Annotated in this window: 110 protein-coding genes and 2 tRNA genes (2 of these 112 cut by a window edge); 61 read left to right on the top strand and 51 right to left on the bottom strand. The window is 63.7% G+C overall.

The genetic code is table 11. The features are described from left to right. The 3 genes from LB529_RS15795 to LB529_RS15785 form a co-directional block, all read left to right on the top strand. Positions 1–405, top strand: partial view of an NAD(P)H-quinone oxidoreductase gene (locus LB529_RS15795; RefSeq protein ID WP_224711576.1) — the 3' end only. Its footprint begins 606 nt before the window's first position; only the last 405 of its 1011 coding nucleotides appear in the window; its start codon lies beyond the left edge, outside the window; it ends in the stop codon at positions 403–405. 355 nt (positions 406–760) lie between these two features. Then, on the top strand, positions 761–901 hold the full coding sequence (locus LB529_RS15790; protein ID WP_095767350.1) for a DUF1127 domain-containing protein: 141 nt from the start codon (positions 761–763) through the stop codon (positions 899–901). A 254-nt stretch (positions 902–1155) separates the two neighbouring features. Then, on the top strand, positions 1156–1848 hold the full coding sequence (locus LB529_RS15785) for a DUF1013 domain-containing protein (protein WP_224532567.1): 693 nt from the start codon (positions 1156–1158) through the stop codon (positions 1846–1848). Positions 1849–1894: 46 nt separating this feature from the next. On the opposite strand, the gene LB529_RS15780 is transcribed toward LB529_RS15785, so the two are convergent. The 3 genes from LB529_RS15780 to LB529_RS15775 form a co-directional block, all read right to left on the bottom strand. After that, complete coding sequence (locus LB529_RS15780; RefSeq protein ID WP_224711575.1) at positions 1895–2614, bottom strand: helix-turn-helix transcriptional regulator; 720 nt, start codon at positions 2612–2614, stop codon at positions 1895–1897. 18 nt (positions 2615–2632) lie between these two features. Then, entirely contained in the window at positions 2633–2758 is a 126-nt protein-coding gene (locus LB529_RS29005; protein WP_263497271.1) for a hypothetical protein, read from the bottom strand. Positions 2759–2965: 207 nt separating this feature from the next. Continuing rightward, positions 2966–3130, bottom strand: a complete 165-nt coding sequence (locus tag LB529_RS15775) for a hypothetical protein (protein WP_095767353.1) — start codon at positions 3128–3130, stop codon at positions 2966–2968. A gap of 187 nt (positions 3131–3317) precedes the next feature. On the opposite strand from LB529_RS15775, the gene LB529_RS15770 reads away from it, so the two are divergent. After that, positions 3318–3497: a hypothetical protein gene (locus LB529_RS15770; RefSeq protein ID WP_042641561.1), complete on the top strand. Its 180-nt coding sequence runs from the start codon at positions 3318–3320 to the stop codon at positions 3495–3497. 50 nt (positions 3498–3547) lie between these two features. Here the strand turns inward: LB529_RS15770 and LB529_RS15765 are convergent, their stop codons facing one another. From LB529_RS15765 to tkt, 6 genes are all read right to left on the bottom strand, one after another. Continuing rightward, positions 3548–4288 carry a DUF899 domain-containing protein gene (locus LB529_RS15765; RefSeq protein ID WP_224711574.1) on the bottom strand — a complete coding sequence of 247 codons (741 nt, stop codon included), beginning with the start codon at positions 4286–4288 and terminating at the stop codon, positions 3548–3550. A 154-nt stretch (positions 4289–4442) separates the two neighbouring features. Beyond that, complete coding sequence (locus LB529_RS15760; protein ID WP_224711573.1) at positions 4443–5468, bottom strand: class I fructose-bisphosphate aldolase; 1026 nt, start codon at positions 5466–5468, stop codon at positions 4443–4445. A gap of 117 nt (positions 5469–5585) precedes the next feature. Continuing rightward, positions 5586–6782: a phosphoglycerate kinase gene (locus LB529_RS15755; protein WP_224711572.1), complete on the bottom strand. Its 1197-nt coding sequence runs from the start codon at positions 6780–6782 to the stop codon at positions 5586–5588. Positions 6783–6942: 160 nt separating this feature from the next. Then, a complete protein-coding gene (locus LB529_RS15750; RefSeq protein WP_224711571.1) occupies positions 6943–8832 on the bottom strand; it encodes a potassium/proton antiporter in 1890 nt (629 codons plus the stop codon). Between the two features lie 271 nt (positions 8833–9103). Continuing rightward, positions 9104–10114 (bottom strand): type I glyceraldehyde-3-phosphate dehydrogenase, encoded by a 1011-nt coding sequence (gap, locus tag LB529_RS15745; RefSeq protein ID WP_224711570.1) that lies wholly within the window; start codon positions 10112–10114, stop codon positions 9104–9106. Positions 10115–10258: 144 nt separating this feature from the next. Then, positions 10259–12250, bottom strand: a complete 1992-nt coding sequence (gene tkt, locus LB529_RS15740; RefSeq protein ID WP_224711569.1) for a transketolase — start codon at positions 12248–12250, stop codon at positions 10259–10261. A gap of 259 nt (positions 12251–12509) precedes the next feature. Between tkt and LB529_RS15735 the strand changes: the two genes are divergently transcribed. The 3 genes from LB529_RS15735 (at position 12510) to LB529_RS15725 (ending at position 13997) form a co-directional block, all read left to right on the top strand. Continuing rightward, complete coding sequence (locus LB529_RS15735) at positions 12510–12782, top strand: DUF4164 domain-containing protein (RefSeq protein WP_023763725.1); 273 nt, start codon at positions 12510–12512, stop codon at positions 12780–12782. A 4-nt stretch (positions 12783–12786) separates the two neighbouring features. Continuing rightward, positions 12787–13152: a cell division protein ZapA gene (locus LB529_RS15730; RefSeq protein ID WP_140847018.1), complete on the top strand. Its 366-nt coding sequence runs from the start codon at positions 12787–12789 to the stop codon at positions 13150–13152. Positions 13153–13337: 185 nt separating this feature from the next. Further along, complete coding sequence (locus tag LB529_RS15725; RefSeq protein ID WP_140847021.1) at positions 13338–13997, top strand: peroxiredoxin; 660 nt, start codon at positions 13338–13340, stop codon at positions 13995–13997. A gap of 109 nt (positions 13998–14106) precedes the next feature. On the opposite strand, the gene rpoH is transcribed toward LB529_RS15725, so the two are convergent. Further along, positions 14107–15018: an RNA polymerase sigma factor RpoH gene (rpoH, locus tag LB529_RS15720; RefSeq protein WP_224711568.1), complete on the bottom strand. Its 912-nt coding sequence runs from the start codon at positions 15016–15018 to the stop codon at positions 14107–14109. A 214-nt stretch (positions 15019–15232) separates the two neighbouring features. Continuing rightward, positions 15233–16303, bottom strand: coding sequence for an RluA family pseudouridine synthase (locus LB529_RS15715; protein ID WP_224711567.1), 1071 nt, complete (start codon positions 16301–16303; stop codon positions 15233–15235). A gap of 26 nt (positions 16304–16329) precedes the next feature. On the opposite strand from LB529_RS15715, the gene LB529_RS15710 reads away from it, so the two are divergent. From LB529_RS15710 to LB529_RS15685, 6 genes are all read left to right on the top strand, one after another. Beyond that, on the top strand, positions 16330–16713 hold the full coding sequence (locus LB529_RS15710) for a fimbrial protein (protein WP_095767362.1): 384 nt from the start codon (positions 16330–16332) through the stop codon (positions 16711–16713). Then, positions 16710–17123 carry a VOC family protein gene (locus tag LB529_RS15705; protein ID WP_095767363.1) on the top strand — a complete coding sequence of 138 codons (414 nt, stop codon included), beginning with the start codon at positions 16710–16712 and terminating at the stop codon, positions 17121–17123. The genes LB529_RS15710 and LB529_RS15705 overlap by 4 nt, the downstream gene beginning before the upstream one ends. A gap of 86 nt (positions 17124–17209) precedes the next feature. Then, positions 17210–17284: transfer RNA gene (locus LB529_RS15700), tRNA-Glu, on the top strand. Positions 17285–17427: 143 nt separating this feature from the next. Then, the gene (locus LB529_RS15695; RefSeq protein ID WP_224527141.1) at positions 17428–18009 is read left to right on the top strand and encodes a VOC family protein; all 582 of its coding nucleotides are present in this window, start codon (positions 17428–17430) and stop codon (positions 18007–18009) included. Positions 18010–18031: 22 nt separating this feature from the next. Beyond that, a complete protein-coding gene (locus LB529_RS15690; protein ID WP_224711566.1) occupies positions 18032–18880 on the top strand; it encodes a glutathione S-transferase family protein in 849 nt (282 codons plus the stop codon). Between the two features lie 281 nt (positions 18881–19161). Continuing rightward, positions 19162–19533, top strand: a complete 372-nt coding sequence (locus tag LB529_RS15685) for a hypothetical protein (protein ID WP_224611110.1) — start codon at positions 19162–19164, stop codon at positions 19531–19533. Between the two features lie 192 nt (positions 19534–19725). Here LB529_RS15685 and LB529_RS15680 read toward each other — a convergent pair whose 3' ends face one another. Both LB529_RS15680 and LB529_RS15675 read right to left on the bottom strand, forming a co-directional pair. After that, positions 19726–19947, bottom strand: coding sequence for a hypothetical protein (locus LB529_RS15680; protein WP_140545139.1), 222 nt, complete (start codon positions 19945–19947; stop codon positions 19726–19728). A gap of 178 nt (positions 19948–20125) precedes the next feature. Then, the gene (locus LB529_RS15675; protein ID WP_224611108.1) at positions 20126–20473 is read right to left on the bottom strand and encodes a hypothetical protein; all 348 of its coding nucleotides are present in this window, start codon (positions 20471–20473) and stop codon (positions 20126–20128) included. 197 nt (positions 20474–20670) lie between these two features. On the opposite strand from LB529_RS15675, the gene LB529_RS15670 reads away from it, so the two are divergent. From LB529_RS15670 to phoB, 7 genes are all read left to right on the top strand, one after another. Beyond that, a complete protein-coding gene (locus LB529_RS15670) occupies positions 20671–24015 on the top strand; it encodes a response regulator (protein WP_224711565.1) in 3345 nt (1114 codons plus the stop codon). Between the two features lie 493 nt (positions 24016–24508). Beyond that, complete coding sequence (gene pstS, locus LB529_RS15665; RefSeq protein ID WP_095767366.1) at positions 24509–25567, top strand: phosphate ABC transporter substrate-binding protein PstS; 1059 nt, start codon at positions 24509–24511, stop codon at positions 25565–25567. 64 nt (positions 25568–25631) lie between these two features. Next, entirely contained in the window at positions 25632–26618 is a 987-nt protein-coding gene (pstC, locus tag LB529_RS15660; protein ID WP_095767367.1) for a phosphate ABC transporter permease subunit PstC, read from the top strand. 3 nt (positions 26619–26621) lie between these two features. Continuing rightward, positions 26622–27473, top strand: coding sequence for a phosphate ABC transporter permease PstA (gene pstA / locus LB529_RS15655; RefSeq protein WP_095767368.1), 852 nt, complete (start codon positions 26622–26624; stop codon positions 27471–27473). Continuing rightward, positions 27470–28273 (top strand): phosphate ABC transporter ATP-binding protein PstB, encoded by an 804-nt coding sequence (gene pstB, locus LB529_RS15650; RefSeq protein WP_095767369.1) that lies wholly within the window; start codon positions 27470–27472, stop codon positions 28271–28273. Before pstA ends, pstB begins: the two co-directional genes overlap by 4 nt. Positions 28274–28293: 20 nt before the next feature. Continuing rightward, positions 28294–29001: a phosphate signaling complex protein PhoU gene (gene phoU, locus LB529_RS15645; protein ID WP_224602296.1), complete on the top strand. Its 708-nt coding sequence runs from the start codon at positions 28294–28296 to the stop codon at positions 28999–29001. Between the two features lie 16 nt (positions 29002–29017). Next, positions 29018–29707: a phosphate regulon transcriptional regulator PhoB gene (gene phoB / locus LB529_RS15640; RefSeq protein ID WP_010911896.1), complete on the top strand. Its 690-nt coding sequence runs from the start codon at positions 29018–29020 to the stop codon at positions 29705–29707. A gap of 333 nt (positions 29708–30040) precedes the next feature. On the opposite strand, the gene LB529_RS15635 is transcribed toward phoB, so the two are convergent. Then, positions 30041–31282 (bottom strand): ROK family protein, encoded by a 1242-nt coding sequence (locus LB529_RS15635; RefSeq protein WP_140847045.1) that lies wholly within the window; start codon positions 31280–31282, stop codon positions 30041–30043. A gap of 268 nt (positions 31283–31550) precedes the next feature. Here LB529_RS15635 and xylF point away from each other — a divergent pair, with 268 nt between their 5' ends. From xylF to LB529_RS15615, 4 genes are all read left to right on the top strand, one after another. Beyond that, positions 31551–32591, top strand: a complete 1041-nt coding sequence (xylF, locus tag LB529_RS15630; RefSeq protein ID WP_224711564.1) for a D-xylose ABC transporter substrate-binding protein — start codon at positions 31551–31553, stop codon at positions 32589–32591. A gap of 230 nt (positions 32592–32821) precedes the next feature. After that, positions 32822–34174 (top strand): sugar ABC transporter permease, encoded by a 1353-nt coding sequence (locus LB529_RS15625; protein ID WP_224711563.1) that lies wholly within the window; start codon positions 32822–32824, stop codon positions 34172–34174. A gap of 16 nt (positions 34175–34190) precedes the next feature. After that, positions 34191–34991 carry an ATP-binding cassette domain-containing protein gene (locus tag LB529_RS15620; RefSeq protein WP_224527162.1) on the top strand — a complete coding sequence of 267 codons (801 nt, stop codon included), beginning with the start codon at positions 34191–34193 and terminating at the stop codon, positions 34989–34991. A gap of 132 nt (positions 34992–35123) precedes the next feature. Continuing rightward, on the top strand, positions 35124–36746 hold the full coding sequence (locus tag LB529_RS15615) for a CHASE domain-containing protein (RefSeq protein WP_095767374.1): 1623 nt from the start codon (positions 35124–35126) through the stop codon (positions 36744–36746). A 77-nt stretch (positions 36747–36823) separates the two neighbouring features. Here LB529_RS15615 and LB529_RS15610 read toward each other — a convergent pair whose 3' ends face one another. The 5 genes from LB529_RS15610 to LB529_RS15590 form a co-directional block, all read right to left on the bottom strand. Next, on the bottom strand, positions 36824–37069 hold the full coding sequence (locus LB529_RS15610; protein WP_095767375.1) for a YMGG-like glycine zipper-containing protein: 246 nt from the start codon (positions 37067–37069) through the stop codon (positions 36824–36826). 257 nt (positions 37070–37326) lie between these two features. Next, the gene (locus LB529_RS15605; RefSeq protein WP_181164947.1) at positions 37327–37497 is read right to left on the bottom strand and encodes a hypothetical protein; all 171 of its coding nucleotides are present in this window, start codon (positions 37495–37497) and stop codon (positions 37327–37329) included. Positions 37498–37709: 212 nt separating this feature from the next. Further along, positions 37710–38735, bottom strand: a complete 1026-nt coding sequence (locus LB529_RS15600) for a sensor histidine kinase (RefSeq protein ID WP_224711585.1) — start codon at positions 38733–38735, stop codon at positions 37710–37712. A gap of 169 nt (positions 38736–38904) precedes the next feature. After that, positions 38905–39069, bottom strand: a complete 165-nt coding sequence (locus tag LB529_RS15595) for a DUF1328 domain-containing protein (protein ID WP_018429836.1) — start codon at positions 39067–39069, stop codon at positions 38905–38907. 169 nt (positions 39070–39238) lie between these two features. Then, positions 39239–40033: a response regulator gene (locus tag LB529_RS15590; RefSeq protein ID WP_095767378.1), complete on the bottom strand. Its 795-nt coding sequence runs from the start codon at positions 40031–40033 to the stop codon at positions 39239–39241. 219 nt (positions 40034–40252) lie between these two features. Here LB529_RS15590 and LB529_RS15585 point away from each other — a divergent pair, with 219 nt between their 5' ends. Next, positions 40253–40456 carry a NepR family anti-sigma factor gene (locus LB529_RS15585; protein ID WP_095767379.1) on the top strand — a complete coding sequence of 68 codons (204 nt, stop codon included), beginning with the start codon at positions 40253–40255 and terminating at the stop codon, positions 40454–40456. A 3-nt stretch (positions 40457–40459) separates the two neighbouring features. Then, on the top strand, positions 40460–41011 hold the full coding sequence (locus LB529_RS15580; protein ID WP_040985057.1) for an RNA polymerase sigma factor: 552 nt from the start codon (positions 40460–40462) through the stop codon (positions 41009–41011). Positions 41012–41166: 155 nt separating this feature from the next. Here the strand turns inward: LB529_RS15580 and LB529_RS15575 are convergent, their stop codons facing one another. After that, on the bottom strand, positions 41167–41550 hold the full coding sequence (locus tag LB529_RS15575) for a response regulator (protein ID WP_095767380.1): 384 nt from the start codon (positions 41548–41550) through the stop codon (positions 41167–41169). A 149-nt stretch (positions 41551–41699) separates the two neighbouring features. Here LB529_RS15575 and LB529_RS15570 point away from each other — a divergent pair, with 149 nt between their 5' ends. The 3 genes from LB529_RS15570 (at position 41700) to LB529_RS15560 (ending at position 43323) form a co-directional block, all read left to right on the top strand. Further along, on the top strand, positions 41700–42452 hold the full coding sequence (locus LB529_RS15570; protein ID WP_224711562.1) for a Crp/Fnr family transcriptional regulator: 753 nt from the start codon (positions 41700–41702) through the stop codon (positions 42450–42452). A 73-nt stretch (positions 42453–42525) separates the two neighbouring features. Next, the gene (locus LB529_RS15565) at positions 42526–42852 is read left to right on the top strand and encodes a YqjD family protein (RefSeq protein WP_095767382.1); all 327 of its coding nucleotides are present in this window, start codon (positions 42526–42528) and stop codon (positions 42850–42852) included. A gap of 6 nt (positions 42853–42858) precedes the next feature. After that, positions 42859–43323 carry a phage holin family protein gene (locus tag LB529_RS15560; protein WP_140847058.1) on the top strand — a complete coding sequence of 155 codons (465 nt, stop codon included), beginning with the start codon at positions 42859–42861 and terminating at the stop codon, positions 43321–43323. 15 nt (positions 43324–43338) lie between these two features. Here the strand turns inward: LB529_RS15560 and LB529_RS15555 are convergent, their stop codons facing one another. After that, entirely contained in the window at positions 43339–44862 is a 1524-nt protein-coding gene (locus LB529_RS15555) for a sensor histidine kinase (RefSeq protein ID WP_411962513.1), read from the bottom strand. A 160-nt stretch (positions 44863–45022) separates the two neighbouring features. Here LB529_RS15555 and LB529_RS15550 point away from each other — a divergent pair, with 160 nt between their 5' ends. Beyond that, positions 45023–45226: a hypothetical protein gene (locus tag LB529_RS15550; RefSeq protein ID WP_095767385.1), complete on the top strand. Its 204-nt coding sequence runs from the start codon at positions 45023–45025 to the stop codon at positions 45224–45226. Between the two features lie 8 nt (positions 45227–45234). Here LB529_RS15550 and LB529_RS15545 read toward each other — a convergent pair whose 3' ends face one another. Beyond that, a complete protein-coding gene (locus tag LB529_RS15545) occupies positions 45235–46155 on the bottom strand; it encodes a diacylglycerol/lipid kinase family protein (RefSeq protein WP_224711560.1) in 921 nt (306 codons plus the stop codon). Positions 46156–46396: 241 nt separating this feature from the next. Between LB529_RS15545 and LB529_RS15540 the strand changes: the two genes are divergently transcribed. After that, complete coding sequence (locus LB529_RS15540) at positions 46397–47761, top strand: PRC-barrel domain-containing protein (protein ID WP_224711584.1); 1365 nt, start codon at positions 46397–46399, stop codon at positions 47759–47761. An 84-nt stretch (positions 47762–47845) separates the two neighbouring features. Here LB529_RS15540 and LB529_RS15535 read toward each other — a convergent pair whose 3' ends face one another. Further along, the gene (locus LB529_RS15535) at positions 47846–49399 is read right to left on the bottom strand and encodes an alkaline phosphatase family protein (protein WP_224711559.1); all 1554 of its coding nucleotides are present in this window, start codon (positions 49397–49399) and stop codon (positions 47846–47848) included. A gap of 214 nt (positions 49400–49613) precedes the next feature. On the opposite strand from LB529_RS15535, the gene LB529_RS15530 reads away from it, so the two are divergent. The 4 genes from LB529_RS15530 to LB529_RS15515 all read left to right on the top strand — a co-directional run bounded on the left by LB529_RS15530 (position 49614) and on the right by LB529_RS15515 (position 52833). Further along, the gene (locus LB529_RS15530; protein WP_224711558.1) at positions 49614–50546 is read left to right on the top strand and encodes a VOC family protein; all 933 of its coding nucleotides are present in this window, start codon (positions 49614–49616) and stop codon (positions 50544–50546) included. Positions 50547–50550: 4 nt separating this feature from the next. Continuing rightward, positions 50551–51180 (top strand): alpha/beta hydrolase, encoded by a 630-nt coding sequence (locus tag LB529_RS15525; RefSeq protein ID WP_224711557.1) that lies wholly within the window; start codon positions 50551–50553, stop codon positions 51178–51180. A gap of 1 nt (position 51181) precedes the next feature. After that, complete coding sequence (locus LB529_RS15520; RefSeq protein ID WP_095767389.1) at positions 51182–51481, top strand: GNAT family N-acetyltransferase; 300 nt, start codon at positions 51182–51184, stop codon at positions 51479–51481. A gap of 293 nt (positions 51482–51774) precedes the next feature. After that, the gene (locus tag LB529_RS15515) at positions 51775–52833 is read left to right on the top strand and encodes a dipeptidase (RefSeq protein ID WP_224711556.1); all 1059 of its coding nucleotides are present in this window, start codon (positions 51775–51777) and stop codon (positions 52831–52833) included. A 7-nt stretch (positions 52834–52840) separates the two neighbouring features. Here the strand turns inward: LB529_RS15515 and LB529_RS15510 are convergent, their stop codons facing one another. From LB529_RS15510 to LB529_RS15495, 4 genes are all read right to left on the bottom strand, one after another. After that, complete coding sequence (locus tag LB529_RS15510; RefSeq protein WP_224629967.1) at positions 52841–53098, bottom strand: hypothetical protein; 258 nt, start codon at positions 53096–53098, stop codon at positions 52841–52843. Between the two features lies 1 nt (position 53099). Next, positions 53100–54338, bottom strand: coding sequence for an aminomethyltransferase family protein (locus tag LB529_RS15505; protein ID WP_224711555.1), 1239 nt, complete (start codon positions 54336–54338; stop codon positions 53100–53102). Between the two features lie 209 nt (positions 54339–54547). Next, positions 54548–56122: a phytoene desaturase family protein gene (locus LB529_RS15500; protein WP_224711554.1), complete on the bottom strand. Its 1575-nt coding sequence runs from the start codon at positions 56120–56122 to the stop codon at positions 54548–54550. Next, a complete protein-coding gene (locus LB529_RS15495) occupies positions 56109–57728 on the bottom strand; it encodes a phytoene desaturase family protein (RefSeq protein ID WP_224711553.1) in 1620 nt (539 codons plus the stop codon). The genes LB529_RS15500 and LB529_RS15495 overlap by 14 nt, the downstream gene beginning before the upstream one ends. 254 nt (positions 57729–57982) lie before the next feature. Between LB529_RS15495 and LB529_RS15490 the strand changes: the two genes are divergently transcribed. The 4 genes from LB529_RS15490 (at position 57983) to LB529_RS15475 (ending at position 61927) form a co-directional block, all read left to right on the top strand. Further along, positions 57983–58777 carry a methyltransferase domain-containing protein gene (locus LB529_RS15490; protein ID WP_224711552.1) on the top strand — a complete coding sequence of 265 codons (795 nt, stop codon included), beginning with the start codon at positions 57983–57985 and terminating at the stop codon, positions 58775–58777. A gap of 6 nt (positions 58778–58783) precedes the next feature. Continuing rightward, positions 58784–59470, top strand: a complete 687-nt coding sequence (gene betI / locus LB529_RS15485; protein WP_224633368.1) for a transcriptional regulator BetI — start codon at positions 58784–58786, stop codon at positions 59468–59470. A gap of 79 nt (positions 59471–59549) precedes the next feature. Continuing rightward, the gene (locus tag LB529_RS15480) at positions 59550–60632 is read left to right on the top strand and encodes an ABC transporter substrate-binding protein (RefSeq protein WP_224711551.1); all 1083 of its coding nucleotides are present in this window, start codon (positions 59550–59552) and stop codon (positions 60630–60632) included. Beyond that, positions 60629–61927: a flavin monoamine oxidase family protein gene (locus LB529_RS15475; protein ID WP_224711550.1), complete on the top strand. Its 1299-nt coding sequence runs from the start codon at positions 60629–60631 to the stop codon at positions 61925–61927. The genes LB529_RS15480 and LB529_RS15475 overlap by 4 nt, the downstream gene beginning before the upstream one ends. On the opposite strand, the gene LB529_RS15470 is transcribed toward LB529_RS15475, so the two are convergent. The 3 genes from LB529_RS15470 to LB529_RS15460 are packed head-to-tail and all read right to left on the bottom strand — an operon-like array spanning position 61891 to position 64737. Further along, on the bottom strand, positions 61891–62964 hold the full coding sequence (locus LB529_RS15470; RefSeq protein ID WP_224711583.1) for an ABC transporter ATP-binding protein: 1074 nt from the start codon (positions 62962–62964) through the stop codon (positions 61891–61893). The two genes, LB529_RS15475 and LB529_RS15470, sit on opposite strands and share 37 nt — an antisense overlap. A 37-nt stretch (positions 62965–63001) precedes the next feature. Next, entirely contained in the window at positions 63002–63823 is an 822-nt protein-coding gene (locus tag LB529_RS15465; RefSeq protein WP_224711549.1) for an ABC transporter permease, read from the bottom strand. After that, positions 63820–64737 (bottom strand): ABC transporter permease, encoded by a 918-nt coding sequence (locus LB529_RS15460; RefSeq protein ID WP_224711548.1) that lies wholly within the window; start codon positions 64735–64737, stop codon positions 63820–63822. The genes LB529_RS15465 and LB529_RS15460 overlap by 4 nt, the downstream gene beginning before the upstream one ends. Positions 64738–65027: 290 nt before the next feature. Between LB529_RS15460 and LB529_RS15455 the strand changes: the two genes are divergently transcribed. Continuing rightward, positions 65028–66446, top strand: a complete 1419-nt coding sequence (locus LB529_RS15455) for an aminotransferase (RefSeq protein ID WP_224711547.1) — start codon at positions 65028–65030, stop codon at positions 66444–66446. Positions 66447–66491: 45 nt separating this feature from the next. Here LB529_RS15455 and LB529_RS15450 read toward each other — a convergent pair whose 3' ends face one another. Then, positions 66492–67694, bottom strand: a complete 1203-nt coding sequence (locus tag LB529_RS15450; protein WP_224711546.1) for an aromatic ring-hydroxylating oxygenase subunit alpha — start codon at positions 67692–67694, stop codon at positions 66492–66494. A gap of 477 nt (positions 67695–68171) precedes the next feature. Here LB529_RS15450 and LB529_RS15445 point away from each other — a divergent pair, with 477 nt between their 5' ends. Continuing rightward, positions 68172–68582 carry a hypothetical protein gene (locus LB529_RS15445; RefSeq protein WP_224711545.1) on the top strand — a complete coding sequence of 137 codons (411 nt, stop codon included), beginning with the start codon at positions 68172–68174 and terminating at the stop codon, positions 68580–68582. Between the two features lie 274 nt (positions 68583–68856). Here LB529_RS15445 and LB529_RS15440 read toward each other — a convergent pair whose 3' ends face one another. Both LB529_RS15440 and LB529_RS15435 read right to left on the bottom strand, forming a co-directional pair. Beyond that, positions 68857–70959 (bottom strand): ATP-binding protein, encoded by a 2103-nt coding sequence (locus tag LB529_RS15440; RefSeq protein WP_224711582.1) that lies wholly within the window; start codon positions 70957–70959, stop codon positions 68857–68859. A 153-nt stretch (positions 70960–71112) separates the two neighbouring features. Further along, positions 71113–71841, bottom strand: coding sequence for a response regulator (locus tag LB529_RS15435; RefSeq protein WP_224527238.1), 729 nt, complete (start codon positions 71839–71841; stop codon positions 71113–71115). A 93-nt stretch (positions 71842–71934) separates the two neighbouring features. On the opposite strand from LB529_RS15435, the gene LB529_RS15430 reads away from it, so the two are divergent. Then, positions 71935–72636, top strand: a complete 702-nt coding sequence (locus tag LB529_RS15430) for a response regulator transcription factor (RefSeq protein WP_224636977.1) — start codon at positions 71935–71937, stop codon at positions 72634–72636. Between the two features lie 75 nt (positions 72637–72711). Here LB529_RS15430 and LB529_RS15425 read toward each other — a convergent pair whose 3' ends face one another. Beyond that, positions 72712–72876: a hypothetical protein gene (locus tag LB529_RS15425; RefSeq protein ID WP_224545633.1), complete on the bottom strand. Its 165-nt coding sequence runs from the start codon at positions 72874–72876 to the stop codon at positions 72712–72714. A gap of 31 nt (positions 72877–72907) precedes the next feature. Continuing rightward, positions 72908–73240: a hypothetical protein gene (locus LB529_RS15420; RefSeq protein ID WP_140842958.1), complete on the bottom strand. Its 333-nt coding sequence runs from the start codon at positions 73238–73240 to the stop codon at positions 72908–72910. A gap of 348 nt (positions 73241–73588) precedes the next feature. On the opposite strand from LB529_RS15420, the gene LB529_RS15415 reads away from it, so the two are divergent. Beyond that, the gene (locus tag LB529_RS15415) at positions 73589–74044 is read left to right on the top strand and encodes a L,D-transpeptidase (protein WP_224711544.1); all 456 of its coding nucleotides are present in this window, start codon (positions 73589–73591) and stop codon (positions 74042–74044) included. A 137-nt stretch (positions 74045–74181) separates the two neighbouring features. Here LB529_RS15415 and LB529_RS15410 read toward each other — a convergent pair whose 3' ends face one another. Both LB529_RS15410 and LB529_RS15405 read right to left on the bottom strand, forming a co-directional pair. Next, entirely contained in the window at positions 74182–77265 is a 3084-nt protein-coding gene (locus tag LB529_RS15410) for an efflux RND transporter permease subunit (RefSeq protein WP_095767407.1), read from the bottom strand. Continuing rightward, complete coding sequence (locus LB529_RS15405; protein WP_224711543.1) at positions 77262–78563, bottom strand: efflux RND transporter periplasmic adaptor subunit; 1302 nt, start codon at positions 78561–78563, stop codon at positions 77262–77264. Before LB529_RS15405 ends, LB529_RS15410 begins: the two co-directional genes overlap by 4 nt. Positions 78564–78710: 147 nt before the next feature. Between LB529_RS15405 and LB529_RS15400 the strand changes: the two genes are divergently transcribed. Together LB529_RS15400 and LB529_RS15395 are read left to right on the top strand one after the other, a co-directional pair. Beyond that, the gene (locus LB529_RS15400; RefSeq protein WP_095767408.1) at positions 78711–79244 is read left to right on the top strand and encodes a TetR/AcrR family transcriptional regulator; all 534 of its coding nucleotides are present in this window, start codon (positions 78711–78713) and stop codon (positions 79242–79244) included. 135 nt (positions 79245–79379) lie between these two features. After that, positions 79380–80990, top strand: coding sequence for an inorganic phosphate transporter (locus tag LB529_RS15395; RefSeq protein ID WP_224711542.1), 1611 nt, complete (start codon positions 79380–79382; stop codon positions 80988–80990). A 151-nt stretch (positions 80991–81141) separates the two neighbouring features. Here the strand turns inward: LB529_RS15395 and LB529_RS15390 are convergent, their stop codons facing one another. From LB529_RS15390 to LB529_RS15380, 3 genes are all read right to left on the bottom strand, one after another. Beyond that, positions 81142–81984, bottom strand: coding sequence for an MFS transporter (locus tag LB529_RS15390; protein ID WP_224711541.1), 843 nt, complete (start codon positions 81982–81984; stop codon positions 81142–81144). A 185-nt stretch (positions 81985–82169) separates the two neighbouring features. Further along, on the bottom strand, positions 82170–83330 hold the full coding sequence (locus LB529_RS15385; protein ID WP_224711540.1) for a patatin-like phospholipase family protein: 1161 nt from the start codon (positions 83328–83330) through the stop codon (positions 82170–82172). Beyond that, positions 83323–84111 carry an acetoacetate decarboxylase gene (locus LB529_RS15380; RefSeq protein WP_224711539.1) on the bottom strand — a complete coding sequence of 263 codons (789 nt, stop codon included), beginning with the start codon at positions 84109–84111 and terminating at the stop codon, positions 83323–83325. Before LB529_RS15380 ends, LB529_RS15385 begins: the two co-directional genes overlap by 8 nt. A 241-nt stretch (positions 84112–84352) precedes the next feature. Here LB529_RS15380 and LB529_RS15375 point away from each other — a divergent pair, with 241 nt between their 5' ends. From LB529_RS15375 to LB529_RS15345, 7 genes are all read left to right on the top strand, one after another. Then, positions 84353–85141 carry a 3-hydroxybutyrate dehydrogenase gene (locus LB529_RS15375; RefSeq protein ID WP_224609352.1) on the top strand — a complete coding sequence of 263 codons (789 nt, stop codon included), beginning with the start codon at positions 84353–84355 and terminating at the stop codon, positions 85139–85141. 162 nt (positions 85142–85303) lie between these two features. After that, on the top strand, positions 85304–86119 hold the full coding sequence (locus LB529_RS15370) for a chromate resistance protein ChrB domain-containing protein (RefSeq protein WP_224711538.1): 816 nt from the start codon (positions 85304–85306) through the stop codon (positions 86117–86119). Beyond that, positions 86119–87504, top strand: a complete 1386-nt coding sequence (gene chrA, locus LB529_RS15365; RefSeq protein ID WP_224711537.1) for a chromate efflux transporter — start codon at positions 86119–86121, stop codon at positions 87502–87504. The genes LB529_RS15370 and chrA overlap by 1 nt, the downstream gene beginning before the upstream one ends. A 471-nt stretch (positions 87505–87975) precedes the next feature. Then, on the top strand, positions 87976–88548 hold the full coding sequence (locus LB529_RS15360) for a sigma-70 family RNA polymerase sigma factor (protein ID WP_140842977.1): 573 nt from the start codon (positions 87976–87978) through the stop codon (positions 88546–88548). Further along, a complete protein-coding gene (locus tag LB529_RS15355; protein ID WP_224711536.1) occupies positions 88535–89449 on the top strand; it encodes an anti-sigma factor family protein in 915 nt (304 codons plus the stop codon). The genes LB529_RS15360 and LB529_RS15355 overlap by 14 nt, the downstream gene beginning before the upstream one ends. Positions 89450–89647: 198 nt before the next feature. Then, on the top strand, positions 89648–90538 hold the full coding sequence (locus LB529_RS15350; RefSeq protein ID WP_224711535.1) for an adenylate/guanylate cyclase domain-containing protein: 891 nt from the start codon (positions 89648–89650) through the stop codon (positions 90536–90538). A gap of 391 nt (positions 90539–90929) precedes the next feature. Beyond that, entirely contained in the window at positions 90930–92336 is a 1407-nt protein-coding gene (locus LB529_RS15345) for an NAD(P)-dependent oxidoreductase (RefSeq protein WP_224711534.1), read from the top strand. Between the two features lie 42 nt (positions 92337–92378). Here the strand turns inward: LB529_RS15345 and LB529_RS15340 are convergent. Together LB529_RS15340 and LB529_RS15335 are read right to left on the bottom strand one after the other, a co-directional pair. Next, positions 92379–92455, bottom strand: a tRNA-Arg gene (locus tag LB529_RS15340). Between the two features lie 132 nt (positions 92456–92587). Next, complete coding sequence (locus LB529_RS15335) at positions 92588–93751, bottom strand: M20 aminoacylase family protein (RefSeq protein WP_224711533.1); 1164 nt, start codon at positions 93749–93751, stop codon at positions 92588–92590. A gap of 220 nt (positions 93752–93971) precedes the next feature. Here LB529_RS15335 and LB529_RS15330 point away from each other — a divergent pair, with 220 nt between their 5' ends. Both LB529_RS15330 and LB529_RS15325 read left to right on the top strand, forming a co-directional pair. Next, positions 93972–95138, top strand: a complete 1167-nt coding sequence (locus LB529_RS15330; RefSeq protein ID WP_224711532.1) for a D-alanyl-D-alanine carboxypeptidase family protein — start codon at positions 93972–93974, stop codon at positions 95136–95138. An 8-nt stretch (positions 95139–95146) separates the two neighbouring features. After that, the gene (locus tag LB529_RS15325) at positions 95147–96253 is read left to right on the top strand and encodes a CobW family GTP-binding protein (RefSeq protein ID WP_224711531.1); all 1107 of its coding nucleotides are present in this window, start codon (positions 95147–95149) and stop codon (positions 96251–96253) included. Here LB529_RS15325 and LB529_RS15320 read toward each other — a convergent pair. The 5 genes from LB529_RS15320 to LB529_RS15300 form a co-directional block, all read right to left on the bottom strand. Beyond that, positions 96250–96507: a sulfurtransferase TusA family protein gene (locus LB529_RS15320; protein ID WP_095767426.1), complete on the bottom strand. Its 258-nt coding sequence runs from the start codon at positions 96505–96507 to the stop codon at positions 96250–96252. The two genes, LB529_RS15325 and LB529_RS15320, sit on opposite strands and share 4 nt — an antisense overlap. A gap of 9 nt (positions 96508–96516) precedes the next feature. Next, positions 96517–97815, bottom strand: coding sequence for a murein L,D-transpeptidase family protein (locus tag LB529_RS15315; protein WP_224711530.1), 1299 nt, complete (start codon positions 97813–97815; stop codon positions 96517–96519). Between the two features lie 221 nt (positions 97816–98036). Then, positions 98037–98987, bottom strand: coding sequence for an acetyl-CoA carboxylase carboxyltransferase subunit alpha (locus tag LB529_RS15310; protein ID WP_140843171.1), 951 nt, complete (start codon positions 98985–98987; stop codon positions 98037–98039). 100 nt (positions 98988–99087) lie between these two features. Then, positions 99088–100002, bottom strand: a complete 915-nt coding sequence (locus LB529_RS15305; protein ID WP_224633341.1) for a site-specific tyrosine recombinase XerD — start codon at positions 100000–100002, stop codon at positions 99088–99090. A 34-nt stretch (positions 100003–100036) separates the two neighbouring features. Beyond that, positions 100037–100189, bottom strand: a complete 153-nt coding sequence (locus LB529_RS15300) for a hypothetical protein (RefSeq protein ID WP_042643428.1) — start codon at positions 100187–100189, stop codon at positions 100037–100039. A 189-nt stretch (positions 100190–100378) separates the two neighbouring features. On the opposite strand from LB529_RS15300, the gene LB529_RS15295 reads away from it, so the two are divergent. The 3 genes from LB529_RS15295 to LB529_RS15285 are packed head-to-tail and all read left to right on the top strand — an operon-like array spanning position 100379 to position 103040. Then, the gene (locus LB529_RS15295; protein WP_224633340.1) at positions 100379–101008 is read left to right on the top strand and encodes a shikimate kinase; all 630 of its coding nucleotides are present in this window, start codon (positions 100379–100381) and stop codon (positions 101006–101008) included. Continuing rightward, a complete protein-coding gene (gene aroB, locus LB529_RS15290) occupies positions 101005–102126 on the top strand; it encodes a 3-dehydroquinate synthase (RefSeq protein ID WP_224711529.1) in 1122 nt (373 codons plus the stop codon). The genes LB529_RS15295 and aroB overlap by 4 nt, the downstream gene beginning before the upstream one ends. Positions 102127–102146: 20 nt before the next feature. Further along, a complete protein-coding gene (locus tag LB529_RS15285) occupies positions 102147–103040 on the top strand; it encodes an HlyC/CorC family transporter (protein ID WP_224711528.1) in 894 nt (297 codons plus the stop codon). Between the two features lie 27 nt (positions 103041–103067). On the opposite strand, the gene LB529_RS15280 is transcribed toward LB529_RS15285, so the two are convergent. From LB529_RS15280 to LB529_RS15270, 3 genes are read right to left on the bottom strand one after another with little or no spacing between them, the layout of a single operon-like run. Next, positions 103068–104615 carry a SpoVR family protein gene (locus LB529_RS15280; protein WP_224711527.1) on the bottom strand — a complete coding sequence of 516 codons (1548 nt, stop codon included), beginning with the start codon at positions 104613–104615 and terminating at the stop codon, positions 103068–103070. A gap of 28 nt (positions 104616–104643) precedes the next feature. Next, complete coding sequence (locus LB529_RS15275; RefSeq protein WP_224711526.1) at positions 104644–105954, bottom strand: YeaH/YhbH family protein; 1311 nt, start codon at positions 105952–105954, stop codon at positions 104644–104646. 19 nt (positions 105955–105973) lie between these two features. Beyond that, a complete protein-coding gene (locus LB529_RS15270; protein WP_095767435.1) occupies positions 105974–107923 on the bottom strand; it encodes a PrkA family serine protein kinase in 1950 nt (649 codons plus the stop codon). Positions 107924–108199: 276 nt separating this feature from the next. Here LB529_RS15270 and LB529_RS15265 point away from each other — a divergent pair, with 276 nt between their 5' ends. Beyond that, positions 108200–109006 carry an alpha/beta hydrolase gene (locus tag LB529_RS15265; protein ID WP_224711525.1) on the top strand — a complete coding sequence of 269 codons (807 nt, stop codon included), beginning with the start codon at positions 108200–108202 and terminating at the stop codon, positions 109004–109006. Between the two features lie 4 nt (positions 109007–109010). Here the strand turns inward: LB529_RS15265 and LB529_RS15260 are convergent, their stop codons facing one another. Next, positions 109011–109313 (bottom strand): BolA family protein, encoded by a 303-nt coding sequence (locus tag LB529_RS15260; protein WP_224711524.1) that lies wholly within the window; start codon positions 109311–109313, stop codon positions 109011–109013. Positions 109314–109449: 136 nt separating this feature from the next. Here LB529_RS15260 and LB529_RS15255 point away from each other — a divergent pair, with 136 nt between their 5' ends. The 3 genes from LB529_RS15255 to cobT all read left to right on the top strand — a co-directional run. After that, complete coding sequence (locus LB529_RS15255; RefSeq protein ID WP_095767437.1) at positions 109450–110073, top strand: J domain-containing protein; 624 nt, start codon at positions 109450–109452, stop codon at positions 110071–110073. A 125-nt stretch (positions 110074–110198) separates the two neighbouring features. Continuing rightward, positions 110199–111185: a cobaltochelatase subunit CobS gene (gene cobS / locus LB529_RS15250; protein WP_224711523.1), complete on the top strand. Its 987-nt coding sequence runs from the start codon at positions 110199–110201 to the stop codon at positions 111183–111185. A gap of 55 nt (positions 111186–111240) precedes the next feature. Beyond that, on the top strand, positions 111241–112297 hold the 5' portion of the coding sequence (gene cobT / locus LB529_RS15245; RefSeq protein WP_224545654.1) for a cobaltochelatase subunit CobT. The gene runs 842 nt beyond the window's last position; 1057 of the gene's 1899 nt are visible here — the first part of the coding sequence; it begins with the start codon at positions 111241–111243; the stop codon falls past the right edge of the window.

The following is a 112297-nucleotide window of genomic DNA, read 5'->3' as shown; positions in this document are numbered from 1 at the left end:
GAGGAGGATTTCGTCGCCGCCGTGAAGGATGCGACCGATGGCAAGGGCGCCGACGTCATCCTCGACATGGTCGGCGGCGATTATGTCGGGCGCAATTACGATGCCGCGGCCGTCGAAGGGCGCATCGTACAGATCGCGGTGCAGGCCGGGGCCGTGGCCAGCGCCGACTTCTCCAAGATCATGGTGAAGCGGCTGACCCATACCGGCTCGACGCTTCGCCCGCGTACCGTCGAGTTCAAGGCGGCGATCGCAGTCGCGCTCGAGGCCCAGGTGTGGCCACTGCTCGGCACGCGCAAGGTGGCTCCTGTGATGGACATGATCTTTCCGCTGACCGAAGCCTGGCGGGCGCACGAGCGGATGGAAGAGGGCGAGCATATCGGCAAGATCGTCCTCGACGTGGAGTAGGATGGGTCGTTATTCAGGTGAGGCCGGCCTGCAAATGCCGGGCTTCTGCGCTTCCGGTGCTCACGTGGTTTCCAGCTGCCGCATGTCCTGATCGGAAAACCGGAAATCCACTTTTCCGGGACATGCGGAAGTACGCTCCGCTCCGGTTCTCGAAGTCCACCATTTTCGACTCGGCCTGACCTGAATCTCGACCCATCCTGGCGTCGGCGCGTGTCCGGTTCCAAGCTGAACGAAACCTTAATGCTGCATTGCACAAAACGCATTGCGGCCATGCAAAAGCGTCCGTTCAATTTGTGGGCAGGAGTGCCTATTTACGCGGCATCAAACGATTTGACCAAACGACTGGAGAACCATCATGAACCCGATCAGTGCTTTCCGTAAGTGGCGCATGTACAACGAAACCGTGCGCGAATTGAACAAGCTCAATGCCCGCCAGCTGAGCGATCTCGGCATCAACCGTGCCGACATCGAGCGTATCGCCCGCCAGGCGGTGTAATCAGACGCAGCCCGGCCTCGCGGTCGGGCCGCGACGTGCAAGCCAGAGCCGTCGAGACGCTTGCTTTGTTTCCGGTTCCAAGCCCGCTGGACCTCGTCCAGCGGGTTTTGTCTTTTTAGGGCCTTGGATCGGCCCTTCCCAAAAACATTGCGAAAATTGGAGGGAGCGTTTATACAGGCCGCGAATTTCCCATTTTGGTGGCTCTAAAACCACCGCCCGCGCGGGAACGCGGGCGAACGAGAAGGATTTTTGATATGGCCAATTCGCTGCTGATGCCCAAGGCGACCGCCGTCTGGCTGGTCGACAACACCGCGCTTTCCTTCGAGCAGATCGCGCAGTTCTGCGGGCTGCATCCGCTGGAGGTCAAGGCGATCGCCGACGGCGAGTCGGCCCAGGGCATCAAGGGCATGGACCCGATCATCACCGGCCAGTTGACGCGCGACGAGATCGCGCGCGGCGAGAAGGACATCAACTACCGGCTGAAGCTGTCGGAGCCGAAGGTGCGGGTGCCGGAATCGAAGCGCAAAGGCCCGCGCTACACGCCGCTGTCGAAGCGCCAGGACCGGCCGAACGCCATCTTGTGGCTGGTGCGCAACCATCCCGAGCTCAAGGATGCGCAGATTGCTCGTCTCGTAGGCACCACCAAGTCGACGATCGAGCAGATCCGCGAGCGCAAGCACTGGAACTCGGCCAATCTGCAGCCGATGGATCCGGTGACGCTCGGCCTCACCTCGCAGATCGACCTGGACCTCGAAGTCAACCGCGCCTCGCGCGGCCGCGAGCCGGCGCAGCCCGTCGGCGACACACTGCTGCCCGCCGCGCTCACCGAACGGCTGGTGCCCGCGCCGGAGAAGCCGAAGGACGAGGACCAGGAGCTCGATGCCAACGCCGTCTTCGCCAAGCTTTCGGCGCTCAAGTCGAAGGACAAGAACGAAGACGAGGAATGAGCGCTTTTCTCCTTCTCCCCTTGTGGGAGAAGGAGAAAAGCGCAAGTCACGTTCGCGCGGCGCGGTCGGGGGCCATGCAGTAATCCTCTGAGCGCTCGACGGCGCGGTAGAAATCGGCGAGCTGCTTGCCCCGCTCCGGCTTGAAGATGCGGCCGGCAATGACGACCGAGGCGATGCGATCGATGCGGAAGGCGCGGAAATCGTCGCGCATCTCGCACCAGGCGACCAGTGTCCAGACCTTGCCCCAGAACCACAGCCCCAACGGCCTGATGTCGCGCGCGGTGCCGCGACCGGCTTCGTCGGAATAGTCGATGGTCAGCACCTGGCGCTTCTCGATGGCGCGCTCGATCAGGTCGATCGCTTCCCGCGCGGCGTCGCTGACTACCCACATCGGCGTGTGGATCTCGGTGCGGGCGATGCGGTCCTTTTCCGTGTCGGGCAGCACGGCGCCGATCTTGACCAGCGCCTCGTCGGCGGCCCTCGCCATCGTAGCGCCGCCGAAGGCGCGCACCATGCGGGCGCCGGCAACCAGCGCCACGATCTCGTCACGTGTGAACATCAGCGGGGGAAGGTCGAATCCCTCCCGCATCATGTAGCCGACGCCCGCTTCGCCATCGATCGGCACGCCGGTCGACTGCAGGTCGGCTATGTCGCGGTAAATGGTGCGCTCGGACACCTCGAGCCATGCGCCTAGCTTCTGCGCGGTGACCAGCCGGCCGCCCCGCAAATGCTGCACGATCTGGAAAAGCCTGTCAGCACGACGCATCGCTAGATCCCCCGAGGATTATGGCATAAGCCCTTCGCGCTTGCGCAGCGCGGCAACGAATTTCGCTCCGAAGGACAGTCGCGGCGTCGGCTTGATGTGGTTGACGCCCGGTGCGTTCAGCTTGTCGTTCCAGCTTCTCACCATTGCGGGTTACTCCGGATCGTCGAAACATGTTCGTTGCTGTCAGGATCGAAGACGCTCCAATTACCGCATGCCTCCTGACAACATACTGTCAGGAGGCTGCGGCGAAGCTACCGGCAAACAAAGGCTTCTTTCCCTGAACTCAACATCGCTGGCCGCCATTACATCTGGGCGCGCTGCCGCCACAATCCAAGTCGCGGCGGCAAAATTTCAGTTTTCACGCACGCGGCCCTGGTAAAGATCCGGCCAGCCGATGTCCTTGCGGATGTCCGCCGGCAAGGTGTTCAGGAAACGCTGGGTGCGAATCTCGTTGCGCACGGTGCGGATTCTGCCGACATAATGCTGCACACTACGCAGAATTGTAAAACCGTTCATGACCTCACTCCTCTCTTTTTGATGAGAAGAGTATCTCACACCCCTCCTGACAGCAGTCTGTCAGGAGGTTGGCAGGGTACGGAGGAAGACGGTGCGGTGCCGCTCGCAGCGTTCGAATAGGCCCTATTTCTGTCAGGAATGCTCCGCCCGAGGGTGCGCTCGAGAACAGCTTTGACAGTCGCCATCGATGCTGGTCAAAGGCGGCATGACGAAACTGCTCGCCCTTGTCATCTGCGGCATCATGCTGATCCAGGTCATCAAGCCGCTGGGCTGGCCGGGGCTGAAGCGGCGCGGCGATTTTTGGAAGCTGGCGCTGCTTGCGATGGCCGCTATCTCGCTGGCGGCGGTGCTTGGGCACTGGGCGTAGGCCTGTCCATGTTCGGGGGAGGACAGCTCGCGAGTGGTGCGTCCTGCCGTTCACGCGCAGCAGTCCGACCGGTCCTTGTCTTTGTCCCGATATTCGTCATGCAGGCGCACCCAGTCCATCAGGTTGTGATAGGGACCCGTCTCGCCGCGGCCCTTCGGCGTCATGTCGAGATAATGATAGGTGCCGATGAGCGCGTCGCCGCCGCGGGCGCGCGACATGAAGGTGAGAAAGATGTCGCCGCACTCGTTGCGATAGAAGATGCTGGTGCCGGGCAGGTCTTTCGAGCGCAACGGGCGCTTCTCGAAATTGTAGGTGGTTTCGCCCGCCGCGATCTGCCTGTCGGTGAAGGAGACCTGCAGGTCGAAGTTGAAATCGGACGCATAGGACGACACCCAGTCGAACTTCCAGCCCATGCGCTGCTTGTAAGGCAGGACTTCGGCCAGCGGCGCACGCGAGACGACGACCAGCGAGACGTCATGATGCTTCAGATGCTGGTCGGCGCCATCGATATGGTCGGCGAGGAACGAGCAGCCCTCGCAGCGGTGGTCGGAGCCCGGCGCCATCATGAAATGATAGACGATGAGCTGGCTCTTGCCGGCGAATAGTTCGGCAAGATGCTTCGGCCCCGCTTCGCTCTCGAAAACATAATCCTTGCGCAGCTTGAACCAAGGCAGTTGCCGCCGCTCCGCGGCGATAAGCTCGCGGAATTTTGTCAGCTCCTTCTCGCGCTCGAGATGCTTCCTGTGTGCCTCGAACCATTCCTCCCGCGAAACCACGGCATTGCGATGCATGACCATCTCCTGTCCTCTCCTGCCAAGGACGTTCGACATCGGCGCGATCCGACATGGTCGATAGCGGTCGGCGCCTGACAAGTGGGAACGCGGCTCGCAAAAAGCAAAAACCCGGGCTGCCGGCCCGGGTTTTATGCACTGCTCAGAGATGGCGTCAGGCGGCCTTTTCCAGCGCCGGCTGCCATTTTCCGAGCGCCGCCAGATGGTTCATATGGGCCCGGTGAGTGAAGGCAGCCTGGCCGGCGGCAACATTCGAGGCCTTGCCGCTCCATACCTTCTGCGGCGCGGCCTGCAGCGCGCGGCCATAGGAGAAGGTCAGTTTCCAAGGATGCGGGCCGATGGCGTTGATGGCATTGAGGTTGGCGGTCGCCTCCTCGTCCTCCTGGCCGCCGGAGAGGAAGGCAATGCCTGGCACTGCCGACGGCACCACCTCGCGGAACAGCTTTATCGTCTTTTCGGCGATTTCCTCCGGGCTGTCGGTCTTGCCGGACTTCTTGCCGGAGATGACCATGTTCGGCTTCAGGATCGACCCTTCCAGGATGACGCGCGCCGCGTAGAGTTCGTCATACAGCTTGACCAGCGTCGCCTTGGAGACGTCGTAGCAGGTGTCGATCGAATGCGCCCCGTCCATCAGCACTTCCGGCTCGACGATCGGCACGATGCCGGCCTCCTGGCATAGCGCGGCATAGCGGGCCAGCGCGTGGGTGTTCGAGGCGATCGAATTGGCCGAGGGTACGCCCTTGCCGGTGTCGATGTCGATCACGGCGCGCCATTTGGCGAAGCGGGCGCCGAGCTTGTAATAGTCGGCGAGCCGCTCGCGCAGCCCGTCCAGGCCCTCGGTGATGGTGTCGCCGGGAAAGCCGGCGAGAGGCTTGGCGCCGAGATCGACCTTGATGCCGGGAATGGCGCCGGACGCCTTGATGATGTCGACCAGCGGTGTGCCGTCGGCGGCCTTCTGGCGAATGGTCTCATCGTAGAGAATGACGCCGGAGATGTATTTTGACATCGCCTCCTTGGACCGGAACATCATCTCGCGATAGTCGCGCCGGTTATCGGCCGTGGATTCGACGCCGATGACGTCAAAACGCTTCTTGATGGTGCCGGAGCTCTCATCGGCGGCCAACAGGCCCTTGCCGCCGCTCACCATCGCGGCGGCGATATCTTCGAGACGTTCGCTCATGGGTGCTCTCCTACGCTGCGTTTATTCCGCGCTAGCAGAACACTACCGCCAAAGGAATGACGCCGGAAAGCTAGAATCGATTGAAAGCCCCGCGGGCCTTGCCTGGTCTCGGACTGTTTACCGCTTCAGCACCTCGACGCCGGGCAGCGGCTTGCCTTCCATCCATTCGAGGAAGGCGCCGCCGGCGGTCGAGACATAGGTGAAGTCGTCGGCGACGCCAGCATGGTTGAGCGCGGCCACCGTGTCGCCGCCGCCGGCCACCGAGACCAGCTTGCCCGCCTTGGTGCGGGCCGCGGCATGCTTTGCCGCGGCCACCGTGGCGCGGTCGAAGGGCTCGATCTCGAAGGCGCCGAGCGGCCCGTTCCAGACCAGCGTCGCGGCGCGGTCGATCCAGTCGTTGACGCTCTGCACGGTCTTTGCGCCGACATCGAGGATCATGCCGTCGACCGGCACGTCCGAGATGGCGACGGTTTCGCTGGCGGCGCCCGCCTTGAATTCCTTGGCCACGACGCCGTCCGCAGGCAGGATGATGGCGCAGCCGGCTTCCGCCGCCTCGATCATGATCTGCTTGGCGGTGCCGGCGAGGTCATGCTCGCAGAGCGACTTGCCGACATCGGTGCCGCGCGCGGCAAGGAAGGTATTGGCCATGCCGCCGCCGATCACCAGCGCGTCGACCTTCTTCACCAGGTTCATCAAAAGGTCGATCTTGGTCGAGACCTTGGCGCCGCCGACGATGGCCACCACCGGCCGTACCGGATCGCCGAGGCCCTTTTCCAACGCGTCGAGCTCGGCCTGCATGGTGCGGCCGGCATAGGCCGGCAGAAGATGCGCCAGACCCTCGGTCGACGCATGCGCGCGGTGCGCGGCCGAAAAGGCGTCGTTGACATAGATGTCGCCATTGGCGGCGAGCTGTTCGGTGAAGGCCGGCTCGTTCTTCTCCTCGGCCTTGTGGAAACGGGTGTTCTCGAGCAGCAGGACGTCGCCGTCCTTCATCGCCGCGACGGCTTCGGCGGCCTTGGCGCCGATGCAGTCGGCGGCGAAACCGACCGGGCGGCCGAGAACGTCAGCCGTGGCCCTGGCGATCGGCTCCAGCGAGAATTCGTCCGACGGGCCGTCCTTGGGGCGGCCGAAATGCGCAAGCAGGATGACCTTGGCGCCCTTTTTCGAGAGCTCGGCGATGGTCGGCGCGATGCGCTCGATGCGGGTGGCGTCGGTCACCTTGCCGTCGGCGACGGGAACGTTGAGGTCGACGCGCACCAGGACGCGCTTGCCGCTGACGGCGCCGATATCATCGAGTGTCTTGAAGCCGGCCATGGTCGTTCCTTCCTGGTGCCTTGACGCAATCCGGACGGAAAACCGCCCACACTTTTCGTGAAATTGCTCTAGCGAAAACGCGGCGACCTTACTCGGCGCGAAGGACGATGCAAGGGCCGCGTCAATGGCGCGCGCGCAAAAATGATGTCGCCGTGAGACATCAGCCTTCGCCGGTTGCCTTCTGCCCGTCCGCTGCCGGCGCCACGGTGTCGACCGGCACGTCGTCGGCTGCCTGCTTCGCCGCCGGCCTACGCCAGCTGCGGATCAGCGCTGCGATGCGGTCGCCGATCTCGCCGGCGCTCATGAACACCGGCACGCGCGCGACCGGCGCGGTCGGCTCGAAGGACAGGCCAAGGCCGGTGATTCTGCCTTTCTCATCGACATCGCGCACGATCAGCTCGATCGGTCCGATCATCACACGGTCGGCATATTCGGCACGGCCGCCGAGCCGCTCGGTAACGAGCGCTGCAACGGTGAGCTTCTGCTCGGCCTCGGACAGGCCGGGGGCATAGGCGGCTTCCAGCTCCGCGGCCGAGCGGGCCGGATCGACGGCAAAGGCGCCGAAGAAGTCGGCATCCTCAGGATCGACCACGGCGCGGCTGGCAAAAAGCTTGTCGAGCAGGCGCGGGTAGCGGTCCGGTACGAAGATGTAGACCTGATCGCCGGCCGCCAGCCGGCCCATGTCCTGGAAGCGCATCGAGCGGCCGTCGCGCAGCACCAGCGAGGGCCTCGCCCAGCGCGGGATGCGCTCGCCCCGCGCCACCGGGCTGCCGGGTGCTACGCGATAGGCGAGCAATTCATGATGTGCCGAGCCCGGCAATTCGAGCTCCACCTTGTCCAGCGGCCCAAGACGAGCCGGCACGATCAGCCCGAGGCGGCGCGCCAGCGGACCGACCGTCCAGCCCTGCACCACCAGCGACACCAGCACGATGATGAAGGCGGCGTTGAAGATCAGCCGGCCGTGCTCGATGCCGCCGAGCAGCGGCGTGATGGCGAGCAGGATCGAGACCGCGCCGCGCAGGCCGACCCAGGAGACGAAGGCGACCTCGGGACGCGGCAGCCGGAACGGGATCAGGCAGAGCCAGACCGCGACCGGACGGGCGACGAAGATCAGGAACAGGCCGAGCAGGATCGCCGGCACTAGGATTTCGGGGAATTGCGAGGGTGTGGCGAACAGGCCGAGGATCAGGAACATGATGATCTGCGCCAGCCACGACATGCCGTCCTGGAAACGCTTCAGGATGGTGACGGCGCGTATGTCGGAATTGCCGGCGATCAGCCCGGCAAGATAGACGGCGAGGAAACCCGAGCCGCCGACGGCGCCGGCTGCCGCGAACACCATCAGCGATAGCGTCAGCACGAAGATGGGCAGCAGGCCGTGATCGAGATTCAGCCGCTCGACCAGACGCACGATGGCAAAGCCGCCGAGCACGCCGATGATGGCGCCTAGCCCCATATTGGCGAGGAAGCCGAGCAAAAGGTTGGTGGCCAGCACGTTGGCTTCCGGGTTGGCATGCGCGGCGATGATCTCGACCAGGGTGATGGTGAGGAAGATGGCGATCGGGTCGTTGGTGCCGGATTCCACCTCGAGCGTCGCGCGCACGCGCTCGCGCAGATGGATCTCGCCGGCGCGCAGCAGGAAGAAGACGGCGGCCGCGTCGGTGGAGGCGACGGCAGCGCCAAGCAGGGAGGATTCCAGCCAGCTGAGCTTGAGAACATAGGAAGCGGCGGCGCTGAAGATGGCTGTGGTCAGGATAACGCCGATCGTGGCCAGCGACAGCGCCGGCCCGGCTGCTTGCCTGAGCGCGTTGAGCGGCGTGCCGAAACCGGAATCGAACAGGATCACGGCCAAAGCCAGTGAGCCGGCAAAATAAGCCAGCCGCGCATTGTCGAATTCGATGCCGAGGCCGTCGACGCCGGTGGCAAGCCCGATGCAGAGGAAGAGCAGCAGCAACGGAGCGCCGAAGCGGAAGGCGATCAGGCTCGAAAACGCGGCGGCGACAATGAGCGCCGTGCCGACCAGCGTCACGAGATAGATCGCATGCTCCATCCGCTGTTGCCCCTCCAAATCCCTCTGTTTGTGGCTTTACGGGAGAGTGGGGCGAAGACATGACCAGTGCAAGGCAACAGGATGTTTTTTGGGTTCAATGCTTCCAAACTTCGTCATTCCAGGGCGAAGCAGGAGCGAAGCTCAGCCGCGGATTCTGGAATGACGACGCGATTGGTGTTCCGGCTAGTCACCATGGTGCGCTGATCCGCCGAGACTTAAACGAAAACGCCCGGCCGAAGCCGGGCGTTTTGAACTGTAAATTGACGAGCGATCAGCCGATGGTCTTGCCGAAGGCGACGGCGGTGTCGCCCATGCGGTTCGAGAAGCCCCATTCGTTGTCGTACCAGGACAGCACCGAGACGAAGTTGCCGTCCATCACCTTGGTCTGGTCGAGTGCCACGATCGAGGAATGCGGGTCGTGGTTGAAGTCGATCGACACGTTCGGGTGATAGGTGACCGACAGAACGCCCTTCAGCTTGCCATTGGACGCGGCGATGACCGCTTCGTTGATCTCCTGAGCGGAAGTCGAGCGCTTGGCGATGAACTTGAAGTCGACAACCGAGACGTTCGGGGTCGGCACGCGGATCGAAATGCCGTCGAGCTTGCCCTTGAGCTCGGGCAGGACAAGGCCGATCGCCTTGGCGGCGCCCGTCGAGGTCGGGATCTGCGACAGCGCCGCGGCGCGGGCGCGGTAGAGATCCTTGTGCATGGTGTCCAGCGTCGGCTGGTCGCCGGTGTAGGAGTGGATCGTCGTCATCATGCCCTTCTCGATGCCGACGGTTTCGTGCAGCACGGCCGCCAGCGGCGCCAGGCAGTTGGTGGTGCAGGACGCGTTCGAGATGACGATGTGGTCCTTGGTCAGCTTGTCGTGGTTGATGCCGTAGACGACGGTGAGGTCGGCGCCTTCGGCCGGGGCCGAGACGAGCACGCGCTTGGCGCCGGCGGTCAGGTGCGCGGCCGCCTTGTCGCGGGCGGTGAAGATGCCCGTGCATTCGAGCGCGATGTCGACGCCGAGCTCCTTCCAGGGCAGCTGGGTCGGGTCCTTGATCGCGGTGACCTTGAACTTCTCCTTGCCGACCGAGATCTGGTCGCCGTCCACGGTCACTTCATGCGGGAAGCGGCCATGCACGCTGTCATAGCGCAACAGGTGCGCATTGGTCTCGACCGGGCCGAGGTCGTTGACGGCGACCACGTCGATGTCCTTGCGGCCGGATTCATGGATGGCGCGCAGGATGTTGCGGCCGATGCGGCCAAATCCGTTGATGGCAACTCTGACGGTCATTGTTCTCTCCCTTGGGGCGGATGGGTCCGCAGTGTCATAACGGCGGAAGGCGCAAGAATCCAGCCGCAGAAGGTCGCATTTAAATCGATTAGGTTGGTCCAGCCCGGCAAAGCGTCAACCGACGTTGCCGGGCTGAGCCAATTCTTAGTTGCCGTGCAGCCGGGCTTCGACCGCCTTGGCCGCAGCTTCGGCGGTGATGCCGAAATGCGGATAGAGCTGCTCGATCGAGCCGGAGGCGCCAAAACCGTGCATGCCGACAAAAATGCCGTCGGTGCCGATCAGGTGATCCCAGCCCTGGCGGATGCCGGCCTCGATCGCGACCTTCACCTTGGCGTTGCCGATGGTCTTCTTGCGATAATCATCGCTCTGCTGGTCGAACAGCTCGAAGCAGGGCACAGAGACGACGCGGGTCGGATGGCCGTGCTTTTCCAGCAGGTCGCGCGCGCCAAGCGCGATCTCGACCTCGGAGCCGGTGGCGAAGATCGTCACCACGGCCTCGCCGCCGGCGGCGGCCAGCTCATAGGCGCCCTGGCTGGAGAGGTTCGTCGCCGAATGCTCCGTGCGCACGGTCGGCAGGTTCTGGCGGGTCAGCGCCAGCGTCGAGGGCGTCTTTTCGGATTCCAGCGCAATCTGCCAGCATTCGGCGGTTTCGACCGCGTCGGCCGGGCGGAAGACATTGTGGTTGGGGATGGCGCGCAGCGCCGCCAGATGCTCGACCGGCTGATGCGTCGGGCCGTCCTCGCCGAGGCCGATCGAATCATGCGTCATGACGAAGATCGAGCGGATGCCCATCAGCGAGGCAAGGCGCATCGACGGGCGGGCGTAGTCGGAGAAGCACAGGAAGGTGCCGCCATAGGCGATCAGGCCGCCATGCAGGGTCAGGCCGTTGATCGCCGCCGCCATGCCGTGCTCGCGAATGCCGTAATGGACATAGCGCTGGCCGTAATCATCGGGGGTGATGTTCTTGGTCTGGCTGGTCTTGGTGTTGTTGGAGCCGGTGAGGTCGGCCGAGCCGCCGATGGTTTCCGGCACCGCGCCGTTGATGACTTCCAGCGCCATCTCCGACGACTTGCGGGTGGCGACCTTCGGCTTGTCGGCCGACAGCTGCTTCTTGTAGTCGGCGATGACGGCGTCGAAGTTGGAGGGCAGCTTGCCGGCGAGGCGGCGCTCGAACTCGGCCTTGAGCTTCGGCTCGGCCTTCGCCAGGCGGCCTTCCCAGTCGGCGCGGGCCTTGGCGCCGCCCGTGCCGACGGCGCGCCATGCGTCGAGGATGTCGGCCGGAATCTCGAAGGGCGGCGAGTCCCAGTTGAAGAATTTGCGCGCGCCGGCGATTTCCTCGGCGCCCAGCGGCGAGCCATGCGCCTTGTTGGTGCCGGCCTTGGTCGGGGCGCCGAAGCCGATGGTGGTCTTGCAGGCGATCATCGTCGGCTTGTCGGAATGGCGCGCTGCCTCGATGGCATAGGCGATCGCTTCCGGATCGGTGCCGTCGATGTGGCTGGCGTTCCAGCCCGAGGCCTGGAAGCGGGCGACCTGGTCGGTGTTGTCGGCGAGCGAGACCGGACCGTCGATCGAGATGTTGTTGTTGTCCCAGAAGACGATCAGCTTGTTGAGCTTCAGATGCCCGGCCAGCGCGATGGCTTCCTGGGATACACCTTCCATCAGGCAGCCGTCCCCGGCCAGCACATAGGTATAATGGTTAACGAGGTCGTTGCCGAAGGCGGCATTCATGATGCGCTCGCCGAGCGCGAAGCCGACCGAATTGGCAAGACCTTGGCCGAGCGGGCCGGTTGTGGTCTCGATGCCGGCGGCATGGCCGTATTCGGGATGGCCGGCGGTCTTGGAGCCGAGCTGGCGGAAATTCTTGACCTGGTCGATCGTCATGTCCTCATAACCGGTGAGGTAGAGGAGCGAATAGAGCAGCATCGAGCCGTGGCCGGCCGACAGAATGAAGCGGTCGCGGTCGGCCCAGTGCGGCGCCTTGGCGTCGAATTTCAGGAAACGGCTGAACAGCACCGTGGCGATGTCGGCGCAGCCCATGGGCAGGCCTGGGTGACCGGAGTTCGCCTTCTCGACGGCGTCCATGGAAAGGAAACGGATCGCGTTGGCCATCCGATCATGTTGTTCACGCGAGGTCATGCTTCCTCCGGAAGTGAGTTGGAGCCTGGGGAGAACCCTTGGAAAGGATGCCGCGACACATAGCAGGCGCGGTCTTTTAGTCAACAAATCGGGATGGATTTTGCCGGGCTTGTGATGGCGCCCGGCGCCTACATTGGCGATAGCGGGGGACAGTCGCGAGAGCTTTGTTGACGCGCCCTTCACCCGGCGCCTAATCTTTCCCAGGTAACGCATTCTGAACGCGTGCGATTCGGTGATGGGCAGGGCATAGGACGAAGCCATGACCGGGGAAACGACCCTCAAGGAAGTCATCGCCAGGCTGGGCAAGGCCATGGAAGGGCTGGAAAACGCCGTGGCGGCGAAGCTCGAGCATGAGCGCGATTATTCGGAAGCCGAGGCCGAGGTGCAGCGCATGAACGCCGATCGTTCGCGCCTGGCGCAGGAGCTCGACAATTCCGAAGCGCGCGCCGAACGGCTGGAGGACGCCAACAAGGAAGTGTCGCGGCGGCTGGTGACCGCCATGGAAACCATCCGCGCGGTCCTGGACAGGTAAGGCAATGGCACAGGTCACGGTTTCCATCGACGGCAAACAGTATCGCATGGCCTGCGACGAAGGCCAGGAAGAGCATCTGATCGACCTTGCCGAGCGCTTCGACCGCTATGTCTCGCACCTGAAGGATTCCTTCGGCGAGATCGGCGATCAGCGGCTCACCGTCATGGCCGGCATCATGGTGATGGACGAGCTCTCGGAGCTCGCCAAGCGTGTCAAAGGCATGGAGAGCGAAGTGCTGACCTTGCGCAAGACGCGCGACGAGGCGCTGACCAAGGCCGACAAGAGCGACAGCGTGCTCACGACCGCGCTCGGCGCGCTCGCGCAGCGCATGGAAGACCTCACGGCGACGCTCGCGATAAGGAAAGCCTGAGCGGCCCACCCTCTCGCAAAAGCGGAAAAATCCTGCCGAACGTCGCCGTGCTCGCCAAAAAAATATTTGGCTGCAGCGAGCTAGGTTATGGCTCCTGGCGTTTGACCGATGCCGCGATGGTGGTAGCTTAGAATGCTTGCCGGCCGCGCCGGCCATCGTTTCATAAAAAAGGGTAGGGATAGGTCATGAGTCTTCGTATCAACGATGTCGCGCCGGATTTCACGGCCGAAACCACGCAGGGCACCATCAAGTTCCACGACTGGATCGGCGACGGCTGGGCGGTGCTGTTCAGCCATCCGAAGAATTTCACGCCGGTCTGCACCACCGAGCTCGGCACCATGGCCGGCCTCGAAGGCGAGTTCAAAAAGCGCAACGTCAAGATCATCGGCATCTCGGTCGATCCGGTGTCGAGCCACGAGAAGTGGCAGGCCGACATCAAGACCGCCACCGGCCAGACGGTGAACTATCCTTTGATCGGTGATAAGGATCTCAAGGTCGCCAAGCTTTATGAAATGTTGCCTGCAGGCGCCGGCGAGACCTCCGAGGGCCGTACGCCGGCCGACAACGCCACCGTGCGCTCGGTCTATGTCATCGGCCCGGACAAGAAGATCAAGCTGGCGCTGACCTATCCGATGACCACGGGCCGCAACTTCGACGAGATCCTGCGCGTCATCGATTCCATCCAGCTGACGGCCAAGCACCAGGTGGCGACGCCGGCCAACTGGAAGCAGGGCGACGACGTCATCATCACCGCCGCCGTCTCCAACGAGGACGCGATCAAGCGTTTCGGGGCGTATGAGACGGTTCTTCCTTACCTCAGGAAGACCAAGCAGCCGACGGCCTGAGCCTTTCCTTCTCCCCGTATAGTGACGGGGAAAGGGGCGCGCGACCGTTTTCGCCAAACAAAAAAGGCGGCGCCGAAGCGCCGCCTTATTGATTGATTCCTTGAGCTTGTTACGCCGCCGGCTGCGCCTCGATGGTCCGCAGCGCCTGGGTCTGGCGCTTGGCGGCCGCCTTGACCGCGTCCTGCACCTTCTCGAAGGCGCGCACCTCGATCTGGCGCACGCGCTCGCGGCTGATGTCGAACTCGGCCGAGAGTTCTTCCAGCGTCAGCGGCTCTTCGGCCAGGCGACGCGCCTCGAAGATGCGCCGCTCGCGGTCGTTGAGCACCGACAGGGCGCCCGACAGCATGGTGCGCCGGTTTTCCAGCTCGTCCTGCTCGATGAGCATTTCTTCCTGGCTCTCGTGATCGTCGATCAGCCAGTCCTGCCATTCGCCGGACTCGCCTTCGCTCGCCCGGATCGGGGCGTTGAGCGAAGCGTCGCCCGAAAGGCGGCGGTTCATCGACACCACTTCGGCCTCGGAAACGTTGAGGCGAGTGGCGATCTCGGCGATCTGCTCGGGCTTCAAGTCGCCATCGTCGAGCGCCTGGATCTTGCCCTTCACCTTGCGCAGGTTGAAGAACAGACGCTTCTGATTGGCGGTGGTGCCCATTTTGACCAGGCTCCACGAGCGCAGGATGTATTCCTGGATCGAGGCCTTGATCCACCACATGGCATAGGTGGCGAGCCGGAAACCACGCTCCGGTTCGAATTTCTTCACGGCCTGCATGAGGCCGACATTGCCTTCCGAGATCACCTCGCCGATCGGCAGGCCGTAGCCGCGATAGCCCATGGCGATCTTGGCGACGAGCCGCAAATGGCTGGTGACGAGCTTGTGGGCAGCCGTAGTGTCCTGATGCTCGGCATAACGCTTTGCGAGCATGTACTCTTCCTGCGGCTGAAGCATCGGAAAGCGGCGGATTTCTTCCAGGTAACGGGCGAGACCGCCTTCACCGGAAACGATACTGGGTAATGATTGGGCCATGATAGCGCCCCTCTCTCTTTGGAGTGGATGCCCCCGAAACGCGGCGGGCGTTCGTCACGGATGCCAAAGGCTCATCCGCGACAACCTGTGTATATAGGAACAAAACCAGAAAAGACAGGATTTGTTCAACGCTAAACAGTCTGTCACGCTAAAGTGAACAACGCCGGTCAGGTTTTTTGATGGCTGGTTTGCAGCTTGTTCGTGGCGGGTCGGTTCAGAGTTTTCGGAAGTCGCCGACGAGTTCCTCCATGTCTCCCGGTATCGGCGCTTCGAACCTCATCGTTAGATGGGTGGTCGGATGCCGGAATTCAAGGAGCCACGCGTGCAGGGCCTGCCGGGGAAAGGCTTTGACCTTGGCCTTCAAGGGTCCGGGCAGCCGGTTGGCCTTGGTGCGGAAAGCCTGCCCGTAATCCGGATCGCCGATCACGGGGTGCCCGATATGGGCCATGTGGACGCGGATCTGGTGGGTCCGGCCGGTCTCCAGCCGGCATTCGACCAGGCTTGCCGTGGCGAAAGCCTGCTGTCCTTCGCCGAAACGTTCGACAATGCTGAAATGGGTGACGGCATGGCGGGCGTCGTCGCGGCTTTCAGGCACCACCGCGCGGCGGACGCGGTCGGCGGCGCGACCCAAGGCAGCCTCGATGGTGCCGGTCGGCCGTTGCGGGATGCCCCAGACCAGCGCCAGATAGGCGCGCTCGAGGTCGCCGGTGCGGCCATGATCGGCAAAGGCTTCCGACAGCGCCTTGTGGGCGCGGTCGGTCTTGGCCACGACCATGACGCCGCTGGTTTCCTTGTCGAGGCGATGGACGATGCCAGGACGCCTGACGCCGCCAATGCCGGACAGGCTGTCGCCGCAGTGATGGATCAGCGCGTTGACCAGCGTGCCGGTCCAGTTGCCGGCGCCGGGGTGGACGACCAGTCCCGCCGGCTTGTTGATGACGATCAGCTCGTCGTCCTCGTAAAGAATGTCGAGGGGAATGTCCTCGCCCTGTGGCTCTGCCGGCTCTGGAGCGGGCACGAGGATCTCGATCGTCTCACCGACCGTCAGCTTGCGCTTGGCTTCCAGCACCTTCCTGCCGGCGATGGAGACTGCGCCTTGCTTGATCAGCGCCTGCACGCGGCTGCGCGAGAGCTCCGGACCGAGCTTGGCGGCAAGCCACTGGTCGAGGCGCTGGCCGGCGGCATCGGCGCCGGCTTCCAGGACGGTGGCTTCGCCTGCGGCCAACTCATCGTCCGTCGGTTCCTCCCCTATCAATGTCGAACTCTCTTCGTTATGAGCGCTCATCGAAACCCGTTGCGGATTGTTTAGCCATGGCCCGGCCGATCGCCGAAGAAGATGAGGAAAAGCCGCTCGACCCCGCGGCCGAGAATGTGCGCCGCAAGCTCGTCCGCTTCATGATCGTCAATCTCGGCCTTCTGTTCCTCGCCCTTATGGTGGTGATCGGGGCGCTTGTCTACAAAGCCCGCAACGCGCCGGTGGCCGGATCGGCGCCCGCCGGCGATGTTCAGGCTCCGGCCGGTGCGCCGCTCTCGGGCGACATCGTGTTGCCCGTCGGCGCCAAGGTGATCAGCCAGTCGCTCTCCGGCAACCGCCTGTCGATCGACGCCGAGCTTGCCGATGGCGGCCGTTCGATCTTCGTCTACGACATCTCCGAGCGCCGCATCATCGGCCAATTCGCGGTTCGCAACAAATGAGCGGCTTTGCCGAGCAGCGCAGCATTGCGACCGTCGCGCTCGTCGTCGGCAATTACGACGAGGCGATCGCCTGGTATGTCGAGCGGCTCGGTTTCGTGCTGAGCCAGGATGTCGATCTCGGCGGCGGCAAGCGCTGGGTCACCGTCGCGCCGGCGAAGGGCAAGGGGGCGCGGCTGCTCCTGGCGGAAGCATCCGGCGAAGAGCAGGCAAGCCGCATCGGCAACCAGACCGGCGGCCGCGTCTTCCTGTTTCTCGAAACCGACGATTTTTCCCGCGATCACCAGGCGATGCTCGCCAAGGGCGTCGAGTTCCGCGAAGCGCCGCGCCACGAAGCCTATGGCACGGTGGCCGTTTTCGCCGATCTCTACGGCAATCTCTGGGACCTGATCGAGCCGAAACGGCAGCGCTGACCAGCAGCTTTGGGCAAAGCACGCAAAGTGCCGGAAACCCCAGTTGCTTTTTCCCAGCCGCCAGCCTATGTAGCCGGTTCTTGAGCGCGCCCATCGTCTAGCGGTCAGGACACCGCCCTCTCACGGCGGGAACAGGGGTTCGATTCCCCTTGGGCGTACCAAGCAACTCTCCTGTAGACCGAAAGACCAATCCCTGCTGGGTCCAATCTGGCGTTCGCGCGTTCGTCCGTTCTGGCGCAGCGCTTGCAGTTGCTTTAGCATTCTCTGCACAAAGCCTGCCGCAAGTGCGGGCGGGAGGAGTCCAATGCGGAAGCTGCAGTCGCAAGGCGTTCATCACATCACGCTGGTCGGCGCCGGGCGCCAGACCTCGATCGACTTCTGGGAGGGCGTGCTCGGCATGCCTTTCATCTTCGAGCAGCCCAATCTCGACAAGGCGAGCGAAAGCCACCTCTACTTCGATCCGGGCGACGGGCGGCTGATCACCGTCTTCACCGACGAAACCCGGGTCCCGGTCAAGCGGCGGACACCGACCGATATAGGCTGCGTCCATCACATCGCGTTCTCGGTATCGCGGGTCACCTTCCTGCAGGCAGTCGCGCGGCTCGACGAGCGCGGCATCAAGCACAGCGGCGTCAAGGATCGCGGCTTCATGGATTCGATCTATTTCGAAGATCCGCTCGGGCTGTTGATCGAGCTCGCGTCCTACCGCTTCGACCCGCCGGCCGGCTTCACCCATGCCGACGTGCTGATGGAGGCGCACAAGATCCGCGTGGCGCGCGGCGACTACAATATCGCCGAATTGCACCTTGCCGACGCCATCCAGGCGCTGGTCGAGCGGTCACGCGAAACCCTGTCGGAAAACAGGGTGCCGAAGAATCCGTACTGAGCAAGCAAGGGAGGGACATGAAATGGCAAAAGCCGCAACAAAGAGCGCGAAGAAACCCGCTGCCAAGGCCGCGCCGAAAGCCGCGGTAAAAGCCGCCGCGAAATCGGGCGCCAAGGCATCGGCGAAGGCGGCGGCCAAAACGGCCGCGACCTCGAAAGTGGCGAAGCCAGCTAAGAAGCCGGGCATAAAACTCAGCATGCTGAGGCCGAGCGTCAACAACATGACGGTGCGGGTGTTCGCGCGCGCGGCCGGGCTCGATCCGGCGGAGACCGATGCCTGGGGCCTTACGCGTTCGCCCGAATTCCTGGCGCGCAATCCGGCGCATCTGACGCCGATGATCGAGGACAAGGGCCTGCCGCGCGGCGTGCTGTGGGAAAGCTGCGCCATCATGCAGTATCTCGCCAACAAGCACGGGCTGGACAAGTTCTATCCGAAGGCGCCAGCCAAGCGGGCGATGATCGATAGCGCCATGTTCTACCTGGTCGGCACGCTTTATCCCTATGTCGCGCGCGCGACGTATCCGGCGCTCGGCTTTCCGCAATATGCCGGCGAGGTCGGCCACAGCGACGCCCATCCCGACAAGAAATCGGAAGCGCAGAAGGCGGCGATGGCTGCGATCGCCGAGCCGCTCGAGGTGTTTCACTCCTTCTTTCGCAACGGCAAACCATTCATCGGCGGCAACAACCCGTCGATCGCCGACATAAGGCTGGCGGCAACGCTCGAGTTCCTGGCGGTCATCGACTACGCGCTGCCCAGCTGGGCGAAGGAATACATGGCGGCCATGGAGAAGAAGCTCGGCAAGGCCTATGCGGAGCCGGCAGGCGATGTGCGCGGCTACATCGCGCATGTGAAATCGCAGGCCAGGGCGTAACAGCCGGCTCAGGTTAAGGTTTCGTTTACCCAACGCCTGTCTACTGGTCACAGTCCTCGCCGCGACCACGGATGTACTGGCGCGAAGCGGAGGCGAAGGGAAAGGTCGGCCCAGCGCCGGCCTTTTGCTTTTCCGGCGGTTGGGTCGCCTCCCATCGGCCATCACGACATACGACTTATCCGGTGCCAGACCGGTTGAAATCCTATTGTCATCGGCGTGATCGATCCTACCATTACCTTGGTCGACAGGTGCGAGCCGGGCAAAAAGCGATGAGGACGGCGATGACAAGAACGGTGAAACTTTCCGCGGTCGCGGTCGCGCTTCTGGCGAGCGCCGCTATCACGGCCGAAGCCGCGCCGCTCAACGGTATGAACGAGGTTGGCGCCGCCTTGCTCGCCTGCTGGACGCCGCCGGCCAATTCCGACAATTCCTCGGTGACGCTCAGCTTCAGCTTCAAACGCGACGGCACGCTGATCGGGCCGCCGAAAACAACCGCTATCCATGTCAGCGGCGACGACAAGGCGCGTAAGGCGTATATCGACGCTGCGACCAAGGCCCTCAACGATTGTCTGCCGCTCAGCCTTTCGCCCTCGCTGGCGCAAGGCATTGCCGGAAACGTCTTCACGCTGCAGTTCAACTCGCCGAAGAAGTAGGCGGAGGCCTGACCATTTGTTTTTGACGCAATTCCAGGCGGAAGGCTAAGGCGAGCGCTGAAGCGCGTCGCGATCTTTCAGATTCGCCCCATGCGCTTTGGTTTTTTGATCTTACGCATGTCTTTATCCCGAAATTGGTTCCCACTTTCGGGATACACGTTCTAACCGTGTCGCACTTTCCTGGAATTGCTTTCAGGTCAAACCGCGTGCGCGCCTGATCTGGGCGTGCTTTTCTAACTCCGGCATCTCGAAGACATAATCGTTCCAGGCGGAGTCCGGAATCTGCCCGGCAAGGTAGCAATCCAGCAGAAGGCTTTGTTCGGGGGTAAGGGCTCTCGGCGCATGCTCATGATCCAGCCCAAGCGAATGGATCAGGTTTCTGGTCAGGCCAGAGACGGTGAAGTGAATGGACATCTTCAGTCTCCCTCTGCGCAGCGCGCGTCACATCAACGCCAACAACGTCCGTCACCGGGCAAAGGTTTCATCAGCGATCCGTGATCGCGCCGCGGTCGCGGCCGGGCTGAATCTGTCGGGCTGTCTTTCTTCACGGGCAGTGGATCCAGCCGGCATCGACCGGCGGATCAAGGCAAAGCTACTCGCAGATGACGCGGTAGCGCTTGCCGGTTTCGCCGACATTCCTGCAGGTAAGAGCGGTCTGCTCGTCCGAAGACTGATCAGCCAGATTCTGGTTATATGAAGGCCTTGCCGGAGACCTGGAATAGCGCCGGACCGACGGGCCTTGCGGCGCGCCCGGCGGCGGCAAAGGAAACACGTCCGACGCGATCTGCCGCGACGCGGTCGTTCCCGGCGGCGCCTTGTCCCAGACACGTCTGACGTCCATCCGGCTCGGGACGATCACCGTGCCGTCGTCGCTGCGCGCGCAGCCGCCCGCCGCAAGCAGCGCCGGGCACAGGATGAAAGCCGCGATTCGACCAAACATTAGCAACACCTCAGGCACCTTATAATGCGTTGTTGCCATGATCGCCAACGGGCGGATTACCGCAGCCGGCGCCAGGGCCGGAAGCTGGCTCAACGGCACCGGGGCAGGCGGTTGCAATCATTATGGTTAGCGGATCGTTAATGCTTGTCGGGCACATTCCCCCGACGGACCGGCACAGTTCGGCCTTGGGGGTAGGAATGGCGGATACGGACGGGACTGTCGAGGCGGACAACAAGGCGGACAGACGCGGCAACGAGGCCTTTCTCGGCGACGTCCACGATATGGCCGGGACCTCGGAGGCGCTTGCCAATCTCAGGCTGATGGTCGATTCGATGCCGATCGGCGTCATCGTTCTCGATGCCGAATTGCGGGCGGAGGTGGTCAACCGGGCATTTTACGACTTCTGGCAGATCGATCCGCGGCGCGCTCCGGCCGGCAGTCGCTTTCGCGACCTCATGGAAGCTAGTCGTGATGCCGATCCGTTCGGCGCCGAGGAACAGGCCTGGCAAAGCCATGTGACCGAACGGGAGGCCGAAATCCGGGCTGGAAGCGCAGGGTCCAGGCAGTTGCCGCGCAAGGACGGCCGCACGCTGATCGCCTCGCTGGCGCCTCTTCCAGGCGGCAAGCGGCTGATCTCCTATGTCGACATCACCGACATGAAACAGCGCGAGACCGAGGCGGAGGACGCGCGCAAGAACCTCGTCACCGTGCTGGAGTCGCTGCCGGCGGGGGTCATCATCTACGATCGCGACGACCGCTTCGTCTTCGCCAACCGCAAGCTGCAGGATACGCTGCCGGCGCTGAAGCCGGCCTGGCAGCCTGGCCGCACGTTCCGCGAGGCGTTGGCGCTTGGCCACTCCGTCGGCTACTTCCGCTCGAGCGGCGACCCCGGAATCGACAGCCTGTATGGCGTCGACACCGAGCGTTGGCTTGACGCCATGCTCAAGCGGTACCGTTTGCCGAGCTCGGCCTACGAACGCCTCAACGCCGACGGGCGCTGGTACCAGGTCTATGACATGCGTACCGACGACGGCACATTCATCGGCGTGCGTGTCGATATCACCGACATCAAGGCGCGCGAGAAGGCGTTGCGCGATTCCATGCGCCAGATCGACCTTTACCGGCATGTGATGGACGAATTGCCCGTGGCAGCCTTCATCAAGGCCGACGATCTCAGCATAGAATTCGTCAACAAGGCCTGGTGCGCGCTGACCGGACTGCCCAAGGACGAGGTGCTCGGCAAGACTGATCGCGAGCTTTTCGCGGCCGAAGAGGCGGACGGTTTCAGCAATGACGACAACGAAGTTGTGGCGACCGGCGCGGGACGCGAGATCGAGGAAGCCGTCACCCACCGCGACGGCACGGTGCGCCAGCTGATGACGCGCAAGAGTCGGCTGGTGGCGATCGACGGGTCGGTGCATCTGGTCGGCTCCAGCACCGACATCACCGACGTCAAGGCGCGCGAGCAGGCGCTGCGGCAGAGCATGAGCGAGAACGAGGTGTTCCGCAGCCTCATCGACAATGTGCCGGTGTCGATCTACGCCAAGCGCTCGGACCTCAGGCAATTCTACGTCAACAAGGGCTGGTGTGATCTCACCGGCTTCAGCAGGGAAGAAGCGATCGGCAAGACCGACGTCGAGATTTTCGGCGCGGACGGCGAAGCCTTCGTCGCCGGCGACCTTGCTGTGCTTCGCACCGGCGAGACGCAGGAGATCGAAGAGACGGTGACGATGCCGGACGGCAGCGTCAGGCATCAATTCGCGCGCAAGGGCGCGATGATCGCCTCGGACGGCTCGCTCTATCTCATCGGCTCCACCACGGACATCACCGAGCTCAAGCAGCGCGAGGCGGAGCTCAGCGAGGCACGCCGGCGCGCCGTGCTCGCCGACCGGGCCAAGTCGGAGTTCCTCGCCAATATGAGCCACGAGATCCGCACGCCGATGAATGGGGTTCTTGGTATGGCAGAGCTGCTGGCAAAGTCGGACCTCGATCCGAAGCAGAAGACGTTCACCGACATCATCGTCAAATCCGGCAATGCGCTGCTCACCATCATCAACGACATCCTCGACTTCTCGAAGATCGATGCCGGCCAGCTGGTGCTCGACCCTGCACCCTTCAATCTGGCCGAGGCGATCGAGGATGTGGCGACGCTGGTCTCGACGCGCGCCAAGGAGAAGGATCTCGAGCTCATCGTTCGCATCCAGCCGGGCCTCGACGGCCAGTTCGTCGGCGATGTCGGCCGTGTCAGGCAGATCGTCACCAACCTGCTCGGCAACGCGGTGAAATTCACCGACAAGGGTCACGTCCTGGTCGATGTGACGGGTGAGCGGGTTCCGGCGGGAACGAGGCTCACCATTTCCGTGACCGATACCGGCATCGGCATTCCGGAAGACAAGCTGAAGCAGGTTTTCGAAAAATTCAGCCAGGTCGACACCTCCTCGACCAGGCGGCATGAGGGCACCGGGCTTGGCCTTGCCATCACCTCACGTCTGGTCGAGATGATGGCCGGCGAGATCGGTGTCGACAGCGCCGAAGGCAAGGGTTCGACCTTCTGGTTCACGATCACGCTGCCCAAGGCCGAGCAGGGCGGGCAGCGCATCATGCCGGTCGACGTCACCGGCGCGCGCGTGCTCATCGTCGACGACAATGCCGTCAACCGCTCGATCCTCAGCGAGCAGATGGCGTCGTGGACGTTCGATTCCTGCGCGGCCGAAAGCGGCGCCGAGGGGTTGAAGGTGCTGATTGCCGCCGCCGCCTACGGCGTGCCGGTCGACTGCGTCGTGCTTGATTATCAGATGCCGGGCATGACCGGCGCCGAGATGGCGCGCATCGTGCGCAATACGGCGGGCCTGGCGCATACGCCCATCATCATGCTGACCTCGGTCGACCAGTCGCTTGCCGGCACGGCCTATCGCGACCTCGGCATCGATGCGCAGCTGATCAAGCCGGCGCGCTCCTCCATTCTCCTGGAAACGCTGGTCTCGACCATCCAGCGCCACCGCCACAGCAGCGCGGCGGCGCAACCCGCCATTGGCACCGCCAGCCCCCCGCGAGCCGCTCCGGCGCAGACGGCGGCATCGGAGCGCGCCATGCTGCAACCGCCCCCAGCGCGGGCGCGTCCGCGCCCCGCCGATGCCGAGCGCGAGCTCGACATCCTCGTAGCCGAGGACAATGAGGTGAACCAGATGGTGTTCACCCAGATTCTTGGCGAGACCGGTTACCGCTTCGAGATCGTCGGCAACGGCCGCAAGGCGCTCGACGCCTTCGGCAGGCTCAATCCGCGCATGATCCTGATGGATGTATCGATGCCGGAAATGAACGGGCTGGAGGCGACGGGCGCGATCCGCCGGCTCGAGGAGGACATGGGCACGCATGTGCCGATCGTCGGCGTCACCGCGCATGCACTGAAGGGCGACCGCGAACGCTGCCTGGAAGCCGGCATGGACGATTACCTGCCGAAGCCGATCAGTCCGCGGGCGCTGCTCGAAAAGCTCGAGCGCTGGCTGGGTTCGGACGTCGAGACCCGGCGCAACGCCGGTTAAAACGAATTTGGCGGGCAGGACGGCGGCAAGGGGCTGACGCATGCGTATGGTGCGATCGCACCATACCAAAGCAAGCGCCAAGCTCGGACAATCATGACATTGATTCCGCTCTTCGGTTACGGGCGGGAGCAGCGACCGCCGACAAGAAACAGCGTCGACTCTACCCCAACGGACCCTGTTTTCGGCGATGGCCAGGCCATGATCCGCTCTGGCTTACAGGCAACGCACTCTCGTCCGGATTTTATTTCCCGGCGGCCGTCATCCGGCCGCCGGGATAAATTTTGTTTCAAAAGTCAGACAAGTTGCTGATTTCCGCGGCAAACTCCGTCCGGCCCTTCGAGGCCGCTGCGGAACCCTTCCGAGCATCCTCGTCCAGACGTTACCGGGCTGACACGAAACTGTCATGCGACTGTAATAATCGAGGGCTATTGCGCTGACCGGGCGCCGATACAACGGGTGCCGAAAGACCATCTTCCGAACAGGAGCAGGCCACATGAGACATTTCATCCGCTCTGCGGCCGTTGCAATTGCAATGGCTGCGGCATCAACCCTTAGCATGGCCGCCGCGATGGCAGCCGACATTTCCGGCGCTGGCGCCACCTTCCCTTATCCGATCTACGCGAAGTGGGCCGACGCCTACAAGAAGGAGACCGGCATCGGTCTCAACTACCAGTCGATCGGCTCCGGCGGCGGCATCAAGCAGATCAAGGCCAAGACCGTCACCTTCGGCGCTTCCGACGCGCCGCTGAAGGGCGAGGATCTCACCTCCACCGGCCTCGCGCAGTTCCCGATGGTGATGGGCGGCATCGTGCCGGTCGTCAACCTCGAAGGCATCAAGCCGGGCGAGCTGGTGCTCGACGGTCCGACGCTCGCCGACATCTTCGCCGGCAAGATCACCAACTGGAACGACGCGGCGATCAAGAAGCTCAACCCCAAGATCAAGCTGCCCGACCAGGCGATTGCCGTCGTCCACCGTTCGGACGGCTCGGGCACCACCTTCAACTTCAGCTACTACCTGGCCGACGTCAGCGCCGACTGGAAATCGAAGGTCGGCGTCAACACCGCGCTTGAATGGCCGGTGGGCATCGGCGCCAAGGGCAATGAAGGCGTCGCCAACAACGTGTCGCAGACTGGCGGCGCGATCGGCTATGTCGAATACGCCTATGCCAAGCAGAACAAGCTCACCTATACCGACATGGTGAACAAGGACGGCAAGAAGGTCGAGCCGACCGCGAAGGCGTTCTCGGCCGCCGCGGCCAATGCCGACTGGAGCTCGCAGCCGGGCTACGGCGTTATCCTGGCCAACCAGGCGGGCGCCGAATCCTGGCCGATGACTTCCGCCACCTGGATCCTCGTCTACCAGAAGCCCGATGATGCGGCAGCCACGGCCGAAGCGCTCAAGTTCTTCGCCTGGTCCTATGCCAAGGGCGACAAGATGGCTGCTGAGCTTGACTACGTTCCGATGCCCGACAAGGTCGTGAAGAGCGTCGAGGAGATGTGGGGCAAGGACATCGTCGACAAGGATGGCAAGCCGGTCTACTCCGGCATGTAATTCCCGCCGAATGAGGAGGGCGCCTCTAGCGCCCTCCTGTCTCTTTCGAAATGCGAGGGGCTAAATGACAGCCGTTTCCGAAGCCGCGACATCGTCCGCCCTGCGGACCAGAGAAGCGACGGTGCGCCGCTTCGCCGTCACCGACATGGTTTTCCGGACGGCGACGCGCCTTTCCGCCATACTCGTGCTCGTTCTGCTCGGGGGGGTCGCGATCTCGCTGGTCGCCGGATCGTGGGAGGCCCTGTCGAAGTTCGGCTTCTCCTTCCTGACCACCGAATCCTGGAACCCGGTCACCGAGAATTTCGGCGCGCTCGCGCCCATCTACGGCACCATCGTCACTTCGGCCATCGCCATTCTCATCGCCGTGCCGATCGGCATCGGTATCGCCATCTTCCTGACCGAGCTTTGTCCGCGCCCGCTCAGGCGTCCGATTGGCATCGCCGTCGAGCTGCTCGCCGGCATTCCCTCGATCATCTACGGCATCTGGGGCCTGTTCGTCTTCGCGCCGTTCCTGCAGACGACTGTGCAGCCCTTCATCATCAGTCTTTTCCACGGCATACCGGGGCTCTCCAGCCTGTTTGCCGGTCCGCCCTACGGCATCGGCCTGCTGACCTCGTCGCTGATCCTCGCCATCATGGTGCTGCCTTTCATCACCTCGATCACCAAGGACGTGTTCGACACCGTGCCGGCGGTGCTGAAGGAATCGGCCTACGGCATCGGCTGCACGACCTGGGAAGTGACCCGGCGCGTGACCATCCCCTATACCCGCATCGGCATCATGGGCGGCGTCATGCTCGGCCTGGGCCGCGCGCTCGGCGAGACGATGGCCGTCACCTTCGTCATCGGCAACGCGCACCGCATCAGCGCCTCGCTGTTTGCGCCGGGCACGACGATCTCGGCGACCATCGCCAACGAATTCACCGAAGCCGACGGCAACCTTTATACATCCTCGCTGGTATCGCTCGGCCTGATCCTGTTCATCATCACCTTCATCATCCTCGCGCTCGCACGCTACATGCTGTTGCGCATCGATAGCCGCACGGGAGCCTGACCGATGTCGACTGCCGCATCGCTTCACCAAAGCCGCAAGCGCAAGAATGCCGTGATGATGACGCTGTGCGTCGTCGCGGCGGGCATCGGGCTGGCCTGGCTGGCGCTGATTCTCGGCGCCCTGCTCTACAAGGGGCTTTCCGGGGTGTCGCTCTCCGTGTTCACGGAAATGACGCCGCCGCCCGGCGATGCCGGCGGCCTGCTCAATGCCATCTACGGCAGCATCGTCATGACGATCATCGGTATCGTCGTCGGCACGCCGATCGGCGTGCTGGCCGGCACCTACATGGCCGAATACGGACGCTTCTCGAAGCTTACGACGGTGGTGCGCTTCATTAACGACATCCTCTTGTCGGCGCCTTCCATCATCATCGGCCTGTTCGTCTACGAGCTGATGGTGCGGCCGATGGGGCACTTCTCGGCGATTGCCGGCGCGGTCGCGCTGTCGATCCTGGTGATCCCCGTCGTGGTGCGCACCACCGAGGACATGCTGAACCTTGTGCCCAACGCGCTGCGCGAAGCAGGCACCGCCATCGGAGCACCGCGCTGGGTAGTGATCCGCTCGGTTGCCTATCGCGCGGCGCTCTCCGGCATCGTCACCGGCATCCTTTTGGCGATCGCCCGCATCTCCGGCGAGACGGCGCCGCTTCTCTTCACCGCGCTCAACAACCAGTTCTGGTCGAGCAATCTCAATGCGCCGATGGCCAGCCTGCCGGTAACCATCTTCCAGTTCGCTCTCAGCCCCTACGAGGAATGGCAGCAACTGGCCTGGACGGGCGCACTCATAATCACCCTGACGGTTCTCGGGCTGAGCATCATCGCCCGCAGCCTAACCGGACGCAGAGAGGACAGATGAAACCGATGTTGTCCACCGACCTGAACGCAGCCGACACGACCGTCGAGAAGGCCAAGATCGAGGTCAAGAACCTCAATTTCTACTATGGCCAGTCGAAGGCGCTGAAGGACATCAACCTGTCCCTGCCCGAGCGCAGCGTGACCGCCTTCATCGGCCCGTCGGGCTGCGGGAAGTCGACGCTGCTGCGCGTGCTCAACCGCATCTACGAGCTCTATCCGAAGCAGAGCGCCGAGGGCCAGGTGCTGCTCGACGGCAAGAACATCCTCGACCGCTCGCAGGACCTCAACCTGCTGCGCACCAAGATCGGCATGGTGTTCCAGAAGCCGACGCCGTTCCCGATGTCGATCTACGAGAACATCGCTTTCGGCGTCAGGCTCTATGAGAAGATCAGCAAGGCCGAGATGGACAGCCGCGTCGAGCAGGCGCTGAAGCGCGCAGCACTCTGGAACGAGGTCAAGGACAAGCTCAACGCCAGCGGCCTCAGCCTCTCGGGCGGCCAGCAGCAGCGCCTGTGCATCGCCCGTACCGTTGCGGTGAAGCCCGAGGTCATCCTGCTCGACGAGCCGGCCTCGGCGCTCGATCCGCTGTCGACCGCCAAGATCGAGGAACTGATCGACGAGTTGCAGGCCGACTACACGATCGTCATCGTCACCCACAACATGCAGCAGGCGGCGCGCGTGTCGCGGCAGACGGCGTTCATGTATCTGGGCGAGCTGGTGGAGTTCGACCGGACCGAGAAGATCTTCACCTCGCCCCGCGAAAAGCGCACGCAGGACTACATCACCGGCCGCTTCGGCTGAGCTCATACGAGGACATCATCATGGCCGAACATACCGTCGCTTCCTTCGACGAGGATCTGAGGCAGATCAGCCGGCTCATCAACGACATGGGCGATCTCGCCAGCTCGATGGTCGGCGCTTCGACCAAGGCCCTGCTCGAGACCGACAATGCCATGGCGCAGCGCGTCGTTTCCGACGATGCCATCATGGACGCGCGCCAGCGCGAGCTCGACGACCGTGCCATCACGCTGATCGCCAAGCGCCAGCCGATGGCCGACGACCTGCGCAATGTGGTCGGCTCGATCCGCATGGCGGGCGACCTCGAACGCATCGGCGACCTCGCCAAGAACATCGCCAAGCGCGTCGGCTCGGTCGGCGTCAGCGCCGCGCCGCGCGACCTCACGCATTCGATCGATTCCATGGCGCAGCTGGTGCTGATCCAGGTCCAGGCCGTGATCCAGGAATATACGGTGGGCGACGCCACGGCGCTGGCCAAGCTTCGCAACGACGACGAGCGCATCGACGTCAAATACACATCCGTCTTCCGGGAGCTCCTGACCTACATGATGGAAGACCCGCGCAACATCACCGCCTGCACGCATCTTCTGTTCTGCGCCAAGAATCTCGAGCGCATCGGCGACCATGTGACCAACATCGCCGAGAACGCCTATTATGTGCTGACCGGCACGCAATTGCCCGCGAATCGTCCCAAGCAGGACGAGACGACAATGTCGGCGCCGGCCGCCTGACGAAGGGTATCTGCCAATGATCGCGCCACGCATCATGGTGGTGGAGGACGAGGAGCCGCTTGGGGTGCTGCTCCGCTACAATCTCGAATCCGAGGGTTACCAGGTCGAAGTGGTGACCCGCGGCGACGAGGCCGAAATCCGCCTTCAGGAAAACGTCCCCGACCTGCTCGTGCTCGACTGGATGGTACCCGCGGTTTCCGGCATCGAGCTCTGCCGGCGTCTGAGGATGCGGCCCGAGACCGAGCGGCTGCCGATCATCATGCTGACGGCGCGGGGCGAGGAAAGCGACCGCGTGCGCGGCCTTTCGACCGGCGCCGACGACTATCTGGTCAAGCCGTTCTCGACGCCGGAGTTCATGGCGCGCGTCAAGGCGCTGCTGCGCCGCGCCAAGCCGGAGGTGCTGTCCAGCGTGCTCAAGGTCGGCGACATCGTGCTCGACCGCGAATCGCACCGCGTCTACCGCAAGAAGAGCGAGATCAGGCTCGGCCCGACCGAGTTCCGGCTGCTGGAATTCATGATGCGTCATCCCGGCCGGGTGTTCTCGCGCAGCCAGCTGCTCGACAATGTCTGGGGCGAGACGATCTATATCGACGAACGCACCGTCGACGTCCATGTCGGCCGCTTGCGCAAAGCCGTCAACAACGGCCGCATGCCGGATGTCATCCGCACCATCCGCGGGGCGGGTTACGCGATCAGGGAAGATTAGGGGTAAGGCGCCGAGGCGCTGACGGATTCTGTCTCCAGCATCGGATCGCGTGCATTGGCGATTAGTCGAGACGCTTGTGCTTCGTCATCCACGGGCGGAGCAAGGAGCGCAGCGACGCAGCGCAGACCCGAGGATCCATTCCGTGATGTCGATGCGTTGCGACAGTCCAGAATTCTGTGCCGCTGCGCTCGACGCGTGAGGTAGCGGCATGGATTCCAGGGTCTCCGCGACGGAGCTTCGCTCCTGCTCCGCCCTGGAATGACGAAGCTGCGGGGCCTTCCCTTCGCTAATTTCAAGCGTCTGCTGCTGTCCCCGGACCTCTTCAAGGCTGCCTCAGGCCACGTTCTTTCCCGTCCCCGCTCTTGCCTGGCCTCCCGGCGCGAAAATCTCCTGGTCGACGAAGGTCAGCGCGCGCATGGCGCAGCCTTCGCGGATCAGCGGCAACTCGTTCGGCTCGGTGTCGAAGGAGATCGATTCGGAGTGCTGGCCGCCGGCCGTCTGGGCGATCGCTTCCCTTAGCGCCGGCTCGATTAGGTCGAAGGCGGCCGCGCTGACGCCGACCATGGCGACAGGCGCCGGGTCGATGAGGGCGAACAGGCTGCCGAGACCGAAACCAAGCGCTTCGCCGGCCCGGCGGTAAGCCTCCCGTTCGGGGCCGTCCCTCTCGCGCGCCTTCGCGGCAAGGGCCCGCATGTCGGCGTCGCCGACGTCGACCGGCTCGGCGTCCTCGCTCATTTTCATGGCGCTGCGCCAGATCGCATAGTTGCCGGCATAGGCCTCGACGCAGCCGCGGCGGCCGCAGCGGCAAAGCGCCCCGCCCGGGCGGTGAATCATGTGGCCGAACTCGCCGCCGGATGAATGCGTGCCGGTGAACAGCGCACCCTTGAGCACGAGACCCATGCCGATGCCGTGCGACAACAGGATGGCGATGAAGTCGTCGCGATAGCGCTCCGGGTCGCGCCATTGCAGCGCCACCGCCATCATGTTGCAGTCGTTCTCCATGGTGGCGGAGATGCCGAACTCCTTCTCTAGGATGTCGGCGAAAGGAATGTCGGTCAGCGGCGTTATCGGCGACCACAGCATGGAGCGCGCATGCGAATCGGTGATGCCCTGAATGCCCATGGCGATGCGGGCGACGCTGCCAATGTCGAGGTCGGGATCCTGCAGCCGGCGCCGCACGATCGCCACGCATTCGCCGATCAACTCGTCGCGGGGCATAACAAGCGTGTCCAGGCGCTGCTGCTCCTCCGCAACAACTTGGCCGGCATAGTCGATCACGGCGACCGACAGGAAGTTCAGAGACAACACCACGGTCAGCACCGCGGCGGCTTCAGGGTTCAGCGCCAGGCCGATCTGCGGCCGGCCGCGTTTCAACGCCGTCGGCTCGCTGGCCTTGCTTTCGGTGAGAATGCCCTCCTGGATCAGGTCGGCGGAGATCGCCGAAATGGTCGAGTGGCTGAGCCCGGTGGTGGCGGCAATTTCGGTCCGTGATGGCTGACCGGCGCGGCGTACCGCCGAAATCACCATGGCGCGGTTGCGCCGGCGCAAGTCGTCATGGCGGATTCCGACCGACATCGTTTCGCACGTCCTCCCCGGTCATCGCGGCCTTGTGATAATGCCATGGCCTGTCGCTGACACGCTAGGGATTGTGGCAGAAGCCAGGGACCATGTCATTATTTATTGCGGATACCGAAAAAAATGCCTGAGCCCATCAAAACCCATCAGAATCTCGGTTGACAGCGCTGTGGTGCTGGACCACTATTTTTTTGAGGCTCGAAAAAAAGCCTCTGTGCCGGCCTTCGGGCCAGTCTGGGTCGCGCCGCACGGGCGCAGGGAGGATATCATGAAGAAATTTGCAGCCGCCATTCTGGCGGGCGTTGCCATGTCGCTGACGCTGGCGTCTGTCGCCGAGGCGAAGGACAAGGTGATCGGCGTGTCGTGGTCGAATTTCCAGGAAGAGCGCTGGAAGACCGACGAAGCAGCGATGAAGGCCGCCATCGAGGCCGCCGGCGACAAGTATATCTCGGCCGACGCGCAGTCCAATCCGGGCAAGCAGCTAACCGACGTCGAAAGCCTGATCTCGCAGGGCGCCAACGCGCTGATCATCCTGGCGCAGGATGCCTCGGCAATCGGCCCGGCGGTGCAGACGGCGCTCGATGAAGGAATCCCGGTCGTCGGCTATGACCGCCTGATCGAGAACAAGGACGTGTTCTATCTGACCTTCGACAACAAGGAAGTCGGGCGCATGCAGGCCCGCGAGGTGTTCAAGGCCAAGCCGGACGGCAACTATGTCTTCATCAAGGGCTCGGGCTCCGATCCGAACGCCGACTTCCTGTTCGCGGGCTCCATGGAAGTCCTGAAGGACGCCATCGACAGCGGCAAGATCAAGAATGTCGGCGAGGCCTACACGGACGGCTGGCTGCCGGCCAACGCGCAGAAGAACATGGAGCAGTTCCTGACCGCCAACGACAACAAGGTCGACGCGGTCGTGGCTGCCAATGACGGCACTGCCGGCGGCGTTGTCGCGGCGCTGACGGCGCAGGGGCTGGCCGGCACCGTGCCGGTCTCGGGCCAGGACGGCGACCACGCGGCGCTCAACCGCATCGCGCTCGGCACGCAGACCGTGTCGGTGTGGAAAGACGCGCGCGAGCTCGGCAAGAACGCCGCCGAGATCGCCTCGCAGCTCGCCGACGGCAAGAAGATGGGCGACATCGCCGGCGCCAAGGACTTCACGACGCCCGGCGGCAACACCGTCAAGTCGCTGTTCCTGACGCCGGTCGCGATCACCAAGGACAATCTCAACGTCGTCATCGACGCCGGTTGGATCAAGAAGGACGAGGTCTGCGCGGGCGTGCCCGCCGGCAGCGTCCAGGTCTGCAACTGAGCCTTGCCGACGTTCGATCAAAATACCTGCGCCGCGGCCAGGAGCGGTTCAATGAACCGCTCCTGGTTTTTGTTGCCGCAATCCCGGACGGAAAACCGCTACGCACTTTTCTGGGATTGCCTTAAAGCCGCGGCGTTTTCTCAAAAGATTTTGCCGTTCTGCCTCAGGCGGATAGCTTCTAGGCTGAGTTCCGGCATCCGCGCCAGACGGCAAGCCGGTGGGAGGAAATCATGACCGACACGACGTCTACCCAACCGGCGGACACCGCGCGCGCGTCGGAACTCGGCACTGTTGCCCGGTTCCTGAAGGCGACCGAGCTCGACACCCGCATGCTGGGCATGATCGGCGCGCTGCTCCTCATCTGGATCGGGCTGCATGTGATTTCCAGCCTGCGGCTTGGCGTCAACCCGCTCGACTTCGACAGCCGCACGTTCCTGACGCCGCGCAATCTCTGGAACCTGTCGGTTCAGTCTTCGGCCGTGGCGATCATGGCCTCCGGCATGGTGCTCGTCATCGTCATGCGCAACATCGACCTGTCGGTCGGGTCGGCCGAAGGGCTGATCGGCATCGTCATGGGCTTTGCCCAGGCGCATTTCCTGGTTCGCTTCGTCGGGCTTGAACTGGGAAACCCCTGGATTTGGGTTCTGGCGTTGCTGATCGGCCTGGCGCTCGGCCTCATCATCGGCGCCTTCCAGGGCTTCGTTATCGCCTATCTCGAAGTGCCGGCCTTCATCGTCACGCTTGGCGGATTGCTAGTATGGCGGGGCGCTGGCTGGTGGGTCACCAGCGGTCAGACCGTTGCGCCGCTCGACGCCACGTTCCAGTTGATGGGCGGCGGCCCGGCGGGCTCGATCGGCGCCAAATGGAGCTGGGCCGTCGGCATCGTCGCCTGCCTGGCGGTTATCTTCATGCATTTCAACGGCCGCGTGCAGCGCAAGCGCTTCCGCTTCCCGCTGCGTCCGGTCTGGGCCGAGACGCTGCTTGCCACGGTCACCTGCGCGGTCATCCTGGGCGCGGTGTGGCTCGCCAACTCCTATCCGTGGCCGGTCGGCATCGTGAACCGCTACGCCGCGGCCAACAACATCACCGTGCCCGAAGGCGGGCTGTTCATCGCGCACGGTATCGCCATTCCGGTTCTGATGGCGGTCGCCGTCGGCCTGATCATGACCTTCGTCACCAAGCGCACTAGATTCGGCCGCTACGTCTTTGCCATCGGCGGCAATCCGGAAGCCGCCAATCTTGCCGGCATCAACACGCGCTGGATCACCATGAAGGTGTTCATGATCATGGGCGTGCTGGCGACGATCGCGGCGGCGATCTCGTCGGCCAGGCAGAACTCCTCGACAAACGCGCTGGGGACGCTGGATGAACTGCTGGTCATCGCCGCGGCGGTCATCGGCGGCACGTCGCTTGCAGGCGGTTCCGGAACCGTGCTCGGCGCCATGCTGGGCGCATTACTGATGCAGTCGCTGCAATCCGGCATGGTGCTGCTCGGCGTCGATTCACCGCTGCAGAGCATCGTCGTGGGCGCCGTACTGGTCATCGCGGTGTGGCTCGACACCCTCTACCGCAAGCGCGTCTGATAGCAGGAGAAGGACCATGGCTGAAAAATCGTCTCCCGCCGGCGTTCCGCTGGTCGACATGCGCAACGTCTCGATCGCCTTCGGCGGCATCCGCGCCGTCGACGACGCATCTGTCGATCTTTTCCCCGGCGAAGTGATGGCGCTGCTCGGTCACAATGGCGCCGGCAAATCGACGCTGATCAAGATCCTGTCCGGCGCCTATAAGCGCGACAGCGGACAGATATTCATCAATGGCGAGGAGGCTTCGATCTCCAATCCGCGCGACGCCAAGAAATACGGCGTCGAGACGATCTATCAGACGCTGGCGCTGGCCGACAATGTCGATGCCGCGGCCAATCTCTTCCTCGGCCGCGAGCTGATGACGGGTTGGGGCACGCTAGACGACGTCGCCATGGAAGCCGAGGCGCGCAAGGTGATGGGCCGGCTCAATCCGCGTTTCCAGCGCTTCAAGGAGCCGGTCATCAAGCTGTCGGGCGGACAGCGGCAGTCGGTCGCGATCGCGCGCGCGATCCTGTTCAACGCCCGTATCCTGATCATGGACGAGCCGACGGCGGCGCTCGGCCCGCAAGAGACGGCGCAGGTCGGCGAACTGGTCAAGCAGCTCAAGGCCGACGGCATCGGCATCTTCCTGATCAGCCACGACATCCACGACGTGTTCGAGCTTGCCGACCGCGTCTGCGTGATGAAGAACGGCCAGGTGGTTGGCACCGCGCGCACCACCGATGTTACCCAGGACGAGGTCCTTGGCATGATCATTTTGGGCAAATGCCCGCCGGGCGCCATTCCGGGCCCGGGGGCGCTGAAAATCGCGGCATGAAGTCGAACTGGTAGCCGGCTAATTAACGGCTGCGTGATGTACCAACCGCGGTGATGGTTTGACCGCGCCATTGTGTTGGCGCCGAGACTTGCCCATAAAGATCGTCGACCGTCCACGGGCCGCATCCTTGATTTGAAGAAGCTCTTTCCGATCCTTGCCTTTGTCGCCGTCGCGCTGATCAGCCTGACCATGGCAGGGTTCGCCTATTTCGCGACGCAGGAGGCGGCGCGGATCAAGTTCGAGGGCACGGCCGACGACGCGCTCAACCGCATCGAGAGCCGCGTCGACCTGCATCTGTCGCTGCTGCGTTCGACGCAGGCGCTGTTCGATGCCCGCAACGGCGACATCTCGCGCGGCGAATTCAAGGCCTTCTTCACCGCTCTTGACATCGACGACAATTTCGCCGGGCTGCGCGGCATCGGTTTCCTGAGGCTCGCCAAGACCGGCGACGAGGCGGCGGTGGAACGCGACATCCTGCACGACCATGGGTCGGCGCATCCGATCTATCCTGCCACGACGCAGCAATGGCGCACGCCCATCGTGCTGTTCGAGCCGCTCGCTGCCTCCAACCAGTCGATCATCGGCTTCGATATGTTCACCGAGCCGGTTCGGCGCGCGGCGATCGAAAAGGCGATGGCAGACGACCGGCAGCATGCGAGCGGTTTGGTCCAGCTCGGCCAGGGCGCCGGCGTGGCGCAGACCTTCACGGGCTTCCTGGTTTTCGTGCGTCTGAACGTCGAAACCGCGCCCGAGGTGATCAATGCAAGCCGCTCCTCCACGTCCGGCTTTCTCTACGCTGCCTTCCGTGCGCAGGACTTGTTCCAGGTCGCGCTCAGCCGTTCTCCGCTGCTGCCGGTCAATGTCGAGGTCTATGACGGCAAGCCCGAGGACGGCAATCTTCTGTTCCGTTCGGAGGCGCCGCCGGCAGAACGCATCGGGGCGACGCTTCTGGCGCGTCGCGATATCGTTGTCGCGGGCCGGCCCTGGACCGTGCTGTTCAGGCCGACAAGCGCCTTCGAACCGCCGTCCTCGCGCGCCATTCCGGTGATGCTCGGGCTGTTCGGCCTGCTGCTTGCCGGCGCCATCGCGCTGGTGGCGCGTTACCAGGAGCGCGCCTATGAGGCGAAATCGGCGCTGCATGAGGCGACCGAGAAGAGCCTGCTGGAAAAGGATTTGATCCTGCAGGAGATGAAGCACCGCATCAAGAATTCGATCACCCGCGTGCTGGCGATCGCGCGACAGACGGCTTCGCAAGCCACCGACGTGAAGGAGTTTTCGGCTTCGTTCTCGGCGCGCCTGCAGGCCATGGCTGCATCGCAGGACATGCTGACCCGCTCGCGCTGGCAGAAGGCCGATCTTGGCGACCTGCTGCGCATCGAGCTCGGGCAGGTGTTCGGCAAGGACCTTCCCGACGGCGTGTTGTCAGGGCCGGAAGTGCTGCTGGACGAGACGACGACGCAGGCGCTAGGGCTGACCTTCCACGAACTTGCCACCAACGCACTGAAATATGGCGAGGCCGGCAGTTCGGTGGGCGCCCTCAAGGTCGACTGGAGCGTCAACGGCCGCGGTCGCGAGCGGACGCTGGTTCTGAACTGGCGCGAGGCGGGTCAGAAGGAACTGGAAGCGCCAGTCAAGACCGGCTTCGGCACCAAATTGATAGATCTCAACGTCACCCGCGAGTTGCGCGGCACGATCGCGCGCGACTACCACGCCGACGGATTGAAGGTGGAAATCAGGATCCCGCTGGGCGCGTAAGGCAAAACAGCGACTTGAATTTGAATTTAGAGCAAACCGGAGGCCGGCTGCCGGCCCCCGGTCTTTCCCGTGCTGAACTAGTTGCAGCGAGCCGTGTAGATCCGGCCGCGATGATCGCGATACTGGCAATAGCCGTTGCGCAGGTTGCGAACCAGAAGGCCCGACCCGGCGCCGACGGCCGCGCCGATCAGCGCACCCTTGCTGCCGCCGACCAAGCCGCCCACGCCGGCGCCGATCAGGCCGCCGCCGACGACGTCCTGCTCGGTCGTGGTGCAGCCGCTGACAGCGACCACGGCAACCATGGCAATCATCATCTTCCGCATAGAATTGCTCCTCACTTTTGTCCTCACTTTCGGCAGTGCCAGCAACCATTTAGCATGAAAAAAGGTGCTTTGCCTGCCCGATTTTACTGTTGCCTAACGTAGTGTTTTCGGAACGCTTGCCGTTCGACGCGACAAGCATGCCGGGCACCTCCAGCGTTACGAATTGCGTGCCGTCGGGCCGCACGTTCCCGACGATCTGATCGCAGTCGTCCAGCGCGGGATTCATAGTGGCCGACAAGTCAAAGCCGCGTGCGGGGTCAGAACAATTGCCAGGCCGCGGTCAAGGCCACGGCGGCCAGAAGCGCGATCGCGCCCAGGCGGAGCGAAAGATGCGACGACCGCGGCGCCGGCGGCAGCTCGGCATCCTGGAAGCCGCTCATCGAGACGCGGGCGGCCTGCTCCAGCCTGTTCATGTCGGCAACCATCATTTCAGTCTCCCCAGGTCGCGCCGGGGCGCGGGTGGGTTTCCGGCGCATCGTCAGCCGGGAGCGCAGGATCGGACTTTATGGTGAACAGCCGGTGAAGGGCTCCGCCGGCAAAGCGCTCCATCTCCGTCTGACGAAATTGCTGCAGCAAAGCCGCCGAGCCTGACGGTTGCACATTTTTCCTGGAATTGCTCTTACGCCATCGGCGGCGCCTCTCAATCCGTCTCGAAATTCCCGTGCGGAACGGTGAGACGGTATTCCATCCGGTCTCTGCCGATTTCCAGCGTCGCGGAGCCATTCAGCGACATCGGCACGACGCGTTCCAGCGCCACGCTGCCGAAACGCTTCTCATTGCGCTGCGCGTCGCCGACCGCCTCCGTCCAGGTCAGCAAGAGGTTGGGCGAGGTTCCCTCTTCAGCCTCGAGCTTGGCGCGCACCTCGACATGGCCGTCCGGCCGCGACAGTGCGCCATAGCTCACTGAGTTGACGGCCAACTCATGCATGGCGAGACCGATATGCAGGGCAGCGTTGGGGTTGAGGTAAGGATTTTCGCCCGCGAACCGCAGGCTTTGAGCCAGATCGCTGCTGTAGCGGCCGACCTGGCCGGATACGAGCTCGTGCAGCGCTGCTCCTCGCCAGTTGGAGGATGTGACGAGATCCTGCGAAGACGCGAGCGATTGCAGCCGGCCGCGAAACCGCGCCAGGAACTCGCCGAGCGTCTCCGTATACCGCCCGGTCTGAGTGGCGACGCTCTGGATGATGGCGAGCAGATTTTTCGATCGATGGCTGACTTCGCGCAGCAATGTCTTGAGGGTCTGCTCGCGGCGTTTCTGCTCCGTCGTCTCCACCATCGTCGTGACGACGCCGAGGACATCGCCGGCCTCCCCGCGGTCTGCATCGATCCAAAGCTGGAACCAGCGTACCCCCTGGTGCCCCGGAATGCTGAGCTCGAGCTGGTCCGGGTTGCCGGATTCGATCACCTTGAGTTTGGCGGCCCTTATGCGTTCGGCCTGCGCCGGCGAGAGCAAGTCCTTGCCGTCGGCTGTATCGGCGGCCCAAGGCGCGTTCATGTTGCGCGCCCAGACCGTTTCCATCTGCCGATCCTGGTAGAGAACCGAAATACCTGCATTGTGCAGGGCGTGAAGCAAGGCCCGCCCCACCTGCATCCCGCTTTCCGAGGGATGCATCGCGATCACTTCGCGCTTTCCGAACCTGTCTTGTGTGGGACCTTGGGAAGGCATCGGAAATCCCCCACTCGGCCCTTGAACGGCCCAATCCGCAACTTGTTCCGCACGAGTCGACACCCTGAAATTGGGCTTTCCAAAAACGGTCCGCCGGACGGTGCTCTTTCGAGGCGCCGTCCGGCGGTGGCTGGAAACCGTTTGAGGGGTGCGGCTTCCAGTGTTGCGGTCAGGCTCTTCTGAAGAGGCCTGCGATGAGCGAAATCACCAGGAAGGCGAGAAAGATGAAGAACAGGATTTGCGCGATGCCTGCCGAAGTGCCGGCGATGCCGCCGAACCCAAGCGCGCCGGCGATGATCGCAACTACGAGAAATACGAGCGCCCAGTACAGCATGATGCGTCTCCTTCTTATGTCGGGAAAAGAACGTGGCCAGATGCCGTTTGTTCCACCATTTGCTGAAAAAGACGATCCCCCAAAGCGAGCTTTTCAGACCGCACACAGCCAAGCATCACGCATGGCGCGAAGCCCTCGCATGACACTCGAGATCCAGCTTCGGAAGGGATCAGGCGGCGGCCTTGGCCTGACGGTCGAAGAACAGGGCCTGGCTGATCAAAGCCTTGACCATGTCGGGATTGAACGGCTTGGTGACCAGGAAGGCCGGCTCGGGCCGTTCGCCGGTCAGCAGGCGTTCAGGGAAGGCAGTGATGAAGATCACCGGCACAGGCGTCGAGGATAAAATCTCGTTGACGGCTTCGATGCCCGAGCTCCCATCGGCCAGCTGGATGTCGGCCAGAACCATTTTCGGCCGCGTCCTGCCGAACAAGGCCACAGCCTCGGCATGCGTGCGCGCCGTGCCGACGACGCGGTGGCCGAGGCTCTCGACCATCTCCTCGATATCCATGGCGATCAGCGGCTCGTCCTCGATGATCAGCACGTCGGTCGCAACTTGCCGGGAAATCTCGTTGCTCGCCTGGGCAAGCAGCTCCGAGAACTCATCCTCGTCGACGTCGAGGATCTCCGCCGCCTCGTCCTCGCTGAAGCCCTCGACGGCAACCAGAAGGAAAGCCTGCCTCGGCAGGGGCGCGATCGCATTCAGATTGGCCGCGGCCCGCTGCTCCCAGGCGGTCTGCGCCTGTTCCTGCGGCACGCGGATGGCCACGGAGGTGAACAGCCTGGCGAAAACCTTGTACAGCGCGATGCGGTCGCTCGAGGCTTCGGGGAAGATATTGGTATCGGCGATAATGGCTTCCAGCATCGCGGCGACCAGCGCGTCACCGCTCTCCTGCGATCCCGACACCGCGCGCGAGAAGCGGCGAAGGAACGGGAGATGCGGAGCGATGGTTGCGGACAGACTCATTATTGACGTCTCCCTCAGATGACGTTTCATGTTCAAGGCCGCATTGGTTGCAAGCCCCTCTGCTTCAAACGCCGGCTTCCGGAAAAAGTTCCGCCCGGCCGCGGAACTAAATTAGCAGGCAAGCGTTTCGGATCCAGGGATGGGCAACCAGACGAGGGTTCCGCTTGCGTTGTGGTTTGAGGTCGAAGAGCGGCTCGGGTGCTGGAAATTAGGGCTATTATGAAGGAAATGTCAAAAAAACAGATGGCTGATGCCGCAAGCAGGCATCGGAACGGGGATGGCAATCCGCTTGGTGCAAACTCCGAAATCGCGCGCAAGCTCAAGCAGTATTATGACGAACTGGTCTCGGATCATGTGCCGGACCGTTTCGCTCAGCTGCTCAGCCAGCTGGAACAGACCGAACCTGCCCAGAAAAAGGACTGAGGCATGGCGGCGGTATCCCAGAGCTTCAAGACCGAGCTGCTCGGCGCGATCCCGAGCCTGCGGGCTTTCGCCGTGTCGCTCACACAGAATGCCGACCGGGCCGACGACCTCGTCCAGGAAACGCTGGTCAAGGCATGGGACAAGCATGAGAGCTTCCAGCCGGGCACCAATTTGAAGGCCTGGCTGTTCACCATCCTGCGCAACGAATTCTATTCGCAGATGCGCAAGCGCGGCCGCGAAGTGCAGGACAGCGACGGCATCATGACGGCCAGGCTTGCCGTTCATCCGGCTCAGCATGGCCAGCTCGATCTCAAGGATTTCCGCGGCGCGCTCGAGCAACTGCCCGAGGACCAGCGCGAAGCCATCATCCTGATCGGCGCTTCCGGCTTCTCCTATGAAGAAGCCGCCGAGATCTGCGGCTGCGCGGTCGGCACGATCAAAAGCCGCGTCAGCCGGGCGCGCGCCAGGCTGCAGGAGATCCTCAAGATTTCCGGAGAGGACGAGTTCGGACCCGACGCGATCTCGGCGCAGGTCACAGGTTCGAACGCGGCTTAACTTTCCGGACGCGAAGGCGACAAGTTCCTGCTCGCACTATTCGGCGTCGTCATTCGGCACGCTTGACGTATCCGGCATTTCCTTGGTGAACCCGGATTCGCACCGGCCATGATGTGAGCGCGCAAGGCGGCCTGAGATCGCCTCGGCGGCGACCGTCAGGCCGCCGGGGCGGCCCGTCCGCAGGCGATCGCCACGGCTTCGACGAGATCGTCGCCCGAGTAAGGCTTGGTCACCAGTCGAACGTCGGGGAACGAGTTCTTGACTTCGTCCGAATCCGAATAGCCGGAGGCGAATACGAACGGCACGCCCTCTGCGCGCAACCGCGCGGCGAAATCCAGGGTCGACACCCCGCCAAGCATCAGATCGACAACTGCCGCGTCGAAGCTCGAAGGCAGCGCCTGCCCGTCGATGTCGGCGATCTCGCGCGCGATCGTCACATCCGCGGCGCCGTGGTCACGGCAAAGCTGCTCGACATCCATCGCTATCAGGAACTCGTCTTCGAGGACAAGAATGCGCAATCCGTCAAGCAATGCTGTCACCTATGGGGTATCTCCTTGGCAGCCGCACTCATGCGCGCAATCCGTCACGATGTCATTTAAAAAAGACATGGACATGACCCAGCGGAACCGCTGCCCCCCTCAAACGTTTCCTTGCGCCCCCTGGGGCAGGGATTTCGAAGAGGGGTCGAATGTCCGCACGTTTGGTTGCCACTCGCCAATATCCTTGCGAAAAATGCCCGCTGCGGCCGCTGCCGGCCTTCCGCGAATTCGACGAGCAGGAATTGTCATTTATCGACACCTTCAAGCGTGGCGAATTGGCGGTCGACAGAGGTGCGACCGTGCTGGTCGAAGGCAGCCACAGCGCGCATCTTTACACGGTGCTGTCGGGTTGGGCGTTCCGCTACAAGCTTTTGCCCGACGGGCGCCGGCAGATCCTCAATTTTTCCATGCCTGGCGACCTCATCGGCCTGCAGGGAAGTCTGATGGGCGAAATGCAGCATTCCGTCGAAGCCCTGTCGCCGATGCTGCTTTGCGTTTCCGAACGCGATCAGCTGCAGGAACTCTATCGCAGCCATCCCAGCCTTGCCTATGACATCACCTGGATCGCGTCGCGCGAGGAGCGCATGCTGGATGAGAACCTGCTCAGCATCGGCCGCCGCACCGCGCTTGAACGCGCCGCCTATCTTATCGCCTTCATCGCCCGCCGGGCTCGCGGCGCCGGCCTCAACGGCAAGACACCGGTGCAGATCCCGATCACGCAACAGCACATCGCCGACACGCTCGGCCTCTCGCTGGTCCATACCAACAAGACGATCCGCAAGCTGATGGACCGCAAGCTCATCATGTGGCGAGACGGCGGCTGCGAAGTGATCGACTATGACGGGCTGAAGAAGCTTGCCCGCTGGGAGGGGCTAGGCGAGGAATGCAGGCCGCTGATCTAGGTTTGGCTTGCGACGACCGGAACCATGGCGCCGAACGGGCGTTGAAACCAACGCAAACACAAGGAGTTAGAGAATGGCAACCGCCGCAGGCAAATCCGCCACAGACGAAGCAACCGCCGCCGATCTGGAGGCCGATATTGAGCAACTGAAAGCGGACATCCAGCGACTCACCGAGCAACTCGCCACGACCGGTCAACACGGCTACGGCGCGGCCCGTCGCGCTGCCGCGGACGGCGTCGAGCAATTGCGCGCGCAGGGCGAAGCCGCGTTCGAGAGCATGCGGGGAAGAGCCGAGGATATCGAAGCGCAGCTGATCGCCAAGGTGCGCGAGAAGCCGGTGACCTCGCTGGCCATCGCGGCGGGCGTCGGTTACCTGTTCGCCCTGCTTTCCCGCCGCTAACCGCAGATGGGGGCGCTTGTCTCGCTGATCTCGGCCCTCGCCTCGGGCGAGGCGATGGCCGCTTTGCACAGGGCGCGGACCGCGGCAATCCTTTACGGGCTTGCCGCCATTTTCGCCGTGTGCGGTGTCGGCTTCCTCATCGGCGCCGCCTACATCTGGCTGGCGGTCCGCTACGGACCGATGGCGACCAGTCTCGGCTTCGGCATCGGCTTCCTGGTGGTTGCCGGGCTCATCCTCGTCATTCACAAGCTGGCGGCCGGCATGCGCAGCAAGCGCCGCGCGCGGCGACGCCAGGCCAATATGACGGCGGCGGGCGTTACCGCCGCACTTGCCTTGCTTCCGGCCCTCGCCAAAAGCAAAGGCGGTCTTGGAGCCGTTGTCGCGCCTGCCCTGGCGGTCGTCGCGTATGCTATCTATCGCGAGAACACCAAGTCCGGGCCGTCGAAGCCGGACCCGGAAAACTTGCCTTGAGCAGTGCCGGAGCGGTCATTTCAAGGACGGCTCGAGCGGTATCGATATTTCGGCGAAGACGCCATCCGGGCGAAATTCGTGGATCACCTCGCTGTCGATGACCTTGGCGAGGCTGCGGCGGATCAGGATCGAGCCAAAACCCTGGCGATCCGGAGGCTCGACCCGCGGCCCACCGCTTTCGCGCCAGGTCAGCACCAGGCGGCGCGCGCCTTTGCGGCCTTGCGTCTTCCAGTCGAGATCGACTTTTCCCGACGGCGCGGAGAGCGAGCCGTATTTCATCGCGTTGCTGGCGAGCTCATGCAGGATCAGGCCGAGCCCGACCGCTTGATCGGGTGAGAGCAGAAGCTCGGGACCCGAAATCGCGATACGCGGCTGGCGGCCCGTGTCGAAAACCCTGACCTCGATGCGTGCCAATTCGCCGATGCCAATGCCGCGCCATTCGCGGTCGGACAGCAGATTATGGGCGGCGCCGAGCGCCTGCAGCCTGGCACCGAAGGCCTCCAGGAACACACTCGGCTGGCGAGCGTGGCGGACGGTCTGCGTCGCCAGCGCCTGCACGGTCGCCAATGTGTTCTTGACGCGGTGGTTGAGCTCACGCAGCAAGAGGCGCTGCCGCTCGTCGCCGAGCTTGCGCTCGGTGATGTCGTAGTTGACGCCGAAGATCAGCGTCGGCTTGCCCTCGCCGTCGCGTTCGATCACGCGTCCACGCGTGGCGATCCAGCGGGGTGGATGGACCCCCTTGACCCGGTACTCGCCAAAATAATCGTCGCTGCCGCTCAGCGCGTCGCGGAAACGCGTCTCGGTCTGGTAGACGTCGCGCGGGTCGATGGCGCGCAGGATGTCGCGCGCCTTCAGCCGGTTCGAAGGCGGCAGGTTGAAAAGCTCGGCCAGCAGCGTGTCGCATTCGATCATGTCGGTGCGTATGTCCCACGCCCAGCTCGCCAGGGAGGCGGCGTCGAGCGCGATGGCGCGGCGCTTTTCCTCGCGCGCCAGTTCCGCCTTGGCGATGGCGCCGTCGCGGGTGGCGTCCTTCAGTGCGAACAGGCTGGCCGCGAGGTCGGCCAGCATTCTCAGCTTCGCCACCTTGTCCTCGGCCGGAAACGGTCTCGGCTGGCGATCGAGCACGCAGAGCGTGCCGATCCTGGCACCGGCCACCATCATCGGCACGCCGATAAAAAAACGGATGTGCTGCTTGCCCGTGACCAGCGGATTGTCGGCGAAACGCGGATCGAGCGTGGCGTCGGTCACCACCATAGGATCGTCGCTGGCGGCGATCGCGTGGGCGCAGAAGGAAGTGCTGGTCGGCGTCTCCTTCTCGTCGAGGCCGATGCGCGCCTTTAACCGTCGGCGACTGCTGCCGATCAGGCTCACCAGCGCGACAGGCGCTTCGGCGATTGCCGCAGCGAGACCGGTGATACGGTCGAAGTCCGGATCGGTTGCGGTATCCATGGCGCCCAGGCCCTGAAGCAGGGCGAGCCGCTCCGCATCGATCACGACGCGGCTGACGTCCGCTGGGAAACTATCCGCCTTGCTGCTCACCATTCCCTCAAAACGCCACGCAATCGGCCATCATATAAACGCAATCGGTTGCCGCATGCTTGCGGGGCGTCTTTTCCCACACGGAACCTTCCCGAACAGGATCCGTTACCGACCATGTCGTGCCTGAAGCGCCCGCCGCCGCGCAGCATGGAGGCCAATCGTGACCAAGATCGTACCTGAAGACAAAGCTCGCCAGGGGCATTGGGGCTGGCACGCCCTCAGAATCCTCATCGCCGGGCTGCTGCTCGCCTTCATCGCGTGGGGCGCGGTCGAGATCTACGGCGAGCTGATCAAGTCGCCGACGACCCAGCAGAACGTGCCGACGGCGCCGCCCGCCGAGCAGAAATCCACTCAAGGCAGCTGATCTTTCCATCACGCCGCCTTCGCCTGCGCATTGCGGGACGGGACAAGCACGTTCAGGGCGCCGGGGTGACTCTCGACCGTGGTTTCCCTCTCCAGCCTGATCAATTCGCCGTCCAGCACCGCGCTGAACTTCCTGGTGGGCGAACGGATTTTCAGCACGACCTTGCCAGCCTGATGCACTTCGACATGCGCGCTCTGGCGCAACCTGCCGCGCAGCATGTCCAGCAGCAGCTTCGCCAGATGATGACGCCGGCGCGCGACGCTGACATAGATGCCGAGCACGCCGCCAACCGGGTTGTCGGCATAGGGCAGGTGGCCTTCGCCGAACAGATTGTTGGAGATGCCGATGCCGGTCGTGCGGGTGACGATCTCGGCCTTGCCGATGCTCAGGCTCACCTTGAGCGCCGGCGGGTTCTTGATAGCCGCCCACGCCGCGCGCACGGACGCCTGCATCTTTCCAAGGCGCGAGCCGAAATCCATTTTCTCGCGCAACTGGACCATCTTGGCGTGCATGCCCACGGAGAACTGATGCACGAAGGGCTGGCCGTTGGCGCTCGCCATATCGACGGCGATCACCTCGCCGTCGGCAAAGGACTGCAGCGCCGCTTCCAGTGTCTGCGGGATGCCCAGGCCGCGCGCAAACAGGTTCATCGTGCCGGCCGGCAAGATGGCCAGGGCCTTCTTCTTGTTCATGAGGAGGGATGCCGCGGTGGAAATCGTGCCGTCGCCGCCTCCGGCGAGAACAACGTCGATATTTCGCCTGGCGATGACCTTTTCCAGCGCCGTGGCGACGTTGCGACCGGCAACGATGTCGATCTCGACCGAATGCCCCGCCGCTTCGAGGGTCTGACGCAGCTTTTCGGAAAATGCTTCCATGTCGATGGTACGGAGGGTGCCGCCGTCCTGGTTCAGCACCGCAGCAAACCGCATATCGTGCTCCGTTCGGGTCACTTTGAGCCGGCAGACCCTCAGCCGCAGGCTGAAACGAGGAGGCCGCCGCAAAGGTTCCGCCGGGAGGTCAGCAATCCACGGACGCGTGAACGCGTTGCGGTTGGAACAACCCTCCGGTCACAACGTTGTGAACCTGTAGACATTGCCGCTTCCGACCTGCCGTCAAGAGGCTGGCCAAGGAGCGTCATGCACAGATCAGGCACGAGGAGAGACCATCATGATGATCCGCACTCTTTTTGCGACGACCGCGATCGCAACCCTTCTAGCAACCGGCGCTTTCGCGCAGACGACGCCCGCCCCGGCTCCACAGCCCCCAGCAGCCGAGAATCCGGCGCCGGTCCCGCGCGCCGATGGCGCCCTGATGAGCAATATTATCGGCGAGTCCGTCTATAACGGCACGGGAGACGATGCACAGAATATCGGCAAGGTTGACGATGTCGTCTTCGATGCCAGCGGCAATGCCAAGTCGGCCATTATCGGGGTCGGCGGGTTCCTTGGCGTCGGCAAGAAGGACGTCGCTTTCGACTACGGCAAGCTGGAATGGGCAGAGAAGAACGGCGACCGCTGGCTGGTCGCCAAGTCGACCAAAGAGGAGCTGAGCGCTCTGCCGGCATTCGACCGCAAGCCGTATGATCCGGCACCGACGCAGTCGACCGGCGCTACGCAGCCCGCCAATAACACGACGACAGCCCAGGCTCCCGCGGCCGCACCGGCCGAGCCGGTGAAGAAGGCGGAGGGCAACATCGCCACCAACATCATGGGCGAGTCGGTTTATAACGGCACTGCGGACGATGCTCAGAAGATCGGCGACGTGAAGGACATCGTGCTTGCCAAGGACGGTAAGGCCGAGTCGCTGGTGATCGGCGTCGGCGGCTTCCTCGGCATCGGCACGAAGAACGTCACTTTCGACTTCGACAAGGCGAAATGGGCGGAGAAGAACGGCGACCGCTGGCTGGTGGCCGAGACGACGAAGGAGCAGCTGCAGGCCCAGCCGGAGTTCGACCGCAAGCCCTATGATCCGGCGCCTGGCACGACAACGGCCGCGAACAACGCGCCGGCAACGACCACGCCTGCGGTGGTCGCTTCGGGCACGACGTCCGATAAGGGAGCCAAGCCGGCAGAGCCCGCCAAGCCGACGGCCGAGAACAAGCCTGCGACGCCGCCGGCCCAGAGCACGGCTGAGAACAAGCCTGCCGATAATAGCGGCGCTGCCACCGACCAGACCAAGACCGCTTCCATCGACAAGTCGACACTGACCGAGATGCCGATGGGCAACATGCGCGTCGACGATCTCAAGGGCACGACGGTCTATGGCGCCAACGACGAGAAGATCGGTTCAATCGGCGACGTCGTGTTGACGCCCGACAACAAGCCGGACGCGGTCATCGTCGATGTCGGCGGCTTCCTCGGCATCGGCGCCAAGGAAGTGGCGATCGGCATGGATAAGCTCAAATTCATGACCGACAAGAACGGCAAGAAGTATCTCTACACCAACTTCACCAAGGAGCAGCTGCAGGCGCAAACGGCCTATGACAAGAGCAGTTATGCCGCCAACCGCGACCAGCAGCGGATGATTCTGAAGTGACGATCAGGGAGTAGGCGGTAGGAATTAGGCAGTAGGCGAAAGAAGGGTTGGCATACCACCCAGTGACGATGAATGTTCTACTGCCTACTGCCTACTCACGTACCCCACCACTCCGCCTTCCGTCAGTTCCGCCAAGGCAAGGGACTGATCGAGGTGAGCGGCACGCCAGGCGAGCATCTTTTCCGCGAACTCCAGCCGTACCGGGAGATAGGCCGGGTCGTTCGCCACATTGTTCAGCTCGCCTGGGTCCTTCGACAGGTCGAACAGAAGCGCCGGCAGACCGCCGCCGAAATGGACATATTTGAAGTCCGCCGCGCGGATGACGGCGAGGTTGCAGGCGTTCGATGCGACACCGAAATGGCGTTCGGCTTCGCCTTGGGCGACCGTGCGGAAATCAAACTCCCAATGCGCGGCGTCGCGCCAGGCTTCCGGTTCCGTTCCGTCCAGCCAAGGCGCGAGCGAGCGGCCGTCGAGGTGGCGCTGCGGCGCGGCGCCGATCAGGTCGAGCATGGTCGGGAAGATATCGACGGCTTCAGTGAAGCGATCCACGGACGAACCGGCCGTGGGTTCCCGGCGCGGATCGCGGATGATCAACGGAATGTGGTAGCTGGCGTCGAAGAAGCCGCCTTTGCCGAGCATGAAATGATCGCCCATCATCTCGGCATGGTCGGAGGTGAGCACGATCACGGTGTCGTCCCAGGCGCCCGCTGATTTGATCGCTTGCCAGATGCGGCCGAGCTGCGCGTCGACCTCGGAGATCATGCCGTAATAGATCGCGCGGATGCGGCGAAAGTTCTCCTCGCTCCAGTCCGGCACGTTGCCCTCGATGCCGGGGACGAATTTTGTCCGCTTCTGCCCGGCGAGATCGTAGGCGAGATAGGCATGGCTCCCGGCTTCGGCTTGCCAACTTGCAGCGCGTTTGAACGCGGGACCTTCGGCCGGATCGTACATGCTGTTGTAGGGCTCCGGCACGATGAAGGGCGGGTGCGGGCTGATGAAGGAGATATGCGCGAACCACGGCGCGCGCTTCTCCTGCTCGCCAAGCCAGCGGATGAACTCGCCGGCCAGGAACGCGGTTGGCGTCTGGTCTTTCGAATAGACCGGCGGTGCGTTGGTCACGTCGCGTTCCGCCTGGCCGCGGGCCGGACGGTGGATGTCGGGGCTGCCTGCCCCGGTGTCGATACCCTGGGTCCGCAGCCATGACAGCCATTGCTTCTGATGCTCGGGCAGGGCCTGGCGCACGGTGAATCCCGGCAGCACGCCTTCATAGCTGCGCAGGCGCGGATCCCCGGCCGCCAGCCGGCGCGGATCGAGCGCGACATCGGTGTAGCCGAACAGGGTGGGATCATAGCCCGCCGCGCGCGCCGAAAGCGCGATGTTGCCATGGCGCGCGTCAAGCGGCGTGCCGTTGCGGCAGACGCGATTGTTCATCTGGTAGAGCCCGGTGTAGAGGCACGCGCGGGCAGGCGAGCAGGGTGCCGCCCCGCCATAATGGCGGCGGAAAAGCACGCCCTCCGCGGCGAGCGCATCCACGTTCGGCGTCATCACCACCGGATGGCCGGCCGCCGATAGGCAATCGCCACGCCACTGATCGCAGGTGATGAGCAGGACGTTGGGGCGGTGCGTGCGATTGTCCAAGATCGTCTCCTTGTGGAAGCGTTCAGATGGAACGGAAATCACCCGCGTTGCAAGCCAAGCTTGGTGACAGATTGGTGAACATATTTCGAACGTTCGTTCACTTTTATGATACAGTCCATTCTATGTTTGCCCGCTTTGCCGCCGGCCCGCTCATCCTCATATTGGCGTGGACAGCGGCAAGGGCCGCACAAGGACAAAGGGAAGGAGCAGGATCATGCTCAATCAGATACAGGGGCTGCATCACGTCACCTCGATGGCGAGCGATGCACGCCGCAACAATGCGTTCTTTACGAAAAAGCTTGGCCTGCGCCGGGTGAAGAAGACCGTCAATTTCGACGCACCGGATGTCTACCATCTCTACTATGCCGACGAGGTCGGCACGCCGGGTTCGGTGATGACCTATTTCCCGTTCCCCGATATCGCCAAGGGCCGGCACGGCGTCGGCGAGGTGGGCTCGACAGTGTTCTCGGTGCCGGAAGGCACGCTGGCCTATTGGGAAAAGCGCTTTGCCGATGAAGGCGTGGGCAACGTCGCCCGCACGGAAGCTTTTGGCGAGAAGCGGCTCACCTTCACCGGTCCCGACGGCGACAGTTTCGCGCTTGTCGAGGACAAGACCGACAAGCGGGCGCCCTGGGTCAAGGGCGGTGTTCCCGGCGACGAGGCGATCCGCGGCTTTCACTCGGTCTCGCTGCGGCTGAAGGACGGCGGCGCCACCGAGGAGCTTTTGAAATTCATGGGCTATGAGGAGGTCGACAAGTCCGGCAATATCCGCCGGCTGGCGATCAAGAACGGCAACGGCGCCGATGTCGTCGACATCGAATCGCTGCCGGGCGCCGGCTTTGCCAATCTCGGCGCCGGCTCGGTGCACCATGTCGCTTTCGCGGTCGAGGATCGTGCCAAGCAGCTGGAAGTGCGCAAGGCGCTTGTCGACACGGGCTATGGCGTGACGCCGGTCATCGATCGCGACTATTTCTGGGCGATCTATTTCCGCACGCCGGGCGGCGTGCTGTTCGAGGTGTCGACCAACGAGCCGGGCTTCAACCGCGACGAGGACACCGCGCATCTCGGCGAGGCGCTGAGGCTGCCGGCGCAGCACCAGCATCTGCGGCCCTATCTGGAACAGCATCTGCAGAAGCTGGAAGACTGAAGCCATGAGCAAGGACGCTTACATCCACAAGGTGCTGCCCGGTTCGCCGGGCAGCCCGCTGCTCTTCGTCCTCCACGGCACCGGCGCGGACGAGAACCAGCTTCTCGGCTTCGGCCGCGAGCTTATGCCTTCGGCGACGATCATCTCGCCGCGCGGCGATGTGTCGGAGCACGGTGCTCCCCGTTTCTTTCGCCGCACCGGCGAGGGTGTCTACGACATGGACGACCTGGCGCGAGCGACATCGAAGATGGCGGGCTTCGTCAAGGCGCATGTCGAGACCGCAAAACCCTCGGCGGTGTTCGGCCTCGGCTACTCCAACGGCGCCAACATCCTGGCCTCGGTGGTGTTCGCCGAGCCGGGCCTGTTCGACGCCACGGCGCTGATGCATCCGCTGATCCCGTTCGAGCCCCGCGTCCAAGGCAGCCTTGCCGGCCGCCGCATCCTGATCACGGCCGGCAGGCGCGACCCGATCTGTCCGCCCAACTTGACGTCGCGGCTCGAGGCCTATTTGCGCGCCGACGGCGCCGATGTCACAGTGGAATGGCACGACGGCGGGCATGAGGTTCGGCCGAATGAAATCGAAGCGGCGCGGCGGTTTTTCGCGCCGGCGCCCGTTGCCGAAGGAGGCAAGTAACATGGCCGACCAACTGCCCGAGATCGAGCTTGAAGACCGCGGCTCCAAGGGGCGTTACGTGCTGCGCGGCCCGGGCGGCGCCGAGGCCGAGATGACGTTCACCAAGATCGGCGAGCACCAGCTCATCATTGACCACACTGAGGTGCCGGACGTCTTTCGCGGCCAGGGCGCCGGGCTTCGGCTCGTCACCCGCGCGGTCGAGGATGCGCGTGCCGCCGGCAAGAAGATCATCCCGCTCTGCCCCTTCGCCAACGCCCAGTTCCGTCGCCACCCGGAATGGGCGGATGTGCTGAAGCGGTAGCACCGTCTTTCCCTTCTCCCCCTGCGGGAGAAGGTGGCCGCGCAGCGGCCGGATGAGGGGTGTTCCAGCGGAGTGAGACGTTCGCATTCCCTGGAACACCCCTCATCCGTCTCGGCGCTGCGCGCCGATCCATCGCCCGGGGCGAGCCACGCGTCTCGCCCGTCCTTCGGACCCCACAAGGGGAGAAGGGGAAGCTCTTGGCATTTGCGCCGCCCGATCATCTTGCCTAAGTTGACGGTTCGCCCGGACGAAACCTGTCGTCCCGCCCATCTCCGATTTGAATGGCTTCCCTGATGACCGATACCGACCTGATCCCCGTTTTCGACGGACATAACGACACGCTGCTTCGGCTCTACCAGTCGAAGGAAGCCAACGTCGAAAAGCTGTTCATCGAGGGGACGCCGGGCGGGCATATCGACCTGCCGCGCGCCAGGAAGGGCGGCTTTGCCGGCGGCATGTTCGCGATATTTCCGCCGCCGGTCGAAAAGTCGAAACGCAGCGCCGTGCCGCCGGCACCGAGCGACAATGAACCGCTGCCGCCGGAACTGCCGCAGGCCGAGGCGATCACCTCGACCATCGGCATGGCTTCGATCCTGTTCAGGCTGGAGCGCGCCGGCGCATTGACCGTCTGCCGCAGCGCCGGCGATGTGCGGGACGCGATGGCCAAGGGCTCGATCGCGGCGGTGTTCCACATCGAAGGCGTCGAGGCGATCGATCCCGGGCTTGCCATGCTCGATGTGCTTCACGCCGCAGGGCTGCGCTCGCTGGGCATCGTCTGGAGCCGCCCCAACGCCTTCGGCAACGGCGTGCCGTTCCGCTTTCCGTCCTCGCCCGACACCGGGCCAGGTCTCACCGATGCCGGCAAGGCGCTGGTCAAGGCGTGCAACCAGCTCAGGATCATGATCGACCTGTCGCATCTCAACGAGAAGGGTTTTCGCGACGTGGCCGAGCTTAGCGATGCGCCGTTGGTCGCGACCCATTCCAATGTGCATGCGATCTGCGGCCATTCGCGCAACCTGACCGACTGGCAGCTCGGCGCGATCCGCGAATCCGGCGGCATGGTGGGCCTGAACTTCGCCACCGGCTTCCTGCGCGAGGACGGCCGCATGAACGCCGACACCAGCATTGATATCATGGTGCGCCACATCGATTCGCTGTTGCAGGCGCTGGGTGAAGACGGGGTCGGGCTGGGCTCGGATTTCGACGGCGCCATGATCCCGGCCCCCATCGGCGACGTCGCCGGTCTGCCGAAGCTCATCGATGCGCTGGCGGCACGCGGTTTCGGGCGCGCGCTGATCGAGAAGATCTCTTATCGGAACTGGTTGAACGTGCTGGAGCGCACCATAGGCTAAGGCGGGTCTATCCGTCGTAGCCGATACGCCTCAGCCATTCCTTGCCGACGCCACGGTCGCGGATGATCGCCAAGGGGTTTTCCGCGTCGAGCCGGGCGCAAATGCGGTAGACCTCGAGCGTCTCGGCGTTCATTTCGCCGCGCTTGAAGAAATACATCGCCGCCGCGTAGCGAGTGCGGCCGGACCACATCTCGCCGAGTGGCGTGTTGACCAGTTGCCACTGCTCGGCGGCTTCCGCTTCCAGGTCTTCCGCTTCGCTTGCCATGTCAAAAGTCCGCTGGCGGGTTGGCGGTGCGGCGGTCGAGCTTGATGAAGGGCCTCGGCACCACCTTCGCCTTCTTCATCAGCTTTTGGTACTGCAGCTCGCGCATGGCGTAAATCTCGACCCAGAGGTCGTCGACGATCGTTTCGCCATAGGGTCGCCGCAGCGAGGCGAGCGCGATGTTGCGCTTGGCCATCGGCGACCACATCGCCGCGCTCACCAGCCCGATCTCCTGGCTTTTCTTGTAGTAGACGATCGCATGCTCGGCCGGGATGTTGCCTTCGATCTCCAGGCCGACCAGCACATGGCGCAGCTTCTTCTTCGCCCGGGCGTCGAGGATGGCGCGGCGGCCGTTGAAATGGCCTTTGTCCGGATCGATCATGAAGCCGAGGCCGATCTCGTCCGGCATGCGCAGGCGGTCGGCGCGGATCGCGTGCTCGGCAGCTGTGAAATCGGCATTGGTGACGATCAGCCCCGCCTCCAGCCGGGCTCGGTTCAGCGCGGTATAGCCGATGGCGCGGATGCCGCGCAGCTCGCCCGCCGTCATCAGCCGGTCCCACAGGCTCAGCGCCTTGTCGGCCGGCACGAACAATTCGTAGCCGAGATCGCCGGTGAAGCCGGTGCGCGAGATGGTCACCGCAGCGCCGTCATGCGCGAACTCCGCGAGGTCGAAGATTTTCAGCCGCTCGACGCCGGCAAAGCCCGCTTCGCGCAGGATGGCGAAGGAGGTCGGACCCTGCAGCGCCAGTCCGGCGACCGCTTCGGTCTCTTCCTCGACACTGATCTCATAGCCGATCGCGCTGTCGAGCAGCCAGGGCAGATGGCGCTCTTGCGAGCAGAGACGGAAGCGTGTCGGCGACAGCCGGAACAAAGTGCCATCATCAAGGACAAAGCCATCGTCGTCGCACCAGGCGGTGTAATGGACGCGGCCGGGTTTCAGCCTGGTCACGTCGCGCAGCGTGACGCGGTCGAGATAGGCTTCGGCATCCGGGCCCTCGATCCGGTATTTGGTCATCGGCGAGATGTCGAAGAGCGCCGCCTGGCTGCGGATGGCGAAATATTCGAGCTCCTCGTCCCACAACGAATGCGGCGCGCGGTAGCCGGCCCAGTTGTACCAGTCGTTCGTCAGCGCCAGCGCGTCGATGCGCGGCTGGAAGGGGGTGCCCATGCGCAAAGTGCGGAAGTGGGATTGGGCGGCTGTACGAGTGTCGGCCGAGGGCTTGATCGTGGGATGATGGTTCATGACGGCGTTCCTTCACGCCCCCCTCTGTCCTGCCGGACATCTCCCCCCTAGGGGGAGATTGGCTGTCGCTGGCGATTTCGCCAACCTTCGACGTCGCAGGAGGTGAGCCGGGCGTGGGGACAGCCGATCTCCCCCCAAGAGGGGGAGATGCCCGGCAGGGCAGAGGGGGGCGCCGTAGAGCGCTGCGTTTGTGAAGAGCGAAATCATCCTCACCCCCTCATCGCGATGATGCGGCGCGCAGCGTTGAGGCCGGGCGCGCCGGAGATGCCGCCGCCCGGATGCGAGCCGGCGCCGGCAAGGAACAGGCCTTCGAGCGGCGTGTCGTAGCCCGACCAGCCGGAGACCGGCCGTGACATCAGCATCTGGTCGGCCTGCAACTCGCCATGGTGCCAGTGGCCGCCAGGCATGCGGTAGCGCGCCTCGATGTCGGCGGGAGTCAAAAGCTCGGCGTGGCTGACCGTTGCGCCGATGCCGGGCGCATAGGTTTCGAGCTGCGCCATGATCGCCTTGAGGAAGCGCGGCTTGCCGGCGGCCCAGCCCTCTCTCAATGCATAGGGCGCATATTGCACCACGGCCGAAAGCACGCAGGCGCCGGATGGGGCGAGCGATGGGTCGGCCAGGCTGGGCAGCGTGATTTCCATCACCGGCTCAGGCGAGAACTCGCCATATTTCGACGGATTGAAGGCGCGCTCGACATGGTCGGGCGAAGGCGCGACGACGAGGCGACCTTTGTGGCCGGCGGCGTCGACGCCCGAAAATTGCGGCGGCCGGTCCAGCGCCAGATGCAGCTTGGCCGCATCGCCCTTCATGCGGATGTTCTTCACCTTGCGCACGAAGCCGGTATCGACGTCGCGCGGGCCGACAAGATCGAGGATCGTCGTCGCCGGGTTGATCGCGGAGACGACGAACTTGGCCTGCAGCGTTTCGCCGCCCTGCGTGACGACGCCGACGGCGCGGCCCTTCTCGACGATCACCTTGGCGACTGGCGAAGCCGGGCGGATCGAAACGCCCGCCTTTTCCGCCGCCGCGCGGATGGCAGCGACGACAGCGCCCATGCCGCCTTTCGGCTGGACCTGCGCGCCGGCAAGGCCGCCAATTTCGCCGGCCAACCTGTAATAGAGGCCGAGCAGCGAAGTCGGCGAGCGCGGCCCAAGATGCGAGCCGAGCGTAGCGTCGAAAGCAAGCAGGCCCTTCAACCGGTCGTCCGACAGCTGCTCGTCGAGCAGATCGTAGACATTCATCAGAAGCACGCGCAGGAAATCGCGCATGTCTTCCTTGCCGAGTCGCTTCAGCGCCAGCGCGGTCTGGCCGAGCCCGGTCACATCGGCGAGCGACATGCCGCCAAGATCAGGCGGTCGGCGCGACAGGAAAGGCTTCAGCACGCCGGCATAGCGCAGCAATTGCGCGCGCAGATCTTTCCAGGCGGACTGTTCCGAAGCGCTGGCGCCCGTCAGCACCTCGCCATAGGCGCCGTGGAGCACCAGCGGGCCGTCCTTCGACAGCGCAACCGACGGCACGAAGTCGCCGCGCTCTACCGTCAGCCCGTGGCGTTCCAGCTCCAGCGTCTTCACGACATCGGGATGCAGGCGATTGAGCAGATGCGCGACCGTGGAGACGCGGAAGCCCGGCGCAAATTCCCCAGTGCGCGCGGCGCCGCCGAGCTCGTTGCCGGCCTCGAGCAGCAGCACCTTGCGGCCGGATTTCGCCAGCGTGGCGGCGGCTACCAGGCCGTTATGGCCGCCGCCGATGACGATGGCGTCCCAGTTCAAATCAGATGACGTCATGGGCCGGGCTCATATGCAGGGTTGGCTTGGCCAGATCACGCAGGATTTCGGCGGCGGCATTGCGTCCGGGCGCACCCATGACGCCGCCGCCCGGATGGGTGGAGGAGCCGCACATATAGAGCCCACCGACCGGCGAACGGTATTGCGCGTAGCCCGGCACCGGGCGGTTGAAGAGCAGCTGATCGAAGGTGAGCTCGCCCTGGAAAATATTGCCTTCGGTGAGGCCGACCTCGGCCTCTATCTCGCGCGGCGTGCGCACCTCCATATGGACGATGCGGTCGCGGAAGCCGGGCGAATATTCAGCGATCTGCGCAATCACGCTTTCGGCGAAGCCGTCGCGGTCGGCATCGGTCCAGTCCGCCCCTCTTATCTTCGGCGGCGCGTATTGCACGAAGCAGCTCATGAAATGCTTGCCCGACGGCGCCATGGTCGGATCGAGCGTGGTCGGGATCATCATGTCGAGGAAGGGATCGGCCGACCAGCGTCCGGCCTTCCAGTCGTCATAGGCGCGCTCCATGCGCTCGATGGAATCGGTGAAATGCATGTCGGCGCGGTAGACCGGCGAATCCTTCGGCAAAGCCGGGAACTCGGGCAGGGAATCGAGCGCGATGTTGACCTTGCCGGACGAACCGCGGATCTTGAAGTTCCTGACGCGGCGCAGGAAGATGTCGGGCAGCTCCTTTTCCTCGACCAGCTTCAGGAAGGTGCGCTTGACGTCGGCATTGGAGATGACGAGCTTGCCGTCGATCTCCTCGCCGCCGGCAAGCACCACGCCCTTGGCCTTGCCGTTCCTGATCAGCACGTGATCAACTTCGGCGCCGGTGCGGATGGTGCCGCCTGAAGCCTTGAAGGAAGCGGCCAGGGCCCTGGTGACGGCACCCATGCCGCCGCGCGCGTAGCCCCAGGCGCCGACCGAGCCGTCGACTTCGCCCATATAGTGGTGGAGGAGCACATAGGCCGTGCCCGGCGACATCGGGCCGAGCGCCGTGCCGATGATGCCGGACAGCGCGAAGTTCGCCTTGATGACGTCGGTCTCGAAATACTCGTCGAGGAAGTCCGAGATCGACATCGTCCAGAAGCGCAAGGTCAGCGCCATCTCCTCGGCCGAGAGGCCGGCGAATTTCTTGCCGAGATAAAGCAGCTCGCCCAGGTCGCGCGGCTTAAAGCTGGTCGGATCGGGCGCGGTGCGCATCAACAGCGGCTGGATGAAGCGACACTGTCGCGTGACGTCGCGCGAATAGCGGTCATAGGCCTCGGCGTCGCGCTTCGAAAAGCGGGCGAACTCACGGCGATGCGCGTCATGATCGCGGTAGTTGGCGAGGTAGTCGCCGTCGCGCGTGAACACCGCGCCGCCTTCATAGGAGATCACCTGCAGGCCGAAGCGCGGCAGCTCCAGGTCGCGCATGATCTCGGGCCGAAACAGCGAGCAGACATAGGAACAGTTGGAATAGAGGAAGCCCGGCGTCAGCTCGCGGCTGGTGGCCGCGCCGCCGACCCAATCGTTCTTCTCGACCACCAGCACGTCCAGCCCGGCGCGCTGCAGATAGCAGGCGGTGACCAGCCCATTATGGCCGCCGCCGATGACGATCGCGTCCCATGCCTTCATGCGCGCCGAACCTCCCGCCGGTTGCCCTATCTACTTGTTTCTCCGCAATTCCGGTCGGAGAACCGCATCCCGCTTTCCTGGAATTGCTCCGTGCGTCTTGTTCCCGATTGCCCGAATTTGGCACGGACCACAGTTTTTTGTCCAGCCATATTGAATGAATGTTCAACAAATGGTGTTGCGTTTTCCCATTGATGCGCTAGGCTTTGCCTTGATCTCTGGATTGATACGCATCGGCATTTGAGGTTGAGGATCGGATGATCGAGACGGCCGACGCCGAGCCGGAATATGACGACACCGCAATCCGCTTCCTCGAAGCGCTGTGGGGCGAGGGTTACTTGTCGCCGGGCGGTCCGGACGAGGTCGACCGCGTCGTCGAAGGCCTCTCCCTCAAGGGCAAAACGGTCCTCGATATCGGCTGCGGCGCCAGCGGCATCACGCTGCATCTGGTCGCGACGCACGGCGCGGCTCAAGCCACCGGCTTCGATGTCGAGAAGCCGGTGATCGAGACGGCGAGGCGAGGCGCGATCAGTCAGGGCCTCGAAGACCGTGTCAGCTTCGTCCAGGCGCCGCCGGGGCCGCTGCCTTTCACGGACGCCTCCTTCGACGTCGTCTTCTCCAAGGATGCGCTTTTGCATGTGCCGGACAAGTACGCGCTGTTCGCCGAGATCTTTCGCGTGCTGAAGCCCGGCGGGGTGTTTGCGGCGTCGAACTGGATGATTTCGCATGACGGCGAGCCGTCGCCTCAGATGAAGGCCTATATCGCGGCCGAAGGACTCTCCTTCGCCATGGCCTCGCCGGCGCGCTATGCCGAGGCGATGCGGCGCGCCGGCTTTACCGACATTACGGTCCGCGACCGCAATCCATGGTACCGCGAGGTCGCGCGCGAAGAGCTTTCGCGGCTCAAGGGACCGCTCTACGCGCGGGCCGCGGCAGCGGTCGGCGCGGCCTATGTCGACAAGAACATCAAGACCTGGGAGGCGATGCAGAAGGTGCTTGACAGTGGCGAGCACCGCCCCACTCATCTGCGCGGTTGGAAGCCGGTCGGATAGCCGGCAATGCTGGAGACCGTCACACCCATGAAGACTGCAGAGGCGAGCGATGCTCTCCCCGAAACGGCGCGGAAAGGCGATGCCGAAAAGCGTGGCCGCAAGGCCTCGAAAGAGGTCCGGCGGCTGCAGCTGATCGAGGCGACGATCGATTCCCTGGCCAAGCGCGGCTATGCCGAAACGACGATGGCGGACGTGGCCGACGGCGCGGGCCTGTCGCGCGGCATCGTCAACTTCCATTTCGAGAGCAAGGAAAAGCTGCTGATCGCCACGCTGCAGCACATGTATGACGAATATTCGGCGCATTGGCGCACTTCCCTGCAGAAGGCGGGCGACGATCCGGCGAGACAGCTGCAGCATCTGGTATGGGCCGATTTCGACCGCTCGATCTGCAACAAGCGCAAGCTTGCCGCATGGCTCGCCTTCTGGGGCGAAGCCAAGTCGCGGCCGACCTACCAGGCGCTGAGCAGTTCGCGCGACGCCTATTACCAGCAGGTCTTCATCGATCTCTGCACGACGCTCAAATTGAGCGGCAACTACACCTATGACCCGCAGGTCATAGCGCTGGCGCTCAGCGCCATGCTCGAGGGCTTGTGGCTGCGGCTGATGATGGGGACTGAGGACACCACGCGAGAGACCGCATTGCAGGCGGCGAATGCGTTTTTGGCCGCCGCCTTCCCGAAACACTTTGGCTAGCAAAAGATGGGGTTAGCAAAAGCCGGGGTTAGCAACAGCCTGCCAACAAGACCGGCAAACCAAAAGAGGATGGAACAGCATGAAGAAACTCAGCCGACGCCTGACATTGACCCTGGCGCTTGGGAGCGTGCTCGCCGCTTCGTCGGCGGCGTTCGCGGTCGCCGCCGACAAGGATCTGATCGTCTTCGACTGGTCCGGCTATGAGGATCCGAGCTTCCACGGCAAGTATGTCGAGAAGAACGGCGATTCGCCGACCTTCGCCTTCTTCGGCGACGAGGACGAGGCGTTCGAAAAAATCCGCTCCGGCTTCAAATCCGATCTCGGTCACCCGTGCTCGCAGAGCGTGGTGAAGTGGCGCGAGGCGGGCCTGCTGCAGCCGCTCGACACCTCCAAGATCGCAGGCTGGAAGGATCTCAATCCCGGCATCATGGCGATGAAGGACCTTGCCACGACGTCCGACGGCAAGGCCTGGTTCATGCCTTGGGACTGGGGCGATACCCAGCTCACCTACAATTCCGACAAGATCGCCGAAAAGGACGTGCAGTCGCTGAAGGCGTTCGCCGATCCGAAATACAAGGGCAGGGTTTCGATCGGCGATAATGTCGACGACGCCTACGCGCTGGCCAGCCTCGCCATCGGGCTCAAGGACTGGACCAAGATGACGGACGACCAGTTCCGCCAAGCATCCGATTTCCTGCGCCAGGTGCACAAGAATGTGCGCTCCTACTGGACCGACACCACCGACATCGTGCAGCTGCTTTCCGGCGGCGAGGTCGACCTCGCCTGGGCCTGGAACGATGCGACCGTGCAGTCTGTCAAGGCCGGCGTGCCGATCAAATCCAAGAAGGACACCGACGAGGGCATCTCGACCTGGGTCTGCGGCTACGTGCTGTTCAAGGACGCGCCCGGCAACGTCGACAAAGCCTATGACTACCTCAACGCGGTCAACGATCCGGAAGTCGCCAAGGTGCTGGTCAAGGATTGGGGCTACGGCCAGGCCAATGCCAAGGGCATGGCCGGCGTCGATCCGGCGGTCCTGAAGGAGAAGGGCTACGACAACGTGGAAAAATGGGTCGACAAGACGCTGTTCCAGCAGCCGCTGCCCTCGGAGCTTAAGCTCAAGATGATCGCCGAGTTCGAGAAGATCAAGGCCGGCTATTGAGCAGCGTCATCGAAAGGACCGACATCGTCATCGTCGGCGCCGGCTTCACCGGTCTGTCCGCCGCACTCGAATTGAAGCGCGCCGATATCGATTTCCTTGTGCTCGAGGCGCGCGACCGCGTCGGCGGCAGGGTAGAGGCTGTGCGCAATGGGCTCGGCGAATTGGTCGACAGCGGCGGCCAGTTCTTGTGCGTGGACATGCCCGAAGTGATGGCGCTGGCGAGGGCCTACGGCAAGAGCTTCGTCGAGACCTATGTCGAGGGCGAATTCATCACCTATCCGTCGATGACGCCGGCGCGGGCGGAGCGGACCTATCATGTCGCGATGGCAATCCGCGAGCGCATGAACGGGATCGAGCCGGACGATCCGTCGATCGCCGGGTTGACCGTGGCGACATGGCTCGAGCGCCAGGCGGACGCGGTCGACGCCAAGGCAGCCTTCCGTTCGATGATCGAGGGCCTGTGGTGCCTGCCGCTGGACAAGGTGCCGTTGTGGTACCTGATCGACAATGATCGCCGCATCACCAACGAAGTGTTCGAGCTGCAGTATTTCCTACGCGAGACGATGCAGTCGCTGGCCGATGATCTGGCGGCAGATCTCGGCGACCGCCTGCGGCTGGGCGAAGCCGCGACGCGGATCGAGCGCGGACGGCAAGGCATTCGCGTCGTCTCGACCGGCGGCGTTGTCGAGGCGGGCGCGGCGCTGGTCGCCTTGCCGCCGGCGACGGCCGCGAAGCTCGATTTCACGCCGGCTTTGCCGGCGGAGCTCGCAAGCGCGCTCGGCGTCTGGGAAAGCGGCGCGGTGATCAAGATCCTGGTGCGTTACGCAAAGCCTTTTTGGCGCGAGCGCGATCTGTGCGGCATGGTCATGTGGCGCGACCAGCCGGGGCTGTTTGCCTGCGACGCCAGCACGGATGCCGACCATGCCGCGCTTGTCGTCTTCGTTGGCGGGCCGCTGGCGCTGCGCTGGCACCCGCTCGGCGAGGCGGCCTTGCGTGCGGAAATCATCGCGAGGCTTGTCCAGGCGCTCGGTCCGCGGGCCGCCGACGTCATCGATTTCAGCTCGCGCGACTGGACGCATGACCGCTGGAGCGGCGGCGCCTATAGCGACCTCATCGTCGATGTGACTGCACGCGATGCCGAGCGCGTGATCCTTGCCGGCGCGCCGCCGGTCCATTTCGCATGTTCGGAACTGTCGCCGTCATTTCCGGGCTATGTCGAGGGTGCGATCGTGGCGGGACGCATCGCTGCTGCAAAGATTCAGTCCGCCATCGCCACCAGCGCCTCGGGGTCGTAGGCGAGGCGGATCGGCGCGCCGACCGGAATGTCGTCGGCGCCGAAATCATTGGTCTCGGTCACCGAAAGCGGCTTTTCCAGTCCCGGTATCTCGACGATCAGATGCGTGATCTCACCGAAATAGTGGCGCTCGACCACCTTGCCGGCGACCTCGAATTTTGCCGACGCATTATCCCACAAAACCCGTAGCCGCTCGGGCCGGATGCCAAGCGTGGCCGCGCCGCCATTGCGCACGAAAGCCCTTGGCTTGTCGGTCCTGACGCGGCCGAAGCCCAGCGTGTCGAGCACCAGCGAAGCGCCGTTTTCCTCGACGATCTCGGCCTTGACGAAATTCATGCCGCCGAGGAAGTCGGCGACCTGGCGGTTAACCGGGCGCTGGTAGATTTCCTTCGGCGAAGCGACCTGCGCGATCTTGCCGCCGAACATCACCGCGATGCGGTCCGACATGGCCAGGGCCTCGTACTGATCGTGCGTGACCAGCACGAAAGTGATGCCGACCGCCTGCTGCAAGCGGCGCAGTTCGACCTGCATCTGCTCGCGCAGCTTCTTGTCCAACGCCGAGAGCGGCTCATCGAGCAGCAGCACCTTGGGCCGCATGACCAGCGCGCGGGCCAAAGCGACGCGCTGGCGCTGGCCGCCGGAAAGCTCGGTGGCGCGGCGCTTGCCGAGGCCGGTGAGCGAGACCTGCGCCAGCGCTTCCTCGACGCGGCGTTTCTCCTCGTCGGCGCCGAGCTTCAGCCGCTTGAGCCCATAGGCGACATTCTGCTCGACATTGAGATGCGGGAAGATTGCATAACTCTGGAAGACCATGTTGGTCGGCCGGCGGTTGGCGGGAATGCCGTCCATCGGCTGGCCGTCGACGGCGATGGAGCCGCTGGTCGGCGTGTCGAAACCGGCGATCATGCGCAAAAGCGTGGTCTTGCCGCAGCCGGAAGGCCCGAGCAGCGAGAAGAACTCGCCTTCGCGGATCGCCAGCGAGGCATTGTCCAGCGCCTTGAAGGAGCCGTAGCTGCGGGTAACGTCGCGGATCTCGATCATGGTGCGATCCGATTGCGTGCGATCGGACTGGACCCGCTCAAGCATAGAGGCCTCCCTCGTTCTGGGTGCGTCTCGCCGCACGGCGGCGCAGGATTTCGGCAATCGTCATCAGCAGGAAGGACGCAAAGAGCAGCAAGGTGCCGAGCGCCAGAACGCCGGGAAGTTTGGCCGCAAACCGCAACTGGCCCCAAATGTAGATCGGCAGCGTCGCCTCGGTGCCGGTGAGGAAGAAGGCGATGATGAATTCGTCGAGCGAGATGGTGAAGCAGACGAGCAGGCTGGAGATGATCGCCGGCGCGACCATCGGCAACGTCACGCGCCGGAAGGTGCCGAACGCGCTCTCGCCGAGATCGGCCGAGGCCTCCTCGAGGCTGCGATCGAAACCCTCGAAACCGGAGGTCAGCACGGTCATCGAATAGGGAATGCAGACCAGCACATGGCCAAGCACCACGGTGAACAGCGACAGGCTCAAGCCCAGCTGCAGCATGACCAGCAGCATCGAGATGGCGACGATCACCTCCGGCAGCACCAGCGGCGCCATGATCAGCCCGTTGATGACGCGGCGGCCCGGGTAACGGTAGCGGGTGATCGAGCGGGCGGCGAGGATGCCCAGCACCGTCGACAGGATCGAGGCGGAGATGCCGACGATGAGGCTGTTCCAGGTGGCGTCGATCAGCGCCGGCGTACGCGGCAGGTCTTCGTACCAGTGCAGCGTGACGCCCGAGAGCGGGAATTTGGGCGTCGCCGCCGCGTTGACCGAGAAGATCGGCAGGAACACCACCGGCAGGTAAAGGAACAGCAGATAGAGGACGGCATAGCTCGACAGCCAGCCGGGCAGGTAACGTCTGATCGCCGTCATCGTGCCAGCCTCTGCAGGGCGCGGAAGACCAGCACAGTGGCGCCGGCCATCAGCGAGACGATAATCATCGTGGTGACGGAAAGTGCTGCACCCAGCGGCCAGTTCGACGCCTTGCCGAATTGCGCCTGGATGGCGTTGGCGATCATGACGCCGTCCTTGCCGCCGACGAGCTTCGGCGTGACGTAGTCGCCGACTGTCGGGATCATGACGATCAGCGCCGCCGAGATGACGCCGGGCGCCGACAGCGGCAGGGTGACGCGCAGGAAGGAGCGCAGCGGCCCGTCGCCGAGGTCGGTCGCCGCTTCGACCAGGGTCCGGTCGACCTTCTCCAGCGAAACGAAGATCGGCAGGATCGCGAAGGTCGCCCAGGCATGGGTCAGCGTGATGATGACGGCGGTGGAATTATAGAGCAGCGCCGTCGACGGCTCGTCGATGATGCCGAGGCCCATCAGACCGGAGTTGAGCACGCCATTATAGCCGAGGATCACCTTCCACGACATCACGCGCAGCAGGTAGCTGGTCCAGAACGGGATGGTGATGAGGAACAGCCACAGGCTCTTGTGGCGGCCGCCATGGAAGGAAATGAAATAGGCGATCGGATAGGCCAGAGCCACGGTCAACAGGCTGACGGTCAGCGAGATGTAGAGCGAGCGCCAGAGCAGGTCGCGGTAGATCGGCTCGGTCAGCGCTATCCGGTAGTTCTCCAGCGTGAATGTGTGATCGATGGTGAGATAGTTCTGCGTCCAGAAAGAATGGGCGATGACCACCAGGATCGGCAGGACGAGGAGAATGAGAGCGTAGACGAAGGTGGGACTGATCAGGCCAAAGCCCTGGACGGCTTCCGATTGCAGAAAGGGACTTCGTCTCGATCCCGCCATGCGCAACGGGGACGACCCTTCCGCGGCAACCGTCATTGCAACGCTCCGGGCGTGATTTCGGTAGCTGGCTCGGACTGTCCCGCCATGCGCCTTCCCATTCGTGGCGCCGGCTGCCTGTTCCCGAATTATGATTGGAGCGCGATCGCTCCCTGGCTTGCCGGCTTTCTTTCATCATGAGCGCATCCGCCGATTGAAATCAAGCGCTATTTCTGAGATATTGATTGAACGGATATTCAAAATGAAGTGATGAAAAGCTGAATTTCCATGGTTTTCCGCGCAATTTGATATCCGGTGGAAATTCAAATACCTGACAATGCGAGGCGAAAATGGCGGCTCAAAGCAAGATCAAGGCAAGCGAACTCATCGATGCCGGCGATGACGACGCGGTCGAGCTCGCCAAGCGCCATCTCTTGCAGCCCTGGCCCTACGCCGGCTCGGTCGGCAACGAGGCGCGCGCGCTGATCGGCGAGGGCGACGGCATCTATATCACCGACGCTTCCGGTAAGCGCCTCATCGACGGCCCGGCCGGCATGTGGTGCATCAATGTCGGCCATCGCCGCGAGGAGCTGGCCAAGATCATGTACGACCAGGCGATGGCGCTCTCCTACAACACGCCTTGGTATACGATGAACGCGCCCTCGGCCGAGCTTGCCCGCCGCATCGCCGATGCGGCACCTGGCGATCTCAGCCACACCTTCTTCACCACCGGCGGCTCTTCGGCGGTGGAGACGGCGCTGCGCTTCATGCAGTTCTACAACAATGTGCGCGGACGGCCGGAGAAGAAGCTGATCCTCAGCCGTGGCGGCGCCTATCACGGCTCGACCTATCTGTCGGCCTCGCTCAACGGCCGGCCGCGTGACCGCGACTGGATGGACGGCGCCGACGATCTGGTGGTCAAATTGTCCTCGCCCGACCCGTTCCGGCGGCCGAAGGAGACGAGCATCGCCGCCTTCACCGATTTCCTGGTCGACCAGTTCCGCGACACCGTCGCGCGCGTCGGCGCGGAGCGCATCGGCGCCTTTGTCGGCGAACCGGTGCAGGCTTCCGGAGGCGTCATCGTGCCGCCGGACGGGTACCTGAAGCGTATCCGCGAGATCTGCCGCGAGAATGACATCCTCTATGTCTCGGACGAGGTGGTGACCGGCTTCGGACGGCTCGGCCATGTCTTTGCCTCAGGCGACGTGTTCGGCATCGATCCGGACATGATCACGTTCGCCAAGGGCGTCACATCGGGCTATTTCCCGCTCGGCGGCGTCATCATCTCCGAGCGCCTGCTCGAAGAGCTGCGCCGCTCCAACCATCCCGATGCGCTGTTCTGCCATGGGCTCACCTACACCAGCCATCCGATCGGCTGCGCCGTCGCGCTGAAGAATCTCGATCTTCTGGAAGAGGGCGTGCTCGCCCACACGCGCGAGATCGCGGCCTATTTCCAGGCGCGACTGAAGACGCTGGAAGAGTTGCCGCTGGTCGGCGAGGTGCGTGGCATCGGGCTGATGGCTTGCGTCGAATGCGTCGCCGACCGCGACAGCAAGGATCCGCTGCAGCTCGACAAGAATGTGGGCAAACGCATCGATGTGCATTGCCACGAGCTAGGGCTTCTGGTGCGGCCGCTGATCAACATGTGCGTGATGTCGCCGCCGCTGATCATCAGCCGCGAGCAGGTCGACGACATGGTGGCGATCCTGCGCGAAGGCATTTCACGCACCATGGATGATTTAAGGAAGGAAGGGGTCTGGCGGGGGTGACGGCCCTTCTCCTTCTCCCCGTGGAACGGGGAGAAGGAAAAGGCTCTACCCCCTCGACCGCAGCGCGTCGTTCAATCCCCACATGTCCTTTTCCTCGGGTGCCGTCTCCAGGTTCAGAACCGGGATCTGCCTGCGCAGATGGTCGTGGTGGGTGCGCACGCCGTATTCGAGGTCGGAGAGGTAAAAGCCCTCGAAGGCTTCCGACAGCATGGATTCGTTCGACCACACCGAGAGCTGGACGTCTTCGTTCATGGTGTCGCGGTCGATGCGATAGGCGAGATAGCGGGCCGCCGCCTGTTCGCGCGTCTCGTCCTTGTAGCGGTAGATGGCGCCGCGCAGCAGCGTCTCGCCGGTCCATAGCGGGAACTCCTGATAGAACTGGACGGATTCCGGCATGATCGACAGCGCGTTGTTGGGAAAGATGCCGTAATAGATCCAGGCCTTGCGCAGATGTTCCGGCAGATGCGTGGCCTCGGGCGCGAGCTTGATGTACTCGCGAACGCTCCAGCGCCGCCCGGCATGCGGATTGTAGGTGGCGAAGGACCGCGACACGCCGTTGATGAAGGGCTCGTCAAAATAGGTCGCGCCATAGAGGTCCTGCAACGCGGGATGCGCCATGGCGACGTGGTAGCCTTCATTGTCGACGTCGCGCACCGACTTCCAGTTGACCGGCGATTTCTGGGTCCAGATGCCCCAGGACGGAACCATGTCGGCGACATTGTAATTCGCCATCTCGGCCTCGATCGGCTTCAGCAGCTCGGCCACCGAAGGCTGCGGGCCGCCCTTGCGGAAGCGGATGAAAATGAAGCCCATCCAGATTTCGAGGTCGAGCGGCATCAGGCCGAACTCGGCCTTGTCGAGCTCGGGGAACGAGCCCGGACGGGCAGCACCGCGCAGCGTGCCGTCGAGATTGTAGACCCAGCCATGGAACGGGCACACCAGCGCGTTCTTGCAGGTGCCCTGGCTGTCGGCGACGACGCGGCTGCCGCGGTGGCGGCACATGTTGTTGAAGGCGCGCACGATGCCGTCCTTGCCGCGCACGATCAGGGCGCGCTCGCCGATGACATCCATGGTCAGATAGTCGCCGGAATTGGGCACGTCGGAAACGTGGCCGGCGATCTGCCAGTGGTTGCGGAAGACGTACTCCTTCTCGAGCTCGAGAAGGGCGTTGGAATGGTAGCTCCACCCCGGCAAACCCCGCCGGTCCCAATCGTTGGGGATCGCCACGTCACGAAGGTGCGGGTTCATGGATATACTCTGTTTCTTGTTGAATGATCATTCAATATAAGCATATTTTGCGTTGGAATGCAATGGCTTGCGGAAATGTGAAAATTCCATGGCGGCAAATCCGGCCCTGCCCGGGCTGGAAAAATCCCGGAAAATCCGGGTCTTAATTGAGGAAGCGGAACGGCAATTCAGAAGGCGGATACCCGTCTCGGAGAAGGCCTGTTTCGACGGTCAGGGGGGTGCGTAGACAGCGGCGGAGCGCTCGATTCAGGCGTTGCTGTGTGAGGCTGTTTACAGTCGGGCCGGCACGGCAGGCGCATATCTGAGCTGACCATTTCGATGGCCGCTCGAATGGTTGCCTCGGATTGGGAAGGCTGGCGCGTCCGGCATCTGTTTCAATCCTGTTACACAGGCAATCATCGCCGACCATCCCGCAGTTACCTGGTGCGGTTATGTTCGTTTCATAACCAAAAAGAAAGAGAACGAAGGGAACAACCGATGTTTGCGAAAGTTCGCACCACCGATGCCAATCGCCGTGTGCATGGACCGCAACGCAATGACCGCCGGCCGAAGCTTGCGCTGCGGCAGCGCGCCAGCGACCATCCGATGGCGATGTTCATGCTGATCGGCGCCTGCGCCTTTGTCGCCATGTTGGCCGCGCCTGCCTCAGGGCCGGCTTTCGCCTCGATCAATCCGCCGGCCAATGTCGTCGAGGGCGCGCAGACCACGCTTAAGACCGCTCGCCTGCCGGAATCCACGATCGACTTTGCCTGCAAGGGTCAGAACTGGGGCGCCGAGAGCCTCGAGTGCCTGCGCGCCATCGCCGAGCAGTCCGGCCAGCACAGGGAGCGCGCGGTGCGCATGATCGCCAACGCCGCGCCGCTCACCAACACGCCGAACGTTTTTTAAGACCTCCCCTGAGCGCGCCCTCCTGCGCTCCAGTCAGGCTCCCGCCGTGGAAATCGGTCGGGAGCCTCTTTTTTCGGCTCCGTCGATATTCAGGTGAGGCTGGTCTGCAAATGGCGACTTCCTGTGCTTCCGGTACTCACGTACTTAAAGTACGTTCCGTTCCGGTTCTCGGAAGTCACCATTTTCGACTCAGCCTGACCTGAATCTCGACGAAGCCGGCGACGGCGAGTTTAGGTTTAGATTCCGCCTACCTGGTGGTCCCAGGCTAACCCGCTCAGATGTGGGCGCCGTTGTCGGCGGCGGCTTCGTCGGCAATGGTCGAGAGGATGCCGCGGACGTCGAGCGTCGAGAATGGCTTTTCCAGGATGTGCGGGCGCTGCTGCGGCGGCAGCGCTTCGATTTCCGCCTTGGCGCCGATCAGATCGCCGGTGACCAGCACGAAGCGCTGCGCCAGCGCGGGCCGCTGAGCAAGCAGTTCGCGGTAGATCGCAATACCGCTGATGCCCGGCATGCGCAGATCGGAAAAAACGATGTCCGGCGGCATGTAGCCGTTCAACACGTCCGCCGCCGATGTCCAGCTTGCCACGGCGCGCGACTTCACGCCCATCAGTTCGAGTATGTCGGACAACGAGCCGGCGACGTCCGGCTCGTCGTCGATCACCAGTGCGTGGCGCAGCCCGCTTGAACGCGCCGGACCTTCGCCGGGCGCGGCGCTGCCGCCCGCGATCGCCGGCAACTGCACGACGAAGCGCGCACCTTGCGGCTCGACCTCCTCGAACCAGATGTTGCCTTTGTGGCGCTCGACGATCGATTTCGAGATCGACAGGCCGATGCCGGTGCCGACGCCGACCGGCTTGGTGGTGAAATAGGATTCGAAGATGCGCGAGCGGATCGCCGCCGGGATGCCCGGGCCGTTGTCCTCGACCGAGAAGCCCGGATTGCCGTGCTCGTTGCGGAACGTCCGCACCTTGATGCGCCGTTCGCCGGCGATGCCGGCAAGCGCATGCTGGCTGTTGATGAGGAAGTTTGCCGCGACCTGCGTGATGTGGTCGGCGTCGGCCATGGCAAGCAGCGGCCCGACGGTGAAATCGGTGTCGATGATGATGCCGCTGGAGCGCGCGCCATAGGCGGTGACTTCGAGCGCCGAGCGCACCACCTGGTTGAGATCGGTCTCGGCCTGCTCGGTCGGGTGTAGGCGCACCATCGACAGGAAGCTCTTGACGATGCGGCCGCAACGCTCGGCGGCGGCGCGCACTTTCTCGGCGCGGACCTTGGTCTGCGGATCGCCGGCGAATTCGTGCAGCAGCGTCGACTGCGCCACAACCACCGCAAGCGGGTTGTTGAGCTCATGCGAGACGCCGGCAAGCAGCGAGCCCATCGCCGCCATCTTTTCGTTCTGGTGCAGCTTCTCGCGCTGACGATTGATCTCTTCCTCGGCCTGCAGCTTTTCGCGCAAGTCGCGGATCGAGCCGAAGATCAGGCGGCGGTCGGCAACCCGCATCTCGGTCGCCGTCAGCTCGATCGGGAAAATCTCGCCGGCAGCGTTCTGCGTGACGGTCTCCAGCCGCTGGCCGACCATCGGCGCACCGCGGCCAGCCATGTATTCGGCGCCAGAGGCATAGCCTTTGCGGTAGTATAACGGAACGATGGTATCGAGCAGGTCCTTGCCGAGGATTGCGCTGCGCTGGAAGCCGAACATCTTCTCGGCGGCCGGATTGAATTCGATGATCGAACCCGTCTCGTCGATGACGATGATGGCGTCCAGTGAGGCCTGCAGCATGGTGCGGCGGATCACTTCACTGGCATGCGCTTCCGATGGCGAGCGCTCGATGGCGTCGCCGATCGCCAAGGCGATGATGTGCAGCGTCGCTTCTTCCTCATCCGTCCATTCGCGCTCAGCGATGCAGTCATTGATGGCCAGCGTGCCCCAAAGGTGGCCATGCGCGAACACGGAGACGGACAGGAACGACTTGATGTTCTGCTTCTCGAAATCGGCCCGCAGGAAACCCTCGAGGTCGCGCGTGTGGCCGGAGAAAATCTTGCCTTGCCGCTCGTCCTCCTGCAACTGCTCCAGCAGCGAGTCCGAGTTGATGATCGACTGCATGATCACCGTGGGCGAGGCCAGCTCGCCGCCGAAGTCAGGGTCGATCCAATAAGCGGCGACGGACTGGGCGAAGCCTTCGCCCGGCAATTCACGCAGGCGGAAAAGGATGCCGCGCTGGCAATCCATCTTGCGGCACATCGTCGCCAATATGTCGTCCATCTCGCGCTGCCAGTCGCCTGCCTCGCGCAGGCGGCGCACGACATGGACAGCCGCCATGGCGGCGCCGCCCGGACGCGAGCCATTCGTATCGGTGCGTGCTGCATCAGCAGTCATGGTCATCCAAGGCCCGGACGTCGGTCGTTCAGAGCGTTCCCTCCGTTCCACGGAAACGGCGACCCACTCTACCGCTTTGTTTTGACGCAATTCCGGACGGAAGGCTACGGCCAAGGCGCCGAGCCTAGCCGTTTCATGCATTCCCGGAATGCTCTAGTTGGCGTCGCCGCTCGGCAGCGAGAAGATATAGCCTTCGCCGCGCACCGTGCGCAGGAATTTCGGATTGGCGGGGTCGGCCTCGATCTTCTTTCGCAACCGCATGATGCGGATGTCGACCGCGCGCGAGGATTCCGGATCCTCGACGAAGCCGATCGCTTCCGAAATCGCCGCTCGCGTCAGAAGCCGGTTGGCGCGGGTGAGAAAAACCTCGAGCACGTCGAACTCGCTTTTGGCCATCTCGATCACCGCGCCATTGGCGCCGATGACCAGACGGCCGTCGAAATCGGCCTGGAAGCCGCCGAAATTCACGAAACGGCGATTTGCGGTTTCGGCCTTCGCCGCCTGCGGCTCGGCTGGCTGCGGCACGCGGCGCAGCACGCTGCGCACCCGCGCCAGCACCTCGCGCAATTCGTACGGCTTGACGATATAATCGTCGGCGCCGAGCTCCAGTCCGACGATGCGGTCGAGCGCGGTGCCGGCGGCCGTGGCGTAGATGACGCCGATCTGCGTTTTCGAGCGCAGCCAGCGGCCGAGCGACAGCCCGTCCTCGCCGGGCATGGCGATGTCGAGGATGGCGAGGTGGAAGGACTGCGCCTCAAACAGCGCGCGCGCGGCGGCCGCATTCTCGGCCGTGACGACGTCATAGCCGCTGGCGCCGAGATATTCGGCCACAGCCTCCCTCAGATCCGGTTCGTCCTCGACGACGATGATACGTGCCTTCACGACGCGCTCGCTCCCGCTTTCAGCGGAAAGTAGATTGGGTATAAACATGATGTCCAGCACTCATCTCGAGTTGTCTGTGGCGGGGTGAAGAAAATGGCCGCACGATCCGTCATTGCGCTTGTGTCCGTCGCCGAGGTGGTGGCCAAAAATCTCGCCGACCATCTCGAACGGCGCGGGCACGATGTGCGCCAGGCGCGCCAGCCCTGGGAGGCGGAGACGCTGCTTTCGGCCGGCGGCATCGATGTCGTGGTCGTCGGCGACGACGTCACCCAGGCCGAGGGCCGCGAACTGCTCAGGCGTTACAGCAGCCAGGGCGGGGGTGGCGAGGGCGGTCCCGACTTCATCCTGATCTGCCGGCCGCGCGACCTCGTCGACAAGGTGCTGGCACTCGAGCTGGGTGCCGCCGACGTCATCGAAAGCCCGCTCAACGTGCGCGAGCTTGCCGCGCGCATCGGCGGCCTGCTGATGAGACGCGGTAGGGCCGGCGGCGAGCTGATCGTGCTGGAAAACGCCACCGTCGACCTGCGGTCGGCCATGGTGATGCATCGCTCGGGCGCGGAGGAGCAGCTTTCCCCGGGCCAGGTGGCGCTGCTCAAGCTGTTCCTGGCCAGCCCGCGCAAGGTGCTGACGCGCGACGATATTATTGCCGCGGCGCCGGCCGAGAATGCCGACGCATTCGACCGTTCGATCGATTCGCGCATCGTGCGGCTGCGCCGCAAGCTCGACACCGAGACCATCACCACCATCAGGGGCGCCGGCTATCGTTTCGATCCGCCGGTTCCACGCAAAGAGTAAGCTTTGATCAGCGAGGCTTTTGAGCATCGGCTTCCCCAAAGCGGTGGTCATTTTGGGTCCGACAACGCCTGGCGTTCAGCGCACGACGATGACCGAGGGTCCAGTTGGAACGTTTGCGCTGACGGTTATCCCGGCCTGGGCGCGCTCCTTGAGCAATACCGTCGCAAGAGCGGCAAAGCCCAGCAAACCCTGCGCGTAAAGCAGCGCGGAAAGCACCGAGGCGGCAAGTTTCGTCTTCATCTCTTCAAATCCTCGATCTCGAAATCGGGCTTCAGGAAACTCCCGAAGCGCCCGCGCCGCTGACGGAGCCCCCCGCTGCGGCGCGGGCCTTCGGTCCTCTCGGCAGCAAGTAGCCGGAGGGGCCGCGCGTCCTCATCAACCGGAGGCCGACCCGCCAGAAGGCCTTCAGCCGGTGGACGCGCAGGCTGGACAAAATCCAGACCGTGGCGATGAACAGAGCCATGTGCAGCGTCGAAACCTCGCCGGAAGTCATCGCCGCCAGCGTCGTCGCCGGCTTGCCGGCTACCGAGCCGGCGCCGCCGAGCACGATCGCCGCGACGCTGATCCTGAGAAACCAGGAGCGGAGTTTCGATTTCCTGCCCATTTTCGTTTGTGGATGTCTGTTCCCGTTGCGTCAAATTTGATGCCGGCCTGTATCCAAATCATGCCGCCGCAGATGCATTTTGTTGCAGATCGGTTTCGAAAGTGGGTCCTAGTCTTTCATATACATATGAAATGAACTTTCGTTTCTGGCCGAAGCCGATTGTGCGACGCCTGACCGCCACCTCTCGCAAAGGTCCGCGGTACTGCTCAACCGGCCTCGCTGTTAATTTGCAGAAACGAATTCGAAACAGAAACGAGTATTAAGCGAAATAGGTCTGAAACGGACGAGCACGATAAGGCCCCATCGAAATTGAAGCCGGACACAACGGCAAAAAACAGAGGGATCGTCATGCACACCGCCATTTCGGCCAAGCTTATCCATATCACCGCCGCCGCGCTCACCGGCGCGGCGCTTCTGTTCGGCGCCGGCAATGCCGCCCACGCCAACCAGCTCGTCGCCAAGGTTTCGCTGTCGCAGCAGATCATGGAAGTCACGGTCCATGGCCGCCCGACCTACATCTGGAAGGTCTCGACCGGCAGCAGAGGGCACATCACGCCGACTGGCTCGTTCAAGCCGACCCGCTTGCATGAGATGTGGTATTCGAAAAAATACGACAACGCGCCGATGCCGCATTCGGTCTTCTTCAGCGGCGGCTATGCCGTCCACGCCACCTATGCCGTCAGCCATCTCGGCCGTCCCGCTTCCCATGGCTGCGTGCGGCTGCATCCCGATGCGGCGGCCGATTTCTATCAATTGGTCGAGGCCTTCGGCCCCGGCAACACCAGCATCGTCATTGTCAAGTAACGCCCTGGCCAAGTAACCGGCTGGGTAAGAGTAGCAGGCAGGTTGCCGCCTTCCACCCATCGAGAAGCCGTGAGGCAGCCGCCAAAAAAAGAGGCCGGAATTTTCCGGCCTCTTTTGTTTTCGCTTCGGTTGCCATCTCAGCTCGGCAGCGCCGGCATCAGATTCGGATCGGGCTTCTCGGCGAGATGCGGCAGGTCCTTGCTGGCGATGAAGGTGTAGAACATCGGCACGACGAAGAGCGTGAACATGGTGCCGACCAGGATGCCGGTGAAGATGACCAGACCCATCGAATAGCGCGCGGCTGCACCGGCGCCGCTGGAGACGATCAGCGGCACGACGCCGAGCGCCATGGCCGCCGTGGTCATCAGGATCGGCCGCAGGCGCACCTTGGCCGAAGCGATGATGGCGTCGCGGCGCCGCATGCCATGGATTTCACGCTGCTGGTTGGCGAATTCCACCAGCAGAATGCCGTGCTTGGTAATCAGGCCGATCAGCGTGATCAGGCCGACCTGGGTGTAGATGTTCAGCGTCCCCAGGCCGATGTTGAGCGGCACGATCGCGCCGAAGATCGACAGCGGCACCGCCATCATGATGATAAGCGGATCGCGGAAGCTCTCGAACTGGGCCGCCAGTACCAGGTAGATGACGATCACCGCCGCCGCGAAGGCGATCAGGATGGTGTTGCCCTGCTCCTTCTCCTGCCGCGACTGGCCGGAATAGTCGACGAAGAAGGTGTCGGGCAGGGTCTCCTTAGCGAGATCCTCCAGCACCTTCAGCCCGTCGCCGGTGGTCACGCCGGGCAGAGGCAAGGCCGAGATCGTCGAGGAGTTCAGCTGGTTGAACTGCTCGATGGCCGCCGGCGAGGCATTGGTCGAAATCTTCACGACCGCCGACAGCGGCACCATCTTGCCGTCGACGCTGCGCACGAAATATTCGCCGAGCTTGTCGGGATTGTCGCGGAATTCCTGCGGCACCTGCGGGATGATGTCGTAGCTGTTGGAGTCGCGGTCGAACTGCGCCACTTCGGAGCCGCCGACAAGCAGCGTCAGCGTATTGCCGATATCGGCGATCGGCAGGTTCAATGCTGCTGCGCGCTCGCGGTCGATGGTCACGGTCACCTGCGGCGCATCGTAAGACATCGAGTTCTGCACGACGATGAAGCGGCCGGAGGCCTGCGCCTTGCTCTTGATCTTCTCCGCCTGCTCGAAGACCTCCGAGGGAGCTCCGGTGGAGCGCACCACCATGGAAATCGGCAGGCCGCCGCCGGAGCCGGGCAGCGTCGGAGGCGCGAAGACGAAGGCTTCGACGCCGGCGACCTTGGCGAGGCGGCCCTGAATGTCGGCCTGGAGCTCCTTCGAACTGCGCTTGCGCTCTGCCCAGTCCTTGAAGGCGAAGCCGACGAAGGCGCCGTTGGTCGCGCCGCCGAAGGCGACGGCAGAGAATTGCGCCCTGGTCTCGGGAATGTCCTTCACAAGGCCAAGCATCTGGTTGACGTAGGCCTCGGTGTAATCCGATGTCGCATAGCGCGGCGCGGTGACGATCGAGAGCAGGAAGCCCTGATCTTCCTCCGGCGCCAGCTCCGTCGAGGTCTTGGTGAACATGAAGCCGGTCAGCGCCACGAGAGCGACGACGATGATCAGCGTCACCGGGCGGTTCCTGAGCGAAGCGGTGACCGCCCGTTCGTAGACGCGCTCGACGCGGCTGAAGGTTCCGTCGACGATCCGCTGGAAGCGGCCGTGCTGGCCCGGCTTCAGCAGGCGAGCGGACATCATCGGCGTGATTGTCATGGCGATCACGCCCGACAACACCACCGAGCCGGCCAGCGTCACCGCGAATTCGCGGAACAGCGCGCCGGTCAGGCCGCCGGTGAAGGCAAGCGGGGCGAACACGGCGGCCAGCGTGATGGTCATCGCCACGATGGCCGTCGCGATCTCGCGCATGCCGTTGAAGGCCGCCTGCATCGGCGACATGCCGTCTTCCTCCATGTGGCGGTGGATGTTCTCCACCACCACGATGGCGTCGTCCACGACAAGGCCGATCGCCAGCACCATGGCCAGCAGCGACAGAAGGTTGATCGAATAACCGACCGCAAACAGGATGAAGCAGACGCCGATCAGCGATAGCGGGATCGTCACGATCGGCATCATCACCGAGCGGAACGAGCCCAGGAACAGGAGGATGACCACGATGACGATGGCGACGGCTTCGCCGATGGTCTTGAACACTTCCTCGATCGAGGCGCTGATCTGGCCAGTGGCGTCGTAGACGACCTCGATCGTCATGCCTTTCGGCAGCGTCTCCTGGATCTGCGGCACGAGCCGGGTGACCGCGGCGGCGGTCGTCAGCGGGTTGGCCGCAGGCGTCGGGAAGATGGCCAGGAAGGTTCCCGGCTTGCCGTTGAAGCTCACCCTGGTGTCGGTGTTTTTCGCGCCGAGCTCGACATGCGCGACGTCGCGCAGGCGCACCACCTGGCCATCCGTCGAGCGTATCGGGAGCTGGGCGAAGGCCTCAGGCGTCTGCAGGGTCGAATGCACGGTGATCGAGGAGACCACATATTCGTTCTCGGTGTTGCCGGGCGCCGACAGGAAGTTCGAGTTGTTGATCGCGGTCAGCACGTCCACGGCGGTGGCGCCGCGGGCGGCAAGCCTGATCGGGTCGATCCAGACGCGCATGGAATATTCCTGGGCGCCGAAGATCTGGACGTCGGCGACACCTTCCACGGTCGAGATGCGAGGCCGGATGACGCGCTCGATATATTCGGTGAGCTGCTCCTTCGTCATGTTCGGGTTCTGCATCGAGATGTACATCATCGCAAACTGCTGGCCGGTGCCCTTGACGATGACCGGATCCTTGGAGGCGTCCGGCAAGGTGCCGCGCACGCCCTGGACCTTGGACAGCACCTCTGCCAGCGCGACGTCCGGATTGGAGCCGAGCTTCATCTGCACCGTGACCGTGCTCGAGGACGGACGGCTGGACGAGGTGACGTAATCGATGTTTTCGGTCGAGGCGACGGCGCGCGCGATCGGGGCCGATATGAAGCCCTGGATCAGGTCGGCACTGGCGCCGGGATAGGCCGTGGTGATGGTGATCGCCGTCTCGTCAACCTTAGGATATTGACGGATCGACAGGCCGAAGATGCCCTGGAAACCGAGCAGCAGGATCAGGCAGGCCAGCACCGTCGACAGCACGGGCCGGCGGATGAAAAGGTCGGAAAAGCTCATTGCTGAACCTGTTTGTTCGCCGATTTGCTGGGATCGATGGTGTTGTCGACGGCAACCGACATGCCGTTGAAGAGCCGGTTCTGGCCGGCCGTGACGACCTGGTCGCCGTCCTTGAGGCCCTCGACGATCTCAACCATGCCGTTGTTGCGGCGGCCGAGCTTGACGAAGACCTGCGAGATGGTGAGCGCAGGCTGCTGCGCGGCCTCGGCCGGCTTGGCGGCGTCGCCGGCCGCTTTGTCGGCCGGCTTCGCGTCCGCCGGCCTTGCGGCGTTGTCGGCTGGCTTGGTGGCGTCCGCCTGCGGCTTGGCGGCATCGCCGGCCGCCTTATCGGCGCTGGCCTTCTGCTCATCCGGCTTCGCCGGCGCGGCAGCGGCTGCGGGCTTCGCCGGCTCGACCACGAAGACATAATCGCCATAGAGGCTGGTCGTCACCGCCGTCTGCGGCACGGAAATGACATTGTTTTCCTGCGGCAGCTCGACACGGATCTGGACGAACTGGCCAGGGGTCAGCTTGCCTTCCGGATTGGCGACCTCGCCGCGAATCGAGACCAGCCGGCTGGCGGGATCGATCTTGGGGTCGATGCCGCGAATGGAGCCGGCAAAGGACATATCGGCGAGATTGGTGCCGAGCTTGATGGTCTGGCCGATCTTGAGCAGCGGCAGCTGCTGTTCGGGTACCGTGAAGTCGACCCGCATCGTGTCCAGGTCCTGGATCGTCACCACCGCGTTGCCTGGCGCCAGATACTGGCCGATGTCGATCTTCGGGATACCGACCGTGCCGCCGAATGGCGCGGATAATTGCTTCTGGTCGAGCACTGCCTGCAGCTTGTTGACCTGCGCGGCCGAGGCGTCCGCCGCAGCACGCGCGGCGTCAAGCGTCGCGTCGGTGCCGACGCCGCGCCGCTGCAATTCGATCGCGCGGGTCAGCGCCGCCTGGTCCGAGGCGGCCTGCGCCTTCTGCGCCACCAGATCGGCTTTCTCGACGGCATCGTCGAGCTGCACCAGCACCGCGTCGGCGGCAACCTTCTGGTTGGCGTGGAAAAGGATGTCCCTGACGATGCCGCTCGTCTCGAGGGTGAGATCGACGCCGCGCACGGCGTTGACGGTGCCGATGGCCTCGATGCCGGGGGTCCATACCGAAGGCTTGACCGTCACTGTCGAGACCGTCGCGGCCGGCGGCTTCATGGTAGCGAAATACTGCTTGATGCCGGCGTCGCGCATGAAGTTGAAGCCAACGATGCCGACGCACACCAAGGCAAGCAGCAGCAAAAATCCGGCGATGATGAAAAAGCGCTTCACGGATGGTCCCCTCGAGCCGGCAACCGGCAAATCAATCGATGCCGGGGCACATATCGACGATAAGTCCCGATTTCAAATCGGCGCGCTTTACTGTACCGGCTGGACGGTCTTGTCAATTCTGCCTAAGCTAATGTACGGGGAGGCGCGATGAGAGTACCCAGGGCGAACTCGCGCGAAAAGATACTTGCCGCCGCTGCCGACGTGGCGCGCGAGGCTGGTCCGGGAAGCCTGTCGCTCGAGGCGGTCGCAAGCCGCGCCGGCGTGTCGAAGGGCGGCCTGCTCTACAATTTTCCGACCAAAGCCAAGCTGATGCAGGGGCTCGTCGAAAGCTATCTCAACGACTTCCAGAAGGCGCTGGAAACACGCGCAACCGAGGCCGGCCATGAAAGCGTGCTCTCAGCCTATATCAAGCTGTCGGCCGATGATTGCGAGCGGCCGAAACCGTCGGCGTCCTGGATGTTCTCCGCGATTGCGGAGGATCCCGATTTTCTGACACCGATCAAGGCCTTCAAGCGCCAGCTGTTCGAAAGGCTGAAGGGGGAGACGGACGACCTCGGCTCGCTGCTGGTCTGCTTTCTCGCCATCGAAGGGATGCGCAGCATGAATCTGTTTGATTCAGACGTGCTCTCAGAAGACGAGCGCAAACTTCTGGTGTCCTCGCTCCTGAAAATAGCCGGATAGGTCACCAACGGTTTGGTGGTGACCAAACGGCTTGGTAGTGGTGGTGACCAAACGGTTAAGAGCGTCACACCAGCTTCATTCTAAGGACATAGCGTCCTTCCCGGTTCTTTGCTGCAATGCAAAAGGAGTGGGACAATGGTGGACGTAGTTTCGAGTGAGGCAGGGATCCCGAGACCGGATCATCCCCTGGAACAATCGGGCGGTGCCAAATGGTTCCTGCCGACTTTCGGCGTGCTGGTGCTCGTCGGCATCGTCTATGTCGGCTATGCGCTCAGCCAGGATTTGGCCATCGCCAAGACGGTGCCCTGGATCCTGCTCGGCATCGCGCTTCTGATCGCGCTGGGCTTCGAGTTCGTCAACGGCTTTCACGACACTGCCAACGCGGTCGCCACCGTCATCTACACGCGCTCGCTGCCGGCCGAATTCGCCGTCATGTGGTCGGGCGTCTTCAATTTCCTCGGGGTGCTGACCTCGAGCGGCGCGGTGGCCTTCGGCATCCTGTCGCTGCTGCCGGTCGAGCTCATCCTGCAGGTTGGCTCGTCATCCGGCTTCGCCATGGTGTTCGCCCTTCTGGTCGCCGCCATCCTGTGGAACCTCGGCACCTGGTTCCTCGGCCTGCCGGCCTCGAGCTCGCATACGATGGTCGGCTCGATCATCGGCGTCGGCCTCGCCAACCAGTTCATGGCCCCGGCCGGAAGCGCCACCAGCGGCGTCGACTGGGGGCAGGCGACCAATGTCGGCATCACCTTGCTGGTCTCGCCGATCGTCGGCTTCTTCGCCGCCGCCATCCTGCTCTATGCCATGAAGCTCCTGGTGCGCAATCCGGCGCTCTATGAAGCGCCGAAGGGCAATGCGCCGCCGCCATGGTGGATCCGCGCGCTGCTGATCTTCACCTGCACCGGCGTCAGCTTCGCGCACGGCTCCAATGACGGCCAGAAGGGCATGGGGCTGATCATGCTTATCCTGATCGGCGTGGTGCCGACAGCTTACGCGCTCAACCGCACGCCCGACATCAACTATCTCGACGCCTACAAGGCGGCCTCGGTGTCTGTCGAGCAGGCTCTGGGCAAGTACCTCAAGCCTGGCGTTGCTGTCGCCGATGCCAATGCTGCCAAGGCTGCCGTGCAGGAGGCCGTGCGCAGCAAGAGCTGGAACGATCAGACCACGATCGCGCTGCAGACCTATATCCACAACACCACCGCCGGGCTGCAGCCTTACGCCTCGGTCAATAACGTGCCGACCGACCTTGTCAGCAACGCGCGCAACGACATCTACCTGATCGGCGAAGCGCTGAAGCTGATCGACAAGAAGAAGCTGCTGCCGATGCAGGACGCCGATCTCAAGGCGGTGACCGACTACCACAAGGCGGTCGACAACGCGACGAAGTTCATTCCGCTCTGGGTGAAGATCGCCGTGGCGCTGGCGCTCGGCCTCGGCACCATGGTCGGCTGGAAGCGCATCGTCGTCACCGTCGGCGAGAAGATCGGCAAGAGACACCTGACTTATGGTCAGGGCGCCGCCGCCGAGCTGGTCGCGATGATCACCATCGGCATGGCCGACCGTTTCGGCCTGCCGGTGTCGACGACGCACGTGCTGTCGTCCGGCGTCGCCGGCACCATGGCAGCCAACGGTTCCGGCCTGCAATGGTCGACCGTGCGCAACCTGCTGCTGGCCTGGGTGCTCACGCTGCCCTGCTCGATCGCGCTGGCCTTTGTGCTGTTCGTGATCCTCCGCCACGTGTTCTGAGCGGGAAGGTCCTCAAGGAAACGGCGCGGCTGGCAGCGCCGTTTCTTTCCACCGCCGCGCAACTTCTGCCCTGCTAGAGCGGTTCACCGTTTCACGGAAACGGCGAACCGCTCTATCTCTTTGTTTTGCGCAATTCCGGACGGAAAACCGCTCACACTTTTCCTGGAATTGCTCTAAGGCGGCGCAGCTGGCGCAGCGACAAAACATGCAGCAGGATTGAGCTTGGCACCACGAAAGCAGGGGTCAGCACACCCGGATAATCGCCAGCGCCGATGCTCAGCACATCCGGAACGATCAACTGCCACGGGCCGGGCGAGGTGATTATGCCCATGGTGATTGCGACAGCGAAATCGGCAAGGCCGAGGATATTCCAGAGAATTGCTGCCCTCCGGCCCCCGGCTGTGCCGGTAGCCACCGCGATCGCCGCAGGCAATGCGAACAGCCCTGTCAGCACGTCGCCGACGCCTGCCGGCACCGCGAATACGCCGGGCAGCGCACCATGCAGCCACGCCGCGAGCGCCCAACTGCCGAATACGCGGTAGAGCTGAACCGCGACGAGCCAGCTCGCCGGCATTGCATCGAGCACCTGCCCGACCCGCCTGGAGAACAGCAACAGCGGCGCACCGATGATCACCGGCAGGAAGATGGCCGATGGCAACGCCGGTAAAGCCGTGGCGTCCGGATGGAAGATGCCATTGATCGCGGCGCTCCAAGCGACGGCGAACCACAGCGTATCCGGGATCATGATTGCCAGCCAAGTCGCGCGACGTTGACCCGGTGTCAGGCTCGTATGTTCGAGGCCGAGCCACAATCCCAGGGCGATGAGCCCGTGGGCCGCGAGCTGGTGGAACGTGGTCGGAACGCCGCTCTCCGGGATCGCCGGCCAACGATAGATCAAGAGTAGCCACAGCGTTGTGAGCGGCACAAACCACAGCAGGCCTCGCCAGGCGTCACGCAATGGAACGACGGCAGGGGAAACAGCTTCGGCGGTCATCGGCGGTACTCCATTGAGCCCAGCGCATTTTGCTGACGCCCAGATATAAGCCCGCTCTCCGCGAGGCGGCTATCCGCGACAATGTTGATGGCCTGTGAAGCAGAGCTTCACAGTTTGCGGGCTCCCAGGCGAGCGGCCGCTGTGACTTTTTCCCGAGATTGCTCCGCTTGTGGCGGATGCAAATATCAGGTCGGATCTTCGCGATGCAGGTCGTGGATGGTCACGCCGTCGGCGTTGTCGGGCAGCATCAGCCACTTCTTGTGACGCAGCGTGCGCTCGGTGTCTTCCAGGCCCATTTCCCAGTGCTCGCGCATCGAGGTACCGGAAAACTCGTAGTCCTTGGCGTGGCCTTCGTAGCCTTTGTGCTGATAGATCAGGTGGACGATGTTGACCACGCCGGCGTCGGAATAATCGGCCATCAGTTCCCTCTCGCCGTCCTTGAGCTGGTCCGGCGGCACGCGCTTCAGCGCGTCGAGCAGCTTCATCTTGAGCGCATGGATGCGCTGGAAGTTGTCCGTATTCTGGCGCGTGCGGCTGGAATACATGATGTCCTTGTGGCGCGACAGGACGTCGGCCAAGCCGCGCGGCAACACGCCGCGGGCGCTGAACAGATCGACCTGGAACACCAGCGAGGAGCGGTCCTCCTCCTGGTCGAGCAGATATTGCAGCGGCGTGTTGGAGACGATGCCGCCGTCCCAGTAATACTCGCCTTCGATGCGGATCGAGGGGAAGGCCGGCGGCAGCGCGCCGCTCGCCATGATGTGCTCCGGCCCGATGCGCACCTTGTCGGTGTCGAAATAGACGAAGTTGCCGGTCCTGACATTGACCGCGCCGACGCTCAGCCGCTTCTTGCCGTCGTTCAGCACGTCGAAGTCGATCAGGCTCTCCAGCGTGTCCTTGAGCTCGGCGGTGTCGTAGAAGCTGGTGGCACCTTCCGCTCCCGCCAGCTGGAACCAAGGGTTCGGGCTGCGCGGCTTGAAGAAGCCCGGCTGGCCCATGGTCATCGTCATCAATGACGAGGTCTGGTTGCGGATATCGCGATAGATGTCGCCTTCGGGCGTATAGGCCCAGATCTTACGGCCCGAGATCGTCTGCCAGAACTGCTCCAGCCGCTGCAGGCGGCGGCTCGGCTCGTTGCCGGCGATGATCGAAGCGTTGATGGCACCGATCGAGACGCCGGACAGCCAGGTCGGCTCGCAGCCGGCGTCGGCAAGCGCCTGATAGACCCCCGCCTGGTAGGCGCCGAGTGCGCCGCCGCCCTGGAAGACCAGGGCAATGCGGTCATATTGCGCCGTGATTTCCGCGATGGTGGCGGCGGCCGCCTTGTTGCGGGTACGCTCAAGCACCGGCTTTCTCCAGCTCCTTCGCGCCGGCAGCCGATCGGCCGTGGTCGGCGAGATAATCATGCACGACTTCGCCAAGACCCAGCGTCAGGTCGGCGGTGAAGTGAACGGCCGAGACGATGTCGAGCACAGGCAGCTTGGCGACATCGGCCATGACATGCGGGCGAAGGTCGAGCGCGGCGGGCGCCGTCCAGGCTTCCTTCAGCGTGATATCGGTGAGGTAGTAGCGGACCAGCTCGCAGATGCGTGGGCTGCCGTCGACATGCGGGATGATCTTGATGAGGAAATTGGGCGCGGCGAGCGAGGCGAGCACCTGGTCGTGGTCGGCTTCGCTGTGCTTGTAGCCCATGGTGCCGGTGGCGCAGAGCACGCTGCCATAATGCAATGTGCCGACCACCACCTCGCCCTCATGCACGATCTTGGGGTTGGCGAGCTTTTTTGGAAAACCCCAGAGCTCGCGGCCGCCGGCGATCGGCGCGTCATCGTCGAGATACATGGAATGCACGTAGCCGCCGTGCTGGCCCTTGTAGCGCACCGGAATGACCTGGCCGGTCTCGGTGTAGTCGCCGAAACCGGTCGAGTCCGGCATGCGGATGAATTCGTATTTGACCAGCGGCTCGTCGATCTCGAGCGGCGCCGGCACGACGGCTTCCAGCGCCTCGCGCGTCGTGCGGTAGGTGATGATGATGTATTCGCGGTCGAAGAAACGATAAGGGCCGGGCGGGAAGGAGGGGTTGGTGAGCGGCATGGCATAGGCTCGCTTCACGACATCGGCGATTTCCATGGCTGGTGCCCCAGTAAGGTTTGAATGACCCGCGCGAATGCGCTGGCAAATATGTTGCATGGCAGCATGACAGTGCCGTGTCAGCCCGGCGACACGCCGCCACGGAGCCGGCAAAATGGCGCTGCCGCGGTGTAATCGAGCCGACACATGGCCGTGCCATTGTCGTGCTGCACTGCACCAACTATCTGCTCTCCCAACTCGTTGCGTTGATAAGTCCCTCCCACCTCTTGCGAGATCTCCCATGGGTTCCCTGTCTTCGAAGAATGCGCTCGTCACCGGCTCGACCAGCGGCATCGGCCTTGCAATCGCCCGTGCCTTCGCCGCAGAGGGCGCCAACGTCACCATCAACGGCCTGGGCGACGCGGCGGCGATCGAGCAGGAGCGGGCCGGCATCGAAAAGGATTTCGGCGTCAAGTGCCGTTACTCGGGCGCCAACATGATGGACGGCGCCGCCGTCACCGCCATGATCCACGAGGCCGAGGCGGCATTCGGCAGCCTCGACATCCTGGTCAACAATGCCGGCATCCAGCATGTCGCGCCGATCGAGGAATTTCCCGACGACAAATGGGAAGCCATCATCCGCATCAATCTTCTCGCCGCCTTCTACGCCATCAAGGCGGCGGTGCCCGGCATGAAGAGCCGCAAATGGGGCCGCATCATCAACACGGCTTCGGCGCATGCGCTGGTCGCCTCGCCGTTCAAGTCGGCCTATGTCTCGGCCAAGCACGGCATCGCCGGCCTGACCAAGACGGTGGCGCTGGAAGTGGCGCAGGACGGCATCACCGTAAATGCGATCGCGCCCGGCTATGTCTGGACGCCGCTGGTCGAGAAGCAGATTCCCGACACGATGAAGGCGCGCGGCATGACCGAGGAACAGGTCAAGCACGACGTGCTGCTTGCGGCGCAGCCGACCAAGGAATTCGTCACCGTCGAGGAACTGGCGGCGCTGACTTTGTTCCTGTGCTCGGACGCCGCCAGGCAGATCACCGGCACGACCCTGCCGATGGATGGCGGCTGGACGGCGCAGTAAGCGCAACGGCGATCGCAAAACGAAGGCGGTCGGAGGCAACGCCTTCCTTGACAATCGGCGGTGATCGTTCCAGCATTCCGGCAAGGGGTTCCCCGCGACGACCCCGTGAGGCGTCAGCCCAACGATCGCGTCCAAACTCTCTTTGCTCAGGAGGTGGACGCTATGCCGTCAACAACCGCAATCACCGTTCCGCAGCTTTCCCGTCTCGTCGGCTTGCCCGATGCGCCTTGCCTGGTCGATGTGCGCATCGACGAGGACTATGAAGCCGATCCGCGCCTGTTGCCGGCGTCATGCCGGCGCGATTTCAGGACTGTCTCAAGCTGGGCGTCGGAATTTTCGGGACGCAAAGTCGTCGTGATCTGCCAGAGGGGACAGAAACTCTCGCAAGGCGTTGCCGCGTGGCTGCGCCACGAAGGCATTCCGGCGGAATCGCTTGAAGGCGGCTTCGAGGCCTGGGTCGCCGCCAGGGCGCCGTTGGTCAGCGCCGGCGCGATCCCGCCCCGCGACGAGAAGGGCCGCACCGTATGGGTCACGCGTTCGCGGCCGAAGGTCGACCGCATCGCCTGCCCCTGGCTGATCCGCCGTTTCGTCGATCCCCAGGCGGTTTTCCTGTTCGTCGATCCAGCCGAAGTGCCTCTTGTGGCGGACCGCTTCGCAGCGGTTCCCTTCGACATCGAGGGCGTGTTCTGGAGCCATCGTGGGGATCGCTGCACTTTCGACACGATGATCGAGGAGTTCGGCCTGCGCGTCGAAGCGCTCGATCGCCTGGCGCTGATCGTGCGCGGCGCCGATACGGCGCGCCTCGACCTCGTGCCGCAGGCGGCCGGGTTCCTCGCCGCCTCGCTCGGCCTGTCGCGCATGTTCCGCGACGACCTCGAGCAGCTCGAAGCCGGCATGCTCCTCTATGACGCCTTCTTCCGCTGGTGCCGCGATGCCGCAGACGAGACGCACAACTGGCCGGCAGGAGGCAAGGCGTAATGACAGCACTCGCCAAGAACGACGCCGCGCCGCTGGTCGATGTCCCGACCGTGCCGAGCTTTCGCGAGGCGACGCGGCTGTGGGCCAAGATCGGCCTGCTGTCCTTCGGCGGGCCGGCCGGGCAGATCGCGCTGATGCACAAGGAACTGGTCGAGGAGCGCCGCTGGATCGGCGAGGAGCGGTTCCTGCACGCGCTCAACTACTGCATGCTCCTGCCCGGGCCCGAGGCGCAGCAGCTTGCCGTCTATATCGGCTGGCTGCTGCATCGGACGGCAGGCGGTCTCGTCGCCGGCAGCCTGTTCGTGCTGCCGGGCGCGCTGGTCATGCTGGGCTTGAGTAGCTTCTACATGCTCTACAACGATGCACCGGTCGTCGAGGCGCTGTTCTTCGGCGTCAAGGCGGCGGTGCTTGCCGTCGTCGTCGAAGCGGTGATCCGCATCGGCAAGCGGGCGCTGAAGAACCGGGCCATGATCGTGATCGCGGTGGCGGCCTTCCTCGCCATCTACGTCGCCAGAGTGCCGTTCCCGCTGATCGTGCTCGCGGCAGGCCTCATCGGCTGGATCGGCAATCGGTTTGCGCCACGGCTGTTTTCCGGCTCGGCACATGGCAAGGGCAGCGTCGCCGACATCAAAGGCGTGGTCGACCTGATGTTCGAGCGCGGTGAGCTCGGCCACACCGTGCCGACCAGATGGCATGCGGCCCGCACCATCGCCATCTGGCTGCCGCTCTGGCTGGGGCCTGTAGCACTGGTCGCCGTGCTGGCGGGGCCGGGCAGCGTGTGGACGCAGATCGGCGGTTTCTTCAGCCTGATGGCCGTGGTCACATTCGGCGGCGCCTATGCGGTTCTCGCCTATGTGGCACAGGCGGCGGTGACCTCGTTCGGCTGGCTTTCGCCTGGACAGATGGTCGACGGGCTGGGGCTTGCCGAAACGACGCCCGGGCCGCTGATCCTGGTGCTGCAATTCGTCGGCTTCGCCGCCGCCTATCGCCATGCCGGTGCAATCAATCCTTTGCTTGCCGGATCGCTCGGGTCGGCGCTGACGCTCTGGGCCACTTTCGTCCCGTGCTTCTTCTGGATATTTTTAGGCGCGCCCTACATCGAGCAGCTGCGGCAGAACCGGGCGCTGGCGGCGGCGCTCGGCGCGATCACCGCGGCGGTGGTGGGCGTCATCATGAACCTTGCGCTGTGGTTCGCGCTGCATGTCGTCTTCGGCAAGGTCGCAAGCGTCGGCTGGGGCGTGGAGGTTCCGGTCCTGTCCTCGCTCGACTGGCGCGCCGCGCTTCTGTCGGCGGCGTCGATGGTCGCCATGTTCAGGCTGAAACTCGGCATGCTGCCGACGCTGGCGGGATCGGCTCTGGCGGGGCTTGCGCTGCAGGCGCTGTAGGCCCGCACGCCGTTCGATCAAGTTGGCGTTAACGAAAAAGCCGACCGGCCGGGAATAAACCGCCCGGTCTGCGGGTCTCCAGAGCATGCGCCATTTGTGCGCAACAGCAGGAGACCATCATGAAGCGGCGAGAAGACCAATACGCACGGGCTGAAGAGGGCGAAGGCGTCAGCCGCCGGCGTCCCCTGGAGCGGATGAGCCGGGCGCATCCGGTCCGGGCGATACCGCCCCGACGCCGGCCGTGATCCCTGCCGATCGCAACCATCGAGATCCACGACCATGACGGCGACCGCCCCGTTGCAGTCAGCGATGCGCCGTCCTCTTCCGAGGCACGCCTTGCTTCCGAGACACTTGACTCCGGTGACACCAATGCCTTCTCCTCCCTCGAAGCAGGCGCCATCGCCTGCGGTCGCGATCTTCACCCACACGAGCAGGGACAGATCGTCGCCTCCCGCTGAGGGCGGCAAACCCATGGCGGGAGCGCCCGACGGCGGAACGGTGTTGAGCGAAAAGATGCTGGCAGCGCGTTTTGCCGAAGTGGTGCTGCCGCATCTTAGCGATGCGCTGTCGCTTGCCCGCTGGCTGACCGGCAATCAAGCCGACGCCGAGGATGTGGTGCAGGAGGCCTGCCTCAAGGCGCATGCGGGCATTGCCGGGTTCGCTGGGGGAAACCCCCGCGCATGGCTGCTCACCATCGTGCGCAACGCTTCCTACACATGGATGGCGCGCAACCGCCCGCGCAGCGTGGTCGCCGTCGGCGACCTCGCCGATCTCGACGACGTGTCGCCGCCGCCCGACACTGACACCGACAGCCCGGAGGCGGCGCTGATCGCCAAGGCCAATTCGGCGGCGGTGGAAGCGGCGATCGCCAGGCTGCCGCAAGCCTTCCGCGAAACACTTGTGCTGCGCGACATCAACGGTCTCAGCTACCGCGAGATCGCCGCCATGCTGGGCGTGCCGCAGGGCACGGTGATGTCGCGGCTGGCGAGAGCCCGCGGCCTCTTGATGACGGAACTTGGAGGGCGCCACCATGAGCCCGCATGAAAATCGCCCGCGCGAGGACGGATTGCCGCAAGACCCGCAGGACATGAAGCTGATGATCCACGCCCTTGTCGATGGCGAGCTCGATGCCGCAGCCGCTTTGGCGGTCGAGCGGTGGATGGCCGCCGATCCGGAGCTTGCCGCCGAACATGCGCGCCTGGTGGCGCTGCGCGGCGCTGTCGCCAATGTGCCGCGTCCGACCGTCAGCGACGATTTCCTGGCCCGCATTGCGGCCATCGCCGAGGTGAGGGGGGCCGGCGAAGTCGTCCAATCCACGGCCGTGAAGGCGCAGTCACAGCCGCAACAGCAGCAAGGCAATGTCGTCGAGTTGCGGCCGCGCGCGGCACGCTGGTTCAATTCCTTCGACTGGCGCCAGATGGCGGCCTCGATCGTGCTGACGGCGTTTCTGGCCAGCGGCGCGACGCAGTGGCTGGCGACGGCGGACAATGGGTCCGACAGCTTCGCCGTGGCCGTCGCCAACGGCCATCGCCGCAGCCTGCTTGCGGCGACTCCAGTCGACATCGTCTCGTCCGACCGCCATACGGTGAAGCCATGGCTCGACGGCCGCATCGGCGTCTCGCCTGCGGCGCCCGACATGGCCAAGGACGGCTACGCCCTGCTCGGCGGACGCGTCGAGGTGATCGGCGACAGGCCGATGCCGGCGCTGGTCTACCGCCATCACGAGCATCTGATCACGCTGGTGGCCGAACCCCGGCAGAACGAGGCCAAATCGGTGCCGGTGGCGGACGATCTGTCGGCAGGTGGCTTCCTTCTGGTCCACTGGACCGACGATGCCTTCTCCTACTGGGCGATCTCGGATGCCGAACGCCCGGCGCTGGACGATTTCGTCGCCCGCTTCCGGGCGGCGATCATCGCCAATCCGGCGGCCGGTAGCCCGGGTTAGTGAACAAAACTTCTTTCGCCGCTATTTTTTGAGGCGATAACCCGTTTGGCGGGATGAGCGAAGGCAGATGCCTGTCCGTGCGAGATAATCGCGCCAAAGCACTTGCCCAGTTGCGCCGGCCCTTTGGCGCGCACGCAGATAAATCAAAGTCGACTTTGGTATGTTATACACGCTGCATTCTCGGGCGGATACGAGTCGATGGATCAGGAAAGACTTTTAGCCGCGGTCCTCTTGGCTGATGTCGTGGGCAGCACGCCGCTCTATGAGCGCATCGGCGACGATGCCGCTTTGCGGCAGGTCTCGGATTGCCTCGACGCGATACGCGAGATCGTCGCCCAACACGGCGGCGACTTCATTTACTCGAAGGGTGATGATGTGCTCAGCCTGTTCGAGAGCTCGGAGGCGGCGCTGATGGCGGTCTGCCAAATCAGCCATCAACTGTCGAAAAAGCCCTTGATCGCCCGGATCGGATTGCATTTCGGGGCGGTCATTCGCGCGCGGGACGCGGTATTCGGCGACGTTGTCAATGTCACCGCAAGGTTGTCCGCCACGGCCAACCCAGGGGAGGTGCTGATCAGCCAGAGCTTCTTCGAAGCCCTTTCCGCGGGCAGCCGCAGTACCTTGCGGCTCCTCGACAAGATGGCCTTCAAGGGCAAGCAAGAACTCTTCGATGTCTATACGCTGCGAAGCGACAATGAGGCCCTCAGCACGCACATCGCCAACCGAGGTACCTTTGTCGAAAGGCGCTCTGCCCCGCCGCCGCAGGTCAATCTGATCATCCATTATGGAGATCAGTCGCGATCCTGCCGAAACAACGAACTGGTGACGATCGGCCGATCTCCGGAATGCGATATCGTCGTCCAGCGGCCCTGGGTTTCAAGGCACCACGCGACCTTCACCATTTCGAATGGTAAAGCGCGCCTTGTCGAGCGAAGCTCGTCGGGCACATTTGTGTCGATGGGACCCGGCCATGAAGTGTTCATACGCCGCGAAGATATTCTTCTCTTCGGCTCCGGCGTCATCTCGCCCGGACGCAGATCGTCCCTCGGCGACGCCCAGATCGTTCACTACGAAATCATCTCAGGCTGACCCGGCCGGGCATTTGGCCACGATCAGTCCGATCCATGGAAAATTGTTCGGGGAGGAGCCCTCGAAAGGCGGATCGTTCCCTTCTAAGACAAGCCAGAATCTATAAAAATTATAGAAATTAGATCCGGCGCCGGCTTCCGAGGAACGCGCATGCCCGATCCAACCGTTGTCGGTTTCTCCGGAACATATGGTTGACGCCGACCAGGCCGGCTTCGGGCGCGAGCCTGCTCTTCTGCGCCTGCGCCATTTCGCGGGTTCTCACCTTTCAGAGCCGACAAGTTTTAACTTCCTTACGGCGATCTCTCGCTTGCGACCCGGATATGCCGTTTCGCGCGATCCATCGGATCACGGATTGGAGTAGCTGGAGACAACTGCAGGGAAACCACGCTCCATGACATCAGCCAATATTCTGATCTGCGATTTTGTCGGGCTGCGCTTTGGCGCGGACGGCAATCCCGACCACAGCGAGGTCAAGGCCTATATCGAAGCCAAGGGTGGCGTGTTCCACCAGACAGGCATCGCCAAGGCCGGCGCCCTTGACCCCGACAGGCTGCATTTCTTCTACCTGCCGCAATTGAGCACGCGTGACGAATTGCTGGCAGAGGCCGGTGACGGCCGCTACGACGCCGTCATCGCCGCCGCGACGTTCATTCCGGCGGAGACCAGATTCCGCCTTGGCGGCGTGCGCATCGGCGCCGGCACCGGCAATATGGGCTCGGCATCGTGGGGCGGAGGCAGCGGGGAAGGCGGCGAAGCGCCGTTGATGAACACGCCGGGCATCAACAGCCGCGCGACCGCGCAAATGGCGATGAAGGCGCTGCTGAAAGTCAGGCCGGATCTTCCCGTGGACAAGCTCAACACCCTGGTCGCCGGCGGGCAGTTCGATACCGGAAAAGATCTGCGGCATTATCCGACCGAGAAGCTCGAAGGCAAGAGGCTGGCGGTGATCGGCTACGGCAATATCGGCCGGGAATTCGCCAGGCTCGGCCAGGCCTTCGGCATGCGGGTCACCATCCATGCGCGGTCCCGTCACCATAAATGGATCGAGGCGGAAGGCTTCGACTATGCCGAGACCATGGAAGACGCCGCGCGCGGCGCCGACGCGCTTTCGGTCCACCTAGGCCTCGGTCCCTTCGATGCCGGCCAGCAGCGATACGCCAATGCCGGACTGATCGGAGATGAAGTCCTCTCCCTCCTCAACCACGGCGCGGTGCTCATCAACTACGATCGCGGCGAGCTGGTCGATGTGGCAGCACTGGAGCGCGCGCTGGCGTCAGGGCGCGTTTCCCATGCGGCGATCGATGCGGACCTGTTCAAGGACGGCAGCACGCTTTCGGGACCAATGCTGCCCTATCTCAGACTGGTCGAGGCCTATGGCCAGCGTCTGGAACTCCTCCCTCACGCCGCGGCCGACACCGACCACCCCTCCCGTGTCGCCGGCGCCAAGCAGGCTGTCGACCAGATCTACGCCGCCATCGTCGAGCATCGCGTCCACAATCTGAAAGGATCGCTGCCTCCGGGCTTTCTCGACATGGGAGCGAAAGTGCCGCCCGGCATCGGCGGCATTACATCTCGGCATTTGGCGGCGCTGGCCGCCGATCAGGCCGTGGCCGCCGACCTCGCGCGGTCGAGCGCACTCATAGCCGCATTCTGGGAACGCGTTCTGGCAGCGCCCGAGCAGGAACGACCGGCGCTGATCGCTTCCGGAGGCGAAGCATTCGCCGAAGCGGCGAACCGCCTCTCCACGCTTATGCGCAGGCACCATCTTTCGGGGCCGTTCACTTCGGGATCACTTTGACCCCAGCGTGCGGCGACCTGCTCGCCAAGCCTTTTGAAAATATGGTGATCCCGACAGGAATCGAACCTGTGACCTACAGATTAGGAATCTGCCGCTCTATCCTACTGAGCTACGGGACCACGCGGCCCGACACATAAACGCTTCGGGCCGGTTCGCCAAGGGGCATGCTGACCTCCCCTCGGGCTGCAATTCATCTCGGTGGGCCGCGCCGCCAAGCCGGATGGCGGAACGTCGCCTTCGCCTGCGTGCGCTCAGGCTGCCAGCGCGGTCTCGGCCAGCTTCACCCAATAGCTCATGCCGTGCGGGATGACCTCGTCGTTGAAGTCGTAGGCCGGGTGATGCAGGCCGGCCGAGTCGCCATTGCCGATGAAGATGAAGGCGCCGGGGCGCGCTTCCAGCATATAGGAAAAATCCTCGCCGCCCATCACCGGCTGGATGGCGCGGTGGACGTGGCTGTCGCCGGCGATGTCGGCGGCGATATCGCCCGCAAACACGGTTTCCTCCGCATGGTTGAAGGTGACAGGGTAGTTGGCGTCGTAATCGACCTCGATGGTGGCGCCGAAGGCGGAGGCGAGGCCGGCGCAGAGTGCGCGAATGCGCTCTTCCGATTTCTTGGCCACTTCTTTCTTCAGCGTGCGCACGGTGCCGGCGATCTCGGCGCTTTCGGGGATGACGTTATAGGCGTCGCCGGCGTGGAACTTCGTCACCGACACCACCACCGACTCGACCGGATCGGTGCTGCGCGAGGCGATGGTTTGCAGCGCGCCGACCAACTGGCTGGCGATGACGATCGGGTCGATCGTGCCGTGCGGCATCGCGGCATGGCCGCCGCGGCCCTTGACGGTGATGGTGAATTCGGCGGTCGCGGCCATGATCGGGCCGGGCTTGATGGCGAACTGGCCGACCGGCAGGCCCGGCATGTTGTGCATGCCGAACACTTTTTCGATGTCGAAGCGCTCCATCATGCCGTCCTTGACCATTTCGTTGCCGCCGCCGCCGCCTTCCTCGGCCGGCTGGAAGATCACCGCCACGGTGCCGGCGAAATTGCGCGTCTCGGCCAGATATTTGGCGGCGCCCAAGAGCATGGCGGTGTGGCCGTCATGGCCGCAGGCATGCATCTTGCCGGGCACGGTCGAGGCCCACGGCTTGCCGGTGATCTCGTCGATCGGCAGCGCGTCCATGTCGGCGCGCAGCCCGATGGTCGGGCCATCGCCCTTGCGGCCGCGGATGATGCCGACGACGCCGGTCTTGCCCAGTCCCGTCACCACCTCGTCGCAGCCGAAGGCCGTCAGCTTCTCGGTGACGAAACCGGCGGTCTGGAAGACGTCGAAATTCAGCTCCGGTGTCTGGTGCAGATGTCGTCGCCAGCCGGCAACTTCTTCCTGCATTTGCGCGGCGCGGTTCAGAATCGGCATGGTCGGTCCATCTCTTGGTTGACTGGCGGCAGTCGGTTCAGGGCCACTGCTCAGCAATTGTGAATATATGGCACTTTGCCATTTTGGCGTCACATAGGGTAAATAGCACCGCAACAATGCGGCCCGGGGTCGAGGGCCGGGTCGCATTATGCTGGCGATGGGTAACGAAATCTTACGGAGCCAGCGGCGATCACGGCAAGAGGCGATTTCGGATTTGATCATGCGGCAAAGGCATTTCCTCAACCTGTTGCTGGCAGGCGCGCTGGCGCTTCCGGCGCTTGCCGGCACGGTGCGCGCCAATCCGGTCGTGCTTTTCGACCTCAAGAGCGGCTTTGTGCTGGAGCACCAGGACGCGTTCAAGCGTTGGTATCCGGCCTCGCTCAGCAAGCTGATGACGGCCTATGTCGCCTTCCGCGCGATCCAGGCCGGCGAGGTGGCGCTCGATTCGCCGATCAAGGTGACGAAGCACTCGGCCGGCGAGCCGCCGAGCAAGATGGGCTTCAAGCCGGGTTCGGTGATGCGGCTCGACAATGCGCTGAAGATGATGCTGGTCAAGTCGGCCAACGACATAGCCATGGCGGTCGGCGAGAATATCGGCGGGTCGCAGGCCGCGTTCGCCGAGCGCATGAACGCCGAGGCGGCCCGGCTCGGCATGGTGGGCACGCATTTCGTCAATCCGAACGGGCTCTATTCGCCGGACCAGTATACGACCGCGCGCGACCTTGCCGTGCTGGTGACGGCGTTGCGCAATGATTTTCCGCAATATGCCCCGTGGTTCTCGATCGAAGGCCTTGCCGTCGGCAAGAAGGCGCTCCCGAACTACAATCTCCTGATCGGCCGCTATCCGGGCGCCGACGGCATGAAGACCGGCTTCGTCTGCTCTTCCGGCTTCAACATGATCGGCTCGGCGACGCGCAACGGGCGCACGCTCGTCGCCGTGGTGCTTGGCGAAAAATCGGCGGTCAGCCGCGCCGAAGCGGCGGCAAAGCTGCTCGACCAGGGTTTTGAGATGCCGGCGGTCGGTTCGACCACGCTCGCCGCTCTCAAGCCATATGGCGACACGCTGTCACCCAACGACATGCATGACGAGATCTGCGCGAAAAAGCCGAAGGCGGAGCAATCGGAGGCGGCGCCCGAGGTTGCCGCCAAGAATAAACCGAAATCGCCCTATCAGGTGAAGCTCGCCCATCCCACGCTCATCGCAGTCGGCCTCGGCGGCGCCACGGGACCCGCGCCGAAGGCCTTCGTCGACCAGACCGACCAGAACTATGCCGATGTGCCGCTGCCGGTCTGGCGACCGGACAGGCCGGCGCCGCCCGGCGCCGAGCCGCTGGCGACCGCCGCTGCCGGAGCGCAGGGCGACCAGCCCGTCAAAGCTGCCAATTAGCTAAACCAATGAGCGGCTTTCCCATTCCCGTTTCGGTGCTCACCGGCTTTCTCGGTGCCGGCAAGACGACGCTGCTCAATCGGCTGCTCAAGGATCCGGCGCTTGCCGATACGGCGGTGATCATCAACGAGTTCGGCGAGGTGGCGATCGACCATCTGCTGGTGGAGCGGGCTTCGGACGGCATCATCCAGCTTTCCGACGGCTGCCTCTGCTGCACGGTGCGCGGCGACCTGGTCGATACGCTCGCCGATCTTGTCGACCGGCTGCAGACCGGCCGTATCGCGAAATTGGCCCGCGTCGTCGTCGAGACGACGGGCCTGGCCGATCCGGCACCGGTGCTGCAGTCGATCATGGCGCATCCGGCGCTGGTGCAGTCGTTCCGGCTTGACGGCGTCATCACGCTGGTCGACGCCGTCAACGGCGAGGCGACGCTCGACACCCATGTCGAGGCGGTGAAACAGGCCGCGGTGGCCGACCGCGTCGTGCTGACCAAGACCGACCTTGTGGACGCGGCCGCAGTCGAGGCGTTGGGGGCAAGGCTCAAGCAGATCAATCCGGGCGCCGTCGTGCTCGATGTCGAGGAGGCCGGCGCCGCGGCGCTGTTCAATTGCGGGCTCTACGACCCTCAGTCCAAGTCCGCCGACGTGCGGCGCTGGCTTGGCGAGGAGGCGGCGCACGACCATGATCACGACCATCACCACCATGACGGCGACCATGGTCCCCACCACCATCATGAGCATCGCCACGACACGCGCGTGCGCTCGCACTCGCTTGTCCATGACGGCCCGGTGCCGTTCTCGGCGATCGAGATGTTCCTCGACCTCCTGCGCTCGACGCATGGCGAGAAACTCCTGCGCATGAAGGGCGTCATCGAACTCGCGGAGGATCCCTCGCGGCCGCTGGTCATCCACGGCGTGCAGAAGATCCTGCATCCGCCGGCGAGACTGCCGGCCTGGCCCGACGGCCAGCGCGGAACCAGGCTGGTGCTGATCACGCTCGACATGCCGGATGACTATATCCAGCGGCTGTTCGCGGCCTTCACCAACAAGCCGTCGATCGACACGCCGGACCGCGCGGCGCTGGAAGCCAATCCGCTCGCGATTGCCGGGCTTTAAGCTGAAGCAAGCAGGTCAGCCGCGTTGCCGCGTTCGACCAGGAAGCGGTGGCCGCCAGTGACGGCCGCCGTCTCGAGCAGCTGGTGGCCGGCATCGGCGCAGAAGGCCGGGATGTCGATCACCGCCAGCGGATCGGTAGTTTCGAGCCACAGCCGGGCGCCGGGTCGCATCGCAGCCAGCCGCTTGCGAGCCTTCAGCACCGGCAACGGACAGTTCAGTCCCTTGAGATCGTAGATGGCGGGCGGCTTTGCCAAGCGGAAGTCTCAGCCGCCGAACATGCCGAGAAGCTTCTTCTTCAGCTTCGACACGGTGCCCTGGTCAGCGTCGGCGGCGGCCTGGGTTTCCTGCGCCGGCTGGGCGGGCGCGGCTTCGACGCCAGCGGTGACGACCGGCTGCTGCGCCGCCTGTTTGGCGGCCTCCTTCTCGGCCAGCGCCTGCGCCCTTGCCTCTGCCTTGGCGGCCTTGGCCGCCTCGATCGCGGCCAGGCGCTGCTCTTCGGCCTTGCGCTTGGCTTCCTTTTCCGCGTCGGCTGCCGCCATCTTGCGGCCGAGCGGGGAATCGATGCGGCCCATGCGGGTCGTTTCGGTCACCGAGCCGTCGGAATTCAGCGACGGCGGGTCGATCGGCACGCGCTCGCCGCGGGCGCGGCGCTTCGACCAGTCGGAAACGATGCTCGCTTCCTTGATGCCGGCAATCGTCGGCTTCGGCGGCGGCGTGCTGGAATTGACGGCTGCTTTGAAGGCCGCGTCATAACGCTTCTCGTAGTCGGCGTAGGCCGTTTTCAACGAGTCAGGCTGCATGGTCGCGGGGCAGGGGCCGGTCGGGTCGAAGGTCGTACCTTCCGGCGCCACCTGGTTGAAGACGTAGCGCTTCTCGCAGACGTCGACCTTCGGCGGCACCTTGGTGATCTCGAAATTGTCATAGCCGACCTTCAGCATCTTCCAGAATTCGTAATTCGGGTCGTTGCGGTAGCGCGCCATGTTGGCGGCGGTCATGCGGAACGGGAAGGCCTGGATCTGGAACTCGGTCTGGCCGCCCTGGAAGGCGTCGCGGCCGAAGGCATAGATCTGCTCGATTTGGGCATCGGTCATCGAATAGCAGCCGGACGACGAACAAGCGCCATGAACCATCAGGTTCTGGCCGGTGCGGCCATTGGCGCGGTCATAGGCGTTGGGAAAGCCGATGTTGAAGGACAGATGGTAGCTCGAGCGCGGATTCATCTGCGAGGGACGCACCGTGTAGAAGCCTTCCGGCGCCTGGCGGTCGCCCTCGGTGTATTTGGGGCCGAGCTTTCCCGACCATTTGCAGATGTCGTAGGTGGCGACAAGATCGTAACGGCCATTGGTCTTGGCCTTCCAGATCTCGAGCTTGCCCTCTTCCTTGAAGATGCGCGCCATCACCGAGGAGGTGCGTACCATGCCCTTGGCCCTCATGTCGGCGAGGATCTTGTCGGGCAACGGCTTGTTGGCCTCCGGCGCGAAGTCCTTCATCGACGAATCGTTGCAGCCGGCGACGCCGATAGCGGCGATCAGGACTCCGGTGCGGGCAAGCTTGGCAAACATCGATACGGCTACGTCTCTTCTCTCGGGCCAACGGCTGTCGGCATGGCCAGGCCCATAGGCTGAACACCAGTGGACCGTAAGCCCGTTAACCTTGAAAATTCCTTACCGCAAGCCTTGGCAAACCCCTCACGGCGATTTCCATTGAGCCGAATCCGGCGGCATTTTTGTGGCGGAATTGCTTATTCCGGCCACAGTTGAACGTCTTGCCGGAACTTGGGAGGTCAGAGGCTGCGGCCCATCGCCAGGTATTTCTCGCGGCGCTGCTCGCGAAAATCGGTGTTGGCGCCGGCGAAATCCTTCATCGTCCTGGCGATGAGGTCGCCGGTGGACGCAATCACCGTTTCCGGCGCGCGCTGGGCGCCGCCCATCGGCTCGGGAATGATGGCGTCGATGATCTTCATCTCGAGAAGGTCCTGCGCGGTAATTTTCATGTTGGTCGCCGCATCCTTCGAGCGCGTGGTGTCGCGCCACAGGATCGAGGCGGCGCCTTCGGGCGAGATCACCGAATAAATGGCGTGCTCCAGCATATAGACGCGGTTGGCGGTGGCGATCGCGATGGCGCCGCCGGAGCCGCCTTCGCCGATGACCACCGAGATCGACGGCACCTTCAGCGAAAGACAGGCCGAGGTCGAACGCGCGATCGCTTCGGCCTGGCCGCGCTCCTCGGCGCCGACGCCGGGATAGGCACCGGCCGTGTCGACCAGCGTTAGGAGCGGGATCTGGAAGCGGTCGGCCAATTCCATCAGCCGCACCGCCTTGCGATAGCCTTCCGGCCGGACCGAGCCGAAATTGTGCTTGATGCGGCTTGCGGTGTCCGAACCCTTTTCCTGGCCGATGATCGCTACCGGCTCGCCGCGAAAACGCGCGAAGCCGCCGACGATCGCCTGGTCGTCACCGAAATTGCGGTCGCCGGCCAAAGGCGTGAAATCGGTGAACAGCCCTTTGATGTAGTCGACACAATGCGGACGGTCGGGATGGCGCGCTACCTGCACCTTCTGCCAGGGCGTGAGCGCCTTATAGAGGTCGCGCAACGCGTCGCGCGAGCGCTTTTCCAGCCTGCTGATCTCTTCGCCGACATCGACCGCCTCGCCGTTCTCGGCAAGCTTCTTCAGCTCAAGGATCTTGAGCTCCAGATCCTGCACCGGCTTTTCAAAGTCGAGGTAGTTGTACATGCTTGAGCGGACCGATCCGTCGGAAGGCAAATGGCTGGCGGAACCGCTGAAATGCCGGCTCCGGGCGGTGGAACGTCGCCCTCACATAGCGATATGAGGCCTAGTCGGCAAGCGGGTGATGATCGTTGACCAGCCGCACCAGCCGCTCCTCCAGCACATGGGTGTAGATCTGCGTGGTCGAGATGTCGGCATGGCCAAGAAGTTGCTGAACGGCTCTGAGATCGGCGCCGTTCTGCAGGAGATGGCTGGCAAAAGCATGGCGAAGCACATGCGGCGAGATCTTCGCCGACGCTATGCCGGACCGCGCGGCCAACCCCTTGAGATCGCGGGCGAAAACCTGCCGGGAGAGATGGCCGCTGTCGGAAGAGGCCGGAAACAGGAACGGGCTCTCGGCAAAGGCCGGCCGCTCGGCCCTTGCGGCGAGCCAGGCGCGCATGGCGGCGCGCGCCTTGGTCGAGAGCGGCACCATGCGTTCCTTGTTGCCCTTGCCACGCACCATGAAGAAGCGATCGTCGCGCAACGCCACCGTGACCGGCAGGCCGACCAGTTCCGACACGCGCAAGCCCGTTGCGTAGAGCACTTCGACCAGCGCGTGCAGGCGCAACGCGGCCAGTCTGTCGCCGTCCGGCCCGGATTCTCCGGCTTCCTGCGCTGCCCGGTCGAGCAGGCGCCCGGTCTCGGCTTCGCTCATCGTCTTCGGCAGCGGCCGGCCCTTGCGCGGGCTGTCCAGCGTGCCGGTCGGGTCGTCGCCGCGCAGCCCTTCGGCATAGAGGAATTTGAAGAACTGGCGGATCGCCGACAATTTGCGCGCCTGCGAAGTCGGCGCGAAGCCGCGCGCGGCGATGTCGTCGAGATAGGCGCGGATGTCGGCCGATCCCGCGCCCGCCAGTCCGCCGTTGATCGCCTCGGAAGCATCCTCCAGGTCGCGGCGGTAGGACGAAAGCGTGTTTTCGGCCGCGCCGCGCTCGGCGCTCATCATTTCGAGGAAGGCTTCGATGCGGGCGGCGCTGTTCATCGGGCCGGATCAGCTCCTTGTCGGTTTTCTTGAGTCAGTTTTTCTTGGGGTTGAGCTTTTCGGCCGGAATGCGGATGCTCATTTCCGCCTTTTTCGGCTCCACGAACATCGCCAGCGCGAACATCGCGCCATAGGCAATGCCTGCAAGAACCGCCAGCGTCACGACGAAGCGAAACAAAGTCGGCATTCAATTTTCGCCCGTCTTGTTGTTCTGCTTTTCCAAAGCCCTGTGCCCTTATGGGACGCCAATCCGGCCAATTCAAGCACGAAGGATTCCGGTGAACAGGAGGTTTTGCCGGGAAGCTTCGCGGCCGTTTGTCCGGCCGTGCTTGACGCAAACAGGCTTTTGATGTCGATACGGCGCAAAGAGGCCCCGATGAACGCTCTGCCACCAAATCCGACGGACGAAGGCCGTGCCGCGCTGATCGAACGGCTCGGAAGCCGGTCGATCGTCTTCGTCGGACTGATGGGCGCCGGCAAGACCGCGATCGGCCGCAAGGTGGCGACGATGCTGTCGCTGCCCTTCATGGACAGCGACCAGGAGATCGAAAGCGTCTCGCGCATGACGGTGCCGGAGTTGTTCGAGCGCTATGGCGAGCCGGAATTCCGCGCGCTGGAGCAGCGGGTGATCCTGCGTCTGCTGGAGAACGGACCGCAGGTGCTGTCGACCGGCGGTGGCGCCTTCATGAACGCGCAGACGCGCGAGGCGATTTCCGCGCATGGCGTATCGGTCTGGCTGAAGGCCGATCTGGACCTGTTGATGGAGCGCGTTTCGAAGAAGCAGAACCGGCCGCTCTTGAAGAATCCCGACCCGCGTGGCGTGCTGGAGAAGCTGATGGGCGAGCGCTATCCGGTCTATGCCATCGCCGACCTGACTGTGCCGACGCGCGACGACCGCAAGGAGATCATCGCCGGCGAAGTCGTCGCCGCGCTCTGCGCCCATCTTGGCATCGACGCGATCGCAACCGGCGCTACAAGCGCCACAACTGGCGAGATTCAATCGTGAGCAATGCCGAACCGGTGAAGGTCGAGGTCGGGCTCGGCGACCGCGCCTATGACATTCTGATCGGCTCAGGGCTGTTGACGCGCTCCGGCGAGGAGATCGCGCGCCGGCTTCCCGGTACCCGCGCGGCCATCATCACCGACGAAAATGTCGCCGCCGCACATCTCGACACGCTGAAGGCTGGGTTGGACAAAGGCGGCATCCAGTCCGCCGTCATCAAGCTGCCTGCGGGCGAGAAGACCAAGAGTTTCATCCATCTGGAGGAAGTGGTCGACGGCGTGCTCGCGGCAAGGCTCGAACGCCGCGACGTGGTGATCGCGCTCGGCGGCGGCGTCATCGGCGACCTTGCCGGCTTTGCTTCCGGCATTGTCCGCCGAGGCATGAATTTCGTGCAGATACCGACCTCGCTGCTGGCGCAGGTCGATTCTTCCGTCGGCGGCAAGACCGGCATCAACAGCGCGCGCGGCAAGAACCTCGTTGGCGTCTTCCACCAGCCCAGGCTGGTGCTTGCCGACACCCAGGTGCTCGACACGCTGCCGATCCGCGAGTTCCGCGCCGGCTATGCCGAGCTTGCCAAATCCGGGCTGATCGACCGCCCGGCCTTCTTCGCCTGGCTCGAACAGAACTGGGGGCAAGTCTTTGCCGGCGGTTCGGCACGGGTCGAGGCGATCGCCGAGGCCTGTCGCGCCAAGGCCGACGTCGTTGCCCGCGACGAGTTCGAGACCGGCGACCGCGCCTTGCTCAATCTCGGCCACACTTTCGGTCATGCGCTCGAAGCTGCCACGCAGTATGACGGGAGCCGGCTCGTCCATGGCGAGGGCGTCGCCATCGGCATGGCGCTGGCGCACCGCTTCTCGGCGCGTCTCAATCTGGCGAGCCCGGACGACGCGGAGCGCGTCGAAGCGCATCTGCGCGCCGTCGGCCTGCCTTGGCGGATGGCCGACATTCCAGGCGAGCTGCCGGATGCCGAGGCTTTGCTCGGCTTCATCACCCAGGACAAGAAGGTCTCGCGCGGCGCGCTGACCTTCATCCTGACGCGCGGCATCGGCCAGGCTTTCATCGCCAAGGACGTGCCGTCGTCGGAAGTGCTCTCCTTCCTCAAATCGAGCCATCCCGGATGACTCGAGATGAGCCATCCCAGATGAACGGCGCCGGCTGGATCGTCGCCGCCGTCCTTGCCGCCATCGTGCTTTTCGCGCTTTTCTTCCGCGCCCGATTGCTTGCCGCTTGCGGCTATGCGCTGCGGCCGATCGAGCCGCCGCAGCGGTCCGAGCGCAACGGTAAGGATGAAGACGGCGACGAACCCCGGCGCGAGGGCACGGCTGCCGAGGAGCGCAATCGGCTTGAGGGGCTGTTCGATCTCGACGAGCTCGAAGTGTCGGATGTCATGGTCCACCGCACCAATATGCGCTCGGTCAACGCCGACAATGCGCCGGAGGCGGTGGTGCGCGAGATCCTGCAGAGCCCGCACACCCGCATGCCGCTGTGGAAGGGCTCGCTCGACAACATCGTCGGCGTCCTGCACGCGAAGGATCTGCTGAGGGCTCTCAACGAGGTCGGCAACGATTTTTCGCGGATCGACGTCATGAAGATCGCGGCCAAGCCGTGGTTCGTGCCAGACACCACCACCTTGCAGGAACAGCTCAATGCCTTCCTGCGGCGCAAGGCGCATTTCGCCATTGTCGTCGACGAGTATGGCGAGGTCGAAGGGCTGGTGACGCTGGAAGACATCATCGAGGAAATCGTCGGCGAGATCGCCGACGAGCACGACATCGACATGCAGGGCGTCAAGAAAGAGGCCGACGGCTCGGTCGTCGTCGACGGCACGGTGCCAATCCGCGATTTGAACCGCGCGCTCGACTGGGACCTGCCCGACGAGGAAGCCACGACGATCGCCGGCCTCGTCATTCATGAGACGCAGTCGATCCCGGAGGAGAAGCAGGCCTTCACCTTCCACGGCAAGCGTTTCGTGGTGATGAAGCGCGAGAAGAACCGCATCGCCAGATTGCGGATACGCCCCGCCAGCGAGGGCTAAGGCGCGTGTCGATGTCCGGCGATGCCCTCAAAGTTCCTTGGTCCAACGCTCGCTGAGTATCGCGCCGGTACCGGCATCGATTGCCGCCAGGCTGACATCATAGCCCCAGAGGTTGCGGATATGGCGCAGCGTTGCGTCGCGGCTCTGGCCCTCGAGCATGACGCCATCCTTGACCGTGTGCTGGAGCCGCAGATGCCGGTCGCCGAGCAGGTCGACGTCAACCACCTGGATGTCGGGACGGTTGGCGCCGATATCGTAGCTTTGCGCCAACGCCGACCTTATCTTGCCATAGCCGCGCTCATTGTGAATCGAGGCCACCTCATAGTGCGGCTCGTCGGCACCGTCGGCCAGCACGAAGAGCCGCCATTTGCGGATCAGCCTTGGGCTCAGATACTGCCGGATGAAGGATTCGTCGCGATGGTTGGCCCAGGCGTCGAGCAAGGTGTCGCGCCAGTCGCCGCGGCCGGCGATGTCGGGAAACCAGTCGCGGTCCTCGGCGGTCGGCGCGGTCGAGATGCGCTGGATATCCTGCATCATGTCGAGACCCAGCGCATAGGGATTGATGCCGGAAAAGCGCGGGTCGTCATAGGCCGGCTGGAAGACCACGTTCGAGTGGTTGCGCAGGATTTCGAGCATGGCGCCTTCGCTGATGCGGCCACGGTCGAACAGCATATTCATGAGCGTGTAATGCACGAAGGTCGCGCAACCTTCGTTCATCACCTGGGTTTGCCGCTGCGGGTAAAAATACTGCGCGATGACGCGCACGATCCTGACGATCTCGCGCTGCCAGGGCTCGAGGACGAGACTGTTCTTCTCGAGGAAATAGAGCAGATTCTCCTCCGGCAGATTGAGCGATTTCTTCCGCTCCGCCGCGTCGTCGTCACCGGCTGTTTTGGTATCGTCGCTCTCTTGCGAAGGCGGTAGTGTCCGCCAGAGATCGTTGAACGAACGCTCCTCGTATTCCAGGCGCTCGCGCAGCCCTTCGCGCTGCTGCTCGGACGACAGTCTCGGCGGCCGATGATAGCGGAACACACCCTGCTCCATCAGCGCGTGGGCCGAATCCAGGATTGCCTCCACTGCCGCCATGCCATGCCGTTCCTCGCATCGGGCTATGTAGCTCTTGGCAAAATCCAGATAGCTCAGGATGCCGCCGGCGTCCGTCCATTGCCGGAAAAGGTGATTGTTCTTGAAGAAATGGTTGTGTCCCAGCGCGGCATGCGCCGTCACCAAAGCCTGCAGGGCCATGGTGTTTTCTTCCATGAGGTAGACGATGCAGGGATTGGAATTGATGACCAATTCATAGGCCAGACCGCGTGCGCCCTTACGGTAGAGCAGTTCGTTGTAGAGGAAGTGCTTGCCGAATGACCAATGCCGGTACATCAGCGGCATGCCCACCGACGAATAGGCGTCGAGCATCTGCTCGGAAGAGATGATCTCCATCTGCACCGGGTAGATGTCGAGGCGAAGCTCTTCGAGGCCGATCGCTTCGATCTCGTCATAGACGCGGGACAGCTTGTTGAAATCCCAGTCCGACCCGGAAAACAGCAATTCGGATTTGCGCGCTTGGCTGACCATCGGCCTATGTCCCTTCGAGCCTCAGTCCTCAAGCGCTCTTGCGCAGATCAGGTTGCCTGGCGAAGAGCTCGCGGAAGACCGGGTATATGTCGGCCGGCGCGGCGATGCGCCTCATCTGGAAATTCGGCCATTTTCCGTCGACGGCGTTGTAGGCGCGCCAGAGCGATGTGCCGTTCTCGGTCGAGCCGAAAATGTGGCTTTCCCGCTCGTCGATGATCTCCACATAGGCGAAATACTGGCAAAGCCGCATCAGCTTGCGGTCGAGCAGTTCTATGCAGCGCTCGGAATCGGTGGCGAAATTGTCGCCGTCGGAGGCCTGTGCGGCGTAGATGTTCCATTCGGCGACCGGGTAGCGTTCCTCGATGATGCGGTGCATTTCCTCGAGTGCGGTGGAGACGACCGTACCGCCGCTTTCGGTGTGGTAGAAGAACGTATGCTCGTCCACCTCCTTGGCTTCGTGGGTGTGGCGGATGAAGACGACCTCGGTGCGTTCGTAGCGCCGTGCCAGAAACAGATGCAGCAGCACGAAGAAGCGTTTGGCCAGATCCTTCTCGCGCTCTCCCATCGAGCCGGAGACGTCCATCAAACAGAACATCACCGCGCTGGCGTTCGGCACCGGCTGGGGATCGAAGCGATTGAACCGGATATCGACCGGATCGACATAGGCAATTCGCCTGCGCCTGCGCTCGATCCGGTCGAATTCCTCGCGCAGGGCAGCGATGCGTTCGCTCATGGCCGTGCTTGCCGGCTTCGCTTCAAGCTCGGCAATCTGCAGGGCGATTGCGTCCAACTCCGCCTGCTTGGGGCGTCTGAGCGCGATGCGGCGCCCATGGCTGTTGCGCATCGTGCGCCCGACATTGATGTTGGTCGGCGCTCCGCTTGCCGTGAAGCCTGCCCGTCTCGGCTTGAAGCTCAGTATCTGCTTGAGATTGAGCTTGACCAGATCCGGCAGTTCGAGGTCCTCGAAGAAAAGGTCGAGCACTTCCTCGCGTGACAGCACAAAGCGGAAGTCGTCTTCGGATTCCGTGGTCCCTGGAGCCGATCCGTAGCCTCCGCCGCCGCCCGGTTTGGAGATAAGATCGCCAGGGCTGAATGTCCTGTTGCCGGGCAGGATGTGCTGGCGCCTGCCGCTTTCCTTGTCGTCACCGAAGGTCGGTTCGCTGGTGCCCTTGCGAGGCATCGGCACGGCATGCTCGCGGTCAATGTCGGCGATACGACCTGTCCGGACGTGGTCGCGGATGCTGCGCTTGAGCTCATCACGGGCGCGCCGGAGGAAGCGCTGGCGATTGCCCAGGCTCTTGTCCTTCGGGTTCAGGCGGCGGTCGATGAAGATCGGCATGGAACCGTCCCGGCTTTGCTCAACCCGCCTTGTTCACGCGCATATACCAGTCGACCAGCCGGCGAACCTGCCGCTGGGTGTAGCCGCGTTCCACCATACGCTGCACGAATTCGTTGTGCCGCTTCTCCGTGACGCTGTCCTGCTTGGAGCCGAAGCTGATCACCGGCAGCAGGTCCTCGACCTGGCCGAACATGCGCTTCTCGATGACCTCGCGAAGCTTTTCATAGCTCGTCCAGGAGGGATTGCGGCCATGGTTGCGCGCCCGGGCACGCAAGGTGAATTTGACCACTTCGTTGCGGAAGTCCTTGGGGTTGGCGATGCCGGCCGGTTTTTCGACCTGCGACAATTCCTTGTCCAGCACCTCGCGGTTGAGGATCTGGCCGGTGTCGGGGTCCTTGTAGTCCTGATCCTCGATCCAGGCGTCGGCATAGGCGATGTAGCGGTCGAAGAGGTTCTGACCGTACTCGCTGTAGGATTCCAGATAGGCCTTCTGGATCTCATGGCCGATGAACTCGGCATAGCGCGTCGCGAGTTCCGACTTGATGAATTCGAGGAAGGCGGCCTCCGTTTCCTTCGGGAATTGCTCGCGCTTGATGGCCTCCTCGAGGATGTACATCAGGTGCACGGGATCGGCCGCCACCTCCTTGGTGTCGTAGTTGAACGTCTGCGACAGGATCTTGAAGGCAAAGCGCGTGCTGACCCCGGTCATGCCCTCGTCGACGCCGGCGGCGTCGCGATATTCCTGGACCGACTTGGCCTTGGGGTCGATCTCCTTGAGGTTCTCGCCGTCATAGGCGCGCATCTTGGTGTAGAGCGGCGAATTCTCGTGCTCGGCAAGGCGGGTCGAGACGGTGAAGCGGCTGAGGATGTCCAGCACTTCGGGCGCGCAGGGGCTGTTTGCCAGCTCGCTCTCGCGCAGCAGCTTCTCGTAAATGTGCCTCTCCTCGGTAACACGGAGGCAATAGGGGACCTTGACCACGAGGATGCGGTCGAGGAAGGCTTCGTTGTTCTTGTTGTTCTTGAACTGCTGCCATTCCGATTCGTTGGAATGGGCCACGACGATGCCCTGATAGGGGAAGGCACCGAAATTCTCGGTGCCGTTGTAGCTGCCTTCCTGGGTTGCCGTCAGCAATGGGTGCAGGACCTTGATGGGCGCCTTGAACATCTCGACGAATTCGAGCAGCCCTTGCGTGGTCCGGTTGAGGCCGCCGCTGTAGGAGTAGGCGTCCGGGTCGGACTGGCTGAAGTGCTCCAACTGCCTGATGTCGACCTTGCCGACCAGGGCCGAGACATCCTGGTTGTTCTCGTCGCCGGGCTCGGTCTTGGCGATGGCGATCTGGCGCAGCCGCGACGGCATCAGCTTGACCACGCTGAATTTGGAGATGTCGCCCGACAGTTCGTCGAGGCGCTTGGCCGCCCAGGGCGAAATCAATCCGTTCAGGCGGCGGCGGGCGATGCCGTATTTATCCTCCAGCAGATCGCCCATGCGATCGGGATGGAAAAGGCCGAGCGGCGATTCGAAGACCGGGCTGATCTTATTGCCGACCTTGAGCGTGTAGATCGGGCGCTCCTCCATCAGCTTCTTCAGCCGTTCGGCCAGTGAGGATTTGCCGCCGCCGACCGGGCCAAGGAGATAGAGGATCTGCTTGCGCTCCTCGAGGCCCTGCGAGGCATAGCGGAAATATCCGGCGATGCGCTCGATCGTATCCTCCATTCCGTAGAAATCGGAGAAGGAGGGATAGACCTTGATGGTGCGGTTGGAGAAAATGCGGCCGAGCCGCTCGTCCTTGCTGGTGTCGACCAGGTTCGGCTCACCGATCGCCTCAACCATGCGTTCGGGCGCCGACGCATACATGGATTTGTCTTCGCGGCAGGCCAGGAGATATTGCTGCAGGCTGATCTCTTCCTGAGCCGCGTTGGAATAAATCTCCGAAAACAGATCGAAGACGTCTGATTGGTTCTCGCGCATGGTGCTTTGCCTCGGAGCCGGTGGGCTGCCAATCGGCTCATCGCTGCATCAACTGCCGGAAAGCACTGTTTGTTCCCTTCACACGAAGGATAGCGCATGCAATCTGGCATTGACCCGGGGGATACCCGACGCGGCCGAAAATGCTCGCCCGAGAAATACGTGGTGATTGCCGGCGGAGCTTCAAGGTCCTGATTTGGTTTGCTGCCCACAAGTTGTCATTATTGATCCAATCGAGGTGCGTGGCGCGCTTGCGCCGCAACCTGGCCGGAGATGACGATGATCGATCGACGCGGCTTCATCGCGGCATGCCTTGGGGGGCTGCTGCCGGCAGGTGCGTCAGCCGCCAGGCGTCCGGGCCGGCAGGCACCGCAGACCCTCGACTACGGTCCGGCCAAGCTCGATATCTACGCGCCGGACGGCGCAAACAACCTGCCGGTGGTTTTCTTTGTCCATGGCGGCGCCTGGCGGTTCGGCAAACGCGGCCAGGTCGGCTCAAAGCCGGACTTCCTGCTCGCCAATGGCTTCGTGTTCGTCTCGATCGATTACCGCATGCTGCCGGAAGCCGATGTCGCCACCCAGGCCGGCGACGTCGAAAAGGCCTACGGCCATGTGCGCGCCAACATTGCCCGATACGGCGGCGATCCCAGTCGCATCGTCGGCATGGGCCATTCGGCCGGGTGCCATCTGATCGCGCTGACCGCCATGCGCGGCGGGTTGCCCGGCGTCGCCGCCCTGATCCTGGACGATACCAGGGCCTATGATCTTGCGGCGCTTTCCAGGAATGGCGGCATGATGGGCGCCTATGCGCGTGCCTTTCCCGACCCGACACAATGGGCGGCGCTATCGCCGTCGGCCCATGTCGACGGCAGGAAACATCCGCCGACCTTCATCGCCTATTCGCGCGCGCCCGGGCGAGGCGAGGCGTCGAAGGCTTTCGCGGAACGCCTGCGCGCCACCGGCGCCAAGGTCACGTTGTTCGACGGCAGCGCCTATACGCACATGTCGATCAATCGCGATTTCGGCCAGGACGGCGACGCCTTGACCGCGGCTGTGTTGGCCTTCCTCAAGGCGAGCGTCGGCTGAGAGCTTACCAGCGCGTCTTCTCGCCGGGCGCCGCCGGCTCGATCGCCAGCGCATGCACGCCGGCCTTCAGTTCGTCCGCGAGCAATTCGTTGACGGCACGGTGGCGCTCGATGCGAGTCATGCCGGCAAAGCTCGGCGAAACGATGCGAACGCGAAAATGCGTCTCGCCGGCGCCGTCGAACGTCGCGTGGTGGCCGGACTCGACGTGATGATGCCCGGCGTGAAGATGGCTCTCATTGATGACCGCTAGCCGTTCGGGCGAAAATGCCGCTTTCAGCTTGTTTTCGATTGTCGACTGTATGGACATCCGGGTTTCCCTTCCCCACATCTGCGGCATAGCCGCAAAATCTTGAATTTCGACCGCTTTTAAGCCGCGATTCAGCGGTTAGGGCGATCATCGGCGAAATGTCAATTCTTGTTTCGCACATGCGAACAGCCCATAAATGGGTGAGATGAAAGCGTACCCCAAATATTTCGAGAAAATTCGAATTCGGCCGGAGAAGGACGCGGAGCTGAAGTCGCGCGCCCCGATCTGCCAGTGGGACGGCTGCAACGAAGCCGGCACGCATCGCGCGCCGGTCGGGCGCCTCAAGGAGGGCGAGTATTTTCGCTTCTGCTTCGACCATGTGCGCGAATACAACAAGGGCTTCAATTACTTCTCCGGCGTGTCGGACACTGAGATCGCCCGCTTCCAGAAGGAGGCGCTGACCGGCCACAGGCCGACATGGCGCATGGGCGCCAATGGCGGCGGGACGCGCTCGGCGCCGGATTTCGCGCAGCAGCGTTCGGGGCGGGCCGGCTACTACAACCGCATGCGCGATCCCTTCAATCTGTTCAGCGGCGGAGCACGCGAGCCGCGTGAGCGCAAGGCAAAGCCACTTGAGGCCAAGGCGCTGGAAACGCTTGGCCTTGACACAAAGGCGACTGGTCAGGACATCAAGGCGCGCTATAAGGAACTCGTTAAGCGCCACCATCCGGATGCGAATGGCGGCGACAGAGGTTCGGAAGACCGGTTCCGCGATGTGCTGCAGGCTTATCGGGTGCTCAAGCAAGCAGGATTGTGCTGAGCGGCCCCACGGTACCAAGTCGTTTTTCCAACTTTCATATGGTTGGAAAAGGCTCTAAGACCGCCCCCGGACAAAATCGATTGCCGGCGAAACGCGGCGTTTCGCCCGTGGAGACGTTGATAGTGATGAACAAGGTCGATCGCGACATCGCCAACCTGCCCGACACGACCGTGCCGGTGAAGGAGAAATTCGGCTTCGATTCCAAGATGATCGTTCCCGCCTATTCGGCGGCGACGGAGCATGTGCCGGACATCGACCCCGACTATCTGTTCGACAAGGCGACGACACTGGCGATCCTCGCCGGCTTTGCCTACAACCGCCGCGTCATGGTGTCGGGTTATCACGGCACCGGCAAGTCGACGCATATCGAGCAGGTCGCGGCGCGGCTCAACTGGCCCTGCGTGCGCGTCAACCTCGACAGCCATGTCAGCCGCATCGACCTCGTCGGCAAGGACGCCATCGTCGTCAAGGAAGGGCTGCAGGTCACCGAATTCCGCGACGGCATCCTGCCCTGGGCCTATCAGCACAATGTGGCGCTCTGCTTCGACGAATATGATGCCGGCCGTCCGGACGTGATGTTCGTCATCCAGCGCGTGCTGGAATCGTCGGGTCGCCTGACCCTGCTCGACCAGAGCCGGGTCATCCGCCCGCACCCTGCATTCCGGCTGTTTGCCACCGCCAACACGGTCGGTCTCGGCGACACCACGGGCCTCTATCACGGCACGCAGCAGATCAACCAGGCGCAGATGGACCGCTGGTCGATCGTCACCACGCTCAATTACCTGCCGCACGACAATGAAGTGAACATCGTGCTGGCCAAGGCCAAGCACTATCGCGACAGCAAGGGCAAGGACATCGTCAACAAGATGGTGCGCGTCGCCGACATGACGCGTTCAGCCTTCATCAATGGCGACCTGTCGACCGTGATGAGCCCGCGCACCGTCATCACCTGGGCCGAGAACGCCGAGATTTTCGGCGATATCGGCATGGCGTTCCGGCTGACCTTCCTCAACAAGTGCGACGAGCTGGAGCGTTCGGTGGTGGCCGAGTTCTACCAACGCGCCTTCGGCGAGGATCTGCCGGAGAGCGCCGCGAACGTGGTGCTGAGGTAGGCGCGCGGCTGAAGAGGCCTCCAGCCTTTCAGCATGAATCGCGCAGGGAATGATCATGGCGGGTCCAGGCGACAACACGCGCAACAAGCCGAAGAACGGGTCTGAAGCCGACAGCTTCAAGCGCGCGGTGACCGTGTGCATGCGCGCCGTCGCCGGCGACAAGGACCTCGAGGTCGGTTTTGCCAAGGACCGGCCGGCTTTGGCCGGCAACCGCGCGCGCCTGCCCGAGCTGCCGAAGAAAGCGTCCCGCAACGACATCGCGATCACGCGCGGCCTGGGCGATTCCATGGCGCTGAAGCGCGCCTGTCACGATCAGCGCATCCACAACAGGCTGGCGCCGGAAGGCAAGCTGGCGCGTTCCATCTTCGACGCCGTCGAGCAGGCGCGCGTCGAGGCGATCGGCAGCCGCGCCATGCAGGGCGTGGCCGACAATATCGGCTCGATGCTCGAGGACAAATACGCCAAGGCGAACCTCGTCGACGTCAGGGACAAGGCGGACGCGCCGCTCGAGGAAGCGATTGCGCTGATGGTGCGCGAGAAGCTCACCGGACGTTCCGTGCCGAAGAGCGGCGAGCGGCTGGTCGATCTCTGGCGTCCCTGGATCGAGGAAAAGGCGAGCAGCGACCTGGACGGCCTGTCGGCCAAGCTCGAGGACCAGCAGGCCTTTGCCCGTATCGTGCGCGACATGCTGGTTTCCATGGAGATGGCCGAGCAACTCGGCGACGATCAGGAAACCGACGACTCGGAGGAAAACGAAGAGAACGAGCAGCAGGGCGAGGAACAGAGCGAGGAAGGCGGCGAGGAGGATTCAGGCTCCGAGCAGTCGCAGTCGGAAGATGCCGAAGCCTCCGCCGACGACGAAGAGTCGGCCGAGACCGAAGCGACCGACGCCACCTCCGACGACCTGTCCGATGAGGACGACGCCGACGCCGAGACGCCGGGCGAGGCCAAGCGAAACGACAATCCGTTCCTGAACCTGCCGAAAGAGATCGACTACAAGGTCTTCACCACCGCCTTCGACGAGACGGTAGGCGCCGAGGAGCTGTGCGAGGAAGAGGAGCTCGACCGGCTGCGCGCCTTCCTCGACAAGCAGCTTGCCAACCTTTCCGGCG

This window comes from Mesorhizobium sp. CA5 (assembly GCF_020165105.1).
GTDB lineage: Bacteria > Pseudomonadota > Alphaproteobacteria > Rhizobiales > Rhizobiaceae > Mesorhizobium.
The sequence above is the reverse complement of the archived record's forward strand: the minus strand, read 5'-3'. Positions and strand labels throughout refer to the sequence as shown.

Bases quoted from the DNA above. Each gene is read 5' to 3' on its own strand.
- LB529_RS15585 (WP_095767379.1), top strand. From the start codon at position 40,253: ATGAAGGAAATGTCAAAAAAACAGATGGCTGATGCCGCAAGCAGGCAT.
- LB529_RS15680 (WP_140545139.1), bottom strand. From the start codon at position 19,947: ATGTCCATTCACTTCACCGTCTCTGGCCTGACCAGAAACCTGATCCAT.
- LB529_RS15670 (WP_224711565.1), top strand. From the start codon at position 20,671: ATGGCGGATACGGACGGGACTGTCGAGGCGGACAACAAGGCGGACAGA.
- LB529_RS15300 (WP_042643428.1), bottom strand. From the start codon at position 100,189: ATGCCGACTTTGTTTCGCTTCGTCGTGACGCTGGCGGTTCTTGCAGGC.
- LB529_RS15775 (WP_095767353.1), bottom strand. From the start codon at position 3,130: ATGAACGGTTTTACAATTCTGCGTAGTGTGCAGCATTATGTCGGCAGA.
- LB529_RS15705 (WP_095767363.1), top strand. From the start codon at position 16,710: ATGAGCGGCTTTGCCGAGCAGCGCAGCATTGCGACCGTCGCGCTCGTC.
- LB529_RS15625 (WP_224711563.1), top strand. From the start codon at position 32,822: ATGACCGACACGACGTCTACCCAACCGGCGGACACCGCGCGCGCGTCG.
- tkt (WP_224711569.1), bottom strand. From the start codon at position 12,250: ATGACCTCGCGTGAACAACATGATCGGATGGCCAACGCGATCCGTTTC.
- LB529_RS15695 (WP_224527141.1), top strand. From the start codon at position 17,428: ATGCGGAAGCTGCAGTCGCAAGGCGTTCATCACATCACGCTGGTCGGC.
- LB529_RS15465 (WP_224711549.1), bottom strand. From the start codon at position 63,823: ATGACGGCGATCAGACGTTACCTGCCCGGCTGGCTGTCGAGCTATGCC.
- chrA (WP_224711537.1), top strand. From the start codon at position 86,119: ATGACAGCACTCGCCAAGAACGACGCCGCGCCGCTGGTCGATGTCCCG.
- LB529_RS15450 (WP_224711546.1), bottom strand. From the start codon at position 67,694: ATGAACCCGCACCTTCGTGACGTGGCGATCCCCAACGATTGGGACCGG.
- LB529_RS15715 (WP_224711567.1), bottom strand. From the start codon at position 16,303: ATGAGCGCTCATAACGAAGAGAGTTCGACATTGATAGGGGAGGAACCG.
- phoB (WP_010911896.1), top strand. From the start codon at position 29,018: ATGATCGCGCCACGCATCATGGTGGTGGAGGACGAGGAGCCGCTTGGG.
- LB529_RS15785 (WP_224532567.1), top strand. From the start codon at position 1,156: ATGGCCAATTCGCTGCTGATGCCCAAGGCGACCGCCGTCTGGCTGGTC.
- LB529_RS15325 (WP_224711531.1), top strand. From the start codon at position 95,147: ATGAGCGGCTTTCCCATTCCCGTTTCGGTGCTCACCGGCTTTCTCGGT.
- LB529_RS15375 (WP_224609352.1), top strand. From the start codon at position 84,353: ATGGGTTCCCTGTCTTCGAAGAATGCGCTCGTCACCGGCTCGACCAGC.
- LB529_RS15420 (WP_140842958.1), bottom strand. From the start codon at position 73,240: ATGGGCAGGAAATCGAAACTCCGCTCCTGGTTTCTCAGGATCAGCGTC.
- rpoH (WP_224711568.1), bottom strand. From the start codon at position 15,018: ATGGCCCAATCATTACCCAGTATCGTTTCCGGTGAAGGCGGTCTCGCC.
- LB529_RS15425 (WP_224545633.1), bottom strand. From the start codon at position 72,876: ATGAAGACGAAACTTGCCGCCTCGGTGCTTTCCGCGCTGCTTTACGCG.
- LB529_RS15755 (WP_224711572.1), bottom strand. From the start codon at position 6,782: ATGGCCGGCTTCAAGACACTCGATGATATCGGCGCCGTCAGCGGCAAG.
- LB529_RS15545 (WP_224711560.1), bottom strand. From the start codon at position 46,155: ATGCGGTTTGCTGCGGTGCTGAACCAGGACGGCGGCACCCTCCGTACC.
- LB529_RS15410 (WP_095767407.1), bottom strand. From the start codon at position 77,265: ATGAGCTTTTCCGACCTTTTCATCCGCCGGCCCGTGCTGTCGACGGTG.
- cobS (WP_224711523.1), top strand. From the start codon at position 110,199: ATGAACAAGGTCGATCGCGACATCGCCAACCTGCCCGACACGACCGTG.
- LB529_RS15635 (WP_140847045.1), bottom strand. From the start codon at position 31,282: ATGTCGGTCGGAATCCGCCATGACGACTTGCGCCGGCGCAACCGCGCC.
- pstC (WP_095767367.1), top strand. From the start codon at position 25,632: ATGACAGCCGTTTCCGAAGCCGCGACATCGTCCGCCCTGCGGACCAGA.
- LB529_RS15685 (WP_224611110.1), top strand. From the start codon at position 19,162: ATGACAAGAACGGTGAAACTTTCCGCGGTCGCGGTCGCGCTTCTGGCG.
- LB529_RS15760 (WP_224711573.1), bottom strand. From the start codon at position 5,468: ATGAGCGAACGTCTCGAAGATATCGCCGCCGCGATGGTGAGCGGCGGC.
- LB529_RS15315 (WP_224711530.1), bottom strand. From the start codon at position 97,815: ATGTTTGCCAAGCTTGCCCGCACCGGAGTCCTGATCGCCGCTATCGGC.
- LB529_RS15735 (WP_023763725.1), top strand. From the start codon at position 12,510: ATGACCGGGGAAACGACCCTCAAGGAAGTCATCGCCAGGCTGGGCAAG.
- LB529_RS15515 (WP_224711556.1), top strand. From the start codon at position 51,775: ATGACCGATACCGACCTGATCCCCGTTTTCGACGGACATAACGACACG.
- LB529_RS15305 (WP_224633341.1), bottom strand. From the start codon at position 100,002: ATGAACAGCGCCGCCCGCATCGAAGCCTTCCTCGAAATGATGAGCGCC.
- LB529_RS15280 (WP_224711527.1), bottom strand. From the start codon at position 104,615: ATGGTCAGCCAAGCGCGCAAATCCGAATTGCTGTTTTCCGGGTCGGAC.
- LB529_RS15400 (WP_095767408.1), top strand. From the start codon at position 78,711: ATGAGAGTACCCAGGGCGAACTCGCGCGAAAAGATACTTGCCGCCGCT.
- LB529_RS15590 (WP_095767378.1), bottom strand. From the start codon at position 40,033: ATGAGTCTGTCCGCAACCATCGCTCCGCATCTCCCGTTCCTTCGCCGC.
- pstB (WP_095767369.1), top strand. From the start codon at position 27,470: ATGAAACCGATGTTGTCCACCGACCTGAACGCAGCCGACACGACCGTC.
- LB529_RS15265 (WP_224711525.1), top strand. From the start codon at position 108,200: ATGATCGATCGACGCGGCTTCATCGCGGCATGCCTTGGGGGGCTGCTG.
- LB529_RS15335 (WP_224711533.1), bottom strand. From the start codon at position 93,751: ATGCCGATTCTGAACCGCGCCGCGCAAATGCAGGAAGAAGTTGCCGGC.
- LB529_RS15430 (WP_224636977.1), top strand. From the start codon at position 71,935: ATGGCCGCACGATCCGTCATTGCGCTTGTGTCCGTCGCCGAGGTGGTG.
- LB529_RS15440 (WP_224711582.1), bottom strand. From the start codon at position 70,959: ATGACTGCTGATGCAGCACGCACCGATACGAATGGCTCGCGTCCGGGC.
- LB529_RS15565 (WP_095767382.1), top strand. From the start codon at position 42,526: ATGGCAACCGCCGCAGGCAAATCCGCCACAGACGAAGCAACCGCCGCC.
- LB529_RS15255 (WP_095767437.1), top strand. From the start codon at position 109,450: ATGGGTGAGATGAAAGCGTACCCCAAATATTTCGAGAAAATTCGAATT.
- LB529_RS15350 (WP_224711535.1), top strand. From the start codon at position 89,648: ATGGATCAGGAAAGACTTTTAGCCGCGGTCCTCTTGGCTGATGTCGTG.
- LB529_RS15285 (WP_224711528.1), top strand. From the start codon at position 102,147: ATGAACGGCGCCGGCTGGATCGTCGCCGCCGTCCTTGCCGCCATCGTG.
- LB529_RS15500 (WP_224711554.1), bottom strand. From the start codon at position 56,122: ATGACGTCATCTGATTTGAACTGGGACGCCATCGTCATCGGCGGCGGC.
- LB529_RS15330 (WP_224711532.1), top strand. From the start codon at position 93,972: ATGCGGCAAAGGCATTTCCTCAACCTGTTGCTGGCAGGCGCGCTGGCG.
- LB529_RS15610 (WP_095767375.1), bottom strand. From the start codon at position 37,069: ATGCGGAAGATGATGATTGCCATGGTTGCCGTGGTCGCTGTCAGCGGC.
- LB529_RS15525 (WP_224711557.1), top strand. From the start codon at position 50,551: ATGAGCAAGGACGCTTACATCCACAAGGTGCTGCCCGGTTCGCCGGGC.
- LB529_RS15455 (WP_224711547.1), top strand. From the start codon at position 65,028: ATGGCGGCTCAAAGCAAGATCAAGGCAAGCGAACTCATCGATGCCGGC.
- LB529_RS15770 (WP_042641561.1), top strand. From the start codon at position 3,318: ATGCTGGTCAAAGGCGGCATGACGAAACTGCTCGCCCTTGTCATCTGC.
- LB529_RS15510 (WP_224629967.1), bottom strand. From the start codon at position 53,098: ATGGCAAGCGAAGCGGAAGACCTGGAAGCGGAAGCCGCCGAGCAGTGG.
- LB529_RS15595 (WP_018429836.1), bottom strand. From the start codon at position 39,069: ATGCTGTACTGGGCGCTCGTATTTCTCGTAGTTGCGATCATCGCCGGC.
- LB529_RS15495 (WP_224711553.1), bottom strand. From the start codon at position 57,728: ATGAAGGCATGGGACGCGATCGTCATCGGCGGCGGCCATAATGGGCTG.
- LB529_RS15505 (WP_224711555.1), bottom strand. From the start codon at position 54,338: ATGAACCATCATCCCACGATCAAGCCCTCGGCCGACACTCGTACAGCC.
- LB529_RS15725 (WP_140847021.1), top strand. From the start codon at position 13,338: ATGAGTCTTCGTATCAACGATGTCGCGCCGGATTTCACGGCCGAAACC.
- LB529_RS15370 (WP_224711538.1), top strand. From the start codon at position 85,304: ATGCCGTCAACAACCGCAATCACCGTTCCGCAGCTTTCCCGTCTCGTC.
- LB529_RS15310 (WP_140843171.1), bottom strand. From the start codon at position 98,987: ATGTACAACTACCTCGACTTTGAAAAGCCGGTGCAGGATCTGGAGCTC.
- xylF (WP_224711564.1), top strand. From the start codon at position 31,551: ATGAAGAAATTTGCAGCCGCCATTCTGGCGGGCGTTGCCATGTCGCTG.
- LB529_RS15530 (WP_224711558.1), top strand. From the start codon at position 49,614: ATGCTCAATCAGATACAGGGGCTGCATCACGTCACCTCGATGGCGAGC.
- LB529_RS15380 (WP_224711539.1), bottom strand. From the start codon at position 84,111: ATGGAAATCGCCGATGTCGTGAAGCGAGCCTATGCCATGCCGCTCACC.
- LB529_RS15730 (WP_140847018.1), top strand. From the start codon at position 12,787: ATGGCACAGGTCACGGTTTCCATCGACGGCAAACAGTATCGCATGGCC.
- LB529_RS15395 (WP_224711542.1), top strand. From the start codon at position 79,380: ATGGTGGACGTAGTTTCGAGTGAGGCAGGGATCCCGAGACCGGATCAT.
- LB529_RS15275 (WP_224711526.1), bottom strand. From the start codon at position 105,954: ATGCCGATCTTCATCGACCGCCGCCTGAACCCGAAGGACAAGAGCCTG.
- LB529_RS15415 (WP_224711544.1), top strand. From the start codon at position 73,589: ATGCACACCGCCATTTCGGCCAAGCTTATCCATATCACCGCCGCCGCG.
- LB529_RS15710 (WP_095767362.1), top strand. From the start codon at position 16,330: ATGGCCCGGCCGATCGCCGAAGAAGATGAGGAAAAGCCGCTCGACCCC.
- LB529_RS15270 (WP_095767435.1), bottom strand. From the start codon at position 107,923: ATGCGCGAGAACCAATCAGACGTCTTCGATCTGTTTTCGGAGATTTAT.
- pstA (WP_095767368.1), top strand. From the start codon at position 26,622: ATGTCGACTGCCGCATCGCTTCACCAAAGCCGCAAGCGCAAGAATGCC.
- LB529_RS15520 (WP_095767389.1), top strand. From the start codon at position 51,182: ATGGCCGACCAACTGCCCGAGATCGAGCTTGAAGACCGCGGCTCCAAG.
- LB529_RS15480 (WP_224711551.1), top strand. From the start codon at position 59,550: ATGAAGAAACTCAGCCGACGCCTGACATTGACCCTGGCGCTTGGGAGC.
- LB529_RS15780 (WP_224711575.1), bottom strand. From the start codon at position 2,614: ATGCGTCGTGCTGACAGGCTTTTCCAGATCGTGCAGCATTTGCGGGGC.
- LB529_RS29005 (WP_263497271.1), bottom strand. From the start codon at position 2,758: ATGGTGAGAAGCTGGAACGACAAGCTGAACGCACCGGGCGTCAACCAC.
- betI (WP_224633368.1), top strand. From the start codon at position 58,784: ATGCTGGAGACCGTCACACCCATGAAGACTGCAGAGGCGAGCGATGCT.
- LB529_RS15750 (WP_224711571.1), bottom strand. From the start codon at position 8,832: ATGGAGCATGCGATCTATCTCGTGACGCTGGTCGGCACGGCGCTCATT.
- LB529_RS15690 (WP_224711566.1), top strand. From the start codon at position 18,032: ATGGCAAAAGCCGCAACAAAGAGCGCGAAGAAACCCGCTGCCAAGGCC.
- LB529_RS15675 (WP_224611108.1), bottom strand. From the start codon at position 20,473: ATGTTTGGTCGAATCGCGGCTTTCATCCTGTGCCCGGCGCTGCTTGCG.
- gap (WP_224711570.1), bottom strand. From the start codon at position 10,114: ATGACCGTCAGAGTTGCCATCAACGGATTTGGCCGCATCGGCCGCAAC.
- LB529_RS15790 (WP_095767350.1), top strand. From the start codon at position 761: ATGAACCCGATCAGTGCTTTCCGTAAGTGGCGCATGTACAACGAAACC.
- LB529_RS15540 (WP_224711584.1), top strand. From the start codon at position 46,397: ATGATCCGCACTCTTTTTGCGACGACCGCGATCGCAACCCTTCTAGCA.
- LB529_RS15390 (WP_224711541.1), bottom strand. From the start codon at position 81,984: ATGACCGCCGAAGCTGTTTCCCCTGCCGTCGTTCCATTGCGTGACGCC.
- LB529_RS15570 (WP_224711562.1), top strand. From the start codon at position 41,700: ATGTCCGCACGTTTGGTTGCCACTCGCCAATATCCTTGCGAAAAATGC.
- LB529_RS15295 (WP_224633340.1), top strand. From the start codon at position 100,379: ATGAACGCTCTGCCACCAAATCCGACGGACGAAGGCCGTGCCGCGCTG.
- LB529_RS15580 (WP_040985057.1), top strand. From the start codon at position 40,460: ATGGCGGCGGTATCCCAGAGCTTCAAGACCGAGCTGCTCGGCGCGATC.
- LB529_RS15765 (WP_224711574.1), bottom strand. From the start codon at position 4,288: ATGCATCGCAATGCCGTGGTTTCGCGGGAGGAATGGTTCGAGGCACAC.
- LB529_RS15490 (WP_224711552.1), top strand. From the start codon at position 57,983: ATGATCGAGACGGCCGACGCCGAGCCGGAATATGACGACACCGCAATC.
- LB529_RS15560 (WP_140847058.1), top strand. From the start codon at position 42,859: ATGGGGGCGCTTGTCTCGCTGATCTCGGCCCTCGCCTCGGGCGAGGCG.
- LB529_RS15260 (WP_224711524.1), bottom strand. From the start codon at position 109,313: ATGTCCATACAGTCGACAATCGAAAACAAGCTGAAAGCGGCATTTTCG.
- LB529_RS15445 (WP_224711545.1), top strand. From the start codon at position 68,172: ATGTTTGCGAAAGTTCGCACCACCGATGCCAATCGCCGTGTGCATGGA.
- LB529_RS15470 (WP_224711583.1), bottom strand. From the start codon at position 62,964: ATGATCGAGATCCGCGACGTTACCCGCAGCTACGGCTCCTTCAAGGCG.
- LB529_RS15605 (WP_181164947.1), bottom strand. From the start codon at position 37,497: ATGATGGTTGCCGACATGAACAGGCTGGAGCAGGCCGCCCGCGTCTCG.
- LB529_RS15345 (WP_224711534.1), top strand. From the start codon at position 90,930: ATGACATCAGCCAATATTCTGATCTGCGATTTTGTCGGGCTGCGCTTT.
- LB529_RS15355 (WP_224711536.1), top strand. From the start codon at position 88,535: ATGAGCCCGCATGAAAATCGCCCGCGCGAGGACGGATTGCCGCAAGAC.
- phoU (WP_224602296.1), top strand. From the start codon at position 28,294: ATGGCCGAACATACCGTCGCTTCCTTCGACGAGGATCTGAGGCAGATC.
- LB529_RS15460 (WP_224711548.1), bottom strand. From the start codon at position 64,737: ATGACGGTTGCCGCGGAAGGGTCGTCCCCGTTGCGCATGGCGGGATCG.
- pstS (WP_095767366.1), top strand. From the start codon at position 24,509: ATGAGACATTTCATCCGCTCTGCGGCCGTTGCAATTGCAATGGCTGCG.
- LB529_RS15600 (WP_224711585.1), bottom strand. From the start codon at position 38,735: ATGCCTTCCCAAGGTCCCACACAAGACAGGTTCGGAAAGCGCGAAGTG.
- LB529_RS15360 (WP_140842977.1), top strand. From the start codon at position 87,976: ATGGCGGGAGCGCCCGACGGCGGAACGGTGTTGAGCGAAAAGATGCTG.
- LB529_RS15620 (WP_224527162.1), top strand. From the start codon at position 34,191: ATGGCTGAAAAATCGTCTCCCGCCGGCGTTCCGCTGGTCGACATGCGC.